Raw genomic sequence first — 115,343 nt, forward strand, 5'->3', positions numbered from 1 at the left:
GAGAACTCTAGAAGATTTTGACCCTTAAAAATATTCATATTTCTATATGTTTACTAATAACAAAGATAGGTGTTTATCTATTGACCTCTATTAATTTAATTCCAAACTCATTCCCCTCTAGACATTATCTCGTTTTTAACCATCCTGTAATACTCAACCGTTCAGTATTTACGAGCTTAACTTCATGCTCAATGATTTGACTTTCAAAAATAACTACCCTCCCAGGTAATGGAAAAATCGCTTTTTCCACTTCATTTAAATACAAGACCAGCTCGCCCCCATTTTCCTTTTGCCAGCCATCTTCATTTAAATAACATACAAATGAAAGTTTACGGCGGTCGTCATTTTGAAAAGTATCGATATGTTTTTTATAAAATGTGCCTTTAGGATAAACGGCATAGTGAAATTCCTTTTGTAAAATTCCTAAAAAACAAGTCTTATTTAAATAGCTAATCAAGTTGTTTATCTTATTAAAAAACAATGACTCACTAGCATTAGCCTTGGTTTCGTCTATCCAAAAAATTAAATCGCCTCGAATAGATTGTTCTATAGTTTCATTTAACCTGTTCCCTATAGCCGCCTTCTTGAAAGCATCATTTTCATAAGTTTTTAAAAGTGCTTCCCGTAATAGATGTACTTCTCCATCTGTAAAAAATCCATCAACAATGCTATATTGCTGTTGGGTTAAATCCGAAATAATACGTTCAAATAACGGATTCTCTACAAAGTCCAGGGACTCAAATAAAAGACTCATAAAAAAACCCATAGATCCTTTATGGGCAAAAGTGCGCAAATGTAATCTAAAAATGCATTCGTAAAACAAAATGACTGTTTTTCCTCTGCAATAACATAAAAATTCATGTACTTTTGTGTTACTAATCTATCAACCAATGAGTGCTATTCGCATAACCAAGCAATTTTCTTTCGAAACCGGGCATGCCCTTTATGGCTATGATGGCAAGTGCAAAAATGTTCACGGACACAGTTATAAGCTTTCGGTAACCGTTATTGGCAAACCTATTACCGATACTGCCCATGTAAAACATGGAATGGTTATCGATTTTGGTGATTTAAAGAAAATAGTAAAGGAAGAAATCGTCAATGTCTTCGATCATGCTACGGTGTTCAACAAGAACACACCCCATGTTGAATTAGCAAAAGAATTGGAAAATCGAGGCCATAATATCTTATTGGTAGACTACCAGCCCACCAGCGAAATGATGGTTATTGACTTTGCTAAAAAAATTAAAACTCGACTCCCAAACCATATAAAATTACACTCCTTAAAGCTTCAGGAAACCGAAAGCTCATATGCCGAGTGGTTTGCATACGATAACATATAGTCTTGGTGAATGCTTATCACAGACTCGCTTTGTTACAACTACTATTATAAATGCTGAACATTGCCAGCCAAGAACTGCTAACTGAATACTGCGGCTGTTTACTATTTTTACGACTTCTTTACTTATATTTACCAAATGCAAATTCCAGAAGGCAAAAAAATATACTTCGCTTCCGATAATCATTTGGGCGCACCAACACGTGAAGACTCCTTGCCTCGCGAAAAAAAGTTTGTGGCATGGCTCGATTTGGTCAAAAAAGACGCCGCTGCTATTTTTTTGTTAGGCGATTTGTTTGATTTCTGGATGGAATATAAAAAAGTGGTCCCCAAAGGGTTTACCAGAACCTTAGGGAAACTGGCTGAAATTAGTGATTCTGGAATTCCCATCTACTACTTTGTGGGGAATCACGATCTTTGGATGAACGGTTATTTTGAGGAAGAACTTAATATCCCCGTGTACCATAAACCCAAGGAATTCACCTTTAACAATAAGACTTTTTTTATAGGTCATGGTGACGGTTTAGGCCCAGGGGATAAAGGTTATAAACGCATGAAAAAAGTGTTTACAAATCCGTTTTGTATATGGCTGTTCCGTTGGTTACACCCCGATTTAGGTGTACGTTTGGCACAATACCTCTCTGTTAAAAACAAACTTATTTCGGGTGATGAGGACATCAAGTTTTTAGGCGAGGATAACGAATGGCTGGTACACTATTGCAAACGTAAATTAGAGAATAAACACCGGGATTATTTTGTGTTTGGTCATAGACACTTACCTCTAAAAATAGACCTTAACCAAAACTCCAAATACATTAACCTTGGCGATTGGATTAGCTACTTTACTTATGGCGTTTTCGATGGCACAACTTTTGAACTTAAGGAATATTCAAACTAAGTCAATAACCCCCATTTGAACATTTTGATTTATGGCTTTTAGATGTATATTATTAATGCTGCTTTTAAAGGTTTACACAGGCTTTTCTCAAAACAAAGATTTTCTTATCCATGATAATTACAAGCGAAGCTACATTACCTATCTTCCCAAAACCTATTCTATAGACAAACAATACCCCTTAATTTTAGTGTTGCACGGCGGTGGTGGTACAGCAAACCAAATTATGCAAAGCACTAAAGCATATTTTAATGTATTAGCTGATAAAAATGGGTTTATTGTTGTTTATCCCAACGGCGTAAAAAAGTCATGGAACGATAATCCTAAACGGGACACTAACAGCTTTTCTAGAAAGAAAAATATAGATGATGTAAGTTTTATAAAGAACCTGATCGAACTGCTCGAATTGAAATATTCCATAAATCCGAAAGCGGTTTTTGCTTGTGGCATATCGAATGGCGGATTAATGTCCCAGACCTTAATCATGTCATTACCTGATAAAATTAAAGCTGTTGGCATGGTCGCTTCTAATTTTGGTAGTATTCAAATTGAAGAATCAAAAAATGTACAGCCATTTTCCATCTTGTTTATTCATGGCACTGCCGATCCAATATTCCCCTATCAGGAAGGGGATATTCAAGTGTTTAATAAAAGTAGAGGTCATGTTCTGGGCATTTATAAAAGCATTGCTTATATGTGCAATCTTAACGGAAATGAAAAGTTTCCTATAAAATTATCTATAAAAAACAAAGCGTTAAATGATAATTGCACAAGTGAACACAGCATTTTCCCCAACCCTAAAAACCCCTATTTAAAAATTGAACTGATTAAGGTTACCAATGGGGGCCACACATGGCCTGGAGCCAAAGAACAGCGATTCATTTCAAAAGTTGTTGGCAATACCACGCAAGATTTTAATGCTTGCGATAAACTTTGGGCTTTCTTTAAAAGCACTATTGATTAACTCTTTTCGTGTGATTCCAAATCTTCCGTCAAATCCAATTTTCGAAACGATGGAGACACCAAGCCTGTTGTTATTACCGTAATTAATGTCATCGTGCCTCCAAAAACAACGGCTGTTACCGTGCCCATAAGTTTGGCGGTAAGTCCACTTTCAAAAGCACCCAATTCGTTAGACGACCCCACAAACATTGAATTTACAGAAGATACCCGCCCTCGCATATCGTCTGGGGTTTTTATTTGTAAAATGGTCTGACGAATGACCATAGAAACACCATCTGTCATCCCACTAAAAAACAGAGCCAATAGAGATATCCAAAATACCGAGGACAGTCCAAAAACAATAATACATACCCCAAACCCGAAAATCGCTGCTAATAGTTTGATGCCTGCGTTTTTACTAATGGGAATATAGGCTGTAATAAGCATGGTTATAAACGCCCCAACGGCAGGTGCCGCTCTTAAAATCCCAAACCCCTCACTACCCACCTTTAGAATATCCTGGGCATAAACAGGTAATAAAGCAATGGCTCCACCAAACAGTACGGCCACCATATCCAAAGTCATGGCTCCCAAAATGGCTTTGGTCTTAAATACAAAACTCAAGCCTTCTTTTAAACTTTGCACAATTGGCTCCCCAATTTTGGGATTAAGTATAGGTTTTCGTTTTATCTGTATTAGAATGATTAAAGACAGTATAACCAGTCCAAAAATGATACAAAGTGACCAGTGTACACCAATCCACCCAATGGCAACACCCCCAAATGCGGGCCCTAAAACGGCCGCCATTTGCCACGTTGAACTATTCCAAGTCGCCGCATTAGGGTAAATTTTTTTAGGTACAATTAGCGCCACTAACGAAAAGATAGTTGGACCAAAAAACGATCGTAAGAACCCTCCAAAGAAAACAAAGGCATAAATGCAGTACAATATGGCTTTGGTAGACCAACCTGAAACAACCTTATCCCAGGTCAATAAAAATAATCCCAAGCTTATTAACGAAAATGCAGCGATACAGGTCATTAATAAATTACGCTTTTCCTTTTGGTCTACAATATGTCCGGCAAATAAAGCCATGGTAAAGGCTGGAATAATTTCCAAAAGACCAATAATACCGAGCGATAAGGGGTCTTTTGTTAAACTATACACCTGCCATTCGATAACTATAAATTGCATAGACCAAGCAAATACCAACACAAAACGTACCAATAAGAAAATATTAAACTCCCTTATACGCAAGGCCGCATATGGATCGGTCTTTAACATAAATTATGCTTTTATATCCCTTAATTTTAATTGCAAACTTTTACGCCCTTGCCATTCATTTTCATCAATGGAATAAACTGCACTAAACGGTTTTTTATTGGAAATAATGTCGAGTTTATCACCCATACCAAAACCGATAGCGACTAAATTTTGATCACTAAGCGTAGTCGAAGTGACATTAAGCCTTAAATGCGCATCGTCTTCACCCACACACTTACCATAACCCGTATCTATAAGATCATCGGTCATAAAAATAGGGGTCATATTACCAGGGCCAAAAGGTGCAAACTGTTTTATGATACGCCAAAGTTTGGAGTCTATTTGTTGTAAATCAATTTTGGCATCGACTTTAATTTCAGGAGTCAATAAATGCTTGTCAATAGTTTTAGAAACTTCATCTTCAAAGGCCTTTTTGAAAGCTTCGTAATGTTCTTCTTTAAGCGTTAATCCAGCAGCATATTTATGGCCACCAAACTGCTCGATATAAGCGTTACAGGCTTCCAAAGCATTATAAACATCGAATCCAGGCACCGAGCGTGCCGATGCGGCTAATTTTTCACCACTTTTTGTAAATACTAATGTAGGTCTGTAATAAGTGTCGGTTAACCGAGAAGCCACGATACCAATAACACCTTTATGCCAAGTTTCGTTATAAACAACAGTAGTATGGCGGTCCTGTTCTTTTTGTGCTTCAATTTGCGCCAAAGCTTCTTCTGTAATTTGTTTATCTGCATCTCGCCTATCGGTGTTAAAAACTTCTATTTCTGCCGCATACTGCTCGGCCAGATTCAAATCTATTTCCATTAATAAGGCAACGGCATAATTACCATGTTTCATTCGTCCAGCAGCATTAATACGCGGAGCAATAATAAACACCACATCGGTTATGGTTAATTCTTGTTTTCTGACTTGAGCTATTAAGGCTTGTATACCAGTTCTTGGTATTTGATTAATGACCTGAAGTCCAAAATAAGCCAACACCCTATTTTCACCAGTAATGGGTACAATATCCGCTCCTATAGCTATAGCCACTAAATCGAGATATGCTGTTAAATCCTCAACTGTTTTTCCTTCTTGAACCGTTAAAGCCTGTACCAATTTAAAACCAACACCACAGCCGCAAAGCTCTTTATAGGGGTAGCTACAATCTCCCCTTTTGGGGTCCAACACTGCTACTGCTTTTGGCAGTTCATTTCCCGGTCGGTGATGGTCGCAGATAATAAAATCGATGCTTTTTTCTTTGGCATAAGCAACTTTGTCTATGGCCTTTATACCACAGTCCAAAGCAATAACGAGTGTAAAACCATTATCATGTGTAAAATCAATACCTTGGAATGAAATACCGTAGCCTTCGTCGTATCGATCTGGAATATAGGTGGCTACATTAGGTGTTCTTGTCTTTAAATAAGATGCCATTAAAGCCACCGATGTAGTTCCGTCTACATCGTAATCACCATAAACCAAAATATTCTCCTTATTGGCAATAGCTTTTTCTATTCGGGCAACCGCCAAATCCATGTCTTTCATTAAGAATGGGTCGTGCAAATCGTTCAAACTCGGCCTAAAAAAACGTTTGGCATCTTCAAAAGTTTGTATACCCCTTTGCACCAACAGTGTTGCTATAATAGCATCGACCTGAAGGGCTTGTTGTAATGCCTCAACCTTATGTAGTTCTGGTTTTGGTTTTAGCGTCCACCGCATATGCTATTCCTTTAATCGGATTCTATTTTTATAGATTTCCTCCCCTTCAACATACACTTTAATATAATAGCGCTGCTTAGGTAAATAGGACAAGTTATAATCCAACGGTCCCTTACTAAAATTATGGTAGTTATGCTCTTCTAAAATTTTAGACTCACTCTCTTGATCAACAATTAATACTTTTACATTTGCTGGCGTATTGGAAAAATAATCTAAAGTAATAGGTCCACTGGTCCTTGCCGGAAAAACGGCAATGGATGGTTTATTGTCTAATTCGTAAGGCATGTCGTCACGCACTGTAAAATAGTAATTGATATGACTGCCGAAATCGGATTTAAACTGTTTTATGGCCCTGCCCAAAGAATCCAATAGTTTCACCTCTCCTCTGCCAGCTCTTGCTTTAAACCAAAATTCCAAGCCATCACCAGCAGTATCGTTAAACTTAAAGTTGTAATTACCAGGGTTCAGTTTTATGGTGTCCAAGTATACCGTGCTTGGTTTCATATCTATACTGTCTTTTTCAAAGGCAATATCCCCGAAGCTGTTTTTAATGGCATATGTATTTTGCCCAGGTTTATTATTGGTTTTATAATATACAATAATAGTTTCTGGTAAAATATTGGGACGTTGGTATGTCGATTGTCCTAGGTTATCAGTAGAAAAAGCATCTCTTTTTCCGTTAGGTCTTTCCAAAGCCACATGAAATTGAGCAGTATCTTTTTTGCTGAAAACTTCAGTTGGTAAAACTATTAAGGTCTCTTCACCAAAACCAACATCTCCTTCCCATTGATATTTTTGAGGTTTTTCTCCTTCCAAATGGTAGACAATAGTCATTTTTTTAAGCGGTTGACTACCATTGTTTTTTACACGAATTACAGGCAAACCTCCAAATGGATTCTTTCTACTGTGCATAACACGTGTCGAGGGTTGAATAATATCTACCAATGTAACATCGTTAGCTGCATTTGCTTTTTCGTATTCAATAACAAAGGCACTTATCAATTCATTTGCACTTGGGTTATCGGTTTGGTAAGGTTCCATATTTAAATCGACAGTAAACGGTTTTGCCGATACAGTATTTAAAAGTACCTCATCGGGCTGCACTAAATACCCTGGACACCAATTGGCTCGGTCAAAAATCCAGGTTCCTGCCTGTGGAAATAATGGATTGTCACCACATTCCATCCATAAATCCTTATGGTCTACTACTTCTCCATTAAAAACTATATCGCGGTACTTACTACAAAACTCCCCACAGCCATTAGCATCCATACCATGGCCGGTTTGGTGAATCTTCATTTTTGAAAAACTGGTATTAGAATTTGCTTTGATGGTTACTGGAACCAAATGGTTTTCAATAGGGTCATTTTCATAACCATATTTATAACTGCCATCATAAATTTTGTGAATGGCAATAGGGTTAGCTATTGGGGTGCCATAGGTAATTTCAAAATCCACGGTCACTTTCCAACCCCGCGTTTTATTATCTTCATAGCCTGAGTGTATATAATCAATCTCTACCTCATTCCTAAGAATCAAACTAAAATCGGTAACATCAACCTGCCATTCAAAACCCCAATCCTTTTGAAAAAAACCGCCATAAGGCGTCAACATACGTGCAATTTCATAAACGGTAGAATCGTTTTTTTGACGCGCTCTTATATGATCTACATAATCCCAATCGGCACAGCGTATACTATCGGGACACTGAAATTTTAAGTTTAATATAATGCTGCGTATGTCTTTAGTCTTTTTAGGAAAAACAGCCCACCTTTTATAACTATTGTTTCCTTTTGAGGGATCTGTAACTATCGTTTCTCCATTATGGGAAATTACATGTGTTTTTTCTTGGGTATGCACAAAACCTATAACCCATAAGCTAAAAATTAAGATATTTAATTGCTTCATTGTAATGTTTATTGGTTAAAAACCGTATTGATTTGAACATCGGCAAACTGGCGAAACATTTCCATTACACCACAATATTTCTCAACCGATAAATCAACAGCTTTTTGTAATTTTTTTTCATTTAGGTTATCCCCATAAAAATAGAAAATCATTGTAACCTTATCATAATATTTTGGGTGCTCTTCAGTAAGATTAGCATCTATTTCGATTTTGAAATCTTCGACTTCCAACTTCATTTTTTTTATAAGACCACCAACATCTATCCCAGAACAACCTGCCAATGCCGATAGCATTAATGCCTTAGGGCGATACCCTTGCCCGTTACCACCGCCATCTAATCCTGCATCTATAAAAAGATTATGGCCCGAAGGATTAGTGCTTTCAAACTTTGTATTGCCCAACCACTTTGTTGTTATATGATTTGTCATTATTTAATTGTTTTTTGTTTCTTGTATGTCTCAAAAATACTATTAAAAAATATAATTATGCCTTTAGTACCTCCTTTATCTGCCGACTATGATTTAGAGACCAAAATGCTTGCTGAATTTTTTAACGAGACTTTGGGATTTTGCCCCAATTCGGTACTCACTATGCAACACCGTCCAGCCATTAGTAAGGCGTTTATTAATTTGAATAAAGCTGTTATGGCCAATGAAGGTAGGGTAACCTCAGCTTTAAAACGCATGATTGCTTGGGTGAGCAGTAATGCTACTGGTTGCCGGTACTGCCAAGCTCATGCTATTCGGGCAGCCGAACGGTATGGTGCCGAACAGGAACAATTGGATAATATTTGGGAATATCGCACACACCCAGCTTTCTCGGAAGCCGAAAAGGCAGCACTTGATTTTAGTTTGGCTGCTAGTCAAATACCCAATGCTGTAGACGAGAACATTAAAAAGCATTTATATAAACATTGGAACGAAGGTGAGATTGTGGAAATACTTGGGGTGATTTCACTCTTTGGTTTCCTTAACCGTTGGAATGATAGTATGGGTACTTCTATAGAAGATGATGCCGTTGAAAGCGGTGAAAAATATTTAGGCAAACATGGATGGAATAAGGGGAAACATACTTAAAACGAAGAGGTCTATTCTGCCAATAGTTTCATTTTTTTTGTTTTATGTTTTGAAATAATTTCTGCTTTTATCTATTACAGAACACCAAAGGTATTAACACGTATATATAGTTTTAAATTATTTTCTCCCTTCAACACAAATTACAATTTCTCCCTTAGGGGGTTTATTAGTAAAATGTTCCAAAACTTCTTTCATTGTGCCTCTAATGGTTTCTTCATATAGTTTAGTGAGCTCTCGAGAGACAGAAACGAGTCTGTCCTCACCAAAATACTCGCAAAAATGAGTCAAAGTTTTAAGGAGTTTATGTGGCGATTCGTAAAAAATCATGGTTCGGTTTTCTTCAGCCAGAAGTTGTAATCGGGTTTGCCGCCCTTTTTTAACCGGTAAAAACCCCTCAAATACAAATTTATCGTTTGGCAAGCCAGAGTTAACCAAAGCAGGTACAAAGGCAGTAGCACCAGGCAAACATTCTACCTCAATATTGTTTTCAATGCAGGCACGGACGAGCAAAAAACCTGGATCTGAAATAGCAGGTGTTCCCGCATCACTTATCAACGCAATAGACTGTCCCAATTTCAGCCTCTGTAAAATAGCATCAACTGTTTTATGTTCATTATGCATATGGTGTGATTGCATATGTGTTGAAATATCAAAATGCTTTAAAAGCTTTCCCGAAGTACGGGTATCTTCTGCCAATATTAAATCGGCATTCTTCAGAACCTCAATAGCCCTAAATGTCATGTCCTTTAAATTACCTATTGGGGTCGGTACAAGAAAGAGTTTGCTCACTAAATTATATTTTAAGTTTGATTTTTAATTTATTTAATATCCATACAATCCCTATTATAGCAAAGGAAAACAACAACGATTTCAATAATCCTATGTTCCCGTTGGTAATACCTTCGGGCAAATACAAAGTTCCTGTCATAATCATGATAGGATAGACAAGATAGGGCATAACATAACAGGTAAGTGTATTTATTCCAGCAATCTTTATAGGTTTTGCCCATATCCTAAAATTAAATTTATCTACAATAATATAAACAATCAAAAAGCTTAAGGCGCTAATACCTATACAAACAGAAATCCATGAAGGGGTAGCCCTAATTTTTGAAAAACCTCCCCAATAGGGCCTCAAGGCAAAGCCATAAACTGTAATTACAGCCGCAAATATGATTGAGCCTGTAATAAATAGATGTGTTTTATTTATTTTTTGGTAGTTTAAAAGCATCCTCCCTATAATCATACCTGCACAAACAGAAGCATGCATAGAAGCACTTACAATTAATTTGAATGGTGTTTGTGTTGCTGAAAAAAACTCCTGAACATTTAATAATTGAAAAACGATAAACGCTATAACCAAGACAAAAAATTTTCCTCCCAAATAGACATAAATTATCACATTAAACAAATAGGCCCAACCAATTAAGCCTAAAATACCCCACCAATGTACTTTCATCCATTCAACATTTGTTGCTAAACCGCCTTGGTATAAAAGGGCTAAAAATATAAAAAGGACTACGCCGGTGCTTTGAAATAGTACAATTGAATTTTTTTCAAGGACTTTAAAAGGTTTATAATTCAACCAAACTAAAAAAATAGCAAAGACCATAATGATTTCCCAAAGGTCTTTGTTTATGATCATTCCCTCAGAATTTATATTTTCAAAATTAACCATAAAAAGGCCCATAATAATTAGTGCAAAAGCCCTTTTGAGAACATGCTTTAAAATAGTAGTATTACTTTGTAGTTTGTCTCGCCTAGATTTAATAGCAAATGGAATGGACAACCCAACAATAAAAAGAAAAGCTGGAAAAATGACATCCGAAAAACCTATACCGTCTTCAAAAGCATCTTTATGCTGTAACCATTCTGGAACAGCTGATAAGGTCCAAAAGTCGTTCACAAATATCATTAAAAACATAACGAGAGCCCTAAAGATATCTATCGAAACAATTCTCTTGGAACCTAAATTTTCTTGCACTTCATAAGGTTTTACTCGTACTTACTTTCAATAATTTCCATAAATCGAGTTTCAAGCTCTTCTTGGTTAAGCCAATTATTGTAATCTGGTTTAACCATATCAAAAATAAACCGTTTAGCTTCGGCATAAGAGCTCGTGGTATTTAATTGAGAAATAACACGTTCGTAATCTTCATTTTTACCATCAAATAAGTGTTTGATAAAAGCAATTTTATCATTAAGCCCAATATTTAACCGCCCTGTTTTTATTTTATCGTTTAACGATTTTTTTTCATTGTTTGAGCCATTATTGATTTTAGAAATTGGTTCAAAAACAGGAGTGTTTTCAAAACCAGCCGTAATTTCCTCTAGGTTACTTTTATATGTTTTTTTTCCAGGAATGGCTTCTTCAAAAACCGTATCAATCTCTTCAACATCATCTGGCATTTGCGATACCATATCCTTAATTTTATTCATTACTGGTTCCATTATCTCGTCGTCTTCAACATCATCTAGATTAATGTAGATTTTATCTTCTACTTCAATATTATCACTTACTTTATTGTTAAAAGCGGTATCTAACATGCCAAAAAAAGAGGAATCGCTACCAATTGTAGGCAAGGCATCTTCAAAATTTTCGTGGGCAAATTTTAAAACTGTTAACTTTTCGTATAATGCAGAGACCTCGGCGTGCATTTTAACCACGTCTTTCTTTCCTTTTAACTTTAAAATTCTATGTGCTATACTTATTAACTCAGACTCAAGCTTCTTCTCCATTATTTTTTATTTTGAAATTAAGCCATTAGGCTTTTGATTTTTAATAAATTTACGCCACCTTTATACAAACGAACAACGGCTTGGTTTTAGTGTTAAATTTACAAAATGTTTCTTGAAAATACTGTAAATCATAAAGAACAATTTGGTTGGATTGAAGTCATCTGTGGCTCCATGTTTTCTGGAAAAACAGAAGAACTCATCAGGCGGCTTAAACGTGCCAAATTTGCAAGGCAAAAAGTGGAGATTTTTAAACCTGTCCTTGATGTCCGCTATGATGAAGAAATGGTAGTGTCTCACGATGCTAACGAAATTCGGTCAACGCCTGTGCCAGCTGCCGCAAATATTCCCATTTTAGCTGATGGCTGTGATGTGGTTGGCATTGATGAAGCCCAATTTTTTGATGATGAAATAGTACGAGTGTGCAACGATTTGGCCAATAAAGGGGTGCGTGTTATTGTCGCAGGATTGGATATGGACTTTAAAGGCAATCCTTTTGGTCCTATGCCCAACTTAATGGCTACGGCAGAATATGTTACCAAAGTACATGCCGTTTGTACCCGAACAGGAAATTTAGCACAATACAGTTATCGAAAGGCAAAAAATGATAGTCTTGTTTTTTTAGGTGAAGTTGAAGAATATGAACCCTTAAGTAGAGCGGCGTATTACAAAGCAACCATGCGGGATAAGGTACGCAATATGAAAGTTCACGATGCCCAAGAGGTTAGCCCTAAAACCAAAGAACCTGATGCCTAAAGCCCAAGAAACTATACTTGAAATCGATTTAAATGCACTCAAACATAATTTTGATCATCTTAAGTCCAAGTTAAAAAAGAACACCAAGTTGCTAGCTGTTGTAAAAGCTTTTGCCTATGGTAGTGATGCCTGTGAAATTGCAAAATACTTGCAAGAACTTCAAGTCGATTATTTCGCGGTTGCCTATGTAAATGAAGGGATAGCTTTAAGAGAGGCGGGTATTAAAACGCCTATTTTGGTACTTCATCCCCAGATTGTAAATTTTACCGACTTAATTTCCCATTGCCTTGAGCCTAGTCTTTACAATGCAACGGTTTTAAACCAATTTATTAAAGTTGCTTCGGCTAAAAACCAAAAGCATTATCCTATACACATTAAATTCAACACCGGATTAAATCGTCTGGGATTTTTGGAAAATGATGTAGATTACGCAGTTTCTAAAATAAATGAAACGGAATCTGTTAAAGTAGTTTCTATTTTTTCACATTTGGCAGCCAGCGAAGACTTAATGGAAAAAAGCTTTAGCCTGAAGCAAATAAATAGTTTTAAGAGTATAACCAAAAAGTTTAATGAAAAAATAGGTTATAAGACTTTGATGCATATATGCAATACCTCTGGAATTTTAAATTACCCAGAGGCGCATTTTGACATGGTAAGGAGCGGCATAGGGTTATATGGTTTTGGAAATTCTAAAACTGAAAGTGCCCATTTAATACCTATTGCTTCTCTAAAAACCATCATTTCCCAAATACATCTTATTAAAAAAGATGAAAGTGTAGGTTACAACCGAGCTTTTAAATCGGAGACTTTTATGAAAATTGCCACCCTGCCCATTGGACATGCCGATGGGATTTCAAGAATTTATGGTAATGGAAAGGGTTTTGTTATTATAAAAGGAGAAAAGGCTCCTATTATTGGTAATGTATGCATGGATATGATTATGGTAAACATTACTGGTATTGATTGCAAAGAAGGGGACGAGGTAATAATTTTTGGCTCCAGTGCCACTTCTGCAGAAGGTTTGGCCGAAGCCGCCAATACCATTTCGTACGAATTGATTACCAGTATTTCTCAACGGGTTAAGCGGATATTGATCAAATAAGTGTTTAACAAATGTTAATTTACCGGCTTTTTTATTTATTTTAGTAAGGTACTAACTAAAAAATATCATTATGCTAAAAGAATTTAAAGAGTTTGCAATGAAGGGCAACTTGGTAGACATTGCCGTTGCTTTTGTTATGGGTGCTGCATTTAACAATGTGGTTAGCTCCTTTACCGGTGGAATTGTTTCTCCTTTAGTTGGACTGATTTTTAAATCGGATTTTAAAGGTTTAAAATGGGTTGTTTCTGAAGAGTCTGTAAATGAAGCTGGAGAAAAAGTAGCAGAAGTAGCCGTGTTGTGGGGAGATTTTGTAACCAATTTAATTGACTTTATCATTGTTGCGTTTGTTATGTTTATGATTATAAAAGGTATTAACAGATTAAAAAAGAAAGAAGAACCTGCACCACCTCCAGCTCCTAAAGGTCCTAGCCAAGAAGAATTACTTGCTGAAATTCGTGATTTATTGAAAAAATAACATAGTGTTAAATATATAACTTTGTGTTATTTGTTGTTAAAAAGCCTTCATTTACTGAAATTTGAAGGCTTTTCATATGGGCAATAGCCTAAATATTCTATAATTTTGTCGCTCAAATTTTAAATGAAACACACATGAAAGTAGCTGTTGTTGGCGCCACGGGTATGGTTGGCGAAGTGATGCTAAAAGTATTGGAAGAGCGTAATTTCCCTGTTACAGAATTAATTCCTGTCGCTTCAGAGCGTTCGGTTGGAAAAACCATATCCTATAAAGGGACCAGTTATAAAGTGGTTGGATTGGAAACTGCTGTTTCCATGCGTCCTGACATTGCTTTATTTTCAGCGGGTGGAGGCACCTCTTTAGAGTGGGCCCCTAAATTTGCCGAAGCTGGCACAACGGTAGTTGATAACTCTTCGGCTTGGCGTATGGATCCGACCAAAAAATTGGTAGTGCCTGAAATTAATGCTCATGTGTTAACCAAAGACGATAAAATTATTGCCAACCCAAACTGTTCAACTATTCAAATGGTTATGGCTTTAAATCCGTTACATAAGGCCTATAAAATGAAGCGTGTTGTGGTGTCTACCTATCAATCGGTTTCAGGTACCGGTATTAAAGCGGTAAGACAATTAGAAAATGAAATCGCTGGTATTGAAGGCGAAATGGCCTATCCTTATCCAATTGGTAAAAATGCTTTGCCGCATTGTGATGTATTTGAGGAGAATGGATATACCAAAGAAGAAATGAAATTGGCTAGGGAACCTCAAAAAATAATGAACGATAGTACATTTTCGGTATCGGCAACTGCTGTTAGAATTCCTACAGCAGGCGGACATAGTGAATCAGTTAACGTAGAGTTTGAAAACGACTTCGATTTATCTGACGTACGCAAGTTGTTAAGTGAAACCCCTGGTGTGGTTGTTCAGGATAATACAGCTACCAATTCTTATCCTATGCCTATTTATGCGCATAATAAAGATGAGGTTTTTGTGGGACGTATTAGACGTGATGAAACACAGCCCAACACTTTAAACATGTGGATTGTTGCCGACAACTTACGTAAAGGTGCTGCGACCAATACCATTCAAATTGCTGAGTACTTAGTTGAGAATAATTTAGTGTAATACGAGCTTTACAGCTTCCTTAAAACTCATAGCCAAATGCTAGGAGTTTTTGTTATTACTCCTGATAGATGAAATACAATGGATCATCTGTTGATGCTTTCTCTAAAATAGCCTTACTAATATACTCACAAACCTGTTTTTGTCCTTCAAAATTAATTAAGTCAATCGTATCTTCTGGCGTATGGTACTGTTCATGCCCTCCCGTATGCATCCCTAAAACTGAAATGTTCTTTTTGTAAAATGACACATGATCCGATCCACCAACTGAACCTGCATGTACAATAGGTGTTACCCCAACCGATTCGCCTAACGTTTTCATAAAATCTACCCCACCAGGAAAGGTGCCAGCTCCACCCATATACACATGCTTTTGGTTATTCATCCTTCCAACCATGTCCATATTGACCATCAACTTAATTTGTGTCAGCCGCACTGGTGGATGGTTTACAAAATATTTACTCCCCAATAAACCTTGTTCTTCGGCGCCAAATGCCACAAAAATCACACTGCGTTTTAGTTCGCTTTTTTGAGAAGCAATATATTCGGCTATTTCAAGTAAGGCAGAAGTGCCACTCGCATTATCATCTGCTCCATGGTAAACTACACCACGTTTATCAGATTTTGATGACGGACCACCAAACCCCAAGTGATCATAATGGGCGCCCAAAACAATGTATTCCTTTTTTAAAACAGGATCGTTCCCTTCTAAAAAACCAACAACATTCCATGTTTTGACTTCTTTTTCAGGCTTGCCCTTATCAACCCTTAATTGTGCAGTAAACTTTTGCTTAAATCCATTTTTAAAAGCATTCAACCCAAAAGTTCTAAATTCGTTTTTTATATATCTAACCACTTGTCTATTGGCATGACCTCCTGGCAATCGCCCTTCATTAACATCCATAGTTAAATAGGATATATGTGCCCGTAGTTCATTAACTGTAACTTCTGGTTGGGAAAACATGTTGAAACAGAACAAATATACCAATGTCAATAAAATGTTTTTTCTAATCATTTTCAGTTTGTATCAATTTACTCCAAAGATAATAGAATCTGCCTTTTTAACTTAATGGTAAATTCTTCAAAATCATTTATGTATTTTTGAGGCTCTTTCAACAAATACATTTAAACCTTTTGATTGAAAAAAAAGAGAACATATGCAAAGATTAGTAATTGGCCTTTTTGTCCTTGGCACTTTGTTGGCTTGTAAAGAAAGTAAAACAGAAAAAAACACAATGGTTGTAAGTTACCCAGAAACTAAAACGGTAGATACTATAGATACCTATTTTGGAATTGAAGTAAAAGACCCTTACCGCTGGTTAGAAGATGATAGAAGTACAGAAACCGAAACTTGGGTTAAAGCCCAAAATAGGGTAACTCATGGTTATTTGGAAACCATTCCCTTCCGTGAAGCATTAAAAGAACGTTTATCGAGCCTGTGGAATTACGAAAAAGTAAGTGCTCCCTTTACTGAAGGTGATTATACCTATTTCTCTAAAAATGATGGTTTGCAAAACCAAAGTGTATACTACAGAGAAAAAGTTGGCAATGGTGAAACGGAAGTGTTTTTAGACCCCAACACCTTTTCTAAAGATGGTACCACCTCACTTGATGGAATGAGTTTTTCTAAAAATGGAAAAATATTAGCTTATTCCATATCTGAAGGAGGAAGTGATTGGCGAAAAATTTTGGTTATGGATGTCGAAACCAAAACGCTTATTGAAGATACCCTTGTGGATGTAAAATTTACCCAAATATCATGGTACAAAAATGAAGGCTTTTACTATTCCAGTTACGATAAACCTAAAGGCAGTGAATTATCCGCTAAAACTGACCAACATAAAGTATATTATCACAAACTGGGAACATCGCAAAGCCAGGATCAACTTATTTTTGGTGGAACTCCTGAAGAGAAGCACCGTTATATTTATGCTATGGTTACCGAAGACGACAATTACCTTGTTATCACTCCTCGGGTTTCAACATCTGGAAACAAACTGTTTCTAAAAGACCTTTCCAAACCAAACAGTAATTTTATTACCGTTTTGAACCATACCGATAGCGACACCTACTTGTTGGACAATCAGGGCAGTAAATTATTTTTAGTAACTAATTTAAATGCCCCTAATAAAAAAATTGTTACAACGGATGCTTCAAACCCTGCTCCAGAAAATTGGGCAGACCTTATCCCTGAAACCGATAATGTTTTAACCCCATCAACTAGTGGTGGTTATATTTTTGCACATTATATGGTCCATGCCATTTCACAGGTTAAGCAATACAATTACGATGGTACCTTGGTAAGAGATGTAGAACTGCCAGGATTGGGTACTATTAGCGGTTTTGGAGGTAAAAAAGAAGAAAAAACAGATTACTTCTACTTTACCAATTACAAAACGCCCTCCAGCATTTATAAAATGAATGTTGATACTGGAGATATTGAAACTTATTGGCAGCCATCAATAGCCTTTAATAGTGATGATTACGAGAGTAAACAAGTGTTTTACACTTCAAAGGACGGCACCAAAATCCCCATGATGATTACCCATAGAAAAGGTTTGGAACTCGATGGGAAAAACCCAACCATTTTATATGGTTATGGCGGCTTCAATATTAGCCTTACCCCTTCGTTTAGTATAGGCAACGCTGTTTGGATGGAGCAGGGTGGTATCTTGGCCATTCCTAATTTACGTGGCGGTGGCGAATATGGGAAAGCGTGGCACATCGCAGGCACACAACTGCAAAAACAAAATGTATTTGATGATTTTATCGCTGCAGGTGAATACTTAATTGCAAACAACTACACATCATCAGACTATTTGGCTTTACGCGGTGGCTCAAACGGTGGTTTATTGGTAGGTGCCGTTATGACCCAACGCCCCGATTTAGCTAAAGTGGCCTTACCGGCTGTTGGGGTTTTGGATATGCTGCGTTACCATACCTTTACCGCAGGTGCTGGTTGGGCTTATGATTATGGAACGGCTGAAGATAATAAAGCCATGTTCGAATACCTAAAAGGGTATTCACCTTTACATAATGTAAAAACAAGTGTAGAATACCCCGCGACTTTAGTGACTACTGGGGATCATGACGACAGGGTCGTCCCAGCCCATAGCTTTAAATTTGCTGCTGAATTGCAAAGCAAGCAAACTGGGGATAATCCAACCTTAATCCGTATAGAAACTCATGCGGGGCATGGTGCTGGAACTCCTGTAAGCAAAACCATAGAACAGTATGCCGATGTTTTTGGATTTACACTATATAATATGGGTTATCGTGTTCTACCAAATAAAATGGAAAATTTTAAAGACTAATTAACATGTTGTAGTTTAAGCACAGTCAGGGGCAAACCTTAAATTTCCGACTGTGTTTTTATTGGATTGCTATGCTCACCGTAACCAACCTTTCTTTTTCCTATAAAAAAACACCTGTTTTAAAGAACATTTCATTTAACTTAAAACCAGGTGAAAATCTGGCTGTGATTGGCCAAAGCGGTTCTGGGAAAAGTACCTTACTTAAACTGCTATACGGCACATACGATCTGGATGAAGGCCAAATGTTTTGGAAAAATCATGAAATTCTCGGGCCAAAATTCAACCTCATTACAGGACCTGATTTCATGAAATACGTAGCACAGGAATTTGATTTGATGCCTTTTACTTCGGTAGGCGAAAATATTGGTGAATTCCTATCCAACTTCTACCCGGAAGAAAAACAAAACCGTATCGACGAACTTTTAAAAGTAGTAGAACTCACCACATATAAAAACAAAAAAGTTAAGACCTTAAGTGGTGGACAAAAACAACGTGTGGCATTGGCCAGGGCTTTGGCCAAAGCTCCTGAAATATTGCTGTTAGATGAACCCTTTAGCCACATTGACAACTTTAAAAAACAATCGCTGCGCCGTAGTCTGTTTAACTATTTAAAGGATAAAAACATAACCTGTATTGTTGCTACTCATGACAAAGAGGACGTTATCTCCTATGCCGATACCATGATTGTTTTGCATGATACCAAAGTCATCGCAAACCAATCGCCACAGGAATTATATAACAGTCCCAACAACGCATTAATTGCTTCATTTTTTGGGGAATTCAACATCATTGAAAATCACATTGTTTATGCCCATCAGCTTAAGGCTGTTGAAAAATCCAACTTAAAAGCGATTATTAAACATACTTATTTTAAAGGCAATCATTATTTAATTGAAGCCGAATTAAAGGGTAAAAAGATCTTTTTTGAACACCCTATTAGCCTTGAAAAAAATTCAACCGTATCTCTAACAATCAATCGTTAAATAGTATACATTTGTGCTATTAAATTTCTGTTTTTATAGCAGTTGAAAACCGCACATAACGCCAAAAATCCTACCATAAAAAGAAGGTTTCTTTTTATTTCAAGGTGGGGAGAAATACTGGATCTTGTATATTCAGTTCAAAAGGAAGGCCACTCAGTTAAACTATTTATCGAAGACAAGCCATCTAGGGAAATCGGTTTCGGTTTTGTTAAAAAAGTCAATAATTGGAAAAAACATATCGATTGGGCCGATGTTATTATTTTCGATTATACAGGATATGGTAAAATCTGTGATGACTTACGCACTACTGGAAAACTTGTTTTTGGAGGTTCCCAATACACCGATTTATTGGAGTTGGACCGCAATTTTGGACAACAAGAACTTAAAAAGCATAAAATAAAAACCTTGCCCTTTAAAGAGTTCTCCAATTTTCACGATGCCATTTCTTATGTGGAACTAAACCCCGATGCCTATGTTATAAAACCTTGTGGTGAAATACAGGACCTTAAACAATTGCTCTTTGTAGGCAGTGATGATGAAGGCTTGGATGTGATACGAGTGTTAAAAGCCTATGAAAAGTCATGGGGTAATAAATTTGGGAATTTTCAATTGCAGCGGAAGGTACGTGGTGTTGAAGTGTCGGTATCGGCTTTCTTTAACGGCAAGCGCTTTTTAAAACCCCTTAATGTTACCTTCGAACACAAAAAACTGTTTCCTAACGAGCTTGGGGTCTCTACGGGTGAAATGGGAACGAGTATGTTTTGGGTGGAAGATTCCCCAATATATGATACCACCTTAAAAAAGTTTGAAACAACTTTAGCCAAACACAATTTTGTGGGGCATATCGATATTAATTGCATTGTAAATGGCAATGGTATCTATCCTCTGGAATTCACCTCCAGATTTGGCTATCCACAAGTGTACATACAAAGTGATGGGATTAATGAACCTTTGGGCAATTTGCTATACAAAATTGCCAATGGCGACACCTTTATGTTAAACACCAAAAAAGGTTTCCAAATTGGGGCTTATATTGTTGTGCCGCCCTTTCCGTATAACGACAGGAAAAGCTTTGAACTGTTTTCAAAAGACTCTGTAATTATCTTTAAAAAGGAACTTAAGGAAGGCGTGCACCCCATACACTTAAAATGCATTAATAACGAATGGTTAATTACGGGCAATACAGGTATTGCGCTTTTGATTACAGGAACGGGAGTCACTATGAAAGATGCCCAGCGCATGATGCAAAATCGCATAAGTAATATTATTGTGAACAACAGTTATTACCGTACCGATATTGGCAACCGATGGGTTGAGGACTCCGATAAGCTTTGGGCTTGGGGCTTGTTATGATAGTTTTTAGGTGTGAAATACGAAGCTTGAAGCAAAAGATATAATCCATGAAATTCCTATTTAAAAGAACCCAAAAACCCAATAGGTTTTTTAAAATTCTGCCACAGGATTGGCAGGATATTATCGGACCGCAATGGAACAATTACCGAGATTCTTCTTCCATTTATATTATTGAATGTAATGGACAGGTCATAGCTGGTGGTATTATATTTTCAAAAACACCTCCAAATGCTACCCCATTGGAAATAACCTATAATCACTTGTTTGATAAAGGCTATCTGTATTTAGGATTTATTTTTGTAATACCCAAATATCGAGGAAAACAGATTGCCAGTGGCTGGTTGGGTGCATTAAAAAACAAATATAAAAATCAACCATTTTGGCTTATCATTGAAGATTTTGGCTTAAAATCCTTTTACGAAAAAAATGGCTTTAAGCTTATAGATGAAGACACTAATTCCATTGGAGAAGAATGGGTAATGGTTTCAGAATAGTTTAAATTATTTTATTGACCTGTATATTTTCTCCCCTAAAAACCATAGTGTCATTTACAGTTTTTCCAAGAAGCAATTGTCCTATAGGCGAATGGATAGAAATGGCATAAAATATATCTTTGGCTAATCTTAGTTTGCCAACACTAATGGCAATAAAGTAATTTCCTTTACTTGTATAAACTACACTTCCCAAAACAATCACTCTTGATGTTTTTTCAATATTAATTTTAGAAAGAATCGCACTAGTCTTTTGAATTTCCGCAAGTTGTTGTCCTGCTTTTTCTCGCTCCAATTGCACCATAGCACGACCTGTTTCATGTTTGTCGCCCGCTGTGCTTTTTGTCTCAGCATATAAGGATTCCTGTAGCTGTTTAATGGTAGCCTTAACTAGATTCAGCCTAGATAACAAAGTATCTCGACACTTATTATAAAGTTCTTGCTTTATTTTGATATCGATTTTACTTGCCTTCATTATAACTTAAATGACCATAATACACCATTTGTTTTTTAATCCATTCTTTTCTTCCCTGTATATAACTTGAAGGCGGATTAGCTCTATAGTTCCTTGGGTTGGGCAAAATGGAAGCAATTGCTGCAGCTTCATCTTTTGTTAATCGTGATGCCGATTTACCAAACCAATATTGTGATGCCGCTTGAATACCATAAACGCTATTACCCATTTCAATGCTATTTAAATAGACTTCCATAATGCGCTCTTTAGACCATAATTGTTCAATTAAAAAAGTGAAATACGTTTCCAAACCTTTGCGCAACCAACTGCGTTGTGGCCACAAAAACACATTCTTGGCCGTTTGTTGACTTATGGTACTCGCTCCCCTTAACCGTTTTCCAGTTTTGTTATAATCAATAGCTTTTTCAATAGCCTTAATATCAAAACCACTATGTTTTATGAAGTTTTGGTCTTCACTACAAATAACCGCCAATTGTATCTGTTTAGAGATTTCATCCAAACCCACCCATTGGTGTTTCCATATTTTAGTGGTTTGGGTTTCCTTTGCTTCAAAATAACGAATGGCCATAAGTGGCGTTGCAGGTACTGGAACCCATTTATAAAGTAGGACCCATAAAACTGAAAGGATGATAAACCAAATAACCGATTTGAATAAAAACTTGTATATCTTTTTTAACATATCAATCAACTAAACCAGCCAATTCCCTACCTACTAAACTACCAATAGCAACACCCATACCACCTAGCCGAACACCACAGTAAACATGGTTACTTAGTTGCTTAACAAAAGGTTTTTTTTGAGCACCAACACCCATAATGCCGCTCCAACTATAATCAATCTCAAAAGGTGTATTGGGCAAAATTGTTGTTGTCAAGAGTGTTTTTAATTTATTTTGAATTAAAAGAGTTTGTCCAAATACTGTAGTTTCTTCTGTTTTAAAATCGAGATTTCTTCCTCCTCCTAATAAAATCCTATTATCTATATTTCTGAAGTAATAATACCCCTTATCTAAATGAAATGCTCCTTTAATGTGTAGATCTTTTATGGGTTTAGTAATAAGTACTTGTGCTCTTGCAGGTTGAACGTCTTCATTTAACAATTGCAAAGCAAACCCATTGGTAGCAATCAGTAATTTTGATGTTGAAAGTTGAAAACGGTCAGTAACTACTTTAACGGCATTAGTATCTTCCAAAAAGCTTAAAACGGACACATTATTTAATATTTTTATTCCTCTTGATTGCACTTTTAAAAGTAATGCTTCCATCATTTTGCCTGTGTCGATCTGTCCTTCAAAAGCATTAAAAATATATTGAGTATTAACCTTTTTAAAATGAAATAGATTGCCCTTTAAACAAAAGACATCCTGATTAAAAATAGGCTTTAGTAATTGATTAACCTCATCCATTCTCGACATGCAGGTTTCAAAAAGTTCAACATCGACTTCATTGAACAATTCGTAACCTCCTAGTTGCTGGTATTTAATAGTTGTATCGCCTAAATTCTGTCTTAGTAAATGTAAGCCTTGAACACGTTTTTTTACCAACTCAAGCACTTCTCCTTGAGTATGGGATGTTAAATCATCCAAGATCTCACTCAGACTTCCAAAACACGCAAACCCTGCATTTTTGGTACTAGCGCCTTGTGGCAAAATACCTTTATCCAATATTACAATACGTGATTTTGGAAATCTTTCTTTTAGCGATAATGCACAATTAAGCCCCACAATACCACTGCCAACTACGGTGTAGTCTATATTGGTTAACCAACTTTTTATTTCCCAATAGGATAAATTCACTTGTTTAGGAATTACAGTTAATTAGTAGCTTCGAAATTAATCAAAAAAAAACTCCGAAATTGCTTTCGGAGTTTAAATCTATTCTTCTGTTTCTTTTTTCATAACGAAGTCTTCCATAAACTTGGTCGTGTAATGACCAGCCAAATAATCGGGATGGTCCATTAACTGTCTATGGAATGGAATGGTTGTTTTTATGCCTTCTATGACAAACTCATCCAATGCACGCTTCATTTTACTTATCGCTTCTTCTCTAGTTTGAGCAGTTGTAATTAGCTTGGCAATCATTGAGTCATAATTAGGCGGTATTGTATAACCTGAATACACGTGAGTGTCTAAACGCACACCATGACCTCCAGGGGCATGCAAAGTTGTAATCTTGCCTGGTGATGGCCTAAATCCGTTATAAGGGTCTTCAGCATTTATCCTGCATTCAATAGAGTGTAAATTAGGGGTATAGTTCTTGCCAGAAATTGGCACGCCTGCAGCCACTAATATTTGTTCTCGTATCAAATCGAAATCGATAACCTGCTCTGTAATAGGATGTTCAACTTGAATACGAGTATTCATTTCCATGAAGTAGAAATTCCTGTGCTTATCAACCAAAAATTCAACAGTTCCTGCTCCTTCATACTTAATATACTCGGCTGCTTTTACAGCTGCTTCTCCCATCTTTTTACGTAGTGCTGAAGTCATAAATGGTGATGGAACTTCTTCTGTAAGCTTTTGATGACGACGTTGAACGGAACAATCCCTTTCAGACAAATGACAAGCTTTACCACGGGAATCACCCACAATTTGAATTTCGATATGTCGAGGCTCTTCAATAAGCTTTTCCATATACATATCGTCATTCCCAAATGCTGCTTTACTTTCTTGTCGAGCAGAGTCCCAAGCAGCTTTAAGGTCCTCTTCTTTCCAAACACCGCGCATACCTTTACCGCCTCCACCGGCACTAGCCTTTAACATTACAGGATAACCCGTTTCCTTAGCTATTTTTTTACATTCCTCAAAATCTTTAATAACACCATCACTTCCAGGAACACAAGGTACTCCTGCTGCTTTCATAGTTGCTTTTGCATTAGCCTTATCACCCATACGGTCAATCATTTCGGCCGATGCACCAATAAATTTTATACCGTGATCTTCACAGATTTTTGAAAATTTAGCATTTTCCGATAGAAATCCATAGCCTGGATGAATGGCATCTGCATTGGTGATTTCAGCAGCAGAAATAACGTTAGACATCTTTAAATAAGATTCACTACTAGGCGCAGGTCCAATACAAACCGCTTCATCGGCAAATTTAACGTGTAAGCTTTCCGCATCTGCAGTTGAATATACTGCTACCGTTTTTATGCCCATTTCCTTACACGTTCTAATAACACGCAAGGCTATTTCACCTCTATTGGCAATTAATATTTTTTTAAACATAATATCTTCAAATTTTCAATATTCAAAAAACAAATTCCAAAACAAAACGATTGGGCATTTGGGAATTGAAAATTGGGATTTTACATTAAGAAGGGTCTACTAAGAATAATGGCTGGTCGAACTCCACTGGAGACGCATCATCAACTAAAATCTTAACTATTTTTCCCGAAACTTCAGATTCTATTTCGTTAAATAACTTCATGGCCTCTATAATACACAGCACATCACCTTCAGCTATAGTTTGTCCTACTTCAACAAATAATGGTTTATCTGGTGATGGTTTTCTGTAGAAAGTTCCTATTATAGGTGATTTTATAGTAATGTATTTTGAGTCGTCTGATGCTGGAGCAGGAGCTGCTGCAGCGGGCTCAGGAGTAACTGGTACTGGTGCAGGAGCTACTACTTGGGGTACTGATGCCGCAGGTACTTGATGTACTATAGTAGTTTCAGAATCGGCTGCTGTTTTAATAGTGATCTTAATATCATCCATTTCAAGTTTAACCTCACTTGCTCCAGATTTTGCAACGAACTTAATTAAATTTTGAATCTCTTTAATATCCATAATATGCTTATTGGTAATTGGTTATGTAGTTTAATTAATTATAGGCCCATTTTAAATAAATGGCTCCCCAGTTAAATCCGCCTCCAAAGGCAGCAAAAATTAAATTATCTCCTTTTTTAAGTTGGGACTCGTAATCGTTTAATAATAATGGTAATGTTGCTGAAGTCGTATTACCATATTTATGTATATTAACCATAACTTTTTCTTCTTCTAGTTCTATGCGTTGAGCCGTAGCATCAATAATACGCTTGTTTGCCTGATGTGGCACCAACCAATCTACATTGTCTTTTGTTAGATTATTACGGTCTAAAACTTTTACTGTAGCATCAGCCATATTAAATACGGCATTTTTAAAAACAGTACGACCTTCTTGAAATGCATATTGTCCCCCTTGATCTATCGCTTCATGCGTAATAGGGTTCACAGAGCCTCCATAAGTGGCTTGTAAAAACTCACGTCCATTACCATCGCTTCTAAGATATTCGTCCTGTAACCCTAAACTTTCTTCGTTGGGTTCAAACAAAACTGCTCCAGCTCCATCTCCAAAAATGATGCAAGTTGCCCTATCTTTATAATTGATTATTGAAGACATTTTATCTGCCCCAATTAACAATACATTTTTGTACTTCCCCGATTCAATATAACTTGCCGCTACAGACATTCCAAACAAAAAACTGGAACATGCAGCATCCATATCAAATGAAAACGCATTTATTGCTCCTATCTGAGCTGCAGTATACGCTGCTGTCGAAGCCGCTTTCATATCTGGTGTTGCCGTGGCAACAATAATAAGTTCTATGGTTTTGGGGTCTATTCCTTTTTTATTGATAAGATCTTGGGCAGCCTTTATAGCTAGGTAAGAAGTGCCTTTACCTTCTTCTTTTAAAATGCGACGTTCTTTGATACCCGTTCTAGTGGTAATCCATTCGTCATTCGTATCAACCATAGTTTCAAGAATTTGATTGGTTAACACATAGTCTGGCACATAAGCACCAACAGCTGTAATTGCCGCAGAGATTTTACTCATAATTTCAGAGTTATTTTGACCAAAAACTTACAAAAATTGGACAAAAACATTTAAAATTTGTGAAAACTACTAAATTTTGGTGTAATAATACACAAAATTATGTGTTTTTGTATTTAGTTAAATGCACTTCATAAAAAAAACGCTCATAGGTGAGCGTTTTGTTATATACAAGCATCATAGGTTATGCTAAATTCTCTACTTCTTCAGAGTTGTCAATTAATACTTGACCTCGGTAGTATAGTTTTCCTTCATGCCAATGTGCTCTGTGGTATAAATGAGCCTCACCTGTTGTAGGACAAGTAGCAATCTGTGGCGCAGTTGCTTTATAATGGGTTCTTCTTTTATCTCTTCTGGTTTTCGAGATTTTTCTTTTAGGATGTGCCATTTTATAATTTATTTATCCGTTAATAATTTCTTTAATGTGTTCCATCGAGGATCTATATCCCCTTCTGATTGCTTTTGTTTATTGGGCTTTGGGCTTAACTCTTCTAGCTTTTTAAGTATGTCTGAATTCAACGTTCCGTCTATTACTCCAGGATGAATGCGTTTAATAGGAACTGCCAATACAACTAACTCATATATGTATTGCTGAATGTTAATTTCATGGGTTCCATGCGGTATAATGAGAATATCTGTATACTCATCATTATATTCGTCACCAAACTTAACCACCAAATCAAAAATATTGCTAATATTTTGATTATACGGTTCGTTAGTTAAATCGCAATTTATATTGACCTCTCCTGAAACTTCAAAATGCAATTCAAGCAATGTTGCCTTTTTATTTAAAACAACATTGACATGAACGTATGTGTCGTTAAAGTCTTCATACTCAAAATGTTCAAAGAACGCTTGCTCAATGTCATATTCAAAATGATGCTCTCCAACTTTTAACCCCACAAATGGAATTGTAAACTCTTTCAAAGGCTTCATTATCACATCTATTTTGAGCCTGCAAATATATAAATTTTTATTTATGCTACCTTACTTATAAACATTTTTTTGTTTATATCTTTTTGGCCGCTTTTTTTAAAGGATTTGAACTAAGTAATTCATAATCAAGTCTATTTCTAAAGATTTTAATAGCCGTAAATAAAGCTTCCTTAAAAGAACTTTCGTCGGCAACCCCTTTCCCCGCTATTTCATATGCCGTGCCATGGTCTGGTGAGGTTCTAATTCGGTTAAGACCCCCTGTAAAATTAACCCCTTGCCCAAAAGATAAGGTCTTAAAAGGTATTAAACCTTGATCGTGATATGCAGCAATTATGGCATCGAAATTTTTATAATTATCCGATCCAAAAAAACTGTCGGCCGCATAAGGTCCGAAAACTAATTTACCTGATTCCTTTATATTTTTTAATGTAGGTCTCATAATAGTATCGTCCTCATTCCCAATAACCCCATTATCTCCTGTATGGGGATTAATACCCAAAACAGCAACTTTTGGTTTATTTATTCTAAAATCTTTCTTTAATGAATTGTAAATAATATCTATCTTTTTCTCAATAAGTTTTGGTGTTATATGGCTAGCAATATCCTTTACGGGCACATGATCTGTTAATAGGCCAACCCTTAAACCATTGGTTACCATAAACATTAAGCTTTCTCCTTCCAACTGTTGTGCTAGATAATCAGTATGACCTGGAAAATTAAATTTTTCAGACTGAATGTTGTACTTGTTTATTGGTGCTGTAACCAAAACATCTATGTTGTTGTGCTTTAATGCTTTGACGGCTACTTCTAAGGATTTTACGGCATAGGTTCCTATTTTAACATCTTCTTCACCAAAGTTAATGTTTACAGGTTCTTTCCAACAATTAAATACATTAACCTTACCCTGCTTAACCTGATCAAAACTGTTAATGATATTAAAATGTATTGTTGAGTTGAAATGTGCCTTTAAGAAACCCATCACTTTAGCCGAAGCAAAAACGACTGGAGTACAAAACTCTAAGCTTCTTTCATCTTCAAAGGTTTTCAAAACAATTTCACCACCAATTCCGTTTAAATCACCTATAGATATTCCAACAATTATATTTTCCTCGTTCTCCATTAAATATGATTAAGTTTTGTAATTTTGATGATGCAAATTTAACCAAATAAACAGAGATTATAATGTTCACGGGAATTATTGAAGAGATTGGGGTAATAACTAATCTGATCCACGAAAAAGGAAACCTTAATATTACTCTTGAAAGCAACATAACATCTGACCTAAAGATTGACCAAAGTGTCGCTCATAATGGGGTGTGCCTAACCGTAGTTGAAATAAAAGACAATAACTATACTGTTACCGCCATTAAGGAAACCCTTGAAAAAACTAATTTAAAACACTTAAGTATAGGCGATAAAATAAACTTAGAACGCGCCATGAAACTTGGCGATCGACTAGATGGGCATATTGTTCAAGGACATGTAGATCAAACTGCAATGTGTACGAATATAGAGTCTGACAATGGTAGTTGGATTTTCTCGTTTGAATACGATAGCTCACTAAATAATATTACCATTGAAAAAGGCTCCATAACCGTAAATGGAGTAAGCCTAACTGTTGTAAATTCTAAAACCAATATGTTTAGTGTAGCCATAATACCTTACACTTATGAGCACACTAATTTTAATACATTTAATATTGGATCAATAGTAAATCTGGAATTTGATGTTTTAGGAAAATATGTAGCTAAACTTATTTCGCTTAATAAAATCTAAGATATGCTATTTAGTTTTAAGCATCAAACTTCTAATCCCATAAAAAACCCCACACACTAAAAGAAATACTGCGTTTACTCCTATAGAGAGACCAGGAGGAGGTGTAGGCGGCGGCGGGGGTGGTACATCCTTTTGCGCCATACAAACCATACTTATTAATAAAAATAAGATTGAGGTTAAAATTCTTTTCTTTTGTAGCATCATGGGGGTGCTAATGTATAAAAAAATGCAATTTAACTAAAAAACACTGTAATTGTTTTGCAAAAAAACAAGGCTGAAAACCAATTTAATTCGATTAAAAGCTATTTTTCTTAACATTTAGTCAAAAAAATAAATTTTCAATAAATAATAATCCCTCGTTTTTTATAGCAAGCTTAACAAATATATAATTAAAAATGACGCAAAAAATAAATCTTTTGTGTCAAAAAAGATATCATCTATTGTAGAGGTTATATTTTGTAAGGACATCTCCCTTGGATTTTAAACTGATTTGAAAGTCAAATTTTAAATCATTTTAATAAGAATCCTAGTTAATAAAATGGTGTTTCTTTAAACCAAAGCTCTCAATTATAAAAATCAAATCCAAAAAGTGTCTCATGATTCTTCAGTTGAGGTTCCTATTTTGAATAGAAAATTAACTACTTTTAAAAATTAATCAACAAATTTTATCAATTGATAAAAACTAAACCTAAAACCTATCAATTACTTTTACCACTTTTATTTTTATTGACTATCATAACTATAGGGTTAGTAGTTGGTCCTTATTTTTATGGTTTAAAACCAGTCCCTTTAGAGATTATATTTTTGCTTGCCGCTACTTTTTCTGCTGCAGAATTCATGATTTTAGGGTATAAGTGGACTGACATTCAAAAAGCCATTGTAAAGAAGATTGCAAAAGGGTTCCCAATTATACTCATCTTTTTTTCGATTGGCATCCTTATAGGTTCATGGGTTATATCGGGTACAATTCCAATGTTAGTATATTACGGCATAAAGATTATTAACCCAGAATACATGTATGTAATTGCTTTTTTTGTTCCAATAATTTTTTCACTACTATCAGGTACATCATGGGGTTCTGTGGCAACTATTGGAGTCGTAATAATTGGCATTGCTTCAATAACTGGAGTAGATTTAGGCATTACGGCGGGTGCTATTATCGGTGGCGCTTTTTTTGGAGACAAAATGTCTCCATTATCCGACACTACTAATTTGGCATCAGCAGCAACAGGGGTTAACCTGTACGATCATATTCAGTCCATGATGTACACTACAATACCTTCTGCTATTCTTGCCGCCATCATCTTTTTTTGTTTATCTTTTGCTTACCCTCCTTTGAACGAAGTAAACAGTGTCGCTAGCTATGAAGAAACATTGGCTTCCATAGAAAGCCTATTTAACTTTAACATCTTATTGATTATTCCCCCAATAATTGTTCTATGTGGATCCATTATTAGGAAACCTACTGTTCCAGTTATGTTATTGTCTGCCTTTTCAGCCTGTCTATTATCCTTATTATTTCAAAATTATTCTATTGAAGACTTAATACAAACACTTTTAAAGGGCTACCATGTAAATATGGCCGAATGGACAACTACTGTACCAAAAAATATATATGTTTTGTTCAATAGAGGAGGGCTTTATGCGCTTAACGAGGCTATCTTTTTTACAATCATGGTATTTATTTTTATAGGTATTCTAGATATGATTAAAGCCATGCCTACTCTTGTAAATATAGTTTTTAAAGGCATAAAGAAAAAATGGATGTTAATTGTGTCCTCCTTAATAGCAACAGCTTTCACTAATGCCTTTACCTCTAACCAAAACGCTACCAGTTTTATAATTGGAGATGCTTTTAAATCGGCTTACGACAAATTAAACATCTCAAGAAAAGTGCTATCTAGATCAATTGAAGATTACGGGACTATGATAGAAACTTTAATTCCTTGGACTGCTTCAACTTTATTTGTTGTGGGCACCTTAGGAGTGAGTTATGCCGATTATTGGCATTGGCAACTATTATCCATAATAAATATTTTTATAGCACCTATTCTAGCCATTGCTGGTATAGGGTGCTTTTATAAAACCAATAAAACATAAATCTATTTTCTACAATGAAAAAAGAAAACATAGAAACCATATTGTCCCACGATGGAAAAAAAGCGCATAGCAAAGGGGCTGTAGTACCTCCTATATACCAAAACTCATTGTTTACCATGAAAGACTGGGACGATGCAGAACAAACTTTTGATGATAGAATTAATAACTACATTTACACAAGAGGCAACAACCCTTCGGTAAGAATTGTAGAAGAAAAGCTGGCCAAAATATCTGGTGGAGAAAGCGCAAAACTATTTGGATCGGGCATGGCTGCTATAAGTGCATCGATACTATCATGCATTACATCAGGAAGTCATATTATTACCGTGAAAAATATTTATGGCCCTGCAAACAATTTATTACAAAACTATTTCAAACCAAAATTTAATGTTGACGTTACCTATATTTCGGGAATAGATATCAAGGAATTTGAAGATGCTATTCAGCCCAACACCTCATTAATTTATTTGGAAAGTCCCTCCTCTGTTATTTTAAGTTTACAGGATATTGAAGCTGTAGTTAAACTGGCAAAACCTAAAGGTATTAAAACCGTTATTGATAATACTTGGAGCTCACCAATTTTTCAGAAGCCCTTGAGTCTTGGCGTTGACTTGGAAATACACTCTTGTACCAAATACATTGGCGGTCATAGTGATGTGGTAGCTGGAATTGTAATAGGATCTAAAAGAGATATCGACAACCTATTTACAAAGGAATTTGAATTGTTGGGAGCAAAAATTGCTCCTTTTGAAGCTTGGCTACTTTTAAGAAGTTTACGCACCTTAAAAATAAGAATGGATCAGCACCAAAAAAGTGCTTTAGCCGTGGCTCAGTTTTTAGAAAGTCACCCTAAAATTGAAAAAATAAATTATCCTGGATTAAAAAGCTTCCCACAATACGAATTAGGCAAAAAACAGATGACCGGCTATGGAGGACTAATGAGCTTTCAATTAAAAACATTTGATTTAAATAAGATTAAAACATTTTTTAACAACTTAAACTTATTTCAAATTGGCGTGAGCTGGGGAGGTCATGAAAGTTTAATATACGCTCCTGCCATAAGCTATCTTAAAGAACTTAGCAAAGAGCAGTTTGAAGGTATGGGTATTAGCTTAGGAGATATACGTATATCTATAGGCCTTGAAAACACTGAAGATTTAGTTGATGATCTTTATAACGGCTTGAAACTGATATAAATTTTGATTGCTCAATGTAAAAAATAAGCCTTGCATTTTTGCAAGGCTTTACATTCTTTAAAAGTGCTTCCAACTGTTTTATCACAACTTTTGTGTCATTCATGATAAAGCGCCCAAGGTTATCACACTTATAATTTCTGTAGAATTTTCTTTGTCTAGTAATAACTTTGTGTAAGTGCTTTTATATGTGCATAAATATCAACACCGTTTACTACTCCCTCAACAGTTTCTTTTTCCATTTTAACTCCTTTGACATCATTTACCCAACCATTTGGAGAAATAGCTTTAACACCATAAAATTTACCTTCTTTATTAATCGCTTTAATATTGATAATATTTCCAGATTGACTTACGCCCTTAACATCTAACATCTCTCCCTCTGCTGTTAAAGACTTAATTTTTATAATAGTCCCATCGGTATCTATAGCTTTAACGGGCATATACATGTTTTCACTAACCAGCATCTTAACAGGTAATCTTTTACCATTTACAAAGGCCTTAATATCTAAAATACTTCGTTGATTCTCATCCTGAATTGCTTTAACATCATATATAGTACCATCCTCTCCAATTGCCTTAACATCTAAAAGCTTGCCGTCTGGATGAATAGCTTTAATATGCCATATAACCTCGGTTAAATTATCCGATTCTGTACTATTAGAGTCCTGAACAAGGTTGACAACTGTTTTATCATCTTTACAGCTGGTTAATAAAATAAAAAAACCAAAGAAAGCAGCAATTTTTCTAGGTTTTAATTTAAAAATAAAAGTTTTCATCTGTATAAATATTAGTTGATTAGTATTTCTATAGGTAACAATAATTAATAGAACCCTATAAATTTCAATGTTGCCGAATTTAACCTAATACCAGAAAAAAAATATGATAAAAGTCATGTTTCCAGAGCTTTACAAAAGTTTTGCTTTTAGCATATCAATACTATATTAAACAATTCTAGCTCCTATGTAAAGTAAAAAGCTTTTTTATTAGAACAATTTAAATGATGGTGAAATAAAGCCTTATCAAAATCCACATAGCTAAAACAATGAGAATATTGATTTAATAAGCCATTAAAAATTTATTTTAAATGATGAATGAATAACCTGGAATCTTTTAACTTAAATAGTAGACTACTATCGCTCCTTTTTTTTTAAAAAACTTGGCAACTTGATTTTTAGAAGCAAAATGCAACCAATGCATACAATGCAGTTATACTAAGGAATAAGACATAAAAAAAGCCCAAACTACAAATGTAATTTAGGCTTTTAGGTGGTCCCACCTGAACCACTTGAATTTTTACTTTATTTTACTCTATTTTATTGTATTTTAGCTTGTTAAAGCCCATAAACAGGACATTTTACAGTTAAGAGAAAACAGGTGAAATTAAACGAAATTAAAAAAATTCGTCCCCTGATTCGTCCCCTATAAATATAATTTATCTTACATTTGAAACATGGGAAAAGCAAAATTTATACTCAAAGAACCTACTTCCAAAACGGATACGCTAATCTACTTAATTTTTAGATATCAATATCAAAGATTCAAGTATTCAACTGGCGAAAAAATAAATCCAAAATTCTGGAATTCTACCTCGCAAAGAGTAAAGGCTACAAAACAATTTACTGAACATCCCGAATTTAATGCTAGATTAGATAAAATTCAAAATGGCATAAATAACGCTTTTAGAAAATTACTCAATGATGGCATTCAACCAAATAACACAAACCTAAAAGAAGCTTTAGAAATTGAATTATCGGATAATATCGTAAAGCCTAAAAAATTATCTCTTTTTAAATTCATTGAAGATTACATCGAAGAAAGCAAACTCAATAAATCCAATGGAACTATTAAGGTTTACAATACCACATTTACATACTTAAAAGAGTATGCTAAAAAATATAAACCTATAGACTTTGAATCTATTACTTTAGAGTTCTATAATCATTATTTAGGTTTTCTAAAAAAGCATAATCTATCGAATAATACAGTAGGTAAACACATAAAAACTATCAAGTCTTTTATGAATGAAGCTACTGAAAGAGGACATAACACAAACCTAGAATTTAGAAATAAGCGTTTCAAAACAATTAGGGAAGAATCAGATAGCGTTTATTTAACTGTTGACGAATTAAAAAAGATTGAAAAACTAGATTTGAAAGCTAGTCCGAGATTAGAAAAAGTTAGAGATTTATTTTTAGTAGGCTGTTATACTGGTTTAAGATTTTCAGACTTCACCCAAATAAACCCCGAGAATATAGTCTCCAGCAATACTGTTATTGAAATAAGAACTAAAAAAACAGGTCAAAGGGTATCTATTCCACTACATAAAACGGTAAGGACTATTCTTAAAAAATATAAAAACAAACTGCCTAAAGCCTACACTAATCAAACCATGAATGATTATCTAAAGGAAGTTATAAGCTTGGCAGGGATTAAAGAAAAAATTGAAACTACAATTACAAAAGGCGGTAAAGTAGTAAAAAAGCCAATTCCAAAACACAAATTAGTTTCTACCCATACCGCTAGACGAAGCTTTGCCACAAATCTATATTTAGCAGAAGTCCCAACTATTTCAATAATGAAAATAACAGGACATCAAACAGAGCGTTCATTTTTACAGTATATTCGCGTTTCTCAAAAGGAAAATGCAGATAAATTATTAACGCACCCATTTTTTAACTAATGAACATAAAATCTTTTGAAGAGTTCAAAACTGAATTTGAAACTGAACTAAATCAAATACCTCAAACCCACAAAAAGAACTTTATCGAAAATGAAATTAAAGAAGTTGAGAACTACATAAGACATGAACAGACAAAAAATATTCATGGTAATTTTTTTAAGAACAAGAGCCTTATAAACACTTCTAATGCTTTTTCTGTTTTTAAATTAAGCATCTCTCCATTGGCAAGAAAAGGATTTTCTGATTCATTTAATGATTATACACTTAAAGGAATAATTAATCAAGAAACGGAGTGTTACAATCAAGCTTATCATTTCGGAAAATATTATCTATGGCTAATTGAGTTAAAAGAAGAATTAAGTAAAAAACCAAAAGCTAAAACACCTCAATTAACTCACAAACAAAAAATACTTGCCTTGCATTATTATGGAGTTGATTTAAACAGATACGATAATGTAAAAACGGCTAAAATATTATCTCAAATTTTAGGTGTTGGAGAAGAAAACACAAGAAAATATCTCTCTTATGTCTCAGCAGGTAAAAATGATGTGAGGACAAAACAAAATTTAGAGAAAGTTTCTCAATTATTTGAAAATACAGGAGTTATAGAAATATCGAATAAAATAAAATTAGATTTAGAAAAATAAAATAAAGGTTGTGGCTACCACAGCAACTACCATACGGTAGCCCTCATTTCATATTTGCACCAGTTAAAACACAAAACAAATGCATTTATGAAAAACATTCAAATTAACAATTTCAACATCGCTGACTTAGAACAGGCGATAAAAAATGTTCTAAATGAAAATATCTTTAATGGTGTTCTAGATAACATTAATAAAGACATCTCTGTAAATATGTATTCAAGAGAGGCAACGGCAGATTTGCTTTGTGTCTCACTACCTACACTAAACGAATGGACAAAACAAGGTATTATCCGAGCGTTTAGAATAGGAGGTCGCGTCCTTTACAAATTAGAGGATATAAACGATGCATTAAAAGAGGTTAAAACTTCAGTAAAGAGAGGAGGTAAATCATGTTAAAAAAGAAAAATGATTACTCCGTTATTGTTTTCCTAGAAAATGAAAAAAAGCCTAAAAAATGGTCTTATGTGCATAAGCTAAACGGCTTTTCAATGTTCCTATCTAAAAAGCATCCTAGTTGGCAGTATATGAATGTATACAACCGTAGAGAAGGAACCTTTATGAAACAAATTAAGAAAGGCGATTTCGTCCCTGCTTTCCTAGAGTAGGGAGCCTTTCTTTTTTTTAACCTTTAAAAATACTTACTCAATCAATCAACCTTTAGTAACAACCTTTAGTAAATAACCTTTTAATGGTATTTATTAATGTACAACGATTCAGATTATGATAGTTAAGAATACATACGGAACAAGTGTTGCTTTTACAACTAGCAGATACGGTAAAGCACCAAAACATGAGTTTACAGGTTCAGCATTACAACGTAAAAAGCAAGAACCTAAAAAGAATACAAAAGCAAAAAAAAAAGAGAATAAGGGCAAGGAGAAAAAGGAGCGCTCCTTGTCCAGGCGTTCGAAACAAAAAATTCGTAAAAAATTAACCTGTTTTGCTAGGTGTCATAAAAAATTAAGCTTTTTAACCCTAACGTTTTTAAACACAGTAACCGATGAACAAGCCATTAATTTACTAAGGAAGTTTATAGACAATGTTAAAAAAAGAAGTAAGGATTTTCAATATATCTGGGTAGCGGAAAGACAGACTAAAAATGATGCATTTAAGGGAAATGTACATTTTCACGTGATAACTAATAAATATTGGAAAATCGAAAAATGGTGGAATTATTGGATTAATCTTCAAATAAAGAATGGCATTACTCCAAGAAAAAAAGACTTTAAGCCCTCCTCTGCTTTTGATGTTAAACAATTAAACTCAAACAATATTAGGTCTATTGCTTCTTATGTTACAAAATATGTCACCAAGAATGATGCGAAGTTTAAGTGCCAAGTATGGAACTGTTCAAAACATGTTTCAGAACTTTACACCGATTTTTATACTACAACGGAGTTTACAGACCAATTTAAGAGGTTAGGTGCTGTTAAAAAAGAGTTGACCAACACGGACAGAGAAAGCCCCGTAATTAACGTTAAAATGATTGATTTAAACAGGAATACATTACCTATGTATAAAAGGCTTGATGACAAGAATAAAAATACTCTTAAAAAATAACTTGTTTACTATGAGAATCACTTTGTAAGAGTTACCTTTATGTGTCAAAATTCAATTTCCAAATCATAGAAACTCAAATGGAGATACCAAAATTTCATGAAACTTTTATTCCAATACTTAAGGTTTTGAAAAATGGCGAAACTTTACAGGCTAGAGAAATGTATCAATTAGTCATAGATCAATTTTATTCTGAATTAACCAAAGAGCAATTAAATCAAAAAACAAAAAGCGGTGATAGATTAATCATTAATAGAATAGCTTGGGGTAAATCATACTTAAAAAAAGGTGGGTTTATAGAATTTCCGAAAAGAGGCATTGTAAAAATAACCGAAAAAGGTAAAAACAGCATTGATTCAAAACTTACTTTAAAACAAGTAGAAAGTTCAGATAATTTCTTAAATTTTTATAGCGAAGAGAACTCCAAAAAAGGGCAAGATGTATATGAGATATCAAACTCATCTCCTCAAGATCTTATTGAAGAGGGTTTCAAATTAATTGATTCTCAAGTAAAAGAAGAATTACTAGAAAAACTAAAATCAATTGACCCTTTCTATTTTGAAAGAGTAATTCTGATTTTACTTAAAAGAATGGGATACGGTGACTTTATCGAAACATCAAAAACAGGTGATGGTGGAATTGATGGGATAATTAATGAAGATAAACTAGGTCTTAATAAAATTTATATTCAAGCCAAAAGATATGGTGAAAATAAGGTTCGGGAAAAAGACATTAGAAACTTTATTGGTGCAATGAGTGGCGACACGCAAAAAGGAGTCTTCGTTACTACTTCGTCATTTGATTTAGGGGCAATAAAAAAAGCTAACGACGCTCACCATACAATAATTCTAATCGATGGGGTAAAACTGGTTGATCTGATGCATGAATACAACATTGGTGTTCAAGTAAAAAACACCTATGAAGTTAAAGAACTTGACAATGACTTTTTCGAAAGTGAGTAAAACTAATTAAATGCCAAACCGTTGGGGAATACCAAAACAAGTAGAAGAATTCGTAAAAAATAGAGATATCGAATGTGTTTATTGTGGTCAAGAGTTTTTAGACAATCCTATATCACGTAAGAACAAACCGTCTTGGGAGCATATTGTGAATGATATCAGGATTAATGGAATAGATAATATTGCTGTTTGTTGTATGTCCTGTAATGCAAGTAAGGGAGCGAAAAATTTGGAAACTTGGCTTCAAAGTGACTATTGTAAAAGAAATAATATAACAGAAAAATCTGTTGCCAATGTGATAAAAGAAGCTATAATAAACCCTCCTAAATTAAAATAGCAAAATGAGAACATTCCTATTCGCTTGGAATCCAAAAAAATGGAATTGGTCAACTCTCGAACAGAGTATTCAACAAATTGAACAAACAGGTCGAGCATCAGAAAAATGGAGCGTTATTAGTCACAAAAAAATTCAGCCCGGTGACAGAGCTTTTCTTATAAGGTTGGGAAAAGAGCCTAAAGGAATAATGGGGTCAGGATTTGTTGTTTCCCCTGTTTTTCTATCCCCTCATTGGGATGGCTCAGATAGGTTAGTTAACAGAGTAATGATTGACTTTGAAGTACTTCTAAACTCTGAAAAAGAGCCACTTCTAAATTTTGAAAAATTAAAAAATGGAAACTTACAAAAAGTCAATTGGACTCCTCAATCCTCAGGAATTGAAGTTAACAAGGTTGTTTCTGAAGAACTAGAAGCAGTTTGGTTTGAATTCTTAAATACGCAAAAAATTAGGCATAACCCATTTAAAGAGACTGAAGAACAAAAACAAAAAGTATATACTGAGGGAACTCCAAATCAAGTGTTAGTTACTAAATATGAACGGAATCCGTTTGCAAGAAAAACTTGTATAGAATATTATGGCTTATCATGCTCAGTTTGTAAATTTAACTTTGAAGAAAGATATGGAGAATTAGGAAAAGGGTTTATACACGTACATCATTTAAAACAAATTGCCGAAATAGGGAAAAAGTGTGAAGTCAATCCAATTAAAGACTTACGACCTGTGTGTCCAAATTGTCATGCAATGATTCATAAACGAAAAACGCCATACTCAATAAATGAATTGAAAGAAAAAATTGAACTTACAGAATAAAATATCAACTACTAAATTAGATATAAATACTGTCCCCTGATTCGTCCCCTAGAACTAAAAAAGCCTCATAAATTCAACATTTACAAGGCTTTACAGGCTTAAAAAGTGGTCCCACCTGGGCTCGAACCAGGGACTTTCTGATTATGAGTCAGATACTCTAACCAACTGAGTTATAGGACCTATTAGCATCACACTAATATCGCTCTTTTGAAAGAGTCTGCAATATTACTACATATTTTATAACTCTACAAGAAATTTTATTCCTTTATCTCTTGGCATAGCTCTATTAAAACGCCATTAGTAGTCTTAGGGTGTAAAAAAACAACTAATTTATTATCTGCACCTATCTTGGGCGCTTCATTCAATACGATAAAATCTTCTTTTCTTAATCGTTCTATTTCAATTGCAATATTGTCAACATCAAACGCAATATGATGGATGCCCTCCCCTTTTTTAGCAATAAACTTAGCAATAGGACTGTCCTTATTGGTTGCTTCCAACAGTTCAATCTTATTAGATCCTATTTGAAAAAACGAGGTATTAACTCCCTCGCTTTCCACCATTTCAGTCTTATAATGCGGTTTACCAAATAACTTTGAAAAAACTTTGTTGGAAGTTTCCAAACTCTTAACAGCAATGCCTATATGTTCAATTTTGTTCATTTAGTTCCAAGGTTTTAATAATGTAAATTTTGAATACCAAAGGTAAATAATCTTTAAATATCAATTACTTTTGCAATATGGAAGAAAGTCAAAGACAAAAAAAAATAGCATCTGTATTACAACGCGATTTGGCAGAAGTACTTCAATATGCTGCCACGCAAGGCGGTATGAGAGGTGTTTTAATTTCGGTATCAAAAGTCAAGGTTATTGTAGACTTATCGATTGCTAAGGTATACGTAAGTGTGTTTCCCAACCACAAAGGAGTCGAAATTTTAAAAGGCATCACCGCTAACGCTTCTTTAATAAAGCACGAGTTGGCACAACGCACTAAACACCAATTAAGACGCATGCCCCAGCTTGAGTTCTTTATAGATGACTCTTTAGAATATATAGACAAAATAGAGCAATCCCTAAAAGGAAAGGAGAATCCCATTAACAATCCTGATTTGCTCGGCAAAAGAAAAAAATCTTAGTTGAATGTTTCCCTATACATAGCAAAGCGTTACTTGCGTTCTAAAAGTACTAACAACGCCATTAACATTATATCTTATATCGCATTAATTGGTGTTGTTTTAGGTGCTGCATCCCTGTTTATTGTGCTGTCAGGGTTTGCAGGGTTAAAGGATTTTACACTTCAATTTTCAACTATCATCGATCCTGATTTAAAAGCCGTAGCTGCCAATGGAAAATCATTTATTTTAAATGATGAAGAAGCTGTGAAACTATCTAAAATTGAAGACATTGTGATTTTTTCAAAAATTGTGGAGGAACGTATTTTTATTCAGTCAAACGACAAATCCTACCCAAGCGCTTCTATAAAAGGAATAGATGATAATTTTAAGCGAGTCAATGAAATCGATTCAATATTGGAACAGGGTAATTGGTTGCAGGAAAAAACCAATCAAATTGTTGTTGGTTCTGGTATTTCCAATAGCCTGTCTTTTGGCGTATTGGATTACAATAAGGATATTAACATCTATGTGCCCAAACCTGGTAAAGGGCAAATCAACTCAGTTGAAAAAGCGTTCAATACCGTTAGCGCTGTTAATGTTGGAGTGTTTTCTATCAATGAAAGCCTAAACGACACTTATGTATTTGCCTCCTTAAGTTTAGCACAGCATTTATTGAACTACAAGCACAATCAAATTTCAGCTATAGAATTTAAGCTTAAGGAAGATACTGATGAAGCTTGGGTAAGAGAGCAAATTCAAGCTGTGTTAGGTGATAAGGTCGTGCTTAAAAATAGGGCACAATTAAATGATGCTTTATATAAAATGCTGAACACTGAAAATCTAGCGGTCTATCTCATTTTTACATTGGTGTTGATTATAGCTCTTTTTAATGTTATTGGATCGATAATTATGATGATTTTAGACAAAAAGAAAACCCTAAACACCCTATTTAACCTTGGTGCTACCTTAAAAGATATTCGTAACATTTTTTTCCTTCAAGGCAGCTTAATGAGTATTATAGGCGGGGTAATTGGAATTGCTGTTGGTTTGTTACTTACATTAAATCAATTATACGGTCCTATGGGGTTGAAATTTTTTATAACAGCTTCGTTGCCTTATCCAGTAAAAATAAAAATCATTAACGTTTTTATCGTGTTTTTTACTATTTCGGTTTTAGGTGTAATAGCTTCAAAAATAGCATCGGCAAGGATTACGAAAAATTTGGTACAGGATTATTGATTTTTTAACACCGCCTTCGGTGTCTGAGGTTCTCAAAACATCGCATGCTAGTCGGATTTTCACCCCAACCCTCAAGATTAGGTTAGTCAGTAAATTGGTAATCACTAAATTTTTCCAGAACCTCGTCAAAAACAGCAAATACATCTTTTGAATCATCACTGGTCACCATTTTGGTTCGGTATTCCTTGAAATGTGGAATGCCCTTAAAATAATTAGTGTAATGCCTACGGGTTTCAAAAACCCCTAAGATTTCTCCTTTCCAGTTTATTGCCATTTGCAGATGTCGGCGTGCCGCTTCTACACGCTCTGCCAAGGAAATAGGTGGTAAATGTTCTCCTGTTTTAAAATAATGTTTAACTTGTTTAAAAAACCAAGGGTTACCTATACTCGCCCGGCCTATCATGGCACCGTCCAATCCATAGCTGTCACGCATTTCAGCTGCTTTTTCCGGTGTATCTACGTCGCCATTACCAAATACGGGGATATGCATACGTGGGTTGTTTTTTACATCAGCAATAGGTTTCCAATCGGCATTTCCCTTATACATTTGGGCTCTTGTACGTCCATGAATGGCAATAGCTTTGCAGCCCACATCTTGAAGTCGCTCTGCAACCTCCACAATTTTTATGGAATCATGATCCCAACCCAAACGAGTTTTTACGGTAATGGGCAAGCTGGTGCGCTTTACCATTTCGGCAGTTAATTTTTCCATTAAGCAAACATCTTTTAAAATGCCTGCGCCTGCGCCCTTGCTTACCACTTTTTTTACGGGACACCCGAAATTGATATCAATAATATCGGGGTTAGATTTTTCAACAATATCAATAGTCTGCAACATGCTATCCAAATTAGCCCCAAATATCTGGATCCCTACTGGACGCTCTTTTTCATAAATATCCAACTTCATAACGCTTTTGGCCGCATTACGTATTAAACCTTCACTGGACACAAACTCGGTATATACCACATCCGCGCCCTGCTCCTTACAAAGCGCACGAAAAGGCGGATCACTAACATCTTCCATAGGCGCTAAAAGCAATGGAAAATCGGGAAGTTCTATGTTGTCTATTTTTACCACTTAATTTAAATTGGAGTGCAAAATTACAGTTTTTTGTTGAATGGCTTGCCATTACCTTAAAAACTGAACTGCAACAACAAAAAATCAGCTATATTTGCAAATTCAATCTAGGCATAGATTCACACATGAAGCACATTAGAAACTTTTGCATAATAGCACATATCGATCATGGGAAGAGCACTCTTGCAGATCGCTTGTTGGATTTTACGGGTTCAGTAACCGATAGGGAAAAACAGGATCAGTTACTCGATAATATGGACTTGGAGCGCGAACGTGGCATTACTATAAAATCACACGCTATACAAATGGATTATGTGTATAAAGGCGAGCAATATGTATTGAATCTTATCGATACCCCAGGCCACGTCGATTTTAGCTACGAAGTGTCCCGTTCCATTGCTGCTTGTGAAGGTGCTTTACTTATTGTCGACGCCGCCCAAAGCATTCAAGCACAAACCATTTCCAACTTGTATTTAGCCTTAGAAAATGATTTGGAAATTATCCCTATTTTAAATAAAGTGGATTTGCCTAGTGCTAACCCAGAAGAGGTTACCGATGATATTGTGGATTTGTTGGGTTGCGACCCAGACGATGTTATCCACGCGAGTGGTAAAACGGGGTTTGGAGTAGATAATGTGTTGGCAGCTGTTATAGAGCGAATTCCTGCACCTAAAGGTAATCCAGACGAGCCCTTACAAGCCCTTATTTTCGATTCGGTTTACAATTCCTTTCGTGGCGTAGAGACCTATTTTAGGGTTATTAATGGCTCTATAAAAAAAGGTCAACACATTAAATTTATCGCTACAGGCAAAAATTATTATGCCGATGAAGTAGGCACTCTTAAACTCAAACAATTGCCTAAAAATGAAATTAAGGCAGGAGATGTTGGCTATGTAATAACCGGCATAAAAGAGGCTAAAGAAGTTAAAGTAGGGGATACGATTACCGATGCCAAAAACCCAACAAAAAATGCCATTTCAGGCTTCGAAGATGTAAAACCCATGGTCTTTGCAGGTATTTACCCTGTAGACACCGAGGATTATGAAGAGCTTCGTGCTTCAATGGAAAAACTACAACTTAACGACGCCTCTTTGGTTTTTCAGCCTGAAAGTTCGGCTGCTTTAGGCTTCGGTTTCCGTTGTGGATTCTTGGGTATGCTCCACATGGAAATTATTCAAGAGCGATTGGAACGTGAGTTTGACATGACAGTAATTACTACGGTGCCCAACGTGTCTTACCACGCCTTTACCAAAAAATATCCAGACGACATTATAATTGTTAACAACCCTTCTGATCTACCAGACCCTTCAACTTTAGATCGTGTGGAAGAACCTTATATAAAAGCGACCATCATTACTAAAGCCGATTTTGTGGGCAACGTGATGAGCTTATGTATTGAAAAGCGAGGCATGATAACCAATCAAACCTATTTAACACAAGACCGTGTAGAGCTTAATTTCGATATGCCTTTGGCCGAAATTGTTTTTGATTTTTACGATCGCTTAAAAACGGTTTCAAAAGGCTATGCCTCTTTTGATTATCACCCTATTGGAATGCGTACATCAAAATTGGTGCGTGTCGATATTTTATTGAACGCCCAGCCCGTTGATGCACTTTCGGCTTTAATACATGCCGATAACGCCCAAAACATTGGAAAAAAAATGTGTGAGAAGCTAAAAGAGCTTATTCCGCGTCAACAATTCGACATTCCAGTTCAAGCGGCCATTGGCGCTAAAATCATTTCAAGGGAAACCATTAAAGCACTTCGCAAAGACGTTACTGCAAAATGTTATGGGGGTGATATATCACGTAAGCGTAAACTTTTGGAAAAACAGAAAAAAGGGAAAAAGCGTATGCGTCAAGTTGGAAATGTTGAAATCCCACAGCAAGCCTTTATGGCTGTTTTAAAACTTAATGATTAACCAAGTCGGCTAGGCATATTATCTTATTGATAATCTTTAAATTAAGTTTTCGATTTTGCCTATTGTACAATTACGATTATTGTAAGAGTTTGATTAATAAAATCTTGTTTTTAAGGATATTATTAACCAATAGCACAAAAAGGTTTATTTTCCTCAAAAATATAGTTCCAGCCAAAAAAGTATACAATAATTTTGTATGTTTAAAGACACATACATTTATTAAATGAATATAATTCACATAAGTGCTGAATGCTACCCTGTTGCCAAAGTTGGCGGACTTGCTGATGTTGTTGGTGCTTTGCCCAAATACCAAAATAATGCCGACACATTATCACAGGTCATCATGCCTTTTTATGATGTAAATTTTACAAGAGAAAATGACTTCACTCCAATTTTTGAATCTAAATTAGATTTAGGTGATGAGCAGTACAGCTTCAAAATTTTAAAGCTGAAAGAAAACAGGTTAGATTTTGATATATTTTTTGTTGATGTTCCAGAATTGGTATTTAAGGATTATGTGTATTCTTTAGATGACACCAAACGTTTTATGGCCTTTCAGATTGCCGCTTTAGATTGGATGCTTAAATGGGAAACTTTACCCGAAATTATCCACTGTCATGATCATCACACAGGGTTAACACCATTTATGCTTCAGGAATGCCATAAATATGAAGCCTTTAGAAAAATTCCAAATATACTAACAATACACAACGCCCAATACCAAGGTTGGTTTTCACACGATAACGTAAATTTAATACCGTCTTTTAATTTTAATAATGTAGGTCTGTTAGATTGGGGCGGTCAAATAAACCCATTAGCAGCAGCTATTAAATGTGCATGGCGAGTCACCACGGTATCGCCAAGTTATATGGAAGAATTAAAAACCCACGCCAATGGTTTAGAGAGTTTACTAGCAGATGAAAGCGCTAAGTGTGTTGGTATTTTAAATGGCATAGATACTAGGGTTTGGAATCCCGAAACCGACGATTATATTGTAAAAAATTATTCTGATAAAACCATAGTTTCCGGAAAAAAAGCTAATAAAAAATACCTGTGTGATACCTTCAATTTAGATAGTAGTAAGCCATTATTCTCTTTTATTGGTCGCTTAGTTGGCGAAAAAGGTTCTGATTTGTTTCCTGAAACCTTTAAAATAGCTTTACAAAACCCCAATATTTCCATTTTGTTGTTGGGTTCTGGAAATAAAGATACCGAAACCCAATTAGAAGCCTTAAAAGAAACGTTTCAAGGCCGTTATAACGCTTACATTGGTTATGACGAAAAATTGTCCCATATTATCTATGCTGGGGCCGATTTTCTGTTAATGCCTTCTCGGGTAGAACCTTGCGGATTAAACCAAATGTACTCACTTCGCTATGGCACCATCCCTATTGTACGCAGTATTGGCGGCTTAAAGGACACGGTTATAGATATTTCTAACCCAAACGGATTTGGGATTTGCCACAACAATGTAACTATAGATGAAATAACCAATGCCATTGGCCGAGGGGCACAACTTTATGAAAACCAAAACGATTTCAAAGCTATAAGAACAAAAATTATGAAGATTGACCATTCCTGGGATGCTTCTGCAAAACAATATATCAATTTATATAAATCAATAAACTAATAGCCATGATAAATGATAAAGTATTATCCATAATTTTAGGGGGTGGCCAAGGTAGCAGATTGCACCCATTAACCGAGCAAAGATCTAAACCAGCTGTTCCCATAGCTGGAAAATATAGATTGGTTGACATTCCTATTTCTAACTGTATTAATGCAGATATTAAACGCATTTATGTTCTAACACAGTTTAATTCTGCTTCATTGAACCGTCATATAAAAAACACCTACCATTTTAGCTTTTTTAGTTCTGCATTTGTCGATGTATTAGCAGCCGAACAAACTCCTCAAAACAAGGGATGGTTTCAGGGTACTGCTGATGCTGTTAGACAAAGTATGCAACACATTACAAGACATGATTTTGAATATGCCCTAATCCTTTCGGGTGATCAATTGTACCAAATGGATTATGATAAAATGATACAGGCCCACGAAGAAAGTGGTGCTGAAATATCTATCGCTACTATTCCAGTAAATGCTAAAGATGCTACAGGGTTTGGTATATTAAAATCGGATGAAAACAATATCATTACCTCTTTCATTGAAAAACCAGATGCCAGCTTGCTGCCCGATTGGACATCAGACGTTAGTGATGAGATGAAAGACCAAGGTCGAAATTATTTGGCGTCAATGGGTATTTATATCTTTAACAGGGATTTATTGATAGAATTAATGAAGGACGATTCCACCATTGATTTCGGTAAGGAAATTATTCCTCAAAATATTGAAAAACACAAAACCCTTAGTTATCAATATGAAGGCTATTGGACTGATATAGGTACTATTGAATCGTTTTTTGAAGCCAATATCGGGCTTACAGAAGACCTCCCTAAATTCGATTTATACGATAAAAATAAGCGCATTTATACAAGAGCGCGTATGCTACCAACTTCTAAGGTGTCGGGAACCATGCTGGAAAAAGCTGTTATTGCTGAAGGTTGTATCATTAATGCAGCAAAAATAGAGCAATCTGTTATAGGTATTCGTTCTAGGATTGGTGAGGAATCAACGATAATAAATACTTATATGATGGGATGCGATTACTATGAAAACATTCTGACCATTGATAGAAATGAAGTTGAAATCCTTACAGGAATAGGCAAGCGCTGTTTCATTAAAAATGCTATTATTGACAAAAACTGTCGTATTGGTGATGATGTACGTATTAATGGGGGAAAACATTTAGAGGATACCGAAACTGACACCTATGCAGTAAGAGATGGCATTATCGTTATTAAAAAAGGTGCCGTTATCCCTAACGGAACGGTAATTTAATTTATGACAAACGTAATAACACATAGCCTTTTTAGTGATTTTGATATAACCCTTTTTAAAGCAGGCAAGCATTACCGCTTATTTGAAAAGTTTGGATCGCATCCACTTGCTGTTGACGGTATTCAAGGAACTTATTTTGCCGTATGGGCACCAAGCGCCAAACTAGTGACAGTTGTAGGAGACTTCAATTATTGGAAAGGCGATGAACATCAGCTTAATGTGCGATGGGATGCCTCGGGCATTTGGGAAGGTTTTATCCCTCATGTGGGCAAAGGTAATTTATACAAATACAAGATTCATTCCCACCACAATGGTGTTGTTACCGAAAAGGCGGACCCTTATGCCAGGCGTTCCGAACATCCACCAAAAACAGCTTCAATTATTTGGGACGACGACTATAAGTGGAAAGACGTGCAATGGATGAAAAAGCGTAAAAACCATAATGCTTTGGATGCGCCATATTCAGTTTACGAAGTGCATTTGGGATCATGGAAAAAACAGGTGGAAGAAGATCGGTATTTATCATACTTCGAGTTGGCCGATGATCTTGTAAACTATGTGAAGGACATGAATTTTACCCATGTGGAATTCATGCCCATTATGGAATTTCCATACGATCCTTCTTGGGGCTACCAAATAACAGGTTATTTTGCTCCCTCATCACGCTTTGGATATCCCGAAGAATTCAAATATCTAGTCGATAAGCTACACCAAAACAATATAGGTATAATCTTAGACTGGGTACCTTCACATTTCCCTGAAGATGCTCATGGATTAGGGTTCTTTGATGGATCTCATTTATACGAACACCCAGACCCAAGAAAGGGGTATCATCAAGATTGGAAAAGTTTAATTTTTAATTATGGCCGTAACGAAGTTAAATCTTTTTTAATAAGTAATGCTATATTTTGGTTGGATCAATACCATGCCGATGGTTTACGGGTTGATGCCGTGGCCTCTATGTTGTTTTTAGATTACTCTAGAGAAGACGGACAATGGGAACCAAATATGTATGGTGGCAGGGAAAACCTAGAAGCTATAGCTTTTTTAAAAGAATTGAATGAAGAGGTATATAAATCTTTTCCTGATGTTCAAACCATTGCTGAAGAATCGACCGCATTTCCAGGCGTTTCCAAGCCTGTGTTTTTAGGCGGATTAGGGTTTGGCATGAAATGGATGATGGGTTGGATGCATGATACTTTAGAATACTTTAAAAAAGACCCTATTTATAGGCAGTATCATCAAAACGATATCACTTTTAGTTTGGCATATGCCTTTACCGAAAATTTCATGTTACCGCTATCACATGATGAAGTGGTGTATGGTAAAAACTCAATTTTAGGTAGAATGCCAGGCGACCAATGGCAACGATTTGCCAACCTTCGCTTATTATATAGCTATATGTTTACCCACCCAGGGACAAACCTACTCTTTATGGGGGGTGAGTTTGGTCAATACAAGGAATGGGATTTTCAAAGTAGTTTGGATTGGAATTTATTGGACTTTGAACCTCATCAAAAATTTCAAAGCTTTTTTAAGGCGCTTAATACATTTTACCGAGAAACTCCAGCCTTGTTTGAAAAACAATTTAGCCATGATGGTTTTGAATGGATTAGTTATGATGACCACCAAAACTGTGTCATGTCCTATATACGGAAGGGTAAAGACCCTAAACAAGATATTATAGTAGTGTGCAACCTAACCCCAACTGTAAGGGAAAATTATAAGATAGGTCTTCCTGTTGGCAGCAAACTAAAAGAGGTTTTTAATAGCGATAATTCTGAATTTGGCGGCAGCGGTATATCCAACAAGCGTGTTTTAACCATTAAAAAAGAATCGTGGAACGGAAAACCGTTTTCTGCAAAAATAAAACTGCCCCCACTTGCAGTTGCTATTTTTCAATTTAAAACTTAATCAATTGATACTTTTATAATTATATCTCTAATTGTTTGGTCTTAACGCAAATAATTAGCGATATTTTTACCAAATATAAAGGCCTAAAACCTAATATATTTGTTACTTTCGTGGATTAATTAACTCGTTAATTATGATATTAAATACAGAACTTGAACATAAAGGGAACCTATTTCCTTCCAAAATAATTTCATACAAAAAGAACCTTAATGTATTATCATTTGAAACCATAAATGGTGTTATTTTGCAGGTAACCGTACGTCGGGATAGTATTTTGCGCTTTAGATATACAACTTCGGGTAGTTTTGATAATGATTTCTCTTATGCCATCACCAAATATGCCAGTAGAGGCTATAATCACCTTGAAGTCTCTGAAGATGAAGACTATTATAGGATTACGACTTCAAAACTTATTTGCCATATTTCAAAACCAGATGTAAGAATCTCTATTTTTGATAGAAAAGACAATGCACTCATTTGTGAAGATGAGCTGGGTTTCCATTGGGAAGAAAGTTATGAACTGGGTGGCGATGTTGTTAAAATGTCCAAAACGGCACAACCAGGGGAAAGTTATTACGGTTTAGGGGATAAACCCGTAGATAATAACCTAAAAGGCAAGCGTTTTGAAAATTGGGTGACCGATTCGTATGCTTATGGCAGGGACACCGACCCTATTTACAAAGCCATTCCGTTTTACACGGGATTGCACAACAAAAAAGCCTATGGTATCTTTTTTGACAATACCTTTAAAACCTTTTTCGATTTTTGTCAGGAACGCAGGAATGTTACTAGCTTTTGGGCACATGGTGGTGAAATGAACTACTACTTTATTTATGGTCCGGAAATGAGTGAAGTAGTAGCCAATTACACTGATCTAACTGGCAAGCCTCATGCTCTTCCTCCACTTTGGGCTTTGGGTTATCACCAATGCAAGTGGAGCTATTATCCAGAATCTAATGTAAAAGATATTGCGGCTAAGTTTAGGGAACTACAAATTCCTTGCGATGCTATATACTTAGATATTGACTACATGCAAGGGTTTCGATGTTTTACTTGGAGTGATGAATACTTTCCAGACCCTAAGCGTATGGTTAAAGAATTAGCTGACGACGGTTTTAAGACCATTGTTATAATAGATCCGGGTATTAAAATAGACATGGATTACAGTGTGTTTAAAGAAGGTCTGGAAAAAGATTATTTTTGTAAACGTGCCGATGGCCCTTATATGAAAGGAAAAGTATGGCCTGGAGAATGTTACTTCCCAGATTTTACACGAGCAGAGGTAAGAGAATGGTGGTCTGGATTATTCAAGGAACTTATTGAAGATATAGGGGTTAAAGGTGTTTGGAACGATATGAATGAACCCGCTGTAATGGACGTCCCCGGAAAAACATTTCCTAACGATGTACGTCATGATTATGATGGTAACCCTTGTAGCCATAGAAAGGCACACAACGTTTATGGTATGCAAATGGCCAGGGCAACTTATCAAGGTTTAAAAAAGTTTTCCTACCCAAAGCGTCCGTTTGTCATTACTAGAGCTGCTTATTCAGGCACACAACGGTACACCTCCAGCTGGACAGGAGACAATGTAGCTTCTTGGGATCATCTTAATATAGCCAACCTGCAAGCGCAACGTATGGCTATGTCTGGATTTTCCTTTGTGGGATCAGATATAGGTGGTTTTGCCGAACAACCTAATGGCGAACTCTACGCTCGCTGGATCCAGTTGGGTATTTTCCATCCGTTCTGTAGAACACACTCTTCTGGCGACCATGGTGATCAAGAGCCTTGGGCTTTTGGTGATAACATTACCAAGGTGGTTAAGAAATTTATTGAATTAAGGTATCAATTATTACCCTATTTGTATACCGCCTTTTGGCGTTATGCCGAAGAAGGTATTCCTATTTTAAAATCATTGGTATTATACGATCAAGAAGACCCTCAAACGCATTATAGAAATGATGAGTTTATTTTTGGCGAAAAAATTCTGGTTTGTCCCGTTAATGCACCAAATCAAAAAGGACGTCGCATGTATGTTCCCAATGGATTGTGGTACAATTTCTGGACTGATGATGTTGTGATTGGCGGCCAGGAGGTATGGGTTGATGCAGATTTAGATAGCATGCCTATTTTTGTTAAGGAAGGTGCTATTGTCCCTAAGTATCCTATTCAACAATATGTTGGCGAAAAAGTGATTGATGAATTGTTATTGGATGTGTATTACAAACTAGGCAAAGAAACTTCAGAGGTTTATGAAGATGCTACCGATGGTTACGATTATATAAAAGGGAGATATAGTTTAAGAACTTTTAAATTATCTGGAAAGAAGAACGAATTGATTATCCAACAACATAAGTCTGGTAAATATATCACCTCTTATAAAACTTTTAAAATAAGTCTTCATGGATTGCCTTTTAAAATTTCAAAGGTACAGGTAGATAATGAAGAAATTGCCTTTAAGGATATAAAACTTAACGGTGATAATACCTTAATACTTACCAAAGAGTTTACTGAATTGCATATTATGGCTTAGACCTAAAACCTATAAAGGCTCAATTTAAAAATTGAGCCTTTTGTTTCACAGACTAACCAAAATAAATCTCACCAATTAAATATGGCCTACATTGCCCACTAATCTCTACCCTATTACCTAAATAACGGCATTCTAAACGTCCTTTTCTATTCGATAATTGTATTGCTGTTAATTCCGTTTTACCCAACTGTTTAGACCAATAAGGTGTTAGTGTAGTATGTGCCGATCCCGTTACAGGATCTTCATCAATGCCTGATTGAGGTGCAAAAAAACGTGAAACAAAATCGGTTTGATTGCCTTTTGCGGTTACTATGACGCCACGAACTTTTAATTTTGAAATCTCACCGAATAGAGGTTTTAGCATTTTTATTTGTTCCTCATTCTCAAATACCAATAGGTAATCCGTTTTTCCCTTAAAAATCTTTTTGGGTTTAATATTAAAACAATTATTAATCTCATTGGTTAAAGTAGTGTCTTCAATTGTATCTGCAGGAAAGTTGAGGGTCAATAATCTTTCTTGTTTAGTTACTATTAATGTTCCACTCCGCGGTGAATAAAATTGAATGGTATCAGTCTCGTGGTTTTCATAATTGAACAATACAAATGCGGCGGCCAATGTAGCGTGTCCACATAGGTCGACTTCAACTTTTGGTGTAAACCATCTTATTTCAAAACGATTGTCTTGCTTAACATAAAAGGCGGTTTCTGGTAGGTTATTTTCCATAGCTATGCTTTGTAAAATAGCATCATCAAGCCATTGGTCTAACGGACAAACGGCTGCTGGATTTCCAGAAAAAACCTTATTGGCAAACGCATCAATATGATATATTTTTTGAGGTATCATTAAGTTAATTTTTGTACCTGTTCCATATCAAAAGGCTTTCCCAAATAAACTAGTTGAAATCCTTTTTTAATAGTCTCTATTTCTAAGTTGTATGAAGATATAATGTGTAATTCTCCTTCTAAATCTTTAATAAATAAAGGAATCATGTCTTTATCCTTGTTGGTAATTTCAATAAGCTTAATATAATGCTCTTTGTCTTGTAATTCAATTTCCTGTATGGAAGGATATTTACCTGTTAGTTCCATTAAAGCATTGTAATCATCAGTATGCGAAAACAAACCTTCTCTTGGATTGTTGCTATCGTCTAGCATCTCTTGGATGGTTACCAGTCTAAAAGATCCATTTTCTCCAAATTGCTTTCCAAATTTGTTAATAGCATATTTATTAATGTCAGAATTACCTGTTAAGGCCATTAAATAGCCCATATCATTTAATTCGATATTATCAAATATTGTGTCTGAAAAAATATTCGTGGTTATAGCCTCAAGATCCATTTCCTTAGCTTTTTCAACATTACGCTCGTTGCTATCTATTAATACCACATGTCTGCCATTAGATACAAGGTAATGACCTATCAATCTTGAAGTTTTTGAAGCTCCAATTATTAATATTCCTTCCGATTTTTTTAAAAACACACCTATTAATTTAGCAAATAACCTTGCCGTAGTTGCATTCAATAAAACGGTCCCAAGTACAATCATAAATACCAATGGGGTAATGTATTCTGCACCTGAAACACCTTGCTTGATCAATTTACTTCCAAAAAGCGACGCGATTCCAGCAGCAACAATTCCTCTTGGCCCTACCCAACTTATAAAAAGCTTTTCATTAAATTTAAGTTTTGAACCTGCTGTACTTAAAAAGACAGCAAGTGGCCTTACTAAAAGTATTACCGCTAAGAAAATAGCTCCTGTTTTCCAAGTGTATAACAGCATTAAATCTTCTATATTGATATTAGCTGCCAAAAGAATAAATAGAATAGAGATAAGCAAAACACTTAAGGACTCCTTAAAATATAAAAGCTCTTTAATATTGTTAAGTTTACTATTGCCCAAAACCATTCCCATAACCACAACAGCCAGTAATCCAGATTCGTGGGCAAAAATTTCAGACTCAACAAACACTAATAACACCGTGGAAAGTGAAACGACATTCAATAAATAATGTGGAATAAGTTTTTTATTGATAACAAATGCCAGGGCATGGGCAAATGTAAATCCAAAAGTGGTCCCAAAAAGAATGATTTTACCAAACTCCACCAATGCCGTTTTTGTAAAACCGCTATCCCCTTCAACACTAATAAACTCAAATACCAATACCGCAACTAACGCTCCAATAGGATCAATTAATATCCCTTCCCATTTCAAAACGGCAGACACATCCTTTTTTAATGGAATATTTCGAAGAATAGGTGTAATAACAGTAGGGCCAGTAACAATTATAAGTCCTGAAAATAAAAAAGATATTTCCCAACTTAAATCAAAAATAAAGTAAGCCAAGATTCCAGCTCCAAAAAACGTAACGGCAGAGCCCAGAGTTATTAGTTTAGTAATGACTGGCCCAAGCGTTTTTATTTCAGACCGTTTTAAAGTCAGGCCTCCTTCAAAAAGGATAATACTAATGGCTAGTGAGACAAAATAGTACAGACCATCGCCGGGGAAAAGCCCTTTACTTCCATTCCAAATAGGTTCAATCCATTTGCTTCCATCATCCGAAATGTATTCAGCTGCAATAGGTCCAACCAACAACCCAATTATAATTAACGGAAGAATTGCAGGAATCTTAAATTTCCATGCAACCCATTGTGCTAATATGCCTAAAATTATAATTCCTGCTAGCTCTATCATATTGTTTTCTGTTTTATTAAAAGCACTAATTTAAACAAAACGGTTGATTTAGTTTTTTTAAAAAATAGTATCTTTCAGATTTCAGAATAAAAAGTATTTAGCATTTTGGTTTTAAAACCTTTTAAAAGTATTGGTATTGGGGTGGCATTTTCGCCCAATTTAAAGGCAAACCTATTTGAGGCAGCTAGACTGTCCGTTTTCTTTAAGTCTAAGTTATTCTTAGTCCACGTTGGAGAGGCTTCCGATGATAAAATAAAAGCCTTTAAAGTCATTCTTAGCGCTTTTAAGAAAGACCTTTTAGATTATGAGGTCGTTTTCAAACCTGGTAATCCCGTTGAGGTTATTTTATCTACATGTGAAGAAAAAGAAATAGACCTGCTCATTCTTGGAGCAGTGCAACGAGAACGATTTTTAAAATATTATGTAGGTTCCATTGCGCGAAAAATTACCAGACAAGCTAATTGCTCTGTGCTACTGTTAATAAAGCCTTCTGTTAAAAGGGTGCCTTGCAAGCATATTGTTGTAAACGGTTTAAAAGACCCAAAGACTAAAAACACCATTACCTGTGCATTTTATGTGGCAAAAATGCTTGATGCTGAAAGAGTTACCATCGTAGAAGAAATTAAACAAGATGCCATAGCTGTTAAGGTTGATGATGACAAATCATTGCGGCGAGCCAATATCATAAAAGAGCGTATTAAGCTTAGGGAAAACTCGAGGATAAAGGAAATTGTTGAGAGTATCCCGAAGCAATATACTGAAAACATGCTCATAAAATCCCAACCTATTTTTGGAAAACAAGGATACTCCATTGGTCATTATGCACAAGTGTCCCGAGCCGATTTATTAGTAATGAACGCTCCAAGTAGAATGACCTTTTGGGATCGCTTATTTCCTCATGATATAGAACATATTTTAACCGAGTTGCCAACCGATGTATTAATTCTTCAATGAGTCCGAAAAAAAATAACATCAAAGCTTTTTTTAAGGCAATTCCAAAAAATATATTCTCTGGTTTTGTAGTAAGCCTCATAGCCTTACCCTTAGGGCTCGGACTTGCCATGGCAAGTGATGCACCGCCAATAGCAGGAATAATTTCGGCAGTTATAGGTGGTATTATTGTTTCTATTTTAGGTGGAAGTCATGTTACCATTGCCGGACCTGGAAATGGTTTGGTTGGTGTTATCTTAATAGCTATTACTGCTCTAGGTTTGGAATCAGCTTATATTGCTATTGTTTTTTCTGGAGTTTTTTTAATCCTATTGGGCTTTTTTAGAATGGGTACATTGGCTGATTTTTTTCCTTCTTCAGCTATTCAAGGTATGTTGGCTGCAATAGGGCTTATTATATTGGGAAAACAGTTTCACATCATGCTAGCCCATAGAATTAAGCGTGATGACACTCTAGACTATCTCATAGAAATACCATTTAGTGTTAATGATGCTTTGCACTATGAAAATAAAGGTCTCATTTTTGCAGCATTAGCAGGTGTTATTAGTTTATCCATCATGTTGTTTTATTCTAAACTTCGAAATAAGTATTTACAACTTATTCCTGCTCCTATGTGGATTGTTATTTTGTCTATTGGATTTAGTTACTATTTCGAATTGGTGTTACATGAACAAAACCCCATTTCAAAAGAATATATGATAACTGGCATACCTACTATTCAACATATTATTTCAGACATACCCGTTCCAAATTTTAGTAAAGTATCTACGTTATCGTTTTGGGGAAGTGTACTGGCACTAACACTTATTGCCAGTATAGAATCGTTATTAAGTATAAAAGCAGTAGATAAATTGGATCCAGAAAAAAGGAGGTCTAATGTAAACAAGGATTTAAAAGCTTTAGGGTTGGCAACTGTGGGCAGTGGTTTTTTAGGCGGCCTTAACGTAGTGACGGTTATTGCAAGAAGTTCGGTAAACGTTAATAACGGCGCCACTAATAGATCGGCCAATTTTTTCCATGCGCTGTTTCTTGTTCTTTTTATTGTGTTATTTAGCACTCAACTAACTAGAATACCATTGCCCGCTTTGATGGCTATCCTGGTTTATACAGGGTATAAATTGGCATCGCCTAATGTTATCACGAAAATTTTCTCAATTGGCAAGGAACAACTTGTAATTTTCTTTATAACTCTTATCGTTACCTTAAAAGTAGGCCTTATTACGGGTATTGTCGCCGGAGTTATAGCAACATTTATTATTCATATTATTATTAGTAAAAGTTTTGGTTTGTTCATAAGAAACGTGTTGAAGCCTAATGTTCTTATGTACAAAGAAGAAAACACCAATAACTATTATGTTAGTGTAAAACACTTTTGTAGTTTTTTAAATTACTTTCGACTTAAACAACGCCTTGATGTAATACCAGAAAATCAAGATATTATTGTCGATTTTTCGCTTTGTGAATTTGTAGACCATACCGTAATGGAAAACATGTATAGCTATCAGGAACTATTTAACAAAAGAGGTGGGCATTTTGATGTAATTGGTTTGGACATGCATGATACCAAATCTAAACACCCTTTTGCCTTAAGACGTTTATTACCTGTGCCCAACCTTATTAAAAATAGTTTAACGCGTAGGCAAACCATTATGGAAACGCTTTCTAAAGATTATGACCTAGTCTACAATGTGAAAAAGCAAAAAAAGGTCAATTTTTTAAACGATTTTTTATTTTTTAACACTAAAAACATTAGCCATATTTATAACGAAATATCCTATCGAGATAAAACCATATGCTTGTTCGACATTGAATTTTCAGAAGGTGAATTTATAGCAAAAGAAGTTATACATGCCACCATGCTACATATCAACTTAAAAAACAATATTCCTGAATTTACTCTGGACAGAGAAGGCTTTTTAGAAAAAATGTATGCTTTTGCTGGGTTTAAGGATATTCCATTTGAAGACCATGCCGACTTCTCAAAACGTTTTTATCTTTTAGGTGACAACGAAGAAGCTATTCGTGATTTTTTTAGTAATGACCTTATTCATTTCTTTGAAAGCAATCCATATTACCATGTAGAGTCTAACGGAAAGGCTATATTAATATTTGCTAAGGAACGTTTGGCAAGCATTAAGGAAATAAAAGCTTTATTAGATTTTGGTAAACGCTTAAAAGATGTGATATTATTGATAAAGACCTAATTTCAAAATCTTTTCTTAATATATTCTTAACGTTTTTAGTCCTTTAATAGATATTTGTTAATTTGCGCTCCTTATGAACTTTTACCCTATAGAGTCGGGCAATTTTAAATTGGATGGAGGTGCCATGTTTGGTGTTGTACCTAAAGTCTTATGGGAAAAAACCAATCCAGCCGATGCCAATAATATGATCGATCTTGCGGCACGCTGTCTCTTGATTGAAGATGGCAAACGTCTTATTTTAATCGATAACGGTATGGGCAATAAACAATCCTATAAATTCTTCGGCTATTACCATTTATGGGGCAATCATTCCATAGAAAAATCCCTGGCATCATACGGGTTTCATAAAAATGATGTGACCGACGTTTTTATGACCCATCTACATTTCGACCACTGTGGAGGAAGTATTCAATGGAACAAAGACAAAACGGGTTACGAACCCGCCTTTAAAAATGCTACGTTCTGGACTAATAAAAACCATTGGCAATGGGCAACACAACCCAATAGAAGGGAAAAAGCATCTTTCTTGAAGGAAAATTTATTACCTATGGAAGATAGTGGCCAGCTTGATTTTGTAAGGTTAAACAATACTGATTTTATTAAAAGCTCAGAATTAGGTTTTGATATTTTTTTAGCTGATGGCCATACCGAAAAGCAAATGATTCCATTAATACATTACAAAGACAAGACCATTGCTTTTGTGGCCGACCTATTACCAACTGCCGGGCATTTACCTGTACCATACGTTATGGGTTACGACACTAGGCCTTTGTTAACGTTAAACGAAAAAGAAAAATTTCTTAATCTTGCAGCTAACAAAAACTATTATTTGTTTATGGAACATGATGCCCATAACGAAATTATTACCGTACAACATACAGATAAGGGTGTACGCTTAAAAAATACTTTTAAAACAACAGAAATATTTAATTAAATAATTACACATAATGAAAACAATACAATCCTTATTAACCGTTGCAGGAATATCCCTTTTACTTTCCGGCTGCGGAAGCACGCCACTAGTGGTATCAACTCCAATTGAAAATATTGACTCTTCGCCATTAAAAGTTTCAGAATTAACAGAAGCTGAAAAACATAACTGGGGCCACTTGGATTTGGTAAAAGATACTATCCCCGGAATGAGTGTCGATAAAGCTTATTCAGAAATTATTAAAAACAAAAAGGGAAAATCGGTTATTGTTGCAGTTATTGATTCGGGTATCGATATCAATCACGAAGATTTAAACGATGTGTTATGGACCAATGAAGATGAAATTCCAAACAATGGTAAAGATGATGATAACAATGGTTATATTGATGATATCCATGGCTGGAACTTTTTAGGAGACGGCTATGATGAACAATTGGAAATGGTTCGTATAATTGCAAGTGGAGACACAAGTAATCCTGAATATGCTGGTGCTGTTGCCGAATATGAAAAAGAATTTGAAAAATGGTCATCCAGAAAAACACAGTATGACCAAATATCCCAACAAATAAAATTAGCTGACGAAACTCTTGTTAAGCATTTTGGTAAAAAGGATTACACAAAAAAAGAAGTTGATGCAATAAATACCGAAGATGATGACTTAAAGAGAGCTGCACAAATAGCATCATACATGTTTAGCAATGGTTTGGATTCTCTTGGAGAGGCTCTTGAAGAAATAGCAAGTGATTTAGAAAGTATAAATGATAGACTAAGCTATAACCTTAACAAAGATTTTAATGGACGCAAAACTGGTGATAACCCAGATGATTTATCTGATGTTGGTTACGGCAATGGTAATGTTTTACACGTAAAGAAAAGTGAAAGTCATGGTACGCACGTTGCTGGTATTATTGCTGCAGAGCGTAATAATGGTTTAGGGGCCAATGGCGTTGCTAATAATGTTGAGATTATGAGCATTAGAGCTGTGCCCAATGGTGACGAATATGATAAAGATGTGGCATTGGCTATTCGTTACGCTGTAGACAACGGGGCAAAAATTATTAACGGTAGCTTTGGTAAGAGTTTTTCACCTCACAGTGATTGGGTACGTGAAGCTATTGCCTATGCCTCTAAAAATGATGTGGTATTTGTACATGCTGCCGGAAACGACAGTAATGATGTTGATACTGAAAAAAACTATCCGGATGACAACCTAAATAACGGTCCAGAAGTATCAAATTCTTATATTAGGGTTGGAGCATTAGCACCAAAATATGGTTCTAACCTAGTTGCTAGCTTTTCAAATTATGGTAAACAAAACGTAGATGTTTTTGCTCCTGGAGCTAGTGTATATTCTACTACCCCAGAAAACGAATACGGCACGAAAGGTGGTACGTCTATGGCGGCACCTGCTGTAGCTGGTGTAGCTGCATTAATTCGTTCATACTACCCAAAATTAAGTGCTGCTCAGGTAAAGAAAATCATCATGGATTCTGGTCTGGCCCTTAAGACTAAAGTAGTTGTAGGTGGAGACACCAACGATATAAGACCATTTTCAGAATTGTGTAAATCTGGTAGAATAGTTAACGCATACAATGCTTTAATTATGGCCTCCAAACTTGATAAATAACCAATAGTCCATGAAATATAGCCTGTTCTTATTTTTAGGTTTTGTTTTATCTGGAATATCTTGTAAATCCCAAAATGGAATTGCAAACGTAAAGACAATATCGACTATAAAACCAGCGTATTGGCAACAGCATGTTGATTATAAAATGGAAATCGACATAGATGTTAAAAACTATCAATACAAAGGGAAACAACAATTGGTCTATACAAATAATTCACCCGATATCTTGTATAAGGTGTATTATCACCTTTATTTTAATGCTTTTCAACCTGGCAGTGAGATGGATGTGCATTCACGAACCGTTCCAGATCCAGATTCGAGAATTGGAGATAGAATTAATCTTTTAAAGCCCGAAGAAATAGGCTATATAAAAGTAAAGTCCTTAAAACAAAATGGAGCAGATTTGAAATATGAGACAGTAGGCACCGTCTTGGAAGTTGAATTGGCTAATCCAATTCAATCTGGTGAAAGCGCAACTTTTGATATGCTTTTCGATGCCCAAGTTCCTGTACAAATTCGTCGTTCGGGAAGAAACAACAATGAAGGTGTTGCATTATCAATGGCACAATGGTATCCTAAATTAGCTGAATACGATTTTGAAGGCTGGCATGCCGATCCATACATTGAGCGTGAATTTCATGGTGTTTGGGGTAATTTTGATGTTAAGCTAACTATCGACAAAGATTTTGTTGTTGGTGCAACTGGATACCTACAAAACCCCAACGAAATTGGTCATGGTTATGAAACTGGACCAGTATATCGTCCTGAAGGTGATAAATTAACATGGCACTTCATTGCGCCCAATGTACATGATTTTACTTGGGCTGCAGATCCAAATTATATTCATGATACCATTAAGGTTCCTAATGGTCCATTACTGCGCTTTTTTTATAAAAGTAACATGCCTAAAGAAAATTTAGAAAATTGGAAAAATTTGCAGCCCAAGGCAGTTGAACTTATGCAATTCTATAGCAATAATATTGGTAAATATCCTTACGATCAATATTCTGTAATACAAGGAGGCGATGGAGGTATGGAATATGCCATGTGTACTTTGATTCTAGGTGAAGGTACGTTTGATGGTTTGTTTGGAGTTACCGCTCATGAAATGGCTCATACCTGGTTTCAGTTTTTATTGGCTACAAATGAGCTTAAGCACTATTGGATGGATGAAGGCTTTACTGAGTATTTTGGGGAACTTGCAGGGAGCCACATTCTTAATTACAGCTTTAAGGACAAAACAAAAAGTGTTTATGATGTATATCGCTATTTAGCGAAATCTGGACAAGAACAACCTCAAACCACACATGCCGACAGGTTTAATTTTAGGCAGGCCTATTCCATTTCGGCATACTATAAAGGTTATGTGTTTTTGGCCCAATTGGCTTATGTTATTGGCAAGGAAAACCAAGAAAAAACCATAAAAAAATATTTTGAAGATTTTGCTTTTACACACCCTGTCCCTAACGATATTATTCGCACTGCTGAAAAAGTGTCTGGTTTGGAGCTCGATTGGTATTTGATGGATTTTGCTCAAACCACAAATACTATCGATTATGGTGTGAAAGCAATTGAAGGCAGTACTGTTACTTTAGAACGTATCGGTTTAATGCCCATGCCTATAGATGTAACCGTTAAATATACTGACGGCAGTACCGAAGACTTTTATATCCCATTGCAAATGATGCGTGGCGAAAAACCAACCTCTGCTCACATAATTAAAGATTGGGCATGGGCCTACCCTACTTACTCTTTCAAGACTAATAAGCCTGTACAATCTGTTATAATAGACCCAAGTGGTTTAATGGCAGATATAAATTTGGTTAATAATAAAATGTAATTTTTTTTAAAAATTAGGATAAAACCACCTTATTAGAAGGTGGTTTTTTACTATAATGAACGTAAATATTATCTATACCAATGTTCTTCTTTATACATTTCAGTCTTAGCCACCCGCTCACGGTTATACAACAATAAATGGGTTGCATCTGTTTGTTTGCTCCGATAGCCTAAAAGATGAAAAAATGGCTTTGCAAAAAATTTGGCTACTTTTAAATTGACCTTTAAAACTCCTTGCTCCTTATTGTGCCAAATTATACCTGGTAAGATACTCAATAAATTATCTGCTTTTAATAGCCTTAACCAAACTGATAGCTGTAAAAACATTGTGTTTATACTTTTAATAACAAAAAAACCCTCTGATCCTTTTTTTTGATATAAAGGCATAAAAATTTTAGCATTGTATTGTGATGTTATAATGCTTTGTTCATGAATGGCTAGTTTTTCTCCTTTTCGAATGGTTTGAAAACTATCAAATCCATTGCACATTTTAAATTGATCGTTTTTTGAAATACGGTATAAATCTATAATTTCAAAAAAGTGTGTATTGTATATGCCTGCGTTTTTAAGCTGATGGTAATAGGCTTTAAACTTATCGGTATGAAATTCTTTTATTATTCCAGTATAGGCCAACGCTAAGTTAATAAAAGCGACATGATTTCTAAATGCTTGAATGTCGTCATGTTGACCAGATTCAAAGCCAATAGAAACATACCCTAGCTGATTAATGTAACTTAACAATGCTCCATCTAAATATTCCTCAATACCCAAAACTATGGGTACAGGAAATTGCTTGGAAAACCTTCTGTTTATCAATGCATCGTTAATAGTTATAAAAGGTAGAGACTTGCTTGAAGTGGTATGCAAATCAATAAAGTAAAATGGTGGTGTATTAGTTTCTAAAATATGGGTTAAAATTTGCAATAAAGTTAACAACTCTCTCTCCTCTGAGTTTAACTTTTTTTTGTTTTTAATAGCAGTGATGTTATTGTTTGTCCATAATCTGTTTAAATCTTCATCAAGATATCTTTGGTTTTCGTCAAGTGCTTTTAAATTACCCGCTATGGCATAAATATTACCCAATATATTATCTTGTGTAAACGGCTTTAACGCCTCTTTTAAAGCATTTATTCCCGCTTTTTCGTTGCCATGTATGCCACCAAAAAAAACCAAGGTAGGGCTGTTTTTTAAGCCCTTAATTTGTTTAATAATCCTATTAAAATGAGCCATATACTAAAAATCATTTTTTGTTATCAATCCTATTAGTCGGCTCTTTCTTATTACAGGTAAAAAACTAATATTATTATTGGCCATAAGCTTTGCGGCATCTTCTATTAGGCTGTGTTCATTTACTGTTATTATATCTTTTTTCATAAGCCTATTAACCGAAATGTTTGCTTTTTCCTTTTTATCTGCATATAACTCAACGTCTTTCCATGATAAAACACCCTCAAGTTTCTTGGCGTGGTTTGTAACCGGCAAATGGTGAATACCTTTCCATTGCATAATGTTTAACACCAGTTCTATACTATCGCTTTTATCTACAGTAAAAATATCGGTATTCATAATGTGTTTTACCGTCTTTTTGATTTTAGGTATCCGTGAGGTGTTTTTATTGAGTACCTCCCATGTTGAAACCGGATAACCTTTTTGCTGCTTTTTATAAATATGCGATGTTAATATCTGCAGCGCCTCATAACGTTTGTAGTTCTTCAATAAATTTCTATAGCTTCTAACATTCCATTCCGATCCATTATAGAAGGTTGCCCTATTCTCTATAACCTTTAAATAATATTTTGCATCTTCTGGTGAAATACCAAACTTATAGAGTCCTTTATAAGCCATGGGAAGTAATTTATCTAAAATTAAATTATGGCTTGAAATGTATTTACCGTCCCAGTAAAATTGTGATGCCATACCATATCTGGCAGCATTGAAAAAATTACTTTTTACATCATTAAAGTCCCATATCTCATGGATATTGTTATATTCTTTAGGTTTTCCCATCATTACACCAACCCAAAATGCCATATTGGCTATTTCATCTATCAATGTTGGCCCAGAAGGAATGTAACGATTCTCTATTCGTAAATGTGGTTTATTGTTAAAAACCCCATAGCATACCCTATTCCATGGATAAACCGTTCCGTTATGAAGATTAAGGGCTTTTAGTTTAGGGATTTCGCCGTTATTTATCATATCCACGCTGTCCTTAATATAAGCTGTAGTTAAAAAGCTTCTAAAGCGGGATATATTATCCTTAAAAATATCAGAAATGTTTCCTGTTTCCCATTGACTTCCAAAACTAACCCTAGAGAGGTTTTCATCTAGCACATAAGAATTGGCTCTAGTATCAATGCTTTGTGTAAACAAGGCAATTCTGGTCTCGCTCCAAAGTTCCTTACCAAACAATAATGGCGAATTGGTGCAAACACTTAATATAGGACCTGCTATGGCTTGTGACCAATTATAAGTGTCTACAAAATTGTTTGGGTTAACCTGTAGATGCATTTGAAAACTTGTGTTGCAACCCTCAAGCATGACAGAATCGTGTAGTAAGTTCAATTCGTCCACACCTTTAATGTGAATATTGAAATCTTCACGCCTCGAATCTTTAATAGCTTCATTCAACACTTCATAACGCTGCATGGGCGTCATTTTATCTAATGTAATGTTTTCTAAAATTATGGATGGCAAAATACCCGCCAATACAACTTTGGTATTATGTTTATTAGCAGATAATTTTGCTTTTTGCATCAATGTCTTTAATTGCTTATGAAGCAACGAAAAGCATTTTCCTTCAAGTATAACCGGATCTAGATTTACTTCAAGGTTATAATTATTTATCTCGGTTGTAAAGTGTGAATCATTTATAGTTTCCAATACGTCTAAAGAATTATTGCTTGGTGAAAACTGATTGTTTACCAAACAAAACTCCTGTTCTGCACCAACCCTAATAGGTTCTTCCTCAATCAAACCTTGAGTAATCATCATATCAAGGGCTTTAATATCATTTATTAAATGATGAATATAATTTGCCCTATCCTTTTTTTTGGAAAGCTTTGTTACATCTAAATACCCCATTTTACTGATCCTTTCTCATTTTTTTTAGACGATTAAATTACTGTTGTTGCAAATGATAAACTATGATATTTATCATGGCCTGCTTTATGTCTACCTTTATCAAATTCTTATTGCTATTTTTGTTTTCATAATTCAATATATGCGTTATACATTTCCAAAAAAAGAAAAACTTAAAAGTAAAAAACTCATTGAGCAATTGTTTTCTGAAGGGAAATCGGTAACAGCATTCCCTCTTCGCCTAATCTATTTAAAAACCCCACTAATTTATGATATTAAAGCACAAACTGGGGTTTCTGTAAGCAAACGCCATTTTAAAAGAGCTGTAGATAGAAATAGAATAAAGCGTTTAATGCGTGAGGCTTATCGTCTAAATAAAGCCTATTATTTTAACAACATTACGGCTCAATATGCGTTTATGATTTTGTACATTGGTAAAGAAAAACCTAAATTTATTGATGTTGATTCTAAAACGAAACTCTTGTTTGATAAATTTTTAGATAAGGTTTCTATGGCATAATGTATTTTAGAGAGGAGACTTAATAAAACTTAATGCTAAACCAAATTTTTAATATTGAATTACATTTTAATGCAGAGTGTAGTTGAAGTATAGCCTAGATAATACAATAAAATTAAACAAATGAAATCATTTATTACTCTTTTATTACTTGTTTTACCTTTGATGTGTTCTAAGGAAAATAAAGAAATTGATAATTCTGAAACTTTGTTTTATGATTCTGAAATTATTAGTGATGTAAAAGCATCCTCTGTTAACGGAATTGTTTCAACACGACAAGAAGTTTATCCACAAAAAACCATAAAAGAATCTTTTTTGCGTTTCGAGACTCAGGATTTAGATAAAACCTATAGCCTAATTCACAAAACTATACAAGAAAACAAAGGCTTTGTTCAAGAGGATAGATCAAACAAATCCTATAATACCATTACAAGGCATTTAACAATAAGAATACCTAGTAATAATTTTAAAATTGTACTGGATTCTATAAGTAAACAAGTTTCTTATTTTGATACTAAAAGAATATCCTCTAAAGATGTTACAGAAGAGTTTATCGATTTAGAAGCGCGTCTCAAAGCTAAACAAACTCTAGAAAAAAGATATTTAGAATTACTGTCTAAAGCAAAAAACGTAAAAGAAATATTGGAAATAGAGCGAGAGTTATCTATGATAAGAGAAGAAATAGAAGCCAAACAAGGTCGCTTAAAATATCTTGAAAACAAAGTGTCACTAAGTACCTTAGATATAGAATTTTATAAACGCACTTCAGAAATGGGGGTTACCGTTTCCTATGGAAACAAAATGTGGAATGCCATAAAATCTGGATTTAACGGTTTGTCTATATTTTTTATTGGCATTTTACATATATGGCCTTTTATCCTTTTACTTATTATTACTGTCTTTTGGTTTAGAAGGTGGTTGAAAAAAAAGAAGTGAAAATGAAGCCCCCATAAGCAAAACTTTGTTACATGCCTAAACTGAAATTATCGAAGCGGCTCTTTTTAAAAAATAAATATTAAACATGAAAAATCTACTAAAAAAAAGAATTCTAATCCCTATTATAGTTAGTTTACTTTTTATAATTACTACAGCTTTTAAAAATGATTTCTTTGAAATAGCCAAACAAATAGAAATTTTTACTACGCTTTTTAAAGAACTCAATATGAACTATGTTGATGAAACTAATCCAGGGAATTTAATGGATACCGCCATTAAAAGTATGTTAGAAGATTTAGATCCTTATACCAGATTTATGAATGAACAAGATGTTGAGGCTGCCAGAATAAACAGTACTGGAGATTACACAGGCATTGGAGCTAAAGTTAGAACCCATAAAAACAAATTGGTTATTGTAGAGCCCTACAAAGACTATCCCGCTGATAAAGCTGGTTTGAAAGCTGGTGATGAAATTGTTAAAGTTGATGATATCCTTGTTGAAGACTATAAAGAAGATGCTGGCAACCTCCTTAAGGGAAGCTCTGGAACCACTATTAATGTTACCTACAAAAGACAGGGAAAAACCCAAACAGCAACTATAAATAGAGCTGAGGTTGAAATAAAGGCTGTACCCCATTTTTCATTAATTGATGATAAAACAGGCTATATTGTTTTAAGTCAGTTTAACAATAAAGCTTCTTCTGAAACCCGCTATGCATTGCGTGATTTAAAAGCTCAAGGTGCAGAGCGCATTATTTTGGATTTAAGAGGAAACCCTGGTGGTTTATTGCATGAGGCTGTAAATATTGTCAATCTATTTGTTCCTAAAGGACAGTTAATAGTTACTACAAAATCTAAAGTCAAAAAATATAACCGCACCTATTACACCAAAAATACTCCAATAGATACCGACATCCCCCTTGTGGTGTTAATAGATGATAGCAGTGCCTCGGCTAGTGAAATTGTATCTGGATCTTTACAAGATTTAGACCGTGCTGTTATTGTAGGATCCAGAAGTTTTGGTAAAGGCTTGGTGCAACGACCTAAACCATTAACATATGGAACACAAATAAAAATTACCATTTCCAGATATTATACCCCTTCAGGCCGTTGCATACAGTCTTTAGATTACTGGAACAGAAATGAAAAAGGTGAAGCAATACGGGTGAAACAGGATAACTATAATGAATTTAAAACTAAAAACGGGCGCAAAGTTTTTGATGGTGGTGGCATATTCCCTGATGTAAATTTAGGTAATTCAAAAAAGGCTCCTATTATAACCTCGCTAACTAATGATAATTTAATTTTTGATTACGCAACCAATTATTATTTTAATAATACCATTACCAATATTACTAATTTTAAGCTTAGTGAATCTGATTTTTCAAACTTTAAAAATTATTTGAACACCAATAATTTTTCTTTTGAAACCGATACCGAGAAAAAGCTTTATAAAGCCATGGAATCTGCACAAAAAGAAGATTTGGATGATAATATTATGAAAGAGTTTCAATCTTTAATACAACAATTAAATTCTTCTAAAACTATAGTTTTAGAAGAGAATAAGAATTATATACTAAAATTATTGACCGATGAAATTGTAAAACGATATGTTTACCGCGAAGGATTATATGAATACTATAAAATACACGATGAGCCTATAAAAAAAGCTGCGGAAATTTTAAATAAATCAAATTTATATTCTAGTTATTTAAGGTAATATTTTTGTAGATTTATTAAAGAATTAAAAATAGTATATTTATAAACTTATCTTTGTTTGTTTAACATGAATAAGCTATTTATCTACATATTATTAATGTTTTATTGGGGTTTTATTTCATCCCAAAACAACATAATACATGATGTTTATTTTGAGACGGATAAATATACTCTTATACCAACAGAAGAAAACCGCTTGTTGCTTTTTATTTCTAAATTAGTTGATGTAGATATTGAATCTATAGCTATTTTTGGCTTTTGTGACGATGTTGGCGCTCCTAGTTATAATTTAAGACTCTCACAACAAAGAGCTGATGCTATTAAGGCTATTTTTTCAAACCATGAAATAAGTGAATCGGTAATCACCAATGTAGATGGTAAAGGTGAAGTATTGCTAAAAATTGTAGATGAAAAGGATATTTCTAAACTAAGAGGATTAAATAGAAAGGTAGAGATTATAATAAATCCAAAGCCTCCAATAATTGAAAAAAAGAAAGTAGAAGTTGAACCATCTGTTGAAAAAGAAAAAAAAGCTACAGCCGAAGTTATTAAAGGAGATGTTAAAGTAGGTGATAAAATACGTTTTGAAAATATTTTATTTAAAACGGGTTATAGTACAGTGACTCCAGAATCTAAAAAAATATTGGAAAATATTGCCAAATCTCTTGTTGAACGTGAAAATATCTATTTTACTATTCAAGGCCATGTATGTTGTACTCAATATAGCAGGGATGCCGTAGATAGAAAAACAAAAAAACGCAACCTTTCTGAAGCCCGTGCCAAATATGTTTACGATTATTTTGCTAAAAAAGGTATAGATAAAAAACGAATGCGTTATATGGGAATGCGAAGAAAATTTCCATTAGGAGGTGATCCAAAATATGATAGAAGGGTAGAAATATTAATCACCCACATAATCAATAACTAACATTTTACCATAGCAATATGTAGTATGCCATCTTCTAAATACTCTTCTCCTTTTGGTATAAAACCTAGGTTACTATAAAAATTTTTTAAATAACATTGAGCTGATATTTTAATTAAGCTTTCATTAAAATGTTTTTTAATAACTTGAATAGAAGCATTCATGATATCATATCCGTATTTAAACTGTCGTTCATTCTTAGCTACTACTACCCTACCAATACTAGTTTCTTTAAAATAATCTCCTGGTTTAAATACACGGGTATAAGCTATTAATTTCATGTTTTTATAACCTAAAACATGTATTGCTTTTTTATCCTTTCCATCTATATCTTGGTATACACAATCCTGTTCTACAACAAATACTTCACTACGCAACTGTAAAACATCGTAAAGTTCTTGAGTAGATAATTCATTAAAATATTTAATATGGATATCAAGCATAAAAATTTAATTTCTTCTACTTACTAATACAAAACTATTACTAACATAAGTATTTTTAATCCTGAACAATCATATCTTTGGCATCGTCCTTACTAAATTCAGGTTGAATGTTTACATGGTTAATATCATATTTATGGTAAATTAGATCTTCTATTTTATGTAGAATAACATCGAATTGAGATAAAGTTATATCTTCATTAAAATCGATATGAGCTTCTAAATGGATTTCCTCTTCATTTAATTGCCATACATGAACGTGATGTACATTTTTTATTGATTCAAAAGCATTAATTTCTTTTACGATCTGTTTAATAGGAATGGTAGCTGGTGTAAATAACATCAACACTTTTGTAGAATCTTTTAATAAATCGAATCCCATCCATATTAAATATATAGCAATTATAAATGTTAACACACTGTCAACCCAAAAAACACTATAATATTTCATTAACAAGCCACCTATTAAAACTGCAACACTAGCCAACATATCAGTTAATAAATGTAAATAAGCACTCTTCATATTCATATTGATTTTAGAATCCTTTTTTAACAAAAGTACACTTAAACCATTAGCTATAATAGCTATAAAAGATAACCAAATAACCAAATTAGATTCTATTTCCTCTGGATTTCTAAATCGCTTAATAGCTTCTATTATCAATAAAATAGCAACTATAATTAAAGTAGAAGCATTAATAAAAGCCGCTAATATTTCAGCTCGTTTATATCCAAAAGTACGATAGATAGAAGCTTTTTTCTTAGCTAGCTTATTTGCCACATAACTAACAACAAGCGATAAAACATCGCTAAAATTATGTAATGCATCACTTAATAAAGCTAAACTACCAGAAACTATACCTCCTACTATTTGAGAAGCAGTAATAAGAATGTTTAATAAAATAGAAATTACAAGATTTCTACCTTTAACATTTATATGAGAGTGATTATGGGAATGATGATTACCCATTTAACAAGATAATGGAATTTTATCTATTCTAGATTGATGACGTCCACCTTCAAAATCTGTATTTAAAAAGGTTTCTACCATAGCCACAGCTTGGTGTATTGCAGTAAATCTAGCAGGTATACATAATATATTAGCATCGTTATGTTGCCTAATTAATTCTACTATTTCTTTATTCCAGCATAAACCAGCACGTATTTTTTGGTGCTTATTTGCTGTCATAGCCACACCATTGGCACTACCACAAATAAGAATACCATAAGTAGCTACTTTATTTTCAACATCGTCTGCTACAGGATGTACAAAATCGGCATAATCCACACTACTATTACTATCCGTTCCGTGGTTAATAACAGTAAAACCTTTAGCTTCAAGATATTCCTTAATAGCAAATTTATAATCGGTTCCAGCGTGGTCGTTTCCTATAGAAATAGTCATAATCTTATATATTCAATTAACACCTACAAAGGTAATAATTATAAGTGTTGTGTATTACTATATTAATGACTTGTTAATAAATGTTTATTCTTTTTTAAAAGATAAATTAGGTAGCTTTAATTATTTTATTAAACCAAAATAGAGTGTAAATAACCAAAAAAAGATATTATTTTTTATATATTTTTTATCAGTCTATAATAAACTTTAATGAACACCTGTTTTTAAAAAAGTTATAAGATAAAAGAAGTTAATTTAAGTTGTTAACAACTGTGGATTAAAAATTAAAAATCATTAAAAATTAGACTATTGAATTAAATCAACTATGTTAATAGCTATTTAATAGAATGTAAATTTTAAATTATCAAAATAAACATTAAAAAAGTTATACCAGATATTAACAAGCTATAATAATCATTAATTATTTTTTTTAATTTTTAAAAGAAATATTTTATATAATATATTATGTGAATAACTTCCTTTAAACTTTAAATAACATGGAAATAATTTTAGTTGATTTTAAAATTGTAGTTTTGTGAAAAAATAAATAGCAGTTCTCCTCCTAAACTTTAGCTATTTAATAACACAACTTCCAATATCTTAGGAAATAAATAAGATGACGATATTACATGAAAAGAAAAAAAAAGGGGAAATCCAGAAAAGGAGCTCCAAACCTTACAAATACAATCTTAAGTATTTTAAAAAAGGAAAAGAATAAAACGTTTAATTATAAACAAATTGCTGCTATTCTGGGCGTTAACGATGCCAGTAGTAGAAACCAGATTATAAAAACCTTAGCCAAGTTAGCTGTTAAGGAAGAAATCATTCAAGTAGACCGAGGTAAGTTTAAAGCAGTTATTAACACCGAATATCATTTTGGTATTTTAGATATGTCTGCTAGAGGATCTGGATATATTATTTGCGATGATTTTGACGAAGACATCTTTATAGCTTCAAACAATATTAATAGAGCGTTGAATGGTGACGAAGTGGAATTCTATGTTTACAAACGTCGTAAACGTGGTAAGATGGAGGGCGAAATAACCAATATTATTAAACGTGCCAAATCGGAGTATGTTGGTGTTATACAAATTCAAAAGAATAATAACTATGCTTTTGTGGTACCTGATAGCAATAGCATGTACAAAGATATTTTTGTACCTATAAACAAAACCTTTAAAGCAGAAGACGGTGATAAAGTTCTGGTAAGCTTAGAAGATTGGCCAGAGAAAGCAGATTCACCTTACGGTAAAGTGATTAAAGTGCTTGGAAAACCAGGTGATCACAATACTGAAATCCATTCTATTTTAGCGGAATATGGTTTACCTTATGAATTTCCTTATAACGTGGAGCAGTTTGCGAATACTCTGGATACATCTATTACGAAAGAAGAAATTGCCAAACGTAGGGATATGCGAAAGGATTTAACCTTTACTATAGATCCTAAAGACGCTAAAGATTTTGATGATGCTCTGTCCTTTAAAATATTAGATAATGGTTTATTTGAAATAGGTATCCATATTGCCGATGTATCACATTACTTAGAAGAAGGTACTATTTTGGACGATGAAGCTTACCAACGTGCCACATCAGTGTATTTAGTGGATCGCGTCGTACCTATGTTACCTGAGATTTTATCTAATAACGCTTGTTCTTTAAGACCACATGAAGAAAAGTATACCTTTTCTACTGTATTTAAAATAAATGATAAAGCGGAAGTAAAAGACCAATGGTTTGGTAGAACGGTTACTTATAGCGATGCCCGTTTTGCCTATGAAGAAGCACAGGCTATTATAGAAAGTAATCCAAATGTCACGTTGAGCGTCGTCACTGAGCAGAGTCGAAGTGCAGTTGAAGCGTCTCAAATTAATACACAAATCCCCCAAGACGTATCCCTCACAGGAAAAACCTATAACACCAAACCTGAAATAGCAGAAGCGATATTGGTTTTAGATAGATTAGCTAAAATCATGCGTAAAAAACGTATGAAGCATGGCGCTATTTCATTTGATAAAGTTGAAGTAAAATTCAATCTAGACGAAAACAACAACCCTGAAGGGGTATTTTTTAAAACCAGTAAAGAAGCCAATAAACTTATAGAGGAATTCATGTTATTGGCTAATAAAAAAGTAGCTGAGTTTATTGGTAAGCAATCGCCTAAAAAAACATTTGTATATCGTGTGCATGACGAACCAGACGATAGCAAATTGGCTGCCTTACAAAATGTTGTTGGACGTTTTGGCTATAAATTAAATTTTAAAGATAGAAAATCAACAACTGCATCGCTTAATAGTTTGTTACAGGATGTCGTGGGAAAAAAGGAACAAAATTTAGTTGATACTTTAACGATAAGAAGTATGAGTAAGGCTGAATATACTACACATAACATAGGTCATTACGGTTTGGCTTTCGACTATTATTCTCATTTCACATCACCCATACGACGATATCCCGATGTGATGGCACATCGCTTATTGCAACATTATTTAGAAGGTGGAAAATCGGTTAATGAAGAGGCTTTTGAAGAAAAATGCCAGCATTCCAGTAACATGGAAAATCTGGCTACCAAGGCCGAGCGCGATTCCATAAAGTATATGCAAATACGTTTTATGGAAGACCATAAAGACCAAGAGTTTTTAGGCGTCATTTCAGGAGTAACAGATTGGGGTATTTATGTTGAAATTATTGAAAACAAGTGCGAAGGGATGGTAAGTATACGCGATATTATAGATGACCATTATGCATTCGATGAACAACAATATGCTTTAGTGGGTAGGCATTCTAAAAACATTTATCAATTAGGCGATGAAGTTATGGTTAAAGTGAAGAATACCGATTTGGTTAAGAAACACTTAGACTTTCACCTTATAGGTAAGATAGAAGATTAGAATAAAATAATTTACTATGGAATAATTATTGATAAAAACCGTTTAGTAATTATTAATCAAAATGAATAGACATAAGTTAAAAATGAAAAAATTAATTATCCTTCTTACAATTGTTTTTACTTCAGTAAGCATTGCTCAAAATACCATAGAAAAAGATATAGAAGAATTTACAGAATTAAAGGTTTTTGATCTCATTGAGGTTGAAATGGTAAAGTCTAATAAAAATAAAGTCATCATTACTGGTGAGAACAAAGATGATGTTGTGGTTACCAACAAAAATGGAAAGCTTAAAATAAGAATGTCCTTAGAAGAAATTTTTGATGGAGGAAAGACTAAAGTGGTATTGCATTACACTCATGTAGATATTATTGATGTAAATGAAGGCGCCAAAGTATATTCCAATGATACCATTAAACAATTTGAAATTGATTTTAAAGCCCAAGAAGGGGGCTCCATAAGAATACCTATTGATGTAAAATATCTTAATATAAAAGCCGTAACAGGGGGTATTGTAAAAACATCGGGAACTTCTAAAAATCAAGACATATCCCTTTTTACAGGAGGTCTTTACAAAGGTGAAGAATTAATTACTGAAAAAACTGAGGTTTCGATTAATGCTGCGGGTGAGGCTTATGTTTATGCTTCAAAAACAGTTGATGTAAAAATACGAGCTGGAGGAGATGTGTTTATATATGGAAATCCAGAAACCGTTAACGAAAGTCGTGTTTTTGGAGGTAGGGTAAAGCGTATGAATTAAAGTAAACTATTATTTAATATTTTAATAGCCATTACTTAGTAATGGCTATTTTTTTTGCCATACACTAACCATACAAAAGCACTTTTAACCCTTATTTTTATTACTTTAGTACTACAACAAAGTAAACGAAATAGATTTTGCAGTTTTCTAAGATTCCTTTTCTATTCTTTTTAGTTGGTGTTTTTTTAAATGCCCAAGAGCATCCGCCTATCGAAATCTACACTGCGAAAGATTATCGTGCTGAAACACAAAATTGGTCTATTTCCCAATCAGAAAACAATTATATATATGTTGCCAATAATAAAGGCTTGTTAGAATTTAATGGAGCTACATGGCAATTGTATAAATCTCCTAACGAAACTATTATACGATCAGTACATGTTATAGACAATCATATTTACACCGGCTGTAATGGTGATTTCGGTTATTGGGTAAGCAATGATTATGGTAAATTGAATTATACGTCTTTATCAAAAAAGTATAATATTAAATTATTGGAAGACGAGGAATTTTGGAATATCATTAATATAAACGACTATATTTTATTTCAATCCTTAAAACGTATTTATATCCTTAATAAGCTTAACAAGACTTTCAATATCATAGAATCAAAATCCATTATATATAAGATGTTTAAGGTTGGAGGGGACATATATTTCCAAGAAACAATAAGTGGCTTTTACAAAATTGAAAATGGGAAAGCTGAATTAGTTTCAAACGATCAAGTGTTGCTAAATAATCGATTGGTAAATGTATTTATTCAAAATGAAAACTTACTATTTGAAACGGAAAACGATGGATTTTACATTTATAATAATAATGAATTAAGTAAATGGAACATAAAAGCCAATAATACACTTTCGGAATTAAGTGTTTTTAGAAGCATCAAATTAAAAGATGGCAGCTTTATGTTGGGTACGCGATCCAATGGTATTGTACACCTTACTCCTGATGGTCGGATTAACTTTAAAGTTGATGTTGTAAAAGGCCTTGGTAACAATACAGTACACTGGATATTTGAAGATAAGGAACATAATATTTGGTTAGCTTTAGAGAACGGAATCAATTGTATCAATATGACTTCCCCTTTCAGTATTTATAAAGATGAAAAAGGGAAGATAGGCACCATATATGCTTCTAAAGTTTATAAAGATTATATGTACATAGGTACAAATCAGGGATTGTTTTATAAACCCTATAATTCAAATGTAGATTTTAAAAATATTGAAGCCATACAAGAAGCAGTTTGGAGCCTTACTGAAATAGATGGAACGTTGTTTTGTGGACATGACACAGGCACTTCAATTGTAAACGGTGCTATCGTAAATAAAATAGACGGGATTAATCAAGGTACTTGGGGTTTAAAGCCAATTTATAAAAATAAAGATCTTATCCTTCAAGGAAACTACAATGGTTTATATGTTTTGAATAAAGTAAATGGAAGCTGGACTTTAAGAAATAAAATAGAGGGTTTTGATTTATCAAGTAGGTTTTTTGAAATTTATGATGGGAATATTCTCGTTAGTCATGAATATACAGGTGTTTTCAAATTGAAAACAGACAGTGATTTTACAAAGGTTACAAGCCTAACCAAAGTACCAGAAATAGAAAAAGAGCTACACTCTAGTATGGTGTCTTATAAAAACGACTTGTTACTAGGTTTTAAGGAAGGCGTGTTTAAATATGATATTAAGGAAGAAAGGTTTATTAAAGATATTACTTTAAGTCAACTTTTCGATGGTGTAGAATACACTTCGGGAAGATTGATACCTATAGAAGAAACAAATACCTTATGGGCTTTTTCCAATAGGAATTTAAATTATTTAACATTAAGTACATTAAGTGGGGTGCCAAAGATTAATAAAATACCATTACCCAAAGCATTGCCGCGTGGGTTAACAGGCTATGAAAACATTGCTTTTTTAAAAGGTCAAACGTATTTAATAGGAACATCAATGGGCTATGTCTCTATAGATTTAGATAAATTACAAGAGAAGGTATATAGTATTTCCATAAACAATATTAATGTACATGACCTCAGAGGAAATAGCTATGAAGTATTATCACAAGATGAAGAGGGTGACTTTGAAAATAGGTTTAATAATGTGGAATTTAGTTTTAATATTGTTGAATACGATAAATATTTAGATACCGAATATCAATATCAATTAATTGGTTTGCAAGAGGAGTGGAGTAATTGGTTTGTTAAACCAAACCAAACCTTCGAAAATTTACCTTACGGAGATTACACTTTTAATATTAGGGGCAGAACAGGAAATGTTTTAACCAACAATGTAGCATCTTATAGCTTTACTATTAAAAGACCATGGTTATTATCCAATACTATGATTGCGGTGTATGTATTTCTCATTCTTCTTTTTTCATTTGTTACTCATAATATATATAAACGATACTATAGAAAACAGAGGGAGCGCTTGTTGTTAAAATCACAAAGAGAGCTTGATTTAAAAGAACTTGAAAACAAACAACAGCTTATGAGATTCAATAATGATAAGCTAAGACAGGATATTGATAACAAAAACAGGGAATTAGGGATCTCTACAATGAGCTTAATAAAAAAGAATGAGTTTTTAAACAGTATTAAAAGCGAATTGCAGAACATAAACGATCTTAAAAAGCTAAAGCATGTTATAAAAATAATTGATAGAAATATAAACAATACAGACGATTGGAACCTTTTTGAAGAAGCCTTTAATAATGCTGATAAGGATTTTCTTAAAAAGATTAAGCAAATGCATCCAGAACTCACTTCAAACGACTTAAGGTTATGTGCTTATTTACGTTTAAATTTATCATCAAAAGAAATAGCACCACTGTTAAATATCTCTCCAAGAAGCGTAGAAGTAAAACGCTATAGACTAAGGAAAAAGATGGATTTGCCTCGCGAGTCCAGTTTATCAGACTATATTATAGAGATTTAATACACTACAACTTTTTATTTCACCTATACAATACCACAACATTGTATAAAATTCCTTAAATGTTAAGAATATCTTAATAAGATGAATTTTTTAATTAAAGCTTATATTTATTGGGGTTTTCTTAAAAATTCAGTATTTTTTTTATAATGTATGTTTTTTGTTGGGGTAAAAAATATGGATACAACAGAATCTATATATAAGTTTACGACAAACAAATACTAACTCAATATGAGACATATAATTTTTAAAATTTTAATGTTTTCTTTTATAGCACAAGCTCACGCACAGACTATAGAAGTTAACGGAGTCGTACAAGACGCTTCAGGGTTTCCTATTCCAGGGGTTAATGTACTTGTTAAAAACACCACTAAAGGAACTGTTACAGACTTTGATGGTAATTTTACAATTACAAACGTTGATGCGGGTTCTACATTATCTTTTAGTTATATTGGATATATAACCAAAGAGATTATTGTAAATGATAACACCACAATAACCGTTCAATTAGAAGAGGACGTAGCCCAGCTCAGTGAAGTGGTGGTTATTGGTTATGGCACACAAACAAAAAAAGAAATTACCGGTGCAGTATCGGTAGTAGGTGCAGAAACGATTGAAAAGCTTAAACCAACACGAATTGAACAAGCCCTACAAGGACAGGTAGCTGGAGTAAATATTACTACCAACACAGGTTCCCCAGGAGGGTCATCAACTATTAGTATTCGTGGGGTATCTACAAATGGTGACAGTCGTCCTTTGATTTTAGTAGATGGCAACGTGGTTGAAGACTTAAGCGTTATCAACCCTAACGACATCGAGAGCATGAATATTTTAAAGGATGCCACAGCAGGTATTTATGGAGTTCGTGCAGCCAACGGAGTTATTTTAATCACCACTAAAACGGGTCGCAAAGAAATGCCGTTGACCGTTGAATATAATGCTTATGCTGGATTCCAACAGACCACCAGGAAACTTCCAGTTTTAAATGCGACAGAATATGCCGTAATTGTTAACGAAGGATATGCCGCCGCAGGTAGCACTCCTCCTTTTTCGGATTTATCCAATTTAGGAATAGGAACCGATTGGCAGGATGAGGTATTTGAATCAGCTCCAATTATGAACCACAACATAACCTTTAGAGGAGGAAAAGAAAAATCATCATATTCCTATAGCTCTTCTTTTCTAACTCAAGACGGAATAGTTGGAGGTAAAAAATCAAATTTCACGCGTTTCACCAATGCGTTGACTTATAATTTAGATTTTTTAGAAAACTTCAAATTCAAATCAGGTTTAACCTTAACTAGAACAAAAAAGAACAATCTGCCAGAAAGCACTTTGGGTTCAGTGTTGTTTAATGCGGTAAATATGGCACCAAATCTTCCAGTTAGGGATGTAAATGGAGAATTTACATTGGCAAACGGCTTAGGTGGTGAAGTAGTAAACCCGTTAGCTCAAATGCACAACACCTACAACAAAAATAAAGTCATGAAACTTAACGGTTTTGCAGGATTGGCTTATAACTTTTTAGATCATTTCACAGCTGAAGCTAATATTCAGTTTAATTATTCTGAAGTAGATACTTACACTTTTGATCCTATTGATTTTTACGGTGTTGGTAAGGTGTTTAACACCCTTACTAGTGAAGTATTTGAAGGATTTGATATTTATAGAGACTACACTTTTGATGCATTTGTTAAATACGAAAACACCTTTAATGATATTCACAAATTAAATGTACTGTTGGGAACCTCTGTATTTAAAACTACAGGCGTGTTCTCAGGAAGAAGGGGTAGAAACATAAGAGATAATAATCCTGCTTTTGCGCGAGTGGATTTAACGTTAGATAATGAAGATATTTATGCAGAGCGTGGAAGCAACCCAAAATTTGATGGAAGATTATTGTCTTATTTTACAAGACTACAGTACGACTATAAAGGTAAATATTTGTTATCTGCCGTAGTGCGTAGAGATGGTTCTACAAGATTTGGACCAGGCAATAAGTTTGGTTACTTCCCGTCTGGATCATTAGGATGGATTGTATCAGACGAAGAGTTTATGAGTGATAGCAACTTTTTCGACTTATTAAAAATAAGGGCCTCTTATGGTATTTTGGGTAACGATAGAATTGGCGACTATAGATTCGTATCGTTATTAACAGGAGAAGGGACTTACTTTTTTGGAGGAAACGATGCCGAGGATGAGATTTTCGGAAAAGCTTCTGGAGGCATTGCAAACCCAGAGATTAAATGGGAAAAGCAAAAAACTTTAGATATTGGAGTTGACATGCGTTTCCTTGATAGCAAAATAAATATCACAGCTGATTATTTTAAAAGAAGAACCGAAGATTTATTAGTATCTCCAGAGGTTTCTGGGTTGTTAGGTACAGGAGCAGCTCCAGTTGTAAATGCTGGCGTTGTTGAAAACACAGGAATTGAATTTGCTATTGGCTATTCAGATACTATTGGTGAAGATTTTAAATTCAATATTAATTACAATGTTACAGGATTAAAAAATGAAGTGGTTTCTGTAAGTGGCGAAGGTGAATATCTAGAAGGTGGTGATTTTGGAATTTCTCAACCCGCTATAGCAAGAATGGAAGCAGGTTACCCTTTAGGATATTTTGTTGGTTATAAAACCGATGGTGTTTTTCAAACCCAAGACGAAGTAGACAATGCTGCAGTAACCAGTGTGGCAACACAACCTGGCGATTTTAAGTTTGTTGATCAAAACAACGATGGTGTGATCGATTTAGACGACCGTGTTGATCTTGGTAATCCAATTCCAGATGCTACCATGGGTCTTAATATATCTTTTGATTATAAAAATTTCGATTTTTCGGCCTACACTTTTGCTTCTATTGGAAATGAAATTGTTCGTAATTATGAGCGTAACCAACAGCTAGTTAATAAACCTATATGGTATTTAGATCGTTGGACAGGTCGTGGATCAACTAATGCAGCTCCAAGACAGACAACAGGTACTAATCCAAACACTTTGTTTTCAGATTATTATGTAGAAGATGGCTCTTTTGTTCGCTTACAAAACATACAATTGGGGTATACTTTTTCAAATAACGAAGAAGATCCTATAATCGATAAGTTTAGAATTTATGTGTCAGCCAATAATTTGTTCACACTTACAGAGTATCGTGGATACGACCCTACAGCCGGAACAGGTGCCCCAATAGGTGGCGGAATAGACCAAGGGATATACCCAAGCGCTAGTACATTTTTGCTAGGAATTAATGTAAAATTTTAATTAAACGACATGAAAAATCTAAAATATATATACTTATTATTAGCATCTCTAATAGTACTTTCGTGTGGCGATGACTTTGTAGATGTCGCTTCAGAAGATGAAAACTCTGAGGATTTCTTTAACTCAGAAAAAGACTATCAATTGGCCTTAGTTGCTGCGTACGATTATTTACAAACAACCTCTAAATTTTATCAGTACGCAGAGATAGCTTCAGATAATACATTATGTGGAGGTGAGAGCGCTACAGATTCACCATATATTCAAGAAATTGATGATATGATTCACTCACCTGTAGGGCAAAGTGATGGTGGTTTAAGAACCATGTGGCAATGGATGTACGAGGCTGTAAACCGTTGTAATTATATTATGGAATTTCAGGATAAAACCGATTTTTCAAATAAAACCAGTGTTATTGCTCAAACTAGATTTTTAAGAGCGTACTATAATTTTATCTTGGTTAAATGGTGGGGAGATGTTCCCATGCTTAGAGATAAACGAATACGATTTGGAGATCAGTTTACTATAGACAGGACCCCAAAATCGGAAGTATACGATTTAATTGAAGAAGATTTAATCTTTGCAGCTGCTAATCTACCTTATGTACAAAGCGAAACGGGTAGAGTTACTAAAGGAGCCGCACAGGCCTTATTAGGGAAAGTGTATCTGTATCAGAACACTAAATTTGATAAGGCTGCTGAAGTATTAGAAGACCTTATAAATAATGGGCCGCATCGTTTATTGACTTCAGAAGAGTATCCAAATATGTTTGAACGTGATTGGGAAAATAATATTGAATCGGTATTTGAAATCCAGTATTCCGATGTTGATGGAGGAAGTTTTGATTGTTTTCAGTGTTTAGAAGGTAACTACAGCACTTATTTTAATGGGCCCAGAGGTTTTGTTGACGCTACAGGAAAGTTTGATGCAGGTTATAGTTTCAATGTACCTACACAGGAAGTTGTAGATGCCTTTGAAGATGGAGATTTGCGTTACGAGACTTCTATATTAGATATTGAGCAATACATTATAGATAATCCAGGATCATCATATGATGAAACAGCTGGTTATGAGCAAACAGGTTATTTTAATAGAAAGTATATAGCGCGTAAAGGCGATTTGGATATAGCCGATGCGGCTTTAACCAATCCAGACAATTATAGAGCTATTCGCTTTGCTGATGTGTTATTGATGGCTGCAGAAGCATTAGCCGAAGAAGGGGATTATGTGCAAGCCAGAATATATTTGAACATGGTTCGAAACAGAGCTCAATTGCCTGATGTAACGACATCTGGAGATAACTTAATTAACGATATCTATAAAGAACGTCGTGTTGAATTAGTAGGAGAAGGTCATCGCTTTTTTGACTTGGTAAGAACAGGCAGAGCGGCTCAAGAAATAGATGGGTTTATTACCGGTAAGCATGAATTGTTCCCTATACCAATTGAGGAAATCAACTTATCCGGAGGACGTTGGGCACAAAACCCAGGATATTAAAAAAATTAAAACTATGAAATGCCCATTAACAAAAGTTGTAAACCAACCGATAATAATAATTAGGGCATTCCATCTGACAATTAAAAAAAATAAATATTAACAGATGAATATGATGAAAACATTGAAATTTATATACGCTTTAAGTATGGCCATTGTAGTATTATTTGGCTGTACTGATGACGACGATTTAAGTTTTGTGGACAAAGTCGTGGCGCCTTCAGACGTGTCTGTGCTTTTTAAAGTGACACAAGATAATACAGGGGTAGTTACAATTACGCCTAATGCCGTGGGAGCTTCAAACTATAACATAACATTGGGCGATGATACAACCGAACCTGTGAATGTAATTCAAGGAGAAAGTGTTACCCATACTTATGCAGAAGGGACATATGTAGTAGGGATTGAAGCTATAGGTATTACAGGGTTAAAAACTGAATCAACCCAAAATCTAGAGGTTTCTTTTAAAGCCCCTGAGAATGTTGAGGTTTCCATCTCAAATGATCTCGCCGTTTCAAAACAAGTGAATGTCACGGCTAATGCAGATTTTGCGGTGTCTTACGACGTTTACTTTGGAGAACCAGGAGTGGATGATCCGATTACTGTAAATATTGGTGAATCAATTTCATACATCTATCAAGAACCTGGAACATATACTATTAGGGTAGTGGTTATGGGAGCGGCGATTGCTACTACAGAATATGTTGAAGAATTTGAGGTAACAGAAATATTACAACCTATAGCTTCTGCGCCATCACCACCAAATCGTGAGGAGACAGATGTTATTTCCTTATACAGCACAAAATATAATGATGTGCCTGGTACTAATTTCTTCCCAGATTGGGGACAAGGTGGATGTTGTGGAAGTTCTTGGGCTGAGTTTGACTTAAACGGAGACAAGATGCTGCAGTACATCAACCTAAGCTACCAAGGCATCGCATTGGCCGACGGAACCACTATTGATGTTTCTGGAATGAAATACCTACACATGGATGTATGGACGGCCGATGAAAACATGAGAATAGAAACATCATTAATTAATAATCCTGCTGATGTAACCGAAAAACCAGTATGGAGTGATTTAACAGCTGGTGAGTGGACTACTATTGATATTCCTTTAACCGATTACACTGACCAAGGATTAACGGTTACGGAGATTTTCCAAATGAAATTTGTAGGCGATCCATGGGCAACAGGAACCGTATTTATAGATAATATCTATTTCTATAAACCGTCTACGGTTGCAGAAGTGCCAGAATATAATGCACCATCTCCAACTCAAGACGAAGCCAATGTAGTATCTATTTTCAGTGATAGCTATAGCAATGTCGGTTTAAGTGAGTTGAACCCAAATTGGGGACAAACAACAACCTTAACGCCTGTAGACTTAAATGGCAATAATATCTGGTTGTATGAGGCATTAAATTATACAGGTATTGTAACTGATTATGGCAACCCAACTAATCTTGGCGGAATGGATTATGTGCACTTCGATTATTTTACACCAGATGCCGAAAAGCTTGGTTTAAAAATAGTGAATACTGTAGTTGGCCAAGAAGATATAGTATTTGTAGATAAAATAGTTAGAGGGACATGGGTAAGTGTTACCATACCAATGAGTAATTTTAATATTGACGCATCCCAGGTAACCCAATTGCTTTTTGATACCGAAGGCGGTAGTGCCAAAGTATACATAGACAATCTATATTTCTATTCAGATAGTTCATCACAACCAGAAGTGGTAGCACCAGTTCCAACAATCGCTCAAAATGATGTAATTTCTATTTACAGTGATGCGTACACTGGAGTGACACTTAATGAAGTAAATCCTAATTGGGGGCAAACAACAACGTTAACCGATTTTAACGTGAATGGAGATAATATTTGGTTGTATCAATCCTTAAACTATTCTGGGATTGTAACAGATTATGGTAATCCAACCGATTTAACAGGTGTTAAATATTTACATTTCGATTACTATACACCAGATGCCACCACCCTTGGGTTTAAGATTGTTAATACGGCCTTAGATCCAGTACAGGAAGATATAGTGTTCTTGCCAGAAGTTATTACTGGAACCTGGATAAGTGTTACAATTCCTTTATCTGATTACAATTTGGATTTTTCAAACATAACTCAGTTAATTTGGGACACTTCTGGGGGTAGCGCAACAGTTTATGTAGACAACATTTATTTTCATAATTAAAAAACTGTAAAATCATGAAAAACATAAAATATATATTAATACCCTTTTTTAGCCTGTTTTTGTTAACTGGCTGTCAAGAAGATGATGGTGTTGTAGGAGATATTATAGCACCAAACAATATAGCAATGTCCTTTGAAATTGTTGGTGTTGATGCCAATAACCCTAATGGGGATGGAACAGGGTTAGTAAACTTTACAGCATCAGCCGATAATGCTATAACTTATAGATATGATTTTGGGGATGGTTCAGATGTTAAAGTAGCACCCTCTGGAAGCATAACGCACCAATTTAGTCTTACCGGTTTAAATACTTACACGGTAACATTAATGGCTTCTGGTATTGGCGGCATTACAACAACAAGCTCTATAAATATTGATGTGTTCAGTTCATTTGAGGATGAAGAGGCTAAAAACTTCCTTACGGGCGGTGCTGGAAATAGCAAGACATGGTATTGGGCAGCAGATAAACCTGGAAATATTGGTTTAGGACCAAACGACGTTCAGTCAGGAGGGGAGCATACATGGTCACAATGGTTCACTTCGAATGCGTGGCACAGTGATAAATTATGCATGTATGATCAAGAGTTTGTTTTTACCCAATCGGCAGATGGTAAGACAGTAACATTTGAGCAGTTAACAGATATTGCCTATACTCCTGGAGATTTTGCAGCTTCCATTGGTGTTGATGGAGATACGTGTCATGGAACCGATGTTGCACCAACTTTAGATGGTGTGAAAAATGTCACCTTTTCTCCTTCAAATTCTAATGCAACTGAAGACGGTGAATACCGAGGTACAACCATTAATTTCTCAGATGGAGGTTTTATGGGTTGGTATGTAGGTATTAGCTCTATAGAGATTATTGAGATAACCGACAGCACTTTATTTGTAAGAATGTTAGACGCTTCTAACCCTGCACTGGCTTGGTATTGTTTATATCAAACAGATAACCCTAACGATTAATTTAAGTGTTTTTTTATAGAGCATCGAGGAAAATGGAGACAAGCTCTTTGATGCTCTTTATTTTAATATAAAACTTGTAGTTAACTAACTTTTGTTTCTATTGTGTGCAAGCATATTTTTTATACCATAATTATAGTATTGCTTAACTTTTCATGTTCTAGTGGAGGGGGCGACGACATTATTGTTGAAGAGTCCCCGCAGGATATCATTCCAACAGATTTAAACGTATCAATTGATATTGTTGGACAGGCCACTAATGCACTCTATGGAGACGGTTCTGGTGTCACAAACTTTACGGCTAATGCGATAAATGCTGTTAAATATGGTTTCATTGTTGATAATGGATCAGAGCAATCCAGTACTAATGGAACGTTTCAATACACGTTTACTGGCACAGAAGGCATTGAAAACCACGACATAAAAGTGGTGGCTTATTCGAGTACAAATAACACTATAAATAAAACAGAAACACTAGCTGTAGCCTATTATAATGGTACACCACCTGTTTGGGCAGATGAATTTTTTGAAGACGGAGCACCTGATCCTGCCAATTGGAACTATAACCTTGGTGCAGGGGGATGGGGTAACAGTGAACTTCAAACTTACACCAACACTTCTGAAAATGTTATAGTTGAAGATGGTGTTCTAAAAATAATTGCTAAAACGGATGGCTCAGGAGGCTATACTTCGGCTAGGATTAAAACCGAAAACCTTCAAGAGTTCACTTATGGAACAGTAAAAGTGAGAGCAAAATTGCCCTCAAAACAAGGAACCTGGCCGGCTATTTGGATGTTGGGAGCCGATTTTAGTTCAGTGGGTTGGCCACATTGTGGGGAGATTGATATTATGGAGCAAACAGGGGCAAACAAGAATGAGGTTTTGGCTACGTGTCATTGGTATAACGCTCCAAACTCAAGCACGGCCAGCTACGGATTAAAAACAACCATAACCAATGCAGCATCTCAGTTCCATATATATGAAATGCAATGGGATGAGAACTTTATTAGAATGTCTGTAGACGGAACCCAGTATTATGAAATTGCTTTGAACTCCGCCCTACCTTTCGATCATGATTTCTTTTTAATCCTCAATGTTGCTATGGGAGGCACTTTAGGCGGAACGGTAGAATCTGATTTTACCCAAGATGTTATGGAAGTAGATTATGTGAGAGTCTATCAATAAAATTGATGAAAGGACTTAATTAATAATGAAACGAACCAAAAATTACATATTACTAATTACACTACTTACAATGTTTAGTTGTTCCAAAAACATAAAACCATTAATGGTTGAGGTTTACGAAACCTCAGCAAGCGGGAACCGTTTAAAACAATTAACCGAGTTTGTTATAAAAGATAAAGACAAAGGGAAAATCAAATTATTTCCGGATACCACGTTTCAAACCATAAGCGGGTTTGGAGGGGCCTTTACCGAATCTTCTGCATATTTGTTAAATCAATTAAGTAGGGAAAACAGAAGTAAAATACTTCAAGCCTATTTTGGTAATGATGGTGCACAATACTCACTTACAAGAACCCACATGAATTCTTGTGATTTCTCTCTAAACAATTATTCCTATGCTTCTGTTGAGGGCGATGTTAACCTAGAACATTTCTCTATTGAAGAAGATAGAAATGATCTAATACCCATGATTAAAGACGCCATGGCTATTTCGCAAGAGGGATTTAAAATTATAGCGTCACCATGGACGGCCTCGCCTTGGATGAAAGATAATAAGCATTGGGTTGGAGGGAAGTTGCTCCCAGAATACTACCCTACTTGGGCCTTATTTTTTTCAAAATACATCGAGACATATAAAAAAGAAGGTATTGATATATGGGGTTTTACTGTGGAGAATGAACCACATGGCAATGGCGATAATTGGGAAAGCATGCTGTTTAGCCCGCAAGAGATGACCGACTTTGTACAAAATCATTTAGGGCCTAAGTTGGAAGCAGATGGATATGGTGATAAAATCATACTAGGCTATGATCAAAATAGAGCTGGGCTAAAGGAATGGGTAGATGTAATGTATAAAGATGAAGCATCATCAAAATATTACGATGGTACAGCGATACACTGGTACGAAAGCACTTTCGATTATTTTCCAGAAGCTTTACAATATGCACATAGCAAGGCACCAAATAAATACTTAATCCAAACAGAAGCATGCGTAGATGCCGAGGTGCCTAAATGGCAAGATGACGCTTGGTACTGGAGTGAAGAAGCTACAGATTGGGGGTGGGATTGGGCAGCAGAAGACCAAAAGTATTTGCATCCAAAATATGTACCTGTATTTCGATATGCCAAGGACATAATTGGTTGTTTAAATAATTGGGTTGACGGCTGGATAGATTGGAACATGGTTTTAGACAGAGAAGGCGGACCCAATTGGAAAGAAAACTGGTGTGTGGCACCAGTAATTGTCGACCCTGAACGAGATGAAGTTTACTTCACCCCTATTTACCATACCATGGTCCACTTTAGCAAATATATAAGACCCGAATCTAAAATAATCGCAGTTGAAAATTTAGAAAATGATTTAATGGTTACTGCAGCTAAGAACCCAGATGGTTCTATAGCGGTTGTAGTCTTCAACCAAGAACCGGTAAGCAAGGTCTTTTCACTTGAATTAAACGGTTTAACAAAGGATATCATAATAAGTGAAAAAGCAATTCAAACGATTGTTATTCCAAAAACTTAATAACCAATGGATCAAGCAGTTCATTTAAAAAATAATAGTAACATAGACAAAACAAATAAAGTTAAAGGCGAGTTTGTCAATATTGATAACGAAAGTTATTACAAAATAGCCAACAGCGATGCCATGCGGCCTTTTTTTATGAGTATTGTTAGCGACTCCAACCATTGGATGTTTATCTCTAGTAATGGGGGATTGACAGCTGGACGACAAAATGCAGAATATGCCTTATTTCCTTATTATACTGATGATAAAATAACCGAATCGGCAGATATTACAGGAAGCAAAACGATTTATCAAATTACTATAGATGGAAAAATCCATATCTGGGAGCCATTTTCAGAACGTCAAATGGGAGTTTACAATATCCGTAGAAACCTTTATAAAAATGTTTATGGGAACAAAGTTGTTTTTGAAGAAATAAATGAAGATTTAGGGCTTACATTTCGTTACCAGTGGAATTCCAGCGATAAATTTGGATTTATAAAAAAATCAACCTTAATCAATAACACTGCGGAATCAAAAACCGTTAAGGTGTTAGATGGTCTGCAGAATATTATGCCAGCAAGTGTTGGCTCCGAACTTCAAAATAGTCGTAGTAATTTAGTCGACGCTTATAAACGAAGTGAATTAAACAAAGCTGATGGACTGGGGATATATGCGCTTAGTGCTGTAATCGTGGACAAGGCGGAACCTAGTGAAGCCTTAAAGGCCAATATAGTTTGGTCTGTTGGAGTGGAGCAACCCACTTACCTCCTATCGTCATTGCAGTTGAACAATTTCAGAAGGGGATTGGCCATTGAGCAAGAAGAAGATATTAAAGCTGAAAAAGGCGCTTATTTTATGGTTTCTGATATTGTTTTGAAGCCAAATAATGAACACAATTGGATTTTTGTAGCCGATGTTAATCAATCGATTTCAAGCATTGTTGAGATTTCAGAAATGATTAAAAATACCAATAACCTTTCAGAAATCATTCAAAAGGATATTGATAACGGAACTCAAAACCTTATAAAACTAACTGGAGAAGCAGATGGTTTGCAACTAACAGCAGATCCATTGACCAACACGAGGCATTTTGCCAATACGCTATTCAATATTATGCGTGGCGGTATTTTTGACGACCATTACAATATAGAAAAAGAAGATTTTGCAAAATACATCAAAAAAGCAAACAAAACGATTTTCAATAGCAAGAGAGACTTAATTAAAGACCTCTCAGATGTATTCACTTATGCCTATTTAAAGCACATAGCTGTAGTAGATTCGGATCAAGACTTTAAAAGACTTTGTTTTGAATATTTACCATTAAAGTTTAGCCGAAGACATGGAGACCCTAGTAGGCCTTGGAATAAGTTTTCCATAAACACAAGAAGTGAAATAGACGGCTCCAAAATATTAGATTACCAAGGAAATTGGCGCGATATATTTCAAAATTGGGAAGCTTTGGCCCACGCTTATCCTGAGTTTATTGAAGGCATGATTCACAAGTTTTTAAACGCCTCTACTTTTGACGGTTATAATCCCTATCGTGTAACTAAAGACGGGTTTGATTGGGAAGTTATAGAAGAGCATGATCCTTGGTCGTATATTGGGTATTGGGGTGATCATCAAATTATTTATTTGTTGAAGTTCCTAGAATTTATCGAAGACCACTACCCTAGCCGATTGGAAAAGCTATTTAATGAAAATGTATTTGTTTATGCCAATGTACCTTATAAAATAAAGTCCTATAAAGACATTTTAAACAATCCGAAAGACACTATCGATTTCGACTATAAATTAGATGCTAAAATTAACCAATTAAGAAACGATATTGGTGCAGATGGTGCTTTATTGAGAAATCAAAATGGTTCTATCTATAAAGTCAACTTTATTGAAAAAATACTGGCTACGGTATTGGCAAAACTATCCAATTTTATCCCTGAGGGAGGTATTTGGTTAAACACGCAACGACCAGAATGGAATGACGCCAATAATGCTTTGGTGGGCAATGGTGTTTCCATGGTAACACTGTATTACTTAAACAGATTCTTTAATTTCTTTGAAACCATTATTGAAAAGTCAGATTTTGGCTTTGTTGAACTTTCGGTAGAATTACAAGCGTTTTTTAAAGAGGTTCTTTCCACCTTACATAATAACAAGTCTATCTTAAACGCAAAGGTGTCTGATAGCGATAGAAAGACTGTTATGGATGGTTTAGGATTGGCTGGAAGCAAATATCGATCTGTAATCTATAAAGAGACCTTTAAGGGACAAAAGCAAGCGGTTTCAAAAGCAGAAATCCTTGATTTTATAAAGACCACAAAAGCCTATTTACAGCACACCATTAATGCCAATAAGCGGGCGGACAATATGTATCATGCCTATAACTTAATGACTGTTAGTAATAACGAGGAAGTGTCTATTTCTTATCTCTCAGAAATGCTGGAAGGTCAAGTAGCCGTGTTGAGTTCTGGTCACCTTACCCCTGCTGAAGCACTTGCATTATTGGACGGATTAAAAAATAGTGCGCTATTTAGGGAAGATCAGTATAGCTATATTCTGTACCCAAACAAACAGCTGCCTGGATTTAACCAAAAGAATAATATTCCAGAATCAAAAGTAGAGCAATCCAAATTATTAAAGCTGTTAATTAACGGTAAAAATGCCGAAATCATAGAAAAAGATGTTTTAGGGGACTATCATTTCAATGGCAATTTTAATAATGCCAATAGTTTAGTAGACGCATTATCTAATTTGCCTGAGGACTATAAGGAGCTGGTTAAGGAAGAAAAAGATTTGTTATTGAGTATATTTGAAGATGTTTTCAATCACAAATCTTTTACAGGGCGTTCAGGTACGTTCTTTGGCTACGAAGGTTTGGGATCTATCTATTGGCACATGGTATCGAAATTATCATTAGCGGTTCAGGAAAACTGTGTGTTGGCAATGGCAAATAATGAAAGTGATGAAGTTATAGGTAGGTTGCTAGACCATTACTACGAAATTATTGCGGGTATAGGGGTGCATAAATCACCAGAGCTTTATGGCGCTTTTCCAACCGATCCCTATTCCCATACACCAGCAACAAAAGGCGCACAACAACCGGGCATGACTGGACAAGTAAAAGAAGATGTATTGACTAGATTTGGAGAATTGGGCGTATTTGTAAAAGAGGGGCAGATTGTATTTAATCCGAAGCTTTTACAGGCTAAAGAATTTTTAAGCACTTCAAAAACATTCCGTTATACAACTATTAAAGGAAAACAAAATGAATTGGAACTGAATAAAGGTGAGTTATGTTTTACCTATTGTCAAGTGCCAATTATCTATAAACAATCAGAAAAGGAGGAAATATCGGTTGAGTTTAACAACGGAACAACAACCAAGCTTAACTATTTGAGCCTAGATAAAGAAATAAGCAAACAAGTTTTTGAAAGAATAGGAGGTATTAATCGAATAATGGTTTCGATTAAAAAATAGATACATGTTAATTATAAAGCGGGTAATATCAGTTTTAATTTTTATTTCATTTATGGGATGTCAATTTAGCACAAAGGGAACTATGGAAAAAACAGCAGCAGATATTTTGGGCAACCCAGACTATTTGGCCATATCCTATGGTGGCTATCGCTATAACACGCGAGACATTCAACCAACTCTAGAAGAGTTAAAAGAGGATTTGAAGATTTTGGCGGCAATGAACATTAAAGTGTTACGAACCTATAATCTGCAATTTCCACACGCATCCAATGTTATACAAGCCATAAGGGAGCTAAAAAATGAAGACCCTGATTTTGAAATGTATGTCATGTTGGGTGCTTGGATGGACTGTGAACATGCTTGGACAGAACATCCTAACCATCATGCTGAGGATTTAGAAAACAATACTTCAGAAATAAACAAAGCTGTTTCTCTTGCTAAAATATATCCAGACATAGTTAAAATAATAGCCGTGGGCAACGAGGCTATGGTAAAGTGGGCATGGAGTTATTATGTGCAACCGGGTATTATTTTAAAATGGGTGAATTATTTACAAAATCTCAAAAATAAAGGAGAGTTACCTAAAGACCTATGGATAACAAGCTCTGATAATTTCGCCTCTTGGGGGGGCGGTAGTGAAGACTATCATGTAGACGATCTAAACAGCTTAATTAAGGCCGTAGATTTTATTTCTATGCATACCTATCCCATGCATGATACACATTATAACCCTGTGTTTTGGAACCTTTCTGAAGATAAAAAAAAGAATACAAAATTAGAACAAATTGATGCTTTGATACTTAAAGCCAAAAACTATGCAGTATCACAATACGATAGTGTAGCAAATTACATGAAAAGTCTTGGTGTTACTAAGCCCATCCACATTGGAGAAACTGGTTGGGCGAGTGTGTCTGCAGAGCAATACGGAAACGAAGGTTCAAGAGCTACGGACGAATACAAACAAGGCTTGTATTACCAACACATGCGTGACTGGACCAATTCATTTGGCATGTCTTGCTTCTATTTTGAGGCGTTTGATGAACCCTGGAAGGATGCTTTAAAACCCGAAGGCTCCGAAAATCATTTTGGCCTGTTTACTATTGAAGGCAAGGCTAAGTACGCACTTTGGGATTTGGTAGACCAATCTGTATTTAAAGGATTAACACGGCACGGTAACCCTATTAAAAAAACGTTTAACGGCAATAAGGATAGTTTGCTGAAACAAGTTTTAGTACCGAAAACAGAATCAGCAATGAAACAACAAAATCGTTAGTACATGAGATTAATTATCGTTATAGTAATAGTATTAGGATTGGGTTGTTCTTGTAAGAATGTCTCTAGTGAATCTGTGGTTTCAGTTAGCGGAAGACAAATACTTGTAAATAATAAGCCTTATACCATAAAAGGAATTTGCTACCATCCCGTACCTAAAGGAAGTAAACAAAGAAGTTTTGTAACCTTAACACAGGACCTAACCCTTATGAAAGAGGCCGGCATTAATACCATTAGGGTTTATGAGCCAATTGCTGATGAATCGGTTCTAGATGAAATTGCCGCTGCGGGCATAAAGGCTATTGTCGGGTTTGGCTATAATCAAGATGGTAAATACGATATCCTTTCGGGTACATTTATCGATTATGTAAACCATTACAAAGACCACGATGCCATCTTAATGTGGGAATTGGGTAATGAATACAATTATCACCCCGAGTGGTTCGATGGTGATATAAAAAACTGGTACAAAACCCTTAATGAAGCTGCGGATGCCATTCATCAACACGACTATGTGCATCCTGTAACTACTGCACATGGCGATTTACCTGATAAAATAGCTTTATCCATGTGCCCTAATATAGATGTTTGGGGCATGAACGTGTACCGATGGGACAATCCGGAAACCATTTTTCCAGAATGGGAAGCGGTTAGTGAAAAACCAATGTACCTATCAGAAGCTGGAGCCGATAGTTATATGACTATCGAAAAGGAGGGACACGAACAAGGCGTGAATGAGAGGGCTCAAGCCCTAGCGAATGCTAGTATTTTAAGAGATGTATTTAAAAACACTAATATATGCTCTGGTGTTACCCTGTTCTCCTTTACTGATGGATGGTGGAAAGCAGGGAACTTGGATATTCAAGATCCAGGAGGATGGGCGCCTAATAGTAGCGGTGTGCCTTACGATGGGTCTCCTAACGAAGAATACTGGGGCATAGTGGATATCAACAGAAACAAAAAGCAGACATTTCATGTTGTGAAAAGAGCTTATAATGGATTAAAATAAAAAAATCAAGACTTATGGCACATTACAAAACAAATGCGAAAGATAGGGTACCTGTAGGGCAAAAAACTGCATTTGGAGCAGGGCATTTTGTTTTGAATCTGTTACCTGGGGCTCTTAGCTTTTTTATGTTTTTTTTATTGACGGCTTTTGGAATGGAACCTTTGTATGCTGGTATTTTAGGAGCTTTGCCTCGCTTTTTCGATGCGTTTACAGACCCTATTATGGGTTTTATTTCAGATAACACTAATTCCCGTTGGGGAAGACGAAGACCCTATATATTTATTGGAGCCATTGCAAGTGGTATTTTGTTTATGGTTTTGTGGCAGTTGGATGAGACTAACTCCCAAACCTATAATTTTTGGTATTTCTTAATCTTATCCATCCTTTTTATTATAGGTAATACCATATATGCAACACCATTGGTCGGCTTGGGGTACGAAATGACTTCGGATTATAACGAGCGAACCAGACTAATGGCCTATGCCAATACTATTGGCCAAATAGCTTGGATGATTGTGCCTTGGTTTTGGGTCATTATTGCAGACCCCAATCTATTCGATAATCAGGCGGAAGGTGTTAGGGAAATGTCAGTTTACGTTGCTCTTGTCTGTGTTGTTTTAGGGGTTCTTCCTGCGTTTTTCTGTAAAGGAATCGATTCATCGGCTATTGAAAATCGAAAAGAAATAACTTTAAAAACATTGGGCAAAAACCTAATACAGCTTTTTAAAAGCATTATGGAGGTGGCCAAAAACAAACCTTTTGTCAAGCTTTGTGGCGCAACATTTTTGGTATTCAATGGTTTTCAAATGGTAGCCGCTTTTAGCGTATATATCATTGTGTTTTACATGTATAATGGCAGCTACGAAAATGCTGGCACATGGCCTGCATGGTTTTCTACTATTACAGCCTTAATAACAGCTTTTTTTGTTATACCAATTATATCTAAAATAGCTAGTCTGGTAGGAAAACGTAAGGCATTTATTATAGCTACACTAATTTCAATTGTCGGTTATATTATGAAATGGTGGGGCTTTGATGTTGGGCTAAACCAAGAGTTTAACGAAACGGCTTTTGCTCAATCCTTAAACAAGGGTTTAGGTGGATTTTTTGAAATGATCAATCCTTTTTTGGAAAGTTTAGGGATGACATGGTTTAGTATAGACACAAGTCAAGGTGTGCCTTGGCTTATTTTTGTACCTGTTCCATTGATTGCTTTTGGTATGGGAAGTCTTTTTACTTTAATGATGAGTATGACGGCGGATGTTTGTGATTTAGATGAATTAAAAAACGGAATGCCTCGTAAAGAAGGCACTTTTGGGGCTATTTATTGGTGGATGGTAAAAATTGGGCAGTCTATTGCCTTGTTTTTAGGAGGCTTGGTGTTGCAATTAGTTGGATTTATTTCAGATGCTCCAGTTCAAACGGCCGAAACTATGCACAGCCTAAGAATAGCGGATATTATTATTCCATCTATAACTGCTGCCTTTGCTATTTGGGTAATGTGGAGTTATAGTCTTAGTGAAGAACGTGCTAGGGAAATAAAAGCAAAATTAATTGAAAGAAGAGGAGAACTTTAAAATAAAGAATTAAAATGTCAATAAGAACAGATAGAATATTAGCGTTATCAGGAGGAAATCTTAATGATAAAACCATAAACGGATTGCAAAACCTGTTTTCCAGAATGTTGAATAGCGGGATGCATGGACTTTGTTTTAGTCCTTATGAAGAGGGACAGCAGCCAGGTGATCAAATTACCGAGGCGCAAATTAGAAGGAGAATGGCAATCATTAAACCCTACACGAAGTGGGTGCGTTCATTTTCGTGTACTGAAGGGAATGAGTTGATTCCTGTTATAGCTAAGGAATATGGCATTAAAACACTAGTAGGAGCATGGTTAGGAAAAGATAAAGAGGTTAACAAGAAGGAAATAGAGGGGCTTGTAAAATTAGCTCAAGATGGGTATGTAGATATTGCTGCCGTTGGTAATGAAGTGATGTATAGGGGAGACTTAAATGAAGATGAGCTTTTAAAGTATATGCAGCAAGTAAAAGAGGTAATTCCAAATATACCCATGGGTTATGTAGATGCCTATTATGAGTTTTCACATCGCCCTAAGATAACAGAAACTTGTGATATTGTATTGGCCAATTGCTATCCCTATTGGGAAGGCTGTAGCTTTGAGTATTCGTTAATCTACATGAAGAACATGTATCAACAGGCCCAAAAAGCAGCAAACGGTAAAAAAGTTATCATTACAGAAACAGGGTGGCCCAATATTGGAGAAGGACTTCATGGCGCAAAACCTTCTTATGAGAACGCTATTAAATATTTTATCAACGCGCAACAGTGGGCAAAAGAGGAGAGTATTGAGCTATTCTATTTCTCCTCTTTTGATGAGTCATGGAAAGTGGGTGCCGAAGGTGATGTGGGGGCCTATTGGGGTATTTGGGACAAGGACGAAAAATTAAAATTTGCTAGTGAAAGCCCTGTGAAGACTGGAAAAAGAAAGCTATTCTTTAGTAAAAGTTAAATTTAAACCAGAATACTCAGTAGATATAACACATCTTTAATTTTTGAAATTCCACAAGCTAGTTGTAAATTATTTCTTTACTTTGTGTTAAGCTTCACAAAGTTATGGTTGATGATATAATTACGGCAATTCCGTTTGGAATTATACTGGCGTTTACTATTGGCCCTGTATTTTTTGTGCTTTTGGAAACTGGAGCCACCAAAGGTTTTAGAAGTGCTTTAATTTTTGATCTTGGGGTTATCTTTGCCGACATTATTTTCATCCTTATTGCCTTTTATAGTACCAATAATTTACGAGGAAAAATTAGTAACGACCCTAACTTTTTAATATTCGGCGGTGTTTTATTAGTGGTTTACGGCGTCATTTCCTTTATGAGGACATCAAAATCCTTTCGGGCTATAGTAAAAGAATACCATAAAATTGAAATAAAAAAGGGTTATGGAAAACTATTTATTAAGGGCTTTTTACTCAATTTCATCAATATTGGTGTACTATTGGGATGGTTGGGGTTCATAGTTTTGGGAGATTCGTTAACTTCATCAGAAAATGGCGGTACAATATTTATCATTTCCATGTTGGCCTCTTATTTTTCTACAGATATATTCAAAATTTTAATAGCAAAAAAGCTTAGGGCACAATTAACACCTAAACTTATATTTAAGACAAAAAAAGTTATTGCTATTGTTATTTTGGGCTTTGGTATTTTGCTTCTGGTGCAGGGCTTTTTCCCAAAAACCTATGAAAGAAATATAGAGCGTATAGAAAATATCACCCCTATAAAATAAAAAAGCGACCGGTTATTAAAGTTATCAAAACACGGTCACTTTTTTGAGGCGTCAAGCGGATTCGAACCGCTGTAGAAGGTTTTGCAGACCTCTGCCTAGCCACTCGGCCATGACGCCATTAATTCAGTGCAAATGTAAAAAAAAATAATACTTTTCAATGGTTAATTGTATTTTTTACGCTCATCAACCATTTTAACGGTTACCTGTTCTACATCGCCACCTATAGGCGGGTTAAGTTTGCTTACACTAACCGTTGCTTTTGTAACCAACTTATCTTCATTAAAAATACGATCTAAAATACGTCTGCATACGGTTTCAAGTAAGTGAGAAGGTTTGCCCATTTCCTCTTTAATTATGCGGTTTAAGAACACGTAATCGACAGTATCCCTTAAATCATCACTCTTTGCAGAAGGCTGTAAATTGGCTTTAACTTCCAAATCAACACGATAGTCACTTCCTATTTTGGTTTCTTCCTTCAAACAGCCATGATAGGCGAATACACGAATATTTTCAACTTTTATAATTCCCATCCAATCTCATTTTAAGTCGGTAAAATTACCTAATTTTGTTTAAAAATTTTATATAACCATAAGAGTTTCCAAGTATTATACTTGGGTATTAAGTTTTATGTCCGAAGAAAGAAGATCGCTTAATTTTATTGAGCAAATTATAGAGGAAGATTTGGCTAATGGCTTACCAGAAAGTAAACTTAGATTTCGGTTTCCACCAGAACCTAATGGGTATCTGCATATTGGCCATACCAAGGCCATAGGTATTAGTTTTGGGTTGGGCGAGTACTACAAAGCCCCTGTTAATTTAAGGTTTGATGATACCAATCCTGCAAAGGAAGAGCAGGAGTATGTAGATGCTATTAAAGAAGATATTACATGGTTGGGTTACCAATGGGACCAAGAGTTATATTCGTCGGATTATTTCCAAATACTATATGATTGGGCCATTCAGATAATAAAAGAAGGCAAAGCTTATGTAGACTCGCAATCCAGTGAAGCTATGGCCGAGCAAAAGGGTACACCAACCCAGCCAGGTATTGAAGGGCCATATAGAAATAGAAGTATAGCCGAAAATTTAGAACTTTTCGAACGCATGAAGAATGGTGATTTCGAAGAAGGGGAGCATATTTTGCGTGCAAAAATAGATATGCAACACCCCAATATGTTGATGCGGGATCCTATTATGTACCGTGTTATTAACAAAGACCATCATAGAACTGGTGATAATTGGTGTATTTACCCCATGTATGATTGGACACATGGCGAAAGCGATTATATAGAACAAATATCACATTCTTTATGTTCTTTGGAATTTAAACCACATAGAGAGCTTTACGATTGGTTCTTGGACCAAATTGTTGATCCAAACAAATTAAGGCCAAAGCAACGTGAATTTGCGCGTTTAAATCTAAGTTATACCATCATGAGCAAGCGTAAATTGCTAAAATTGGTAGAAGATGGTATCGTTAGCGGATGGGATGATCCAAGAATGCCAACTATTTCGGGGTTGCGCAGAAGAGGTTATACGCCAAATGCAATTAAGAAGTTTGTGGAAACAGTTGGCGTAGCAAAACGTGATAATGTCATTGATGTCTCGCTTTTGGAGTTTTGTGTGCGGGAGGATTTAAATAGAGTCGCACCACGTGTAATGGCTGTTTTAAATCCATTAAAATTAGTCATTACAAATTATCCAGAGGGTAAAGTAGAGTGGATGGATGCTGAAAACAATCCAGAAGATGACAATGCTGGGTTTAGAAAAGTACCTTTTTCGAGGGAACTTTATATTGAAAAAGAAGACTTTAAGGAAGAAGCTGGAAATAAATTTTTTAGATTAAAGCTAGGCGGAGAAGTTCGACTTAAAAATGCTTATATTATTGTGGCAGATCGTGTTATTAAAGATGCCAATGGCAATATAACGGAAGTGCACTGTACCTATTCTGAAGACACCTCTCGCAAAGTAAAGGGGACCTTACATTGGGTATCAATAGAACATGCCATTAAAGCTGAGGTTAGGGAATACGATAGATTGTTTATGGATGAGGCGCCCGATACTCATCAAGACAAGGATTTTATGGAGTTTTTAAACCCGAATTCCCTAAAAGTTATTGAGGCATATGTTGAACCTAGTTTAAAAGAGGTTTTCCAAGGCGATAGATTCCAGTTTCAACGCTTAGGCTATTTTAATGTGGATAACGATTCGACTTCTGATAAATTGATTTTCAATAAAACAGTTGGTTTAAGGGATACCTGGGCCAAACAGTCTGTGAAACCAGTCCAAAGGCAAAAGGCCAATAGTCAAAAATCTCAACTAACTAAACGAAAGGCTATTGATGTCATTCAGCAGTTAGGTAAAAAATACACCAACTTGCCTGAGGCCAAACAGCAAAAGGTTAAAGCTGAAATTAAAGTACTAGCTAAAGAGGTAAGTTATGAAGAATTATTGCCATTATTCAATACGGCAACGAAGAAAGTGGGCACTCGTATTGCTGTTGCAATTACCTTAAAAACTTTGTTGGAAGCAGGACTGTCCAAAAATAGTGATATTGATGACTTTATTAGTAAGGCTCTTCAGGATAAAAATAATCTGCTAGTAGACGAAGCCAAAGCTATTTAAAAGATAGAAATAGTTTTAAAATGTTAAAATAGAATGGGTTAAGCCTATTTTAACTATATTTAACTATTAACTAATCTTTAATCATTATGGAAATTAATTTTTTAGCGATTCTAGTTGCGGCAGTTTCAGCCCTTGTTGTTGGCTTTATTTGGTATAATCCAAAAGTTTTTGGCAATGCGTGGATGAAGGCAGCAGACATGACCGAAGAAAAGATGAAAGGAGCCAATATGGCTAAGATTTTTATTCTTGCTTTTATTTTTGCTTTTCTTTTAGCCATGTCAGTCATGCCAATGGTCGTTCACCAAATGGGAGCTTTTAGTTTGGCACAAGGCGAGTTAGGCGTACTGCCGTCGTTCGATACGTTTATGGCGGATTATACCAATGAATTTAGAACGTTTAAACATGGTGCGTTTCACGGTGTTCTAGGAGGGCTTTTTATTGCACTACCAATAATAGGTACTAATGCGCTGTTTGAGCGTAAAGGCGCTAAATATATTTTTATAAACAGCGGCTATTGGATCGTAACTATGGGTATCATGGGCGCAATTATTTGTGGGTGGTAATAAAATTTTGTAAAGTTTTAACATATTCAAAGACTGAGGTAGCTTAACTTCAGTCTTTTTTTTGATATTGAAAACATTTCGTATTTATAAATCTTATGAAGAGTTGCCTGAAGCTTGGGATGACCTTGTAGGTCATGATATTTTTCTTCAAGCCAATTATCTTGAAGCCCTAGAGAATGCAACGCCAAACAATATTCAACTGTTTTATATTGGTGTTTTTAAAAAGGATATGCTAGTTGGTATAGCTATTATACAAAGGGTACAATTCTATCTTAAAGATATGTTTAGGAAAAACACAATGTCCTATATAAAAGAATTATTTAGAGAAATTGTTTCAAGGGTTTTAAAAGGTAATGTGTTGGTGATTGGCAACCTCATGCATACGGGACAGCATGCGCTTTACTATAATGACAGCCAGATAGTACAGGCTGATTTTTTTAATACGCTTTTTCAAGGTCTAGACGAATTGATTCAAACTATTAAAAAGAAACATGATAAAAAGATACGAGCTATAATAGCCAAGGACTTTTTTACAGATGATATTATTCTTCAAGATAAGAGCACATTCAAAAACCATAAATTACATGAGGTTATAGTTCAACCGAATATGATTTTGCCTCTTCGCAATCATTGGCGTACTAATAAGGATTACATCAATACCCTAAATAAAAAATATAGGGACAGATATAAGCGAGCCAAAAAGAAATTTGGGGCTATAACTACCAAAGAGCTTCATATTGACACCATCCAAGAAAAGTCTAAAGCTCTCCACCAATTGTACTTAAATGTTTCTAATAATGCTAAGTTTAACACTTTTATTTTACCGGAGAACCACTTTTATAGCCTTAAGTTAAGGCTTAATGACAATTTTAAAGTATTTGGATACTTTTTAAATAAAGATTTGATAGGGTTTTATACACTTATCATAAACGGAAAACAATTGGAAACATACTTTTTAGGTTATGATGAAGAACATCAATATCCCAATCAATTATACCTAAATATGCTTTACGATATGTTAGAGTTTGGTATAATCAATCAGTTTTCTAATGTTGTTTATGCAAGAACAGCAATGGCCATTAAAAGTTCGGTAGGGGCTAAGGCTAAACCAATGGTGCTTTATATGAAGCATACCAATGTATTAATGAATTCTATTTTACGACCTATATTTTTCCTTATGAATCCAAAGCAAGATTGGGAAGAAAGGCATCCTTTTAAAACATAAAACCTCTTAAACATTAGGTTTAAGAGGTTTTGTTTTGTCCTTTAAAATTCAATTATTTCTCTTTCTTTTTAGCTTCTTTCATAGCCTCACCAATTTGGTTACTAGCTGTAAAACTGGCTACCATTTCATTAAGCATATTGCTTCCCGCTTGAGGTGCATTAGGCAATAGAATTAAATTGCTATTGGTTTCTTCTCCTAGAGACTGAAGGGTGTCGTAATGTTGGGTTACTACAATTAGGGCAGAGGCTTCTTGACTGTTTATGCCTACACGGTTTAATACTTCAACAGACTCTTCCAAACCTCGAGCAATTTCACGACGCTGATCTGCAATACCTTGCCCTTGTAAACGCTTGCTTTCCGCCTCGGCTTTAGCTTTTTCAACAATTAAAATCCGTGCAGCATCACCTTCGTATTGGGCGGCGATTTTTTCACGTTCAGAAGCATTAATGCGGTTCATTGCTGCTTTTACCTGGGCATCGGGGTCGATATCGGTAACAAGGGTTTTAATAATATCATATCCATAATCCGACATAGCGTCATTTAACTCCGACTTAACGGCTATGGCTATATCATCTTTCTTCACAAATACGTCATCCAGCTTCATTTTAGGCACTTCGGCGCGAACTACGTCAAACACATAACTGGTAATTTGGTCGTGGGGATAGTCTAGTTTGTAAAAGGCGTCATATACCTTGTCGCGTATCACCTTGTACTGTACAGAAACTTTTAGGCGTACAAATACATCATCAAGTGTTTTAGTTTCAACAATAACATCCAGTTGCTGAATTTTTAGGCTTAGTCGTCCAGCTACTCTTTCTACAAGTGGGATTTTAACTCTAAGACCTGCATGACTAATTCGTGAAAATTTTCCAAATTGTTCAATAATAGCTGCAGATTGTTGCTTAACAATAAAGAATGCAGAAATTAAGATAATTAGTCCAAAAAAAATGACAATGGGAATGAAAAGATAGCTCATGGTAAATGTTTAATTAAGTTTAAAAAATTAAGATACAAAATTTATACTATATTTGGTTACACATCTAACTAATAACAAATAAATGAAATATAACCTTCGTAACCTATTAGTAGCACTTCTAATAGGATTTGTTACAAAAAGTTTTGCCCAACATAAAACCTATGATATTGTTAATGGTATTGGCGTTTTTGCAGGCTTGACTAAACTGGATATTGAAACCGATAATTTTATAACCAAACAAGGTGATGGTTTTTTGTTTGGAGCCTCTGCTACAGTAGATATTCCCCACCGATGGTATAACATGAGTTATGGCATGCAACTTTCAGAAAACTACATTAATATTGAAGGAAGACCTAGTGCTGCCATTGGAGGACAAGAACTTATTGAATATAAAATGTTTGCAGCCCAATTGGCCTTATTGGGCCATATAAAATTAATAGGCAGTCATTTGACCATAGATGTTGGACCCATGTTACAGTACAATGGAAAATTGGAATTAAAAGATCAAAACCAAGAAGGCTATTACATTAATAACTACACGAACTTAAAAGCAATGGATATTAGTTCCATATCGCAATTTAATTTTAATGGATTAGTTGGTGCATCTTTAGGGTATAAGTTTTTTAGGCTTAAAGCCGAATACATTTATGGGTTTACTAATATCTTAAAGAAACTGGAAGACCAAAACTTGGACACCTCAAGGGGTGAGGCCCGCTTTAAAGGCAACCAATCCATGCTGGTTTTTGGGGCGATGATATCTTTTTAGAAAGAGTTATTGGTTAATAATAAAGCTGCTATTAAGTTGGCAATAATTTAAACCAGAATGTACAGATTATACATCGTAACAATAATCTTTTTTGGAATACTTTCTTGTAAAGAAATTCAAAAAAATACATCAAATGAATTTCAAGTTAAAACGGATAGCTTAACGACCAAGTTATAAAAAGCTAACGAAAAGATAAAGACGTTGAAATCCAAATTAAGCTACTCAAGTTCAAAAGTATTCAACAATGAAAACTTTGATTCTTTTTTTGGAAATTTATGACTGATTCAACATTTCAAATTAGTCGAATCAATTTTCCTATAAAGCATATCTCTTGGAAAGAAAACTTAGGTGGGGAAATTGACACAATTAGAATTAAAAAAGCTGAATGGGAATATGACTTATTTTACCTTAATATTGCTAGTGGGAGAACTCAAATCTATGACAATTTTGAATTAAATATAAGACCCAGTAATGAAAGGCTATTACATTGGTATGGAGTTGAAACAGGCGGAGATGTTAAATATTATTTTGAAGGGTTTAATGGAAAATGGTATTTAATAAAAAAAGCAGCTAGGTGATTAAAAACCACTGCCTAATGTTACTGAACACAGCAAACTAAATAACCGCTTACCGCAACTTACTCACCATAGCCTTAATTCTGCTAACAGTTTCCGTTTTACCTATCATATACATAATATCAAAAACATCGGGCCCCTGTAAGGCACCTACCAAAGCTAAGCGTAGCGGCATCATCACTTTACCAAAACCTATATCGTTGCTCGTTATCCAGCTTTTAACAGTAATTTGAAGATTTTTAGCCGAAAATTCATCCATAGCATTAATGATTTTTACTATTTGCCCCATTATTTCTGGTGTATCCTCTTTAAATGCTTTTTTAACCGCTTTTTCTTCATATTGTTTTGGGGCTTTAAAGAAGTAATAGCTTAAATCCCAAAAATCACTAATAAAGGTCGCTCGCTCTTTAACCAATCCAATAACAAGGGCAATGTAATTAATATCAATGTCTTCTAAGATACTGTATTGCGACTTAAACGTTTCAGCTAAAATGTCATTGCTTTGTTCTTGCATATAATGGTGATTAAACCATTTTATTTTATCGGGATCAAAGCGTGCCCCTGCTTTATTAACCCGAGCTAAGTCGAAAGCCTCAATAAGTTGCTCCATACTAAATATCTCCTGTTCTGTACCAGGGTTCCAGCCTAAAAAGGCTAAGAAGTTTACAACGGCTTCGGCAAAATAACCATCTTCTTTATACCCTCTCGAAATATCATGGGTTTTTAGATCTTCCCATTCCAAGGGAAACACAGGAAAACCTAATTTGTCGCCATCTCGTTTGCTTAATTTACCTTTACCGGTAGGTTTTAAAATTAGAGGGAGGTGGGCGAATATAGGGGATTTCCATCCAAAGGCCTTATACAATAAATGGTGTAATGCTAATGAAGGTAACCACTCTTCGCCACGTATTACATGGGTAATCTGCATTAAATGATCATCAACAATATTAGCCAAGTGGTAGGTAGGCATACCATCGCTTTTAAAGAGGACTTTATCGTCTAAAATATTCGTGTCTATTTTTATATCACCACGAATCATGTCCTTTAAGTGTAGAGTCTCATCCTGCGGTGATTTAAATCGAATCACATAGGCTTCACCAGCATCCAATTTGGCTTGGGTTTCCTTTGCGCTAAGCGACAAAGAATTGGTTAGCTTTAAGCGGTTGTGCCAATTGTAGATAAAGGTTTTGCCTTTGGCTTCATGATCCTGTCTATGAAAATCCAAGGTTTCGGCAGTATCGAAGGCGTAATATGCATGACCCGAAGCAATTAATTGTTCGGCATAATGCCTGTATAAATGCTTACGTTCACTTTGTTTGTAAGGACCAAATTTTTCGTTTTTTCCCGGTCCTTCTTCAAAAGTAATGCCGCACCAGTTTAATGACTCAATAATGTAGTTTTCTGCCCCTTTAACATAACGGTTTTGGTCGGTGTCTTCAATTCTAAGTATAAAGCTGCCGTTGTGTTTTTTGGCAAATAAATAATTAAATAAAGCAGTTCTAACACCACCTATATGTAAAGGCCCAGTTGGACTGGGAGCAAAGCGTACACGTACAGTCTTGGTCATTTTTTTTTATTTTGTGCAAAAGTACATGATTTTTTTTCATTTCATATTTTATATGTCTAAATGAAAAAAATTACATGGATTAAACGAGTGGTTCATGAGGTAATTCAAAATTTTGTCAGCTATGAAACCACTAAATTTTGTATTGCTGAAGAAAGATACAATTAACACATTATTATATACCCTGTACCAAATAAAATTGTAGTTTAGTGTAGTACAATATAGGCATGACTAATTTTAACACCATATTAATTAAGTTAGAGCAGTTTATAAGGAAATATTACCTTAATGAACTATTGAAAGGAACCATTCTTTTTTTTTCCATTGGGTTGCTTTATTTATTGGTCACCTTATTTGTTGAGTATGTATTATGGCTAAACCCAGGCGCAAGAACAATTTTGTTTTGGTTGTTTGTAGGGGTAGAGACGCTACTATTGGTGAAGTTTGTTGTAATGCCATTGTTTAGGTTGTTCAAACTTCAAAAAGGGATTGATTATATAGAGGCCTCAAAGCTTATTGGCCGACACTTTCCAGAGGTTAATGACAAGCTGCTTAATATTCTTCAACTTAACCAAAATCCTACTAAATCGGAATTATTATTGGCTAGTATTGAGCAAAAGTCCATTGAACTTAAGCCTGTGCCTTTTAAGTTGGCGATTAACTTAAAACAAAATGCCAAATACCTTAAATATGCAGCCATACCAGTATTGATTCTGTTACTTAGTTCCATATCAGGTAACATGAATTGGTTTAGCGATAGTTATAAACGGGTTGTGCATTATAAAATACCTTTCGAGCCGCCCGCACCGTTCCGGTTTTTTGTGCTTAATGAAGACTTGAACACTCTTGAGGGCGATGATTTTAAATTAATTGTAAAAACGGTAGGTGATGTTGTACCGGAAAATGCCCAAATTAAATTTAATAACGAATCTTATTTTTTACAGAAATCGGGATCAGGTGCTTTTGAATTTACCTTCTCTAAACCTAAAGAGCCAATTGAATTTGAGTTGGAAGCTAACGGTGTGAATTCAGAGCCTTACCTTTTAAATGTTGCTGAAGTGCCTACATTGGTTAATTTTGAAATGATTTTAGATTATCCTAAACACACAAAAAAGACTCGAAAAATGTTGAAAAGCACGGGAAATGCTATTGTTCCCGAAGGCACCAAAATCACTTGGAATTTAGACACTAAGTCTACTGATGCCGTTTATCTAATGGCTGCCGATACACTTGGGTTTTCTTCCGAAGAGGTAAACCGATTTGAAGCCTCTAAGCGTGTTTTCAACACGTTCGCTTACAATATAAGTACGAGTAATAAAAATGTCAGCAATTATGAGAATTTAGCGTTTAAAATTGATGTGATAAAGGATGAATATCCTGAATTGAACATTAAAGTAGAAATAGATAGTTTAGACGAACAATCACTTTATTTTTACGGTCAGGTCACCGATGATTATGGGTTGAGCAAACTCGAACTTGTTTATTGTCCTGTTGATAATGAAACAAAAAAAAAGAGAAAAGACATACCAATACCGAGTTCAAATGTTGCTCAATTCTTTGCCGATTTTCCACATAATCTAGCAATTGAGGCAGGAATACCCTATGAATTATATTTTCAAGTATTTGATAATGATCTGGTTAACCATTTTAAAAGTGTAAAAAGTAACATTTTCACTTATAGAAAACGAACCAAGGATGAAGAAGTCAAAAGGCAATTGGAACAACAAAGCGAAACGATTGAAGACTTAAATAAATCCTTAAAGAATCAGGAACAGCAAGAACAACAGCTTAAGGAATTGACAAGAACCCAAAAGGAAAAGTCAGTTCTAAATTTCAATGACAAAAAGAAACTGGAATCTTTTTTAAAACGTCAGCAGCAGCAAGATGAAATGATGAAGAATTTCAACAAAAAGCTAAAGGATAACTTGGAGGAGTTTCAAAAGGAGAATAAAGAAAAAGATCCGTTCAAGGAAGATTTAAAACAACGGTTGGAAGAACAGGAAGAACAGCTAAAACAAGACGAAAAATTGTTGGAAGAGCTGAAAGAGCTCCAAGAGAAAATCAATCAGGAGGAACTGGTCAATAAATTAGAAGAACTAGCAAAGCAAAATAAAAACAAAAAGAGAAGCCTAGAGCAACTTTTGGAGCTTACCAAGCGCTTTTATGTTGAAAAGAAATTAGAAAGGCTTAAAGAAGATTTAATGAAGCTTGCTATAGATCAAGAAAAGCTTTCCAATGAAAAAGAGGAAAATAACACCAAGGATAAACAAGATAGTCTCAATAAACAGTTCGATGACTTTAAAAAGAACATGGAACAATTGGAAAAGGATATTAAAACACTAAAAAAGCCAATCGAAATACCCAGGGATAAACTAGACGAACAGGAAGTTGACAAGGAGCAACAAAAGGCTTTGGATGCGTTGGAAAAGCAAGAGCAGGAAAAAGCATCAGATAGAGAAAAAAGTGAAACGCCTAAAAACAATCAGAATTTGAATAATGCGCAACAAAGTCAGAAGAAGGCAGCCAAGAAAATGATGCAGATGAGTCAAAACATGCAAGGCGCGATGCAAGCAGGAGGTGGCGAGCAAATGCAGGAAGATATGGAAATGCTTCGTCAAATTTTGGACAATTTGGTGCTGTTTTCTTTTGATGAGGAAACCTTAATGAATCAGTTTAAGGGCATTGATGACAACCACAGCAAGTACGCCTCTTTTTTACGTAAGCAACACAACCTTAAGGAGCATTTTGAGCATATAGATGATAGCTTGTTTGCCTTGTCGCTTAGACAGCCTAAAATTTCTGAAAAGGTTAACAAAGAAATTTCAGAAGTTTACTTTAATATAGATAAAGCATTGGAACTTTTTGCTGAAAGTCAAGTGTATCAAGGCGTATCCAAACAACAATTTGCCATAACAGCTACAAATAATTTGGCTGATTTTTTAAGTAATATTTTGGATAGTATGCAGGAGAGCATGAGCATGTTTCCCGACAATGGAGGAGGCGATATGCAATTGCCGGATATTATCATGAGTCAGGAAGAGCTTAATAAAATGATGCAGGAAGGCATGAAAGAGAGTGAAGATGGTAAACCCCACAATGAAGGCGATAAACCGAAACAGCCTGGTGAAAAAGAAGGTGAAGGTGAACCGCAACAGAGTAAAGACGGAAAGCAAAGTGGAGCCGATAGTGAAGGTGATGCCGACGAATTTATTAACGGCAAACTGTTTGAAATCTATCAGCAACAACAACTGCTTAGAAAGGCTCTAGAGGATCGTTTAGAAAAGGAAGGTAAAGGTGGTGTAGGTAATCGTATTTTAAAGCAGATGGAAGATGTAGAGTTGGAACTTCTTAATAGGGGTTTTACCAACAGAACATTACAAAAGATGATGAATTTGCAGCACCAGTTGTTGAAACTAGAAAATGCAACGTTTCAGCAAGGTGAAGAAAATAAAAGGGAATCTAAGACTAATCAAGACAATTTTAAGAACAGTACCAATAATAGGTTGCCCAATGCCAAACAATATTTCAATACAACTGAAATATTGAATCGACAAGCTTTACCTTTGCAGCAGGAATACAAAAATAAAGTTAAAGTGTATTTCAATAAGACAGATGATTGAATTCAATTACGAAACCAATTTTAAATTAGATAACGAAGTAGAGATATCAAATTGGATTTCAAATACCATTACTTCTGAAGGATATACGTTAGGCGACATCAATTATGTGTTTTGTGACGATGATTATTTGCATAAATTAAATGTTGAATTCCTTAATCACGATACGTTAACGGACATTATTAGCTTCGATTACTCCCTAGGAAAAACCGTACAGGGCGATATTTTTATTTCTATTGAGCGCGTAAAAGATAACGCCAAGGATTTTAATGTGTCTTTTGTAAATGAATTATGCCGTGTTATTGTTCATGGTGTTCTACATTATTGTGGGTATAAGGATAAATCAGAGGAGGAGGCGTTGTTAATGCGGAAAAAAGAAAACCACTATCTAAGCTTGTTGTCTTAAAGTCAGTAATTCAATGTATATTTGCAAACTTATAATTAATGTGTTCCACGTGGAACATTGACGAATTGAAATAGGTTAACCATGTTTAATGATGTTTATGATGTTATAGTTGTTGGTGCAGGTCATGCCGGTAGTGAGGCTGCTGCAGCCGCTGCCAATATGGGAAGCAAGACCCTTCTTATAACAATGAATCTGCAGAACATTGCACAGATGTCGTGTAACCCAGCTATGGGTGGTATTGCCAAAGGGCAAATTGTTCGTGAAATTGATGCGCTTGGTGGTTATAGTGGTATTGTATCTGATACTTCTGCGATCCAATTTAAAATGCTAAACAAGTCTAAGGGCCCTGCCATGTGGAGTCCTAGAGTGCAGAGTGACCGCATGCGTTTTGCTGAAGACTGGAGAATGTTATTAGAGCAAACACCTAATCTGGATTTTTATCAGGAAATGGTTTCTGGTTTACTGATCGAAAAGAATAAAGTTGTTGGGATAAAAACCTCTTTAGGAATAGAAATAAAATCCAAAACGGTAGTGCTTACCAATGGTACCTTTTTGAATGGTTTAATACATATTGGCGACAAGAATTTTGGAGGTGGAAGAGCTGGTGAAAAAGCGGCTATTGGCATCACTGAACAATTGGTTGGCTTAGGTTTCGATTCTGGTAGAATGAAAACTGGCACACCACCACGGGTTGATGGGCGTTCCTTAGATTATTCTAAAATGGTTGAGCAGCCTGGCGACCATAACCCAGAAAAATTTTCTTATTTGGATATTACCAAACCGCTAGAAAAACAAAGATCATGTTATATGACTTATACCAGCGAATTGGTTCATGACTTGCTCCGTGAGGGATTCGATAGGTCGCCAATGTTCAATGGCAGAATTAAAAGCTTGGGGCCTCGTTATTGCCCATCTATTGAAGATAAAATTAATCGTTTTGCGGAAAAGGACAGACACCAATTGTTTATTGAACCAGAAGGTTGGAATACTGTTGAGGTTTATGTTAATGGGTTTTCGACATCACTTCCCGAAGATGTTCAATTTAAAGCATTGCGATCTGTAGTTGGGTTTGAAAACGTGAAGTTTTTTAGACCAGGATATGCTATTGAATACGATTATTTTCCACCAACACAATTGAAGCATACACTTGAAACAAAGTTGGTTGATGGACTATATTTTGCTGGTCAGATTAATGGTACAACAGGATATGAAGAAGCAGCTTCTCAAGGGCTAATAGCAGGGATAAACGCCAGCCTTAAAGTTCAGGAAAAAGAACCGTTTACCTTAAAGCGTGACGAAGCTTATATAGGAGTATTAATTGACGACCTAATTACAAAAGGAACAGAAGAGCCCTATAGAATGTTTACGTCTAGGGCTGAATATCGCACCCTTTTACGTCAAGATAATGCGGATTTAAGGCTCACACCAAAAGGATTTGAAATTGGTTTGGCGTCCGAAAACAGATTAAGACGCATGGAAGAGAAACATGAGTCGGCGAAAGAATTTGTTTCTTTTTTTGAAAATACAAGTGTAAAACCAGAAGAGATTAACCCTGTTTTGGAAAGCAAAAATTCTGCTCCGGTAAACCAGGCTGGCAAGCTATTTAAAATCTTTGCGCGACCTAATATTGAAATGGACGATATTAGGAAAGTTCAAAGCGTTGAGTCCTATATTCAGAAAAATAATTTGGATCGCGAAGTCATTGAACAAACAGAAATACAAGTTAAGTATTCAGGTTATATTGCTAAAGAAAAAAACAATGCCGATAAACTCAATAGACTGGAATATGTAAAAATCCCTGAAAACTTTGATTACTCAAAAATTAAATCAATGAGTTTTGAAGCGCGTGAAAAGCTTAAAAAAATTCAACCAGCAACGGTGTCCCAAGCATCAAGAATTAGTGGTGTTTCGCCCAACGATATTTCTGTTTTATTGGTTTATATGGGCAGATAATTTAGTAATGTTCCACGTGGAACGCTCAGTTTTTAAAATTTGGTGGAGAAAGAAAAAGCAAATCACGTCTTTTTAAAAGTAAAAGATTATTCCGTTTCTGGAGAAGAGTTTAAATTGGTTAAAAATCCAGAATATGGCTTTTTGGAAACTATTCCGAAGCCTACTCAAGTATCTTTGTCAAAGTATTATCAAAGTGAAGATTATATTTCGCATACCGATGCAAACCGTAATTGGTTTGAAAAAGTGTATCATTTCATCCGAACCATTACTTTAAAAAGGAAGCTTAGACTGATTAATAATTATGCAAGAGAAAGTAAAAATTTATTGGATATAGGATGTGGTACGGGCGACTTTTTGCAAGCCGCAAAGCAAAAGGGATGGAACGTAGTTGGAATTGAACCTAACGAACGGGCAAGGAAAACAGCTAATAAAAAAATTAATAGTATAGTTTATCAACCTGAACAACTTTCAAAAATTGAAGATAACAGTTTTGACGTAATTACTTTGTGGCATGTTTTGGAACACCTTCCGAATCTGTATGATCAAATTGCTTTGTTTAAAAAACTTTTAAAACCAAATGGCACTTTGGTGATAGCTGTTCCAAATTACAAAAGTTTTGATGCGACCCATTACAAAAATTTTTGGGCCGCTTACGATGTGCCTAGACATCTTTGGCATTTTGATACAGCCTCAATTTCCAATTTGCTTTCAAGACAATCTTTAAAGGTTATTAAAATCAAACCCATGTGGTTTGATGCATTTTATGTAAGCCTACTTTCTGAAAAATACAAATCTGGAAAAATGAATATCATTAAGGGGTTTTGTGTTGGGCTGTCATCAAATTTAAAATCTTTAGCAACAAAGGAGGCGTCGTCTTTAATATATGTAGCGAAAAACAACCAAAACTTAGTTTAAGGCATTTTAAGAGCTAAAGCGCCTGCAGAAATACTGTTGTCAACCTAAAAAAAGAAACGGCCTTAAAAAGCTTTAAACCAATTCTAATTTTATAATTAAAAACTATCAAATATTATTTTAATAATAAATTTTAATTATAGCAAAAAATCAGAACTGTCCAATAATAAATTAAAGCTTACTTTAGTACATTTGTGCGAATTGTAAAAAACCAGAACTTATGAAAAATATAATTTATGTTTTAATAATTACCTTAGCATTTACGGCTTGCCAAAAGGAAAAGAAAATAGGCTATGTAGATAACGGTGTGGTAATTAACGATTATCAAGAGAAAAAGGATATTGAAGCAAAGTATCAAACAAAGGAAGAAGCTTTTAATAAAAAAGCCGATAGTATAGGTAAAGCCTTCCAATTAGAAGTGCAACAAACCCAATTAGATGCGCGTAAATCTTCTCAAACAAAAGCTCAAGAACTTATGCAAGGTTTGCAGCAAAAACAACAAGTACTCCAGCAACAAATACAATTTGAACAGCAGCAATTAGCGCAGGCCTTCCAAAGTGAAATAGATTCTCTGATTATTAAGGTAAAAGATTTTGTAAAAGATTACGGTAAAAAGAACAACTACACCTATATTTTAGGTACCAGTGATGCAGCTGCATCGGTTCTGTATGCTACAGAAGAGAATAATTTAACTCAGGTTATCTTGGATGCTTTAAACGCAGAATATAAAAAGTAACCTAATTTATCAGAAAACTTAAAAGCTCTATAATTAATTATAGAGCTTTTTTATTGTTCCTACAAAGAAAATAAAAAGTCTCCGTCGTTAGGCTTACGGAGGCACACAAATAAAGTTTGAACCCTCATTCTCTTTTATTTGTTCTTTTAAGTTTTTATAGTTCTTTGTTTATACTATTAGCAAAATGTTCTAATAAATTGTTTAATTCTAATAAAGCACCTTTAGCTCTAGATGATTGATAAACTATCTTTTTATTATCGTATTTAATTATGGTAAGCGGATTATCCCTTCCTTTGGAATCACCAACATCATTAGAACTTAGGCTGCTTAAATAACTTTTAATTCTGTTAACCGTATCTAGTGGTATTGCTGTTTTGTGAATTCCATTTTTTTCAACGTTCGATATCCCTTTATAGATTAAATATCCGCTTTCAAAAACCCATAAATCATATACTGGTCGACCATTTGAGCACTTGCCTCTTGATAGACTCAATAAAGCATCTCCCATGTTTTCGTGTCGCGTTTGTTTGCTCACAAAGTAAGAGGTTAATAATGTCATAGCAACATTTATTCTGTTCAACATTTTAAGTTGCAAACTTGCGACAAAGACTTACTGATTGGGGACATGCTTTGACGCAAATTAGCTAACTCAACCATTTTTCAGATCATTAAAATCTGAATTCAAAACCTGTGATATCCTATTTCAAACCAAATCTTAAAAATAGCAATACACATGGCATTGTGTGCCGTAACAGTAGTAGGTGTTTAATGGTAAAAATGGAGCTTGGGGCTAATTAAAACAATTGCGTTTGTTGGGGCATAAACGTTCTTGTTTATATGTAAAACAGTTTAAAAGCATAATACCCTACTTTTTTATTTAATTTTTTTATTTTTGGTAAATAAGCCTTGTTATTACTATACTTATGAATAGTGACCCCAAATCTGTTTGCGAACAAAAAAACTACGAACAACTTTTCATTACCCATTCCAAAACCTTATTTAATTTTATATATTATAAGTGTGGCGATGTTCAACAGGCGGAAGATATTGTGCAAGATGCCTATGTAAAGCTTTGGAACAATTGCTCCAAAGTAATTTACGATAAGGCAAAATCCTTTTTGTTTACAGTAGCACGAAATCTTTTTTTTAATGAAGTAGCCCATAAAAAAATTGTGTTACAGCATGAAAGTTCGACAACTTCAAAAAGTATCACCAACGAATCTCCTCAATACATCTTAGAAGAGCAGGAGTTTATGGAAAAGCTAAAAAATGCTATAGACAGTTTGCCCGAAAAACAGCGTGAAGTGTTTTTGTTGAGCAGAATAGATAAAAAGAAATATACTGAGATTTCTGAGATAGTAGGTATATCGATTAAAGCGGTAGAAAAACGTATGAGTTTGGCATTAACAACCTTAAGGGATAAATTAGGCGA

96 protein-coding genes, 2 tRNA genes and 1 pseudogene (1 of these 99 running past the window's edge) are annotated in these 115,343 nt (G+C 35.0%); 65 read left to right on the plus strand and 34 right to left on the minus strand.

Annotated elements, in window-relative coordinates; translation table 11 throughout:
* Window positions 1-124: 124 nt before the first annotated feature.
* Window positions 125-754: a 2OG-Fe(II) oxygenase gene (locus K7G79_RS05350; RefSeq protein ID WP_223549899.1), complete on the minus strand. Its 630-nt coding sequence runs from the start codon at window positions 752-754 to the stop codon at window positions 125-127.
* 136 nt (window positions 755-890) lie between these two features.
* On the opposite strand from K7G79_RS05350, the gene K7G79_RS05355 reads away from it, so the two are divergent.
* From K7G79_RS05355 to K7G79_RS05365, 3 genes are all read left to right on the plus strand, one after another.
* A complete protein-coding gene (locus tag K7G79_RS05355; protein ID WP_223549901.1) occupies window positions 891-1,343 on the plus strand; it encodes a 6-carboxytetrahydropterin synthase in 453 nt (150 codons plus the stop codon).
* Between the two features lie 135 nt (window positions 1,344-1,478).
* Window positions 1,479-2,237, plus strand: a complete 759-nt coding sequence (locus K7G79_RS05360; RefSeq protein ID WP_223549903.1) for a UDP-2,3-diacylglucosamine diphosphatase — start codon at window positions 1,479-1,481, stop codon at window positions 2,235-2,237.
* A gap of 31 nt (window positions 2,238-2,268) precedes the next feature.
* The gene (locus K7G79_RS05365; RefSeq protein WP_223549905.1) at window positions 2,269-3,198 is read left to right on the plus strand and encodes a PHB depolymerase family esterase; all 930 of its coding nucleotides are present in this window, start codon (window positions 2,269-2,271) and stop codon (window positions 3,196-3,198) included.
* On the opposite strand, the gene K7G79_RS05370 is transcribed toward K7G79_RS05365, so the two are convergent.
* Genes K7G79_RS05370 through K7G79_RS05385 form a run of 4 tightly spaced genes read right to left on the minus strand, consistent with a single transcriptional unit; the run spans window position 3,195 to window position 8,497 of the window.
* Window positions 3,195-4,460, minus strand: a complete 1,266-nt coding sequence (locus tag K7G79_RS05370; RefSeq protein ID WP_223549907.1) for an MFS transporter — start codon at window positions 4,458-4,460, stop codon at window positions 3,195-3,197. The two genes, K7G79_RS05365 and K7G79_RS05370, sit on opposite strands and share 4 nt — an antisense overlap.
* A gap of 3 nt (window positions 4,461-4,463) precedes the next feature.
* A complete protein-coding gene (recJ, locus tag K7G79_RS05375) occupies window positions 4,464-6,161 on the minus strand; it encodes a single-stranded-DNA-specific exonuclease RecJ (protein ID WP_223549909.1) in 1,698 nt (565 codons plus the stop codon).
* Between the two features lie 3 nt (window positions 6,162-6,164).
* Complete coding sequence (locus tag K7G79_RS05380; RefSeq protein WP_223549910.1) at window positions 6,165-8,069, minus strand: peptide-N-glycosidase F-related protein; 1,905 nt, start codon at window positions 8,067-8,069, stop codon at window positions 6,165-6,167.
* 8 nt (window positions 8,070-8,077) lie between these two features.
* Window positions 8,078-8,497 (minus strand): OsmC family protein, encoded by a 420-nt coding sequence (locus K7G79_RS05385; protein ID WP_223549912.1) that lies wholly within the window; start codon window positions 8,495-8,497, stop codon window positions 8,078-8,080.
* Between the two features lie 57 nt (window positions 8,498-8,554).
* On the opposite strand from K7G79_RS05385, the gene K7G79_RS05390 reads away from it, so the two are divergent.
* On the plus strand, window positions 8,555-9,145 hold the full coding sequence (locus K7G79_RS05390; protein ID WP_223549914.1) for a carboxymuconolactone decarboxylase family protein: 591 nt from the start codon (window positions 8,555-8,557) through the stop codon (window positions 9,143-9,145).
* Window positions 9,146-9,262: 117 nt separating this feature from the next.
* On the opposite strand, the gene rsmI is transcribed toward K7G79_RS05390, so the two are convergent.
* Genes rsmI through K7G79_RS05405 form a run of 3 tightly spaced genes read right to left on the minus strand, consistent with a single transcriptional unit; the run spans window position 9,263 to window position 11,884 of the window.
* Window positions 9,263-9,934, minus strand: coding sequence for a 16S rRNA (cytidine(1402)-2'-O)-methyltransferase (rsmI, locus tag K7G79_RS05395; RefSeq protein ID WP_223549916.1), 672 nt, complete (start codon window positions 9,932-9,934; stop codon window positions 9,263-9,265).
* 4 nt (window positions 9,935-9,938) lie between these two features.
* Entirely contained in the window at window positions 9,939-11,129 is a 1,191-nt protein-coding gene (locus K7G79_RS05400; protein ID WP_223549918.1) for a DUF5009 domain-containing protein, read from the minus strand.
* An 11-nt stretch (window positions 11,130-11,140) separates the two neighbouring features.
* Window positions 11,141-11,884, minus strand: coding sequence for a hypothetical protein (locus K7G79_RS05405; protein ID WP_223549920.1), 744 nt, complete (start codon window positions 11,882-11,884; stop codon window positions 11,141-11,143).
* 105 nt (window positions 11,885-11,989) lie between these two features.
* Between K7G79_RS05405 and K7G79_RS05410 the strand changes: the two genes are divergently transcribed.
* From K7G79_RS05410 to K7G79_RS05425, 4 genes are all read left to right on the plus strand, one after another.
* The gene (locus K7G79_RS05410; protein WP_223549922.1) at window positions 11,990-12,637 is read left to right on the plus strand and encodes a thymidine kinase; all 648 of its coding nucleotides are present in this window, start codon (window positions 11,990-11,992) and stop codon (window positions 12,635-12,637) included.
* Window positions 12,630-13,739 (plus strand): alanine racemase, encoded by a 1,110-nt coding sequence (gene alr, locus K7G79_RS05415; protein ID WP_223549924.1) that lies wholly within the window; start codon window positions 12,630-12,632, stop codon window positions 13,737-13,739. The genes K7G79_RS05410 and alr overlap by 8 nt, the downstream gene beginning before the upstream one ends.
* Before the next feature lie 70 nt (window positions 13,740-13,809).
* Window positions 13,810-14,214, plus strand: coding sequence for a large-conductance mechanosensitive channel protein MscL (gene mscL / locus K7G79_RS05420; RefSeq protein ID WP_223549926.1), 405 nt, complete (start codon window positions 13,810-13,812; stop codon window positions 14,212-14,214).
* Between the two features lie 134 nt (window positions 14,215-14,348).
* Window positions 14,349-15,338, plus strand: a complete 990-nt coding sequence (locus tag K7G79_RS05425) for an aspartate-semialdehyde dehydrogenase (RefSeq protein WP_223549927.1) — start codon at window positions 14,349-14,351, stop codon at window positions 15,336-15,338.
* Between the two features lie 55 nt (window positions 15,339-15,393).
* Here the strand turns inward: K7G79_RS05425 and K7G79_RS05430 are convergent, their stop codons facing one another.
* Complete coding sequence (locus K7G79_RS05430; RefSeq protein ID WP_223549929.1) at window positions 15,394-16,350, minus strand: M28 family metallopeptidase; 957 nt, start codon at window positions 16,348-16,350, stop codon at window positions 15,394-15,396.
* Window positions 16,351-16,492: 142 nt separating this feature from the next.
* On the opposite strand from K7G79_RS05430, the gene K7G79_RS05435 reads away from it, so the two are divergent.
* From K7G79_RS05435 to K7G79_RS05450, 4 genes are all read left to right on the plus strand, one after another.
* Window positions 16,493-18,649, plus strand: coding sequence for a prolyl oligopeptidase family protein (locus K7G79_RS05435; protein ID WP_223549931.1), 2,157 nt, complete (start codon window positions 16,493-16,495; stop codon window positions 18,647-18,649).
* A 71-nt stretch (window positions 18,650-18,720) separates the two neighbouring features.
* A complete protein-coding gene (locus K7G79_RS05440) occupies window positions 18,721-19,632 on the plus strand; it encodes an ABC transporter ATP-binding protein (RefSeq protein ID WP_223549933.1) in 912 nt (303 codons plus the stop codon).
* A 42-nt stretch (window positions 19,633-19,674) separates the two neighbouring features.
* Window positions 19,675-20,985 carry a phosphoribosylamine--glycine ligase gene (locus tag K7G79_RS05445; protein ID WP_223549934.1) on the plus strand — a complete coding sequence of 437 codons (1,311 nt, stop codon included), beginning with the start codon at window positions 19,675-19,677 and terminating at the stop codon, window positions 20,983-20,985.
* Between the two features lie 47 nt (window positions 20,986-21,032).
* On the plus strand, window positions 21,033-21,479 hold the full coding sequence (locus tag K7G79_RS05450) for a GNAT family N-acetyltransferase (protein WP_223549936.1): 447 nt from the start codon (window positions 21,033-21,035) through the stop codon (window positions 21,477-21,479).
* A gap of 1 nt (window position 21,480) precedes the next feature.
* Here K7G79_RS05450 and K7G79_RS05455 read toward each other — a convergent pair whose 3' ends face one another.
* From K7G79_RS05455 to pdxA, 9 genes are all read right to left on the minus strand, one after another.
* Window positions 21,481-21,951 carry a GreA/GreB family elongation factor gene (locus K7G79_RS05455; RefSeq protein WP_223549938.1) on the minus strand — a complete coding sequence of 157 codons (471 nt, stop codon included), beginning with the start codon at window positions 21,949-21,951 and terminating at the stop codon, window positions 21,481-21,483.
* Window positions 21,938-22,630, minus strand: coding sequence for a monofunctional biosynthetic peptidoglycan transglycosylase (gene mtgA, locus K7G79_RS05460; RefSeq protein ID WP_223549940.1), 693 nt, complete (start codon window positions 22,628-22,630; stop codon window positions 21,938-21,940). The genes K7G79_RS05455 and mtgA overlap by 14 nt, the downstream gene beginning before the upstream one ends.
* 1 nt (window position 22,631) lies before the next feature.
* Window positions 22,632-23,747 (minus strand): FAD-dependent oxidoreductase, encoded by a 1,116-nt coding sequence (locus K7G79_RS05465; RefSeq protein ID WP_223549942.1) that lies wholly within the window; start codon window positions 23,745-23,747, stop codon window positions 22,632-22,634.
* A 78-nt stretch (window positions 23,748-23,825) separates the two neighbouring features.
* Window positions 23,826-25,178, minus strand: coding sequence for an acetyl-CoA carboxylase biotin carboxylase subunit (gene accC / locus K7G79_RS05470; protein WP_223549944.1), 1,353 nt, complete (start codon window positions 25,176-25,178; stop codon window positions 23,826-23,828).
* Window positions 25,179-25,263: 85 nt separating this feature from the next.
* Complete coding sequence (gene accB, locus K7G79_RS05475; RefSeq protein ID WP_223549946.1) at window positions 25,264-25,740, minus strand: acetyl-CoA carboxylase biotin carboxyl carrier protein; 477 nt, start codon at window positions 25,738-25,740, stop codon at window positions 25,264-25,266.
* A gap of 34 nt (window positions 25,741-25,774) precedes the next feature.
* Window positions 25,775-26,767 carry a beta-ketoacyl-ACP synthase III gene (locus tag K7G79_RS05480; protein WP_223549948.1) on the minus strand — a complete coding sequence of 331 codons (993 nt, stop codon included), beginning with the start codon at window positions 26,765-26,767 and terminating at the stop codon, window positions 25,775-25,777.
* 181 nt (window positions 26,768-26,948) lie between these two features.
* Window positions 26,949-27,152 carry a 50S ribosomal protein L32 gene (rpmF, locus tag K7G79_RS05485; RefSeq protein ID WP_103050696.1) on the minus strand — a complete coding sequence of 68 codons (204 nt, stop codon included), beginning with the start codon at window positions 27,150-27,152 and terminating at the stop codon, window positions 26,949-26,951.
* Window positions 27,153-27,160: 8 nt separating this feature from the next.
* The gene (locus K7G79_RS05490; RefSeq protein ID WP_223549950.1) at window positions 27,161-27,700 is read right to left on the minus strand and encodes a DUF177 domain-containing protein; all 540 of its coding nucleotides are present in this window, start codon (window positions 27,698-27,700) and stop codon (window positions 27,161-27,163) included.
* Between the two features lie 73 nt (window positions 27,701-27,773).
* A complete protein-coding gene (gene pdxA / locus K7G79_RS05495) occupies window positions 27,774-28,820 on the minus strand; it encodes a 4-hydroxythreonine-4-phosphate dehydrogenase PdxA (RefSeq protein ID WP_223549952.1) in 1,047 nt (348 codons plus the stop codon).
* A gap of 62 nt (window positions 28,821-28,882) precedes the next feature.
* On the opposite strand from pdxA, the gene K7G79_RS05500 reads away from it, so the two are divergent.
* The 3 genes from K7G79_RS05500 (at window position 28,883) to K7G79_RS05510 (ending at window position 32,772) form a co-directional block, all read left to right on the plus strand.
* The gene (locus K7G79_RS05500; protein ID WP_223549953.1) at window positions 28,883-29,476 is read left to right on the plus strand and encodes a riboflavin synthase; all 594 of its coding nucleotides are present in this window, start codon (window positions 28,883-28,885) and stop codon (window positions 29,474-29,476) included.
* A gap of 672 nt (window positions 29,477-30,148) precedes the next feature.
* Window positions 30,149-31,576 carry a Na+/H+ antiporter NhaC gene (nhaC, locus tag K7G79_RS05505; protein ID WP_223549955.1) on the plus strand — a complete coding sequence of 476 codons (1,428 nt, stop codon included), beginning with the start codon at window positions 30,149-30,151 and terminating at the stop codon, window positions 31,574-31,576.
* 14 nt (window positions 31,577-31,590) lie between these two features.
* Entirely contained in the window at window positions 31,591-32,772 is a 1,182-nt protein-coding gene (locus K7G79_RS05510; RefSeq protein WP_223549957.1) for a PLP-dependent aspartate aminotransferase family protein, read from the plus strand.
* 155 nt (window positions 32,773-32,927) lie between these two features.
* Here K7G79_RS05510 and K7G79_RS05515 read toward each other — a convergent pair whose 3' ends face one another.
* A complete protein-coding gene (locus tag K7G79_RS05515; protein ID WP_223549958.1) occupies window positions 32,928-33,548 on the minus strand; it encodes a hypothetical protein in 621 nt (206 codons plus the stop codon).
* Window positions 33,549-34,222: 674 nt separating this feature from the next.
* On the opposite strand from K7G79_RS05515, the gene K7G79_RS05520 reads away from it, so the two are divergent.
* The 8 genes from K7G79_RS05520 (at window position 34,223) to K7G79_RS05555 (ending at window position 39,763) form a co-directional block, all read left to right on the plus strand.
* On the plus strand, window positions 34,223-35,452 hold the full coding sequence (locus K7G79_RS05520; RefSeq protein WP_223549960.1) for a site-specific integrase: 1,230 nt from the start codon (window positions 34,223-34,225) through the stop codon (window positions 35,450-35,452).
* Window positions 35,452-36,099, plus strand: coding sequence for a hypothetical protein (locus tag K7G79_RS05525; protein ID WP_223549962.1), 648 nt, complete (start codon window positions 35,452-35,454; stop codon window positions 36,097-36,099). Before K7G79_RS05520 ends, K7G79_RS05525 begins: the two co-directional genes overlap by 1 nt.
* Window positions 36,100-36,186: 87 nt before the next feature.
* Window positions 36,187-36,495 (plus strand): helix-turn-helix domain-containing protein, encoded by a 309-nt coding sequence (locus tag K7G79_RS05530; RefSeq protein ID WP_223549964.1) that lies wholly within the window; start codon window positions 36,187-36,189, stop codon window positions 36,493-36,495.
* Window positions 36,489-36,704, plus strand: a complete 216-nt coding sequence (locus K7G79_RS05535; RefSeq protein ID WP_223549965.1) for a hypothetical protein — start codon at window positions 36,489-36,491, stop codon at window positions 36,702-36,704. Before K7G79_RS05530 ends, K7G79_RS05535 begins: the two co-directional genes overlap by 7 nt.
* Before the next feature lie 115 nt (window positions 36,705-36,819).
* A complete protein-coding gene (locus tag K7G79_RS05540; RefSeq protein WP_223549967.1) occupies window positions 36,820-37,659 on the plus strand; it encodes a hypothetical protein in 840 nt (279 codons plus the stop codon).
* A gap of 77 nt (window positions 37,660-37,736) precedes the next feature.
* Window positions 37,737-38,618: a restriction endonuclease gene (locus tag K7G79_RS05545; RefSeq protein WP_223549969.1), complete on the plus strand. Its 882-nt coding sequence runs from the start codon at window positions 37,737-37,739 to the stop codon at window positions 38,616-38,618.
* Between the two features lie 10 nt (window positions 38,619-38,628).
* The gene (locus K7G79_RS05550; protein ID WP_223549970.1) at window positions 38,629-38,952 is read left to right on the plus strand and encodes an HNH endonuclease; all 324 of its coding nucleotides are present in this window, start codon (window positions 38,629-38,631) and stop codon (window positions 38,950-38,952) included.
* Between the two features lie 4 nt (window positions 38,953-38,956).
* On the plus strand, window positions 38,957-39,763 hold the full coding sequence (locus tag K7G79_RS05555) for an EVE domain-containing protein (protein WP_223549972.1): 807 nt from the start codon (window positions 38,957-38,959) through the stop codon (window positions 39,761-39,763).
* Window positions 39,764-39,869: 106 nt separating this feature from the next.
* Here K7G79_RS05555 and K7G79_RS05560 read toward each other — a convergent pair.
* Together K7G79_RS05560 and mce are read right to left on the minus strand one after the other, a co-directional pair.
* Window positions 39,870-39,943, minus strand: a tRNA-Ile gene (locus tag K7G79_RS05560).
* 77 nt (window positions 39,944-40,020) lie between these two features.
* The gene (mce, locus tag K7G79_RS05565; RefSeq protein WP_223549974.1) at window positions 40,021-40,425 is read right to left on the minus strand and encodes a methylmalonyl-CoA epimerase; all 405 of its coding nucleotides are present in this window, start codon (window positions 40,423-40,425) and stop codon (window positions 40,021-40,023) included.
* A gap of 77 nt (window positions 40,426-40,502) precedes the next feature.
* On the opposite strand from mce, the gene rbfA reads away from it, so the two are divergent.
* Together rbfA and K7G79_RS05575 are read left to right on the plus strand one after the other, a co-directional pair.
* Entirely contained in the window at window positions 40,503-40,898 is a 396-nt protein-coding gene (gene rbfA, locus K7G79_RS05570) for a 30S ribosome-binding factor RbfA (RefSeq protein ID WP_223549975.1), read from the plus strand.
* The gene (locus tag K7G79_RS05575; RefSeq protein ID WP_223549977.1) at window positions 40,899-42,116 is read left to right on the plus strand and encodes an ABC transporter permease; all 1,218 of its coding nucleotides are present in this window, start codon (window positions 40,899-40,901) and stop codon (window positions 42,114-42,116) included.
* Window positions 42,117-42,198: 82 nt separating this feature from the next.
* On the opposite strand, the gene dusB is transcribed toward K7G79_RS05575, so the two are convergent.
* Window positions 42,199-43,194 (minus strand): tRNA dihydrouridine synthase DusB, encoded by a 996-nt coding sequence (dusB, locus tag K7G79_RS05580; RefSeq protein ID WP_223549978.1) that lies wholly within the window; start codon window positions 43,192-43,194, stop codon window positions 42,199-42,201.
* 125 nt (window positions 43,195-43,319) lie between these two features.
* Here dusB and lepA point away from each other — a divergent pair, with 125 nt between their 5' ends.
* The 5 genes from lepA to K7G79_RS05605 all read left to right on the plus strand — a co-directional run bounded on the left by lepA (window position 43,320) and on the right by K7G79_RS05605 (window position 52,467).
* Window positions 43,320-45,116, plus strand: a complete 1,797-nt coding sequence (lepA, locus tag K7G79_RS05585) for a translation elongation factor 4 (protein WP_223549980.1) — start codon at window positions 43,320-43,322, stop codon at window positions 45,114-45,116.
* A 223-nt stretch (window positions 45,117-45,339) separates the two neighbouring features.
* Window positions 45,340-46,746 (plus strand): glycogen synthase, encoded by a 1,407-nt coding sequence (locus K7G79_RS05590; protein ID WP_223549981.1) that lies wholly within the window; start codon window positions 45,340-45,342, stop codon window positions 46,744-46,746.
* A 5-nt stretch (window positions 46,747-46,751) separates the two neighbouring features.
* Window positions 46,752-48,017, plus strand: a complete 1,266-nt coding sequence (locus tag K7G79_RS05595; protein WP_223549983.1) for a glucose-1-phosphate adenylyltransferase — start codon at window positions 46,752-46,754, stop codon at window positions 48,015-48,017.
* Between the two features lie 3 nt (window positions 48,018-48,020).
* Window positions 48,021-49,931 carry a 1,4-alpha-glucan branching protein GlgB gene (gene glgB, locus K7G79_RS05600; protein ID WP_223549985.1) on the plus strand — a complete coding sequence of 637 codons (1,911 nt, stop codon included), beginning with the start codon at window positions 48,021-48,023 and terminating at the stop codon, window positions 49,929-49,931.
* A 133-nt stretch (window positions 49,932-50,064) separates the two neighbouring features.
* Window positions 50,065-52,467 (plus strand): glycoside hydrolase family 31 protein, encoded by a 2,403-nt coding sequence (locus K7G79_RS05605; RefSeq protein ID WP_223549986.1) that lies wholly within the window; start codon window positions 50,065-50,067, stop codon window positions 52,465-52,467.
* Between the two features lie 52 nt (window positions 52,468-52,519).
* On the opposite strand, the gene K7G79_RS05610 is transcribed toward K7G79_RS05605, so the two are convergent.
* Both K7G79_RS05610 and K7G79_RS05615 read right to left on the minus strand, forming a co-directional pair.
* Window positions 52,520-53,311, minus strand: a complete 792-nt coding sequence (locus K7G79_RS05610) for a PhzF family phenazine biosynthesis protein (RefSeq protein ID WP_255575944.1) — start codon at window positions 53,309-53,311, stop codon at window positions 52,520-52,522.
* Window positions 53,311-55,158, minus strand: coding sequence for a sodium:proton antiporter (locus K7G79_RS05615; protein ID WP_223549988.1), 1,848 nt, complete (start codon window positions 55,156-55,158; stop codon window positions 53,311-53,313). Before K7G79_RS05615 ends, K7G79_RS05610 begins: the two co-directional genes overlap by 1 nt.
* 105 nt (window positions 55,159-55,263) lie before the next feature.
* Between K7G79_RS05615 and K7G79_RS05620 the strand changes: the two genes are divergently transcribed.
* From K7G79_RS05620 to K7G79_RS05640, 5 genes are all read left to right on the plus strand, one after another.
* Window positions 55,264-56,112 carry a universal stress protein gene (locus K7G79_RS05620; RefSeq protein ID WP_223549990.1) on the plus strand — a complete coding sequence of 283 codons (849 nt, stop codon included), beginning with the start codon at window positions 55,264-55,266 and terminating at the stop codon, window positions 56,110-56,112.
* Window positions 56,109-58,313, plus strand: a complete 2,205-nt coding sequence (locus tag K7G79_RS05625; protein WP_223549992.1) for a SulP family inorganic anion transporter — start codon at window positions 56,109-56,111, stop codon at window positions 58,311-58,313. The genes K7G79_RS05620 and K7G79_RS05625 overlap by 4 nt, the downstream gene beginning before the upstream one ends.
* Before the next feature lie 73 nt (window positions 58,314-58,386).
* Window positions 58,387-59,247, plus strand: a complete 861-nt coding sequence (locus K7G79_RS05630; RefSeq protein ID WP_223549994.1) for an MBL fold metallo-hydrolase — start codon at window positions 58,387-58,389, stop codon at window positions 59,245-59,247.
* Between the two features lie 13 nt (window positions 59,248-59,260).
* Window positions 59,261-60,871 carry a S8 family peptidase gene (locus K7G79_RS05635; RefSeq protein ID WP_223549996.1) on the plus strand — a complete coding sequence of 537 codons (1,611 nt, stop codon included), beginning with the start codon at window positions 59,261-59,263 and terminating at the stop codon, window positions 60,869-60,871.
* A 10-nt stretch (window positions 60,872-60,881) separates the two neighbouring features.
* Window positions 60,882-62,711, plus strand: a complete 1,830-nt coding sequence (locus K7G79_RS05640; RefSeq protein WP_370634193.1) for a M1 family metallopeptidase — start codon at window positions 60,882-60,884, stop codon at window positions 62,709-62,711.
* 68 nt (window positions 62,712-62,779) lie between these two features.
* Here K7G79_RS05640 and K7G79_RS05645 read toward each other — a convergent pair whose 3' ends face one another.
* Entirely contained in the window at window positions 62,780-63,940 is a 1,161-nt protein-coding gene (locus K7G79_RS05645) for a succinylglutamate desuccinylase/aspartoacylase family protein (protein ID WP_223549998.1), read from the minus strand.
* A gap of 3 nt (window positions 63,941-63,943) precedes the next feature.
* A complete protein-coding gene (locus K7G79_RS05650; RefSeq protein ID WP_223550000.1) occupies window positions 63,944-65,794 on the minus strand; it encodes a CBS domain-containing protein in 1,851 nt (616 codons plus the stop codon).
* A 139-nt stretch (window positions 65,795-65,933) separates the two neighbouring features.
* Between K7G79_RS05650 and rnpA the strand changes: the two genes are divergently transcribed.
* The 4 genes from rnpA (at window position 65,934) to K7G79_RS05670 (ending at window position 69,891) form a co-directional block, all read left to right on the plus strand.
* Window positions 65,934-66,311, plus strand: coding sequence for a ribonuclease P protein component (rnpA, locus tag K7G79_RS05655; protein ID WP_223550001.1), 378 nt, complete (start codon window positions 65,934-65,936; stop codon window positions 66,309-66,311).
* A 120-nt stretch (window positions 66,312-66,431) separates the two neighbouring features.
* Entirely contained in the window at window positions 66,432-67,244 is an 813-nt protein-coding gene (locus tag K7G79_RS05660) for a DUF4349 domain-containing protein (RefSeq protein ID WP_223550003.1), read from the plus strand.
* A gap of 85 nt (window positions 67,245-67,329) precedes the next feature.
* Window positions 67,330-68,964 (plus strand): S41 family peptidase, encoded by a 1,635-nt coding sequence (locus tag K7G79_RS05665; protein ID WP_223550005.1) that lies wholly within the window; start codon window positions 67,330-67,332, stop codon window positions 68,962-68,964.
* Window positions 68,965-69,030: 66 nt separating this feature from the next.
* Complete coding sequence (locus K7G79_RS05670) at window positions 69,031-69,891, plus strand: OmpA family protein (protein ID WP_223550007.1); 861 nt, start codon at window positions 69,031-69,033, stop codon at window positions 69,889-69,891.
* Here the strand turns inward: K7G79_RS05670 and K7G79_RS05675 are convergent.
* The 3 genes from K7G79_RS05675 to rpiB are packed head-to-tail and all read right to left on the minus strand — an operon-like array spanning window position 69,888 to window position 71,733.
* Window positions 69,888-70,331: a GNAT family N-acetyltransferase gene (locus tag K7G79_RS05675; protein ID WP_223550009.1), complete on the minus strand. Its 444-nt coding sequence runs from the start codon at window positions 70,329-70,331 to the stop codon at window positions 69,888-69,890. The genes K7G79_RS05670 and K7G79_RS05675 overlap by 4 nt on opposite strands.
* Window positions 70,332-70,386: 55 nt before the next feature.
* A complete protein-coding gene (locus tag K7G79_RS05680) occupies window positions 70,387-71,298 on the minus strand; it encodes a cation diffusion facilitator family transporter (protein WP_223550011.1) in 912 nt (303 codons plus the stop codon).
* Window positions 71,299-71,733 (minus strand): ribose 5-phosphate isomerase B, encoded by a 435-nt coding sequence (gene rpiB / locus K7G79_RS05685; protein WP_223550013.1) that lies wholly within the window; start codon window positions 71,731-71,733, stop codon window positions 71,299-71,301.
* Between the two features lie 626 nt (window positions 71,734-72,359).
* Between rpiB and K7G79_RS05690 the strand changes: the two genes are divergently transcribed.
* From K7G79_RS05690 to K7G79_RS05760, 15 genes are all read left to right on the plus strand, one after another.
* A complete protein-coding gene (locus K7G79_RS05690; protein ID WP_223550015.1) occupies window positions 72,360-74,618 on the plus strand; it encodes a ribonuclease R family protein in 2,259 nt (752 codons plus the stop codon).
* Between the two features lie 82 nt (window positions 74,619-74,700).
* Window positions 74,701-75,375 carry a head GIN domain-containing protein gene (locus K7G79_RS05695; protein WP_223550016.1) on the plus strand — a complete coding sequence of 225 codons (675 nt, stop codon included), beginning with the start codon at window positions 74,701-74,703 and terminating at the stop codon, window positions 75,373-75,375.
* Window positions 75,376-75,512: 137 nt separating this feature from the next.
* Complete coding sequence (locus K7G79_RS05700; protein ID WP_223550018.1) at window positions 75,513-78,317, plus strand: triple tyrosine motif-containing protein; 2,805 nt, start codon at window positions 75,513-75,515, stop codon at window positions 78,315-78,317.
* A gap of 228 nt (window positions 78,318-78,545) precedes the next feature.
* Window positions 78,546-81,572: a TonB-dependent receptor gene (locus tag K7G79_RS05705; RefSeq protein WP_223550020.1), complete on the plus strand. Its 3,027-nt coding sequence runs from the start codon at window positions 78,546-78,548 to the stop codon at window positions 81,570-81,572.
* Window positions 81,573-81,581: 9 nt separating this feature from the next.
* Complete coding sequence (locus tag K7G79_RS05710) at window positions 81,582-83,066, plus strand: RagB/SusD family nutrient uptake outer membrane protein (RefSeq protein ID WP_223550022.1); 1,485 nt, start codon at window positions 81,582-81,584, stop codon at window positions 83,064-83,066.
* Window positions 83,067-83,175: 109 nt separating this feature from the next.
* On the plus strand, window positions 83,176-85,269 hold the full coding sequence (locus K7G79_RS05715) for a hypothetical protein (RefSeq protein WP_223550024.1): 2,094 nt from the start codon (window positions 83,176-83,178) through the stop codon (window positions 85,267-85,269).
* 14 nt (window positions 85,270-85,283) lie between these two features.
* A complete protein-coding gene (locus K7G79_RS05720; protein ID WP_223550026.1) occupies window positions 85,284-86,231 on the plus strand; it encodes a PKD domain-containing protein in 948 nt (315 codons plus the stop codon).
* A gap of 102 nt (window positions 86,232-86,333) precedes the next feature.
* Window positions 86,334-87,413, plus strand: a complete 1,080-nt coding sequence (locus K7G79_RS05725; RefSeq protein ID WP_223550028.1) for a glycoside hydrolase family 16 protein — start codon at window positions 86,334-86,336, stop codon at window positions 87,411-87,413.
* 25 nt (window positions 87,414-87,438) lie between these two features.
* Window positions 87,439-88,935: a glycoside hydrolase family 30 beta sandwich domain-containing protein gene (locus tag K7G79_RS05730; protein WP_223550030.1), complete on the plus strand. Its 1,497-nt coding sequence runs from the start codon at window positions 87,439-87,441 to the stop codon at window positions 88,933-88,935.
* A 6-nt stretch (window positions 88,936-88,941) separates the two neighbouring features.
* Window positions 88,942-92,397 carry a hypothetical protein gene (locus K7G79_RS05735; protein WP_223550032.1) on the plus strand — a complete coding sequence of 1,152 codons (3,456 nt, stop codon included), beginning with the start codon at window positions 88,942-88,944 and terminating at the stop codon, window positions 92,395-92,397.
* A gap of 52 nt (window positions 92,398-92,449) precedes the next feature.
* The gene (locus tag K7G79_RS05740; protein ID WP_223550246.1) at window positions 92,450-93,670 is read left to right on the plus strand and encodes a glycosyl hydrolase family 17 protein; all 1,221 of its coding nucleotides are present in this window, start codon (window positions 92,450-92,452) and stop codon (window positions 93,668-93,670) included.
* A 3-nt stretch (window positions 93,671-93,673) separates the two neighbouring features.
* Complete coding sequence (locus K7G79_RS05745) at window positions 93,674-94,678, plus strand: glycoside hydrolase family 2 TIM barrel-domain containing protein (protein WP_223550034.1); 1,005 nt, start codon at window positions 93,674-93,676, stop codon at window positions 94,676-94,678.
* Between the two features lie 14 nt (window positions 94,679-94,692).
* Window positions 94,693-96,255, plus strand: coding sequence for an MFS transporter (locus K7G79_RS05750; RefSeq protein WP_223550036.1), 1,563 nt, complete (start codon window positions 94,693-94,695; stop codon window positions 96,253-96,255).
* A gap of 14 nt (window positions 96,256-96,269) precedes the next feature.
* A complete protein-coding gene (locus K7G79_RS05755; RefSeq protein WP_223550038.1) occupies window positions 96,270-97,208 on the plus strand; it encodes a glycosyl hydrolase family 17 protein in 939 nt (312 codons plus the stop codon).
* Between the two features lie 104 nt (window positions 97,209-97,312).
* Complete coding sequence (locus tag K7G79_RS05760) at window positions 97,313-97,993, plus strand: LysE family translocator (RefSeq protein ID WP_223550039.1); 681 nt, start codon at window positions 97,313-97,315, stop codon at window positions 97,991-97,993.
* A gap of 46 nt (window positions 97,994-98,039) precedes the next feature.
* Here K7G79_RS05760 and K7G79_RS05765 read toward each other — a convergent pair.
* Together K7G79_RS05765 and folB are read right to left on the minus strand one after the other, a co-directional pair.
* A tRNA-Cys gene (locus tag K7G79_RS05765) sits at window positions 98,040-98,110 on the minus strand.
* 44 nt (window positions 98,111-98,154) lie between these two features.
* Window positions 98,155-98,523, minus strand: coding sequence for a dihydroneopterin aldolase (gene folB / locus K7G79_RS05770; protein WP_223550041.1), 369 nt, complete (start codon window positions 98,521-98,523; stop codon window positions 98,155-98,157).
* A 97-nt stretch (window positions 98,524-98,620) separates the two neighbouring features.
* Here folB and K7G79_RS05775 point away from each other — a divergent pair, with 97 nt between their 5' ends.
* The 3 genes from K7G79_RS05775 (at window position 98,621) to K7G79_RS05785 (ending at window position 102,406) form a co-directional block, all read left to right on the plus strand.
* A complete protein-coding gene (locus tag K7G79_RS05775; protein ID WP_223550043.1) occupies window positions 98,621-100,618 on the plus strand; it encodes a glutamine--tRNA ligase/YqeY domain fusion protein in 1,998 nt (665 codons plus the stop codon).
* A gap of 86 nt (window positions 100,619-100,704) precedes the next feature.
* Window positions 100,705-101,181 (plus strand): DUF1761 domain-containing protein, encoded by a 477-nt coding sequence (locus K7G79_RS05780; protein WP_223550045.1) that lies wholly within the window; start codon window positions 100,705-100,707, stop codon window positions 101,179-101,181.
* Window positions 101,182-101,248: 67 nt separating this feature from the next.
* Complete coding sequence (locus tag K7G79_RS05785; protein WP_223550047.1) at window positions 101,249-102,406, plus strand: GNAT family N-acetyltransferase; 1,158 nt, start codon at window positions 101,249-101,251, stop codon at window positions 102,404-102,406.
* A gap of 52 nt (window positions 102,407-102,458) precedes the next feature.
* Here the strand turns inward: K7G79_RS05785 and K7G79_RS05790 are convergent, their stop codons facing one another.
* Window positions 102,459-103,382, minus strand: coding sequence for an SPFH domain-containing protein (locus K7G79_RS05790; protein ID WP_223550049.1), 924 nt, complete (start codon window positions 103,380-103,382; stop codon window positions 102,459-102,461).
* A gap of 82 nt (window positions 103,383-103,464) precedes the next feature.
* Between K7G79_RS05790 and K7G79_RS05795 the strand changes: the two genes are divergently transcribed.
* Window positions 103,465-104,148 (plus strand): hypothetical protein, encoded by a 684-nt coding sequence (locus tag K7G79_RS05795; RefSeq protein ID WP_223550051.1) that lies wholly within the window; start codon window positions 103,465-103,467, stop codon window positions 104,146-104,148.
* A gap of 272 nt (window positions 104,149-104,420) precedes the next feature.
* Window positions 104,421-104,726, plus strand: a pseudogene (locus tag K7G79_RS05800) (hypothetical protein); the annotation flags it as partial.
* Between the two features lie 49 nt (window positions 104,727-104,775).
* On the opposite strand, the gene gltX reads toward K7G79_RS05800, so the two are convergent.
* On the minus strand, window positions 104,776-106,290 hold the full coding sequence (gene gltX, locus K7G79_RS05805) for a glutamate--tRNA ligase (protein WP_223550055.1): 1,515 nt from the start codon (window positions 106,288-106,290) through the stop codon (window positions 104,776-104,778).
* A 224-nt stretch (window positions 106,291-106,514) separates the two neighbouring features.
* Between gltX and K7G79_RS05810 the strand changes: the two genes are divergently transcribed.
* The 5 genes from K7G79_RS05810 to K7G79_RS05830 all read left to right on the plus strand — a co-directional run bounded on the left by K7G79_RS05810 (window position 106,515) and on the right by K7G79_RS05830 (window position 113,911).
* Window positions 106,515-109,907 carry a DUF4175 family protein gene (locus K7G79_RS05810; protein ID WP_223550057.1) on the plus strand — a complete coding sequence of 1,131 codons (3,393 nt, stop codon included), beginning with the start codon at window positions 106,515-106,517 and terminating at the stop codon, window positions 109,905-109,907.
* Window positions 109,900-110,310 (plus strand): rRNA maturation RNase YbeY, encoded by a 411-nt coding sequence (ybeY, locus tag K7G79_RS05815; RefSeq protein WP_223550059.1) that lies wholly within the window; start codon window positions 109,900-109,902, stop codon window positions 110,308-110,310. The genes K7G79_RS05810 and ybeY overlap by 8 nt, the downstream gene beginning before the upstream one ends.
* Window positions 110,311-110,391: 81 nt before the next feature.
* Complete coding sequence (mnmG, locus tag K7G79_RS05820) at window positions 110,392-112,263, plus strand: tRNA uridine-5-carboxymethylaminomethyl(34) synthesis enzyme MnmG (RefSeq protein ID WP_223550061.1); 1,872 nt, start codon at window positions 110,392-110,394, stop codon at window positions 112,261-112,263.
* Window positions 112,264-112,305: 42 nt separating this feature from the next.
* The gene (locus tag K7G79_RS05825) at window positions 112,306-113,178 is read left to right on the plus strand and encodes a class I SAM-dependent methyltransferase (RefSeq protein WP_223550063.1); all 873 of its coding nucleotides are present in this window, start codon (window positions 112,306-112,308) and stop codon (window positions 113,176-113,178) included.
* A gap of 217 nt (window positions 113,179-113,395) precedes the next feature.
* A complete protein-coding gene (locus K7G79_RS05830) occupies window positions 113,396-113,911 on the plus strand; it encodes an OmpH family outer membrane protein (protein ID WP_223550065.1) in 516 nt (171 codons plus the stop codon).
* Between the two features lie 154 nt (window positions 113,912-114,065).
* Here the strand turns inward: K7G79_RS05830 and K7G79_RS05835 are convergent, their stop codons facing one another.
* Window positions 114,066-114,446, minus strand: a complete 381-nt coding sequence (locus tag K7G79_RS05835) for a DUF6438 domain-containing protein (protein ID WP_223550067.1) — start codon at window positions 114,444-114,446, stop codon at window positions 114,066-114,068.
* Between the two features lie 388 nt (window positions 114,447-114,834).
* On the opposite strand from K7G79_RS05835, the gene K7G79_RS05840 reads away from it, so the two are divergent.
* Window positions 114,835-115,343: the 5' portion of an RNA polymerase sigma factor gene (locus K7G79_RS05840; protein ID WP_223550068.1), read on the plus strand. 7 nt of this gene lie beyond the right edge of the window; the window shows 509 of its 516 coding nt (coding positions 1-509); it begins with the start codon at window positions 114,835-114,837; its stop codon lies off the right edge, out of view.

The organism is Aestuariivivens sp. NBU2969, assembly GCF_019931125.1.
GTDB classification, from domain to species: domain Bacteria; phylum Bacteroidota; class Bacteroidia; order Flavobacteriales; family Flavobacteriaceae; genus Aestuariivivens; species Aestuariivivens marinum.

Bases quoted from the DNA above. Each gene is read 5' to 3' on its own strand.
- K7G79_RS05350 (WP_223549899.1), bottom strand. From the start codon at position 754: ATGAGTCTTTTATTTGAGTCCCTGGACTTTGTAGAGAATCCGTTATTT.
- K7G79_RS05610 (WP_255575944.1), bottom strand. From the start codon at position 53,311: ATGATACCTCAAAAAATATATCATATTGATGCGTTTGCCAATAAGGTT.
- K7G79_RS05630 (WP_223549994.1), top strand. From the start codon at position 58,387: ATGAACTTTTACCCTATAGAGTCGGGCAATTTTAAATTGGATGGAGGT.
- K7G79_RS05750 (WP_223550036.1), top strand. From the start codon at position 94,693: ATGGCACATTACAAAACAAATGCGAAAGATAGGGTACCTGTAGGGCAA.
- K7G79_RS05410 (WP_223549922.1), top strand. From the start codon at position 11,990: ATGTTTCTTGAAAATACTGTAAATCATAAAGAACAATTTGGTTGGATT.
- K7G79_RS05450 (WP_223549936.1), top strand. From the start codon at position 21,033: ATGAAATTCCTATTTAAAAGAACCCAAAAACCCAATAGGTTTTTTAAA.
- K7G79_RS05730 (WP_223550030.1), top strand. From the start codon at position 87,439: ATGAAACGAACCAAAAATTACATATTACTAATTACACTACTTACAATG.
- K7G79_RS05615 (WP_223549988.1), bottom strand. From the start codon at position 55,158: ATGATAGAGCTAGCAGGAATTATAATTTTAGGCATATTAGCACAATGG.
- K7G79_RS05595 (WP_223549983.1), top strand. From the start codon at position 46,752: ATGATAAATGATAAAGTATTATCCATAATTTTAGGGGGTGGCCAAGGT.
- K7G79_RS05675 (WP_223550009.1), bottom strand. From the start codon at position 70,331: ATGCTTGATATCCATATTAAATATTTTAATGAATTATCTACTCAAGAA.
- K7G79_RS05605 (WP_223549986.1), top strand. From the start codon at position 50,065: ATGATATTAAATACAGAACTTGAACATAAAGGGAACCTATTTCCTTCC.
- K7G79_RS05440 (WP_223549933.1), top strand. From the start codon at position 18,721: ATGCTCACCGTAACCAACCTTTCTTTTTCCTATAAAAAAACACCTGTT.
- K7G79_RS05635 (WP_223549996.1), top strand. From the start codon at position 59,261: ATGAAAACAATACAATCCTTATTAACCGTTGCAGGAATATCCCTTTTA.
- mce (WP_223549974.1), bottom strand. From the start codon at position 40,425: ATGAACAAAATTGAACATATAGGCATTGCTGTTAAGAGTTTGGAAACT.
- K7G79_RS05720 (WP_223550026.1), top strand. From the start codon at position 85,284: ATGAAAAACATAAAATATATATTAATACCCTTTTTTAGCCTGTTTTTG.
- mscL (WP_223549926.1), top strand. From the start codon at position 13,810: ATGCTAAAAGAATTTAAAGAGTTTGCAATGAAGGGCAACTTGGTAGAC.
- K7G79_RS05385 (WP_223549912.1), bottom strand. From the start codon at position 8,497: ATGACAAATCATATAACAACAAAGTGGTTGGGCAATACAAAGTTTGAA.
- rpmF (WP_103050696.1), bottom strand. From the start codon at position 27,152: ATGGCACATCCTAAAAGAAAAATCTCGAAAACCAGAAGAGATAAAAGA.
- K7G79_RS05430 (WP_223549929.1), bottom strand. From the start codon at position 16,350: ATGATTAGAAAAAACATTTTATTGACATTGGTATATTTGTTCTGTTTC.
- recJ (WP_223549909.1), bottom strand. From the start codon at position 6,161: ATGCGGTGGACGCTAAAACCAAAACCAGAACTACATAAGGTTGAGGCA.
- pdxA (WP_223549952.1), bottom strand. From the start codon at position 28,820: ATGGAGAACGAGGAAAATATAATTGTTGGAATATCTATAGGTGATTTA.
- mtgA (WP_223549940.1), bottom strand. From the start codon at position 22,630: ATGTTAAAAAAGATATACAAGTTTTTATTCAAATCGGTTATTTGGTTT.
- K7G79_RS05625 (WP_223549992.1), top strand. From the start codon at position 56,109: ATGAGTCCGAAAAAAAATAACATCAAAGCTTTTTTTAAGGCAATTCCA.
- K7G79_RS05695 (WP_223550016.1), top strand. From the start codon at position 74,701: ATGAAAAAATTAATTATCCTTCTTACAATTGTTTTTACTTCAGTAAGC.
- lepA (WP_223549980.1), top strand. From the start codon at position 43,320: ATGAAGCACATTAGAAACTTTTGCATAATAGCACATATCGATCATGGG.
- K7G79_RS05405 (WP_223549920.1), bottom strand. From the start codon at position 11,884: ATGGAGAAGAAGCTTGAGTCTGAGTTAATAAGTATAGCACATAGAATT.
- K7G79_RS05540 (WP_223549967.1), top strand. From the start codon at position 36,820: ATGATAGTTAAGAATACATACGGAACAAGTGTTGCTTTTACAACTAGC.
- rbfA (WP_223549975.1), top strand. From the start codon at position 40,503: ATGGAAGAAAGTCAAAGACAAAAAAAAATAGCATCTGTATTACAACGC.
- K7G79_RS05550 (WP_223549970.1), top strand. From the start codon at position 38,629: ATGCCAAACCGTTGGGGAATACCAAAACAAGTAGAAGAATTCGTAAAA.
- K7G79_RS05670 (WP_223550007.1), top strand. From the start codon at position 69,031: ATGAATAAGCTATTTATCTACATATTATTAATGTTTTATTGGGGTTTT.
- alr (WP_223549924.1), top strand. From the start codon at position 12,630: ATGCCTAAAGCCCAAGAAACTATACTTGAAATCGATTTAAATGCACTC.
- K7G79_RS05425 (WP_223549927.1), top strand. From the start codon at position 14,349: ATGAAAGTAGCTGTTGTTGGCGCCACGGGTATGGTTGGCGAAGTGATG.
- K7G79_RS05810 (WP_223550057.1), top strand. From the start codon at position 106,515: ATGACTAATTTTAACACCATATTAATTAAGTTAGAGCAGTTTATAAGG.
- K7G79_RS05455 (WP_223549938.1), bottom strand. From the start codon at position 21,951: ATGAAGGCAAGTAAAATCGATATCAAAATAAAGCAAGAACTTTATAAT.
- rnpA (WP_223550001.1), top strand. From the start codon at position 65,934: ATGCGTTATACATTTCCAAAAAAAGAAAAACTTAAAAGTAAAAAACTC.
- K7G79_RS05660 (WP_223550003.1), top strand. From the start codon at position 66,432: ATGAAATCATTTATTACTCTTTTATTACTTGTTTTACCTTTGATGTGT.
- accC (WP_223549944.1), bottom strand. From the start codon at position 25,178: ATGTTTAAAAAAATATTAATTGCCAATAGAGGTGAAATAGCCTTGCGT.
- glgB (WP_223549985.1), top strand. From the start codon at position 48,021: ATGACAAACGTAATAACACATAGCCTTTTTAGTGATTTTGATATAACC.
- K7G79_RS05780 (WP_223550045.1), top strand. From the start codon at position 100,705: ATGGAAATTAATTTTTTAGCGATTCTAGTTGCGGCAGTTTCAGCCCTT.
- K7G79_RS05680 (WP_223550011.1), bottom strand. From the start codon at position 71,298: ATGGGTAATCATCATTCCCATAATCACTCTCATATAAATGTTAAAGGT.
- K7G79_RS05790 (WP_223550049.1), bottom strand. From the start codon at position 103,382: ATGAGCTATCTTTTCATTCCCATTGTCATTTTTTTTGGACTAATTATC.
- K7G79_RS05640 (WP_370634193.1), top strand. From the start codon at position 60,882: ATGAAATATAGCCTGTTCTTATTTTTAGGTTTTGTTTTATCTGGAATA.
- K7G79_RS05795 (WP_223550051.1), top strand. From the start codon at position 103,465: ATGAAATATAACCTTCGTAACCTATTAGTAGCACTTCTAATAGGATTT.
- K7G79_RS05650 (WP_223550000.1), bottom strand. From the start codon at position 65,794: ATGGGGTATTTAGATGTAACAAAGCTTTCCAAAAAAAAGGATAGGGCA.
- K7G79_RS05555 (WP_223549972.1), top strand. From the start codon at position 38,957: ATGAGAACATTCCTATTCGCTTGGAATCCAAAAAAATGGAATTGGTCA.
- K7G79_RS05365 (WP_223549905.1), top strand. From the start codon at position 2,269: ATGGCTTTTAGATGTATATTATTAATGCTGCTTTTAAAGGTTTACACA.
- K7G79_RS05740 (WP_223550246.1), top strand. From the start codon at position 92,450: ATGGGATGTCAATTTAGCACAAAGGGAACTATGGAAAAAACAGCAGCA.
- K7G79_RS05745 (WP_223550034.1), top strand. From the start codon at position 93,674: ATGAGATTAATTATCGTTATAGTAATAGTATTAGGATTGGGTTGTTCT.
- accB (WP_223549946.1), bottom strand. From the start codon at position 25,740: ATGGATATTAAAGAGATTCAAAATTTAATTAAGTTCGTTGCAAAATCT.
- K7G79_RS05715 (WP_223550024.1), top strand. From the start codon at position 83,176: ATGATGAAAACATTGAAATTTATATACGCTTTAAGTATGGCCATTGTA.
- K7G79_RS05535 (WP_223549965.1), top strand. From the start codon at position 36,489: ATGTTAAAAAAGAAAAATGATTACTCCGTTATTGTTTTCCTAGAAAAT.
- K7G79_RS05515 (WP_223549958.1), bottom strand. From the start codon at position 33,548: ATGAAAACTTTTATTTTTAAATTAAAACCTAGAAAAATTGCTGCTTTC.
- K7G79_RS05355 (WP_223549901.1), top strand. From the start codon at position 891: ATGAGTGCTATTCGCATAACCAAGCAATTTTCTTTCGAAACCGGGCAT.
- K7G79_RS05500 (WP_223549953.1), top strand. From the start codon at position 28,883: ATGTTCACGGGAATTATTGAAGAGATTGGGGTAATAACTAATCTGATC.
- ybeY (WP_223550059.1), top strand. From the start codon at position 109,900: ATGATTGAATTCAATTACGAAACCAATTTTAAATTAGATAACGAAGTA.
- K7G79_RS05705 (WP_223550020.1), top strand. From the start codon at position 78,546: ATGAGACATATAATTTTTAAAATTTTAATGTTTTCTTTTATAGCACAA.
- K7G79_RS05590 (WP_223549981.1), top strand. From the start codon at position 45,340: ATGAATATAATTCACATAAGTGCTGAATGCTACCCTGTTGCCAAAGTT.
- K7G79_RS05760 (WP_223550039.1), top strand. From the start codon at position 97,313: ATGGTTGATGATATAATTACGGCAATTCCGTTTGGAATTATACTGGCG.
- K7G79_RS05480 (WP_223549948.1), bottom strand. From the start codon at position 26,767: ATGAGTAAAATCTCTGCGGCAATTACAGCTGTTGGTGCTTATGTGCCA.
- gltX (WP_223550055.1), bottom strand. From the start codon at position 106,290: ATGACCAAGACTGTACGTGTACGCTTTGCTCCCAGTCCAACTGGGCCT.
- K7G79_RS05525 (WP_223549962.1), top strand. From the start codon at position 35,452: ATGAACATAAAATCTTTTGAAGAGTTCAAAACTGAATTTGAAACTGAA.
- K7G79_RS05665 (WP_223550005.1), top strand. From the start codon at position 67,330: ATGAAAAATCTACTAAAAAAAAGAATTCTAATCCCTATTATAGTTAGT.
- K7G79_RS05755 (WP_223550038.1), top strand. From the start codon at position 96,270: ATGTCAATAAGAACAGATAGAATATTAGCGTTATCAGGAGGAAATCTT.
- K7G79_RS05710 (WP_223550022.1), top strand. From the start codon at position 81,582: ATGAAAAATCTAAAATATATATACTTATTATTAGCATCTCTAATAGTA.
- K7G79_RS05390 (WP_223549914.1), top strand. From the start codon at position 8,555: ATGCCTTTAGTACCTCCTTTATCTGCCGACTATGATTTAGAGACCAAA.
- K7G79_RS05775 (WP_223550043.1), top strand. From the start codon at position 98,621: ATGTCCGAAGAAAGAAGATCGCTTAATTTTATTGAGCAAATTATAGAG.
- mnmG (WP_223550061.1), top strand. From the start codon at position 110,392: ATGTTTAATGATGTTTATGATGTTATAGTTGTTGGTGCAGGTCATGCC.
- rpiB (WP_223550013.1), bottom strand. From the start codon at position 71,733: ATGACTATTTCTATAGGAAACGACCACGCTGGAACCGATTATAAATTT.
- folB (WP_223550041.1), bottom strand. From the start codon at position 98,523: ATGGGAATTATAAAAGTTGAAAATATTCGTGTATTCGCCTATCATGGC.
- K7G79_RS05520 (WP_223549960.1), top strand. From the start codon at position 34,223: ATGGGAAAAGCAAAATTTATACTCAAAGAACCTACTTCCAAAACGGAT.
- K7G79_RS05645 (WP_223549998.1), bottom strand. From the start codon at position 63,940: ATGGCTCATTTTAATAGGATTATTAAACAAATTAAGGGCTTAAAAAAC.
- K7G79_RS05530 (WP_223549964.1), top strand. From the start codon at position 36,187: ATGAAAAACATTCAAATTAACAATTTCAACATCGCTGACTTAGAACAG.
- K7G79_RS05370 (WP_223549907.1), bottom strand. From the start codon at position 4,460: ATGTTAAAGACCGATCCATATGCGGCCTTGCGTATAAGGGAGTTTAAT.
- K7G79_RS05690 (WP_223550015.1), top strand. From the start codon at position 72,360: ATGAAAAGAAAAAAAAAGGGGAAATCCAGAAAAGGAGCTCCAAACCTT.
- K7G79_RS05490 (WP_223549950.1), bottom strand. From the start codon at position 27,700: ATGAAGCCTTTGAAAGAGTTTACAATTCCATTTGTGGGGTTAAAAGTT.
- K7G79_RS05735 (WP_223550032.1), top strand. From the start codon at position 88,942: ATGGATCAAGCAGTTCATTTAAAAAATAATAGTAACATAGACAAAACA.
- K7G79_RS05545 (WP_223549969.1), top strand. From the start codon at position 37,737: ATGGAGATACCAAAATTTCATGAAACTTTTATTCCAATACTTAAGGTT.
- K7G79_RS05360 (WP_223549903.1), top strand. From the start codon at position 1,479: ATGCAAATTCCAGAAGGCAAAAAAATATACTTCGCTTCCGATAATCAT.
- K7G79_RS05510 (WP_223549957.1), top strand. From the start codon at position 31,591: ATGAAAAAAGAAAACATAGAAACCATATTGTCCCACGATGGAAAAAAA.
- K7G79_RS05435 (WP_223549931.1), top strand. From the start codon at position 16,493: ATGCAAAGATTAGTAATTGGCCTTTTTGTCCTTGGCACTTTGTTGGCT.
- K7G79_RS05380 (WP_223549910.1), bottom strand. From the start codon at position 8,069: ATGAAGCAATTAAATATCTTAATTTTTAGCTTATGGGTTATAGGTTTT.
- K7G79_RS05830 (WP_223550065.1), top strand. From the start codon at position 113,396: ATGAAAAATATAATTTATGTTTTAATAATTACCTTAGCATTTACGGCT.